The sequence below is a fragment of the bacterium genome, assembly GCA_037128595.1.
Taxonomy (GTDB): domain Bacteria; phylum Verrucomicrobiota; class Kiritimatiellia; order CAIKKV01; family CAITUY01; genus JAABPW01.
Genome location: JBAXWB010000005.1, coordinates 57,672 through 173,014 on the forward strand (window position 1 = coordinate 57,672; position 115,343 = coordinate 173,014).

Below are 115,343 nucleotides of genomic sequence, written 5' to 3' on the forward strand. Positions count from 1 at the left end.
AAGATCGCGGAGTGCGGTTACCGCTATATTGAGACCTGGGGAGGCGGGGATGCCGCCGTCCTTAAGGAGATGGCGGATGCGGGAAAAGGTTCAGGAGTCGAACTGGTCAGCATCGTGATGAATTTCGCGAGCCAGGATGATGTGGCGCCGATTCTCAAGGAAAACCTCCCGCGGTTCATGGAGCAGATGGATCGCTATTCAGACAACGCGCTGGCCGCAGGTTGTCAACAGGGCATTGTGACGACTGGTCAGTCGGTCGGGGGCCGGAACTATCAGGAGCAGCGTTCGGCCTTGGTCCATGCCCTGCGTGAAGCCGGGAAAATGGCGTCGGCCAAAGGCTTCCGCCTGAACCTGGAAGTGCTCAATACCGAGGTGGATCACCCGGGCTATTTCCTGGACTGCCCGAAAGAAGGGGTGGCCATCGTCAAGGAGGTGGGGTTGGAGAACGTCAGAATGCTTTATGACATCTATCACATGGGCATCATGACCGGCAACCTGACGGCCTTCATCGAGCAGAATATCCAGTGGATCGGGCATTTCCATTCAGCTGGAATTCCCGGGCGTCACGAGCTGTTCGATGGGGAGACCAATTACCCGTTTATTCTTAATAAGATTGAGAAGGCGGGCTACCAGGGTTATGTGGGATTGGAATATTTCCCGCTGCTGGCCTGCCCGGAAACACTCGTCAAAACAAAGGCATATCTTTCTAGTACCTCCATAGCAAGAAATGTATAGAAATAGCAATTCTCGTCTATTGTTCATTAGCGAATTAGTCGGCAGTATGAAGTCTTAACAGCAATAATAGCGTGGCTTGACAGGCCGCCGGAAGGAGTCATCAGTATGCAAGGAACATTCAGATTTTCATTCGGTCCGTGGAACATTCATGAAGGAGCGGATCCCTTTGGCCCGCAGGTTCGGGGCAGTTTGACGTTTGCCAAGAAGTTGGACTATTACAAAAAACTCGGTTTTGACGGGGTTCAATTCCACGACGACGATGTGGTGCCCAATATGAACGAGCTGACGCCTGCGGCCATCATCACCGAGGCCGGCAAGGTTAAGGCGTTGCTCGACCAGCATGGGCTCGTGCCCGAGTTTGTGGCCCCCCGCTTGTGGGAGGATGCCCGGACGACGGATGGGGGATACACCTCCAACAGTGCCGCTGAGCGCCAGTTCGCCCTTGACCGCTCGATGCGCACGATTGATATCGCCCGGGCCCTTGGCACGAAGAACATCGTTCTCTGGCTCGCCCGTGAAGGAACCTATATCCGGGAATCCAAGGATTCCGTCACCTCCGCCTTGCGTATTGCCGAGGCGGTTCAGAAAATGCTCGACTATGACAAGACCATTCGCGTGATGATCGAGTCGAAGCCCAATGAGCCCATGGATCATACCTATATCCCGACCATTGGCCATGCGATCGGACTTGGGTTGCTAACGAATGATCCCGCCCGGGTCGGTTGCCTGATTGAGAGTGCCCACGCCATCCTGGCCGGGCTCGATCCTTCCGATGAAATGGGCTATGCGCTGGCACATAAGAAGTTGTGGAGCGTTCACCTGAACGACCAGAACGGCTTGAAGTTTGACCAGGACAAGACCTTTGGTTCGGTCGATTTGCGCCGCGCCTTCAACCAGGTTCGTATCCTCGACCGCCATGGGTTCGGGAATAACGGCGAGTGGGTCGGATTGGATGTCAAGGCGATGCGGACCCAGAAAGTTCCGGCCGTCAGCCATCTGTCCAATAGCCGGGAAATCTTCATGAATCTGCTTGAGGTGTCCCGCTCGCTGGACGAGAAGCAGATCGAAGCCCTGATCGCAGAACGGGATTATGAAGGGTTGGACCTCCTGATTATGCAGGCCCTGCTTGGGAAAAGAGGCCGGAAATGATTAACGTCGGGGTGATTGGAACCGGTTATATCGGCCCGATCCACCTTGAGGCCCTGCGCCGGGTGGAAGGGGTCCGGATCAAGTCGGTCTGCGATATCAATCTCGAGTTGGCCCGGCAGGCGGCCCGGAAATATGATATTCCCAATGCCGTCGATAACCCCGAAAGCATCTTGAACGACACGGGAATCGACGTCATCCATAATTGTACGCCGAACAAGTTCCACTACCCCATCAATAAGCTGGCACTCGAGCGGGGCAAGCATGTGCTGTCGGAAAAACCACTGGCTATGAATCTGGCCGAGGCGGCGGAATTGGCGGAACTCGCGGAGAAGAAGGGGTTGGTGAATGGTGTCAATTTCTGTTACCGCTACTATCCGATAGTGCAGGAAATGGCGGTCAGGGTCAGGCGCGGCGACCTGGGGTCAGTGCGGATGGTCAGCGGCTCCTATTATCAGGACTGGCTCTCCCGGGTGACGGATTATTCCTGGCGTCTGGAACGGTCGGAGAGCGGGGAATCAAACATCACGGCCGATCTGGGCAGCCATTGGTTTGATCTGGTCCAGTTCGTTACCGGACTTTCGGTGGAACAGGTGATGGCCGATTTCGCCTCGATTATTCCCAAGCGACAAAAGCCCCGCAAGCAAGTGTTGGCCTTTGCCCAGGCGGCTGATTCAGCGACCGAAGAAGTCAATGTGCAGTTGGAAGACTACTCGGCCACCTTGTTCCGGCTTTCCAATGGAGCACCGGGCTCGTTTTCCACCTGTGAGGCCTGTGCCGGCCGTAAGTCGGATACAGAGTTTCAGATTTATGGCAGCGAATGCTCCATGGCCTGGAACCACAAGCATTCGACGGAACTGTGGATTGGTCATCGGGAACGGCCCAACGAGATCCTTACAGAGGCACCCGCCTTGCTGGACAAGAGCATCGCGCGGTACGCGACATTGCCGGGTGGGCATCCGCTGGGGTACCACGATGCGGAATTGAATCTCTTCAGGGACTTTTACAATGCCGTCAAAGGTGAGCCGCTGGTGTCGCCCGTCTCCCGTCCGGATTTCAGGACCGGCTATGACGAGATGAAAATCCTGGCGGCCCTTGTTGAGAGCAATAAGACGCGGCAATGGAAGAAGATCAACTGGAAATAACACGGGAACTCCAGTCCGGAACAAAAGGAACATCAATGATCTCAATAGGTGGCATATGAGGCAATCCATTCAAGTCAATGGCCCGTGGCATTTTCAAATGGATGTGGCTGATGTCGGCCTGAAGGAGACGTGGTATGCCCCGAAGTACAAGCGTGAAACATGGAGTGCCGTGGCGGTCCCCGGCGCGTGGGATTGTTATGAGGAAGCCCTTCGCAACTATGAAGGGATAGGCTGGTATTCCGCCACGTTCACGTCGCCAGGCTTGGATAAGGCTGGCGAGTGTCGCCTCGTATTCGGGCGGGTGATGTATCACTCCACCGTGTGGGTAAATGGCCGGAAGGTGGGCGAAAACGCGAATGGCTACCTGCCGTTCGCGTTTGACGTTACCGCATGGATGAAGGTCGGACAGGATAACGAGGTGGTGATCAGAGTCGATAACCGGCCTCGGGTAGAGTGGTTGCCAGGCGCGCCGGTCATTGAATGGGTGCAATACGGAGGCATCCTGGAGCCCGTGAGGCTGGAGGTCCGGCCGGCCATTTTTATCCAAAATTATGATTTCAACGCGGTGCCGGAGGGGCAGGGCGGACTGCTGAACGCCGGTTTCGAGATCAAGAATAATTCCCGGAAGTCTTTTCAAGGGACGCTCCATGTGAAGGTCGTCGCCGGGAGGAAAACCGCAACGCAGTGCGTGCCGGTGACCTGTCCGGCCCGAAGTAGTGTATCCCTGCCTATCGGGATGCATTTGGCGACGGCGGCCCACTGGTCTCCTGACACGCCGGTATTACACGGGTGTGAAGCAAGCCTGGTGACTGCTGGAAATCAGGTGATCGACACCATCAAGGACCGTTTTGGCGTCCGGTCGATTGCCACGCAAGGTTCACAGATCCTGCTCAACGGAAAGCCGATAGCCATCAAGGGGGTCAATCGGTACGATGAATATGGCGACTATGGCCCCAATCCCCCCGCTGATATTCTGGACAAGGAGCTTCGCTTATTGAAGGCCAGCGGGGTCAATTGCATCCGTGTGCATTATCCGCAAAGTCCCGAGTTGCTTCGCCTTTATGATGAGCATGGCTTCATGATGATGGAAGAGGTACCACTGAATTGGTGGGGGAACAACTGGTGGCCGGATAGGAAGAAGGTTCCCCAGCGCATGACTATTCTGGCCCCGGCCATGGCGGCCCTTGAAGGCATGATTCGTCGTGACCGGAATCACCCCTGTGTGATTGCCTGGAGTATGGCGAATGAGTGTGCCACCTATACGCGCATCGGGACCACGGTGATGCGCCGCCTGATGCGGAGGGCACGGGAGTTGGACCCTTCCCGTCTGGTCACTTTTGTGGTGGCAAATGATGTGCGTCCGCACAAGGCCGCCGCGCAAGCGGACCTGATCTGCACCAATGTTTATTATGGTCTCCACAATGGCGAGGTGGCCCGGCGGATCAGCCAGATCAGGACGTTGGTCTATGAGCCAACGAAGCGCCATCTCCAGGAACACGCGGCGGCCTTCCCGGGTAAACCGATTGTGGTGGCTGAGTTCGGCATGCGCAGTATCTGTGGCTTGTCCGGAACAACGGACTACACAGAGGATTTTCATGCCGCATATCTGGAAGCGGTATTTCGCGCCATGTCGGAAGTAAAAGAGGTGGCAGGCGGGATGTTGTGGTCCTGGGCCGATTACCGTCATCGGCGAGACATGATCCAGTATGCACCCTACGGCCCTTATGGCGTGGTGACGCTGGACCGGAAGCCGAAGCGGTCCTTGCAGGTGATGGCGAAATGGTATTTGAAAACAAAGCCAGTGAAACGGTGAGGGATCAGCTGTTCCTGAGAATCGCGCAAGGGTATCTGTCAGTGGCTATCACTCTTTGTTATTGATTACACCCCCTGAGGTCGATCGGCCAGACCCCGACGACGTCAGACCCCCGAGTCAGGTAATAGCGGTCAAACAGGTTGATGGTTGGATCGCAATGCGATGTCACCAGTTCCAGAACGCTTCCGATGGGTGGGAGTGCCATGGTATCGGGGCAGGTAATCTTGCCGTACTCGTCACCGAACCAGTCATACACCATCCTCGCCTGTTCTGAACCGAGGATCACGGGGACGGCCCCATCGCGGTAAAGCGATTTCAAGCCGGCATCCACCGTGACAAATCCCGCCTGATTTCTACTGACGACCGTGGTGAGCAGGCGCAACGCCGGTCCAAACGACGCGAATCGGGCCGGGTCTTCGGCCGACCCAATGGCGAGATACTCCGCATCCATGCAGGCATATGAACCAACCTGAAGTTCGGTCACCTCAGGGACGGTGAGATCCACATCAAACGTTCCCGTGCCGGTGGAGCTGAAGAGGGTGCAGGTGTCCGTCATGGTTTGCAATTCACGAAACACCCCGACGGCTTCCTTCAGGCAGTGGAGGGAAGTGGTTTTCCGTTCCTCATAAGACCGGATGTGCTGAACGTGTCCCGCGTAGGCCTGTATCCCGCAGAGTCGCAGGGTGGGGCGGGACAGGATAGCGGCCGCCAGTTCCCGCGCCGCCGCCGGCCTGACGCCCGTCCGGTGCAGGCCGATGTCCACATCCAGGAGCACGTTCATGGTCCGTCCGCTGGCCCGCAAGGCCGCATCAAGGAGGTCCAGGCTGTCACAATGGTCGACGACGGTCATTAGGGACGGATCCGCCGCCAGCAGTTCGATCAGCCGTTTGACTTTGCCGGGGGTGGCGACCGGTCCGGTGACAAGCACTCCCGTGATGCCGGCCTTTACGAGCACCTCGGCTTCGGAAACCTTGGCGGCACAGATGCCGATGGCACCGACTTCCATCTGCCGGTGCGCCAAGGCTGAACATTTATGGGTCTTGGCATGGGGGCGCAGTTTCTTGCCGGCGCGGTCGGCCACGCTCTGCATCTTCTGTAAATTCTGGCCAAGAATATCCAGATCCAGTACCAAACAAGGGGTATCGAGTTTAAATTTGTTTTGGGCAGAAGTGGTCATATAGCTCCTTGAGGCGTAATGCTAACCATATGCCATTCTCTATCAATTGAGTGGTGATAAATCAACTTTTGCTTTGTGGTGTGGATCTCGTAGGTGCCATCTGAAACCTGCACCACATAGCCCTCAGGATACTGGTAGGCGGGGACGAAAATCTCGGTGGGCTGATGGACGGCGGGGTCGTGCTGGAAAGAGTACTCGAACCGTTTGGTGTGCAGGTCAAAGGTCATTGCCAGCGGAATTCCGGCAGTCTTCCGGGCATAAGCCCGTACCACGGACTCCAAGGCCCGTCCACCCGAATCGGGATTTCCCGGGTCCTTTTGCTGATCGGGGCTGAACAACGACAAGTCTTCGTCATTCCAATTGTCACCATGCGCGTTGTTATTGTTGGGGGTATAGTTCCACAGGGTGGCACTGGCCAGTGAATCTTCCAAGGCGATCATGGTGCGGTTATAGGCCTTCACCTGGGCACTGAAATCACCTGTCCGGAAGGCCTGTTTATTCTCCAGGTCGAAGGGGATGCCAATCTCGCCGATCAAGGTCGGTACGCCGCCCAGATAGTCCTGGGCTTCCCTTTTGTACAGTCCCAGTTGTTCGGCGAACGATTTGCGGATATGGGCTTCCCCATGAACCGCCTGGCGAGTGCGCATGTTGAACCCCACGGCAGGGTCGAAGGTCTTCATGAACAGCACCTGTTCGTCGTACCAATGTGGAGCGGAGACCACATTCTGTGCGTCCTCCGGCCCCCAGTGCGGTAATTCCCGCCCCGGCACGGTCTCGACGAAGATGATCGCCTGCGGATCGATGGAGCGGATTTCCTGCGCGAACCGGTTGACGAAGGGCCGCAGGTAGTCCTGGTTGAAGGTGATGGGCCGGCCATTCACCTTCGCGAAATGGTCAGGTCTCAGCAACCGGGGTTCCCCGTCAATGATATCCCAGACGCCATTGGCCTTCCAGATGGGCTCGTAGCCCTTTCGCCAGACGGATACGCCACCGGGATTGATCAGGCAGGGGTGGCCTTTCACGGGCTTGGCCAGGCAGCCGTCCCACACGTCCACATATTGCGGGATCCCGGCGCCCAGCAACATGGATTGGAACGGGCTTGGGATGGCGCCCATCCGCACCTCGGCGTCGGCCTCCATCAGGTTAGCCCACCCGATATAGCCAGGATAAGGTTCGTTCAGGGCATCATAGCCCACCACCTGCGGCAGCCCTTTCAACCGTGCGGCAATCTGCTTGATGGCATTGAAGTAATGGCGTTGCAGGTAGTCCTGCACCGGCACCCCGTCCACCTTGGTATTCGGGGCAAAATCGTTCCCCCCGAAAAAAAGCGTAAACAGGGAGGCGGCCGCCAGTTTCGTGTTGTTGGTCGGCCAGATCATGCGCGGAAATGGGTCGCCATGCACCTGATGGACAACGGCCGCGCCTGATGGCGAAAATTGAGTCACATCCATGCCGACCGCCTCAAACGTCCAGCCTGGTGCGCCGTCACCGCCGGACAAACGGCTCCATACATCCTGGTGTGGATCAATGAAAAGCTGGATGTCGTACTCGCCGGCCTTCTTTACGACCGCCGTAAGATAATCCAGGTACGATTCGTCATAGATTCCCGGCCCGGCGTGTTCTACCGCTTCCCAGGTCACCAGGAAACGCAGAAAGGTGAGGCCCCACCGTTTCAAGCGGGAGAAATGTTCATCGGCTTGACACAGGGGGAAGGGCCGGCCAACGAAAGAGACCACGCGGTGGTTGAAAAAACCGGCAGGGTTATAAGTTGCCCCATCGGGGGTGAAGGGGAGCTTGGAACTGCCGGCAAGATTCACGCCGCGCAGAATCAGCGTGCGTCCGTATTCGTCCTTGAACCAGCTTCCGTCAGTCTTAATCATAGGCCCCTTCCCTAGTTTCACATGACTCTAATCGCGGCTCTTTGAGTTTGAGCAGGCTCCAGATGAATGCGAAAAGACTTAAGATCAGACAGGTCATGAACACCGGGCGTATCCCGAAATGTTCGGATGCGATGCCCGCCATCAGAGGGGATAATACAAGGGGAATGGACAGCACGAGATTGCCCACAGTGATGTGGGAAAGCCGGTGATCGTGCGGGCATGTTTCCAGCAGCATATTGGTGTGGGACATGCAGATGCTTCCGCTGCAGATCCCGATACAGAAATAGGTGATGATGCAGGCGGTCAGGCCAGAGGTGACGAGAATGACAAACAGCGTGACCCCCTGCATCAAGGTTCCGAAAAGTATCCCAATGCGATGCCCATGCAGGTCTCCGATTTTTCCGAAAACAAGATTCGCAAGAGCGGAGCCCAGGGTGGCGGCTGCCCCGCAGGAAACAATGGCCGAGTTGCTAAGTGCGCCGCCGTCCGTCGATTTAAAATAGATCGCGACAAAGGGAATCATGCAGAATCCGAGGGAAGCAAATAGTCTGCACACCAGAAAAGACCTGAAATTGTCGTCGCACAGGCTTTTTTTGAAATTTAACAGAATACCCCTTATGGGCACCTGTTTCTGGATGTTTGCATCCATGGATTCCGCCGGATCCTTTACCCAGATGAATAACAGGAGGGAACTTGTTGCAAAAATACCGGCGAGAAAATACAGGATGGCGTAGGCGAGGTGGCCCTCAACTTTATTGATGATGGTGCCGGCCATGAGGCCGCCCAATGACCCCGTCAGGGCGGAAGCAAAGAAGACCATCCCCATCAGGGTGCCCCGGGTTCGAGTCGCGAAAATGTGCCCCAACCAGTCCGTCCAGACTCCCAAAATCATGCCCCAGGTACACATGAAACCCGCGAAGGAGAGGAGCAGGCCCCAGCGGGCCACGGCAGGCGAATAATGATTTTCAAAGCAGATCAGGAGTCCGCTGATGAACAGGAACGGAATAATGGCGACCAGGTGCCAAACGATCAGGTTCCGTTTCCGATGTTTGACCGAATGGAACAAAACCATGCCGAGGAGCTGGGGAAACACGGTCAGACCGGCCTCGAGCGCGCCGATGGATCCGATCATCCTCACGCCGGCGCCAAATTCAGTCAATAAAACCGCAAGGACGGTGGAGGAGGCGACCAGGGCGGCGTTTAAACCCCAGAAGGCCTCCCCTATGATGAATATCATGGCGTTTCGTGACTGCATTGAGGCAACTTTCCAGAATCGTGCCGGTAACGCAAGCATGAGGTGGCCGCAAAGCCGGAATGGCAACGAATGTTCAGTAAAAGCAATTTCTGTCTATTGTCAATGCGTGCCATTCCGGTAGTGGCGAGGACTCACTTTGAAATATTGCTTGAACCGCACGGAAAATTGCAGGGCGTTCTCATAGCCGAGAGACGTTGCAATCTGCTTAAACGGTTCGCGGGTGTTGCTGACTAGATTTTCAGCCACCGTCATGCGTTGATGGATGCAGTACTGTATCGGGGACAAGCCTGTATGTTTCTGGAATAGCCGGGTACAGTGACGCGCTGATAAGCCAGACACCTTCGCGATCTCCTTCAGGCATACGGGCCGGTGCAGGGAGGCTTGCACAAATTCCATGGCCTGACGCAGGTTGTCAGGAAAATCAACCGACAACCCTTCCGCGCAGGTCATCAGGATTTCCCAAACAATCAGGGAAACTTCGCGGGCAAACCCATTATGTTTCAGCGCCAGAGCCCGCCGGACTCGCCGGAAGAGGTTCATGGTCAATGGCAGGTTGTGTGGTGTGATGCGGTCAACCCCCGTGAGGTGGAAGGCAATCATGACAGACTCCAATGCGGCTCCTTCCAGAATAAGAGACCGTTTGTGCATGACTCCTTCGGATCCCGTCTTCAGCACCTGATGACTCCCTTTATGGGCAATGAAAATGGTGCCGCGTTCCACCGTTCCCCGGCGGCCATCCTGTTCAAAGGTCGCGTTTCCGAAAGTTATGAGGCTCAGCGAAACATTGGGGCGATGCTGCCTGTCAAAGTTATCGCCGGGCCCCCAGCGGGAAACCACCGCCGCCGAGATCCTGACCGGCGGCTCGAATGCGCCTGTCGTCGCGGTATTGACGTAAGTTCGCTCTGAATATTTCTGAACACGTTTATTCATGCGGTTATGTCTATATTTGACATATCTTTGGCCAGTTAGCAAATAGTTACACTGTTGTCATAAGGCAATATATCTAATATTTTATTGGAAATATATAGCCTATTTTCCGAAATAAACGAATGGTAACCGAATTCCGAAGAGGTTGCAGATTGGCGATATTACCACTATTTACAGAAAGGAAGCGTTTGTGAAAAAAGTAAGAATGGGTGTGGTGGGCGTTGGGTCCATGGGGATAGGGCACTTGGATTATATATCCAAAGCCAGTCATGTTGAGTTGACCGCTGTGTGTGATGTGAACCCTGAGCGGGTTGATTATGCGGTCAACATCTATAAGTGCGCCTCATTCAGCGATCACAGGGCCTTGCTCAAGGCGGGGGTCTGTGATGCGGTTCTGATTGCAACGCCCCACTATGCCCATACAACCATAGGGATTGATGCCCTGAAGGCCGGGCTGCATGTGCTGGTAGAAAAGCCGATTTCGGTTCATAAGGCCGATTGTGAACGATTAATCGCCGCTCATCAGAAGAAGGGGCAGGTCTTTGCCGCCATGTTCAACCAGCGTACGGATCCCCATTACCGCAAGATCAAGGAGATGCTGAAGCGTGGAGACCTGGGGAAATTGGATCGTATTACGTGGGTCATCACGAACTGGTTCCGGACGGAAAGTTATTATGCTTCCGGAGGCTGGCGTGCCACATGGGCGGGTGAAGGGGGCGGCGTACTGCTCAATCAGTGCCCTCATAATCTGGATCTCTGGCAATGGTTGTTTGGCATGCCAGACCGGGTGCGTGGCTTTTGCAGTCTCGGCCGCAAGCATAACATTGAGGTCGAAGACGAGGTTACGGCGCATCTGGGATATAATAATGGGTGTACCGGGGTATTTATCACGTCCACGGGGGAAGCGCCGGGGGTGAACCGGCTGGAAATTGCGGGCGAACACGGGCGGCTCACCCTTGAAAACGGCGATCTGCGCTTCATTCGAAATGAGGTCTCGGTCAGCGACTTTTTGCGGAACTCTCCTGAAAAATTCGGTATCCCGCCGGTCTGGGATATCCAGATCCCCATCTCTGGAAATGGCGGTCAGCATCCCGAAGTGCTTCAGAATTTCATTGATGCCATCGTATCCGGGGTCCCCTTGATTGCGCCGGCGGCAGAGGGCATCCGATCGGTTGAGCTGGGTAACGCCATGTTGTATTCTTCTGAGACCGGAAAGACCGTGGAGATGCCGCTGGATGCCCGGGCGTATGAGCGGATGTTGAAGAAAAAAATCACGGGGTCACGATTTGTTAAAAAGACCCGTAACGTCGCGCATCAGGATATGAGCCAATCCGTTAAGTAATCCTCAGGCAAGGAGTAGGTCTGATAAGCTAACGATCCCTTCGCAGCCCTGGAGATGAGTTTCAGCTATCTCAAGAACTTGGCGGACATGTAGAAACCGGCTGGTTGATAAGATCGGAAGTGACTAAAATATGCAAATGTATGCCCGGATAACTTCGGTTGTATTGGCCTTTGCCTTTGCGTTGGGTCTGGTCGCCTGTCGGGGCTTCCGGCTGAATGATAAGAGGGCGGTCAGCCTGGTTGAGAATGGCCAGGCGATCGCCGAGATTGTTGTGCCTGAGCAGCCGTTGTCGGGCATCATGCTGGCGGCCGAGGATTTACAAAAACACCTGGAGTTGATGTCCGGGGCGAAGTTGCCCATCGTCAGCAAGCTGACGCCGGGTGTGAAAACCCAGGTCTATGTCGGCACCAGTGAGCTCACAGTGAAACTCGGGTTCACGCCGGCAACGTTCAATAACAGCGGCTTTGAAATTGTAGCAAAGGACAACTACGTCATTCTGGCCGGCCCTGACAGGCAACGTAACGCGCCGCCCTATAGCGAGGCCGGGGAGGAAACCCGCTACCTGAATGGAAGCGCCATCCTTGGTTTGGCAAACCCCAAGCCCGAAAAATTCCCCTCCCCTGGGCTTAAGGCGTGGCAGGATTTATGCGGTGAAAAATTCCGCCCTTACGGACTGACCTGCGGGCTTGGGGAACCCTGTCAGGCGCTGAAGATCCGTATTAACGATGACGTGTGTACCTGGTATGCCGTATCCGAGTTGCTCGAGCAACTCGGAGTCCGCTGGTATATGCCGTATGACAACGGGACCGTTGTTCCGGAGGCGAAAACCATCGCCGTGGCTCGGCAATATACCAGGAAAGAGGCGAAGTTTGGTATGCGGGAGTGGTGTTTTTATAATGCAATGCGCTTGGATCCCGCCGGCGTGACCTGGCTCAAGCGGTTGAAGAGCGGAAATTTCAATCCCATCAGCTATCAGCATAATACCTATGGCATTTACAGTTCCTATGAGCAGCAGGTGGAGCATCCTGAATATCTGGCGTGTGATGCAACCGGCAAGCCGTATGCGGGATATCCGACTGGGCGGGGCATGCCCCGTTATAGCGATCCGGGATTCCGGAAGGCCGCCGTAATGTATATGAACCGGATGTTCGATGCCTGTCCGGAGTTGACGGCCGTGGCGATCGGGCCGCCCGATGGCGGGGTGAAGATGGATGCCCGTGATGTGGACCTCTACGGCAAGCCGACCGATACGCTGGACCAGAAGACCTCAAACTACTTGTGGGATTTCAATGTCCATCTCGCCAGGGAATTGAAAAAGTCGCATCCCGGCAAGGGGCTCCTTTACATGACCGGCTATGGAGCCACGGAAATCCCGACCAACATCGGTGAATTTCCCGACAACATCGTCATTCCGTTTGTTCATTCCAGTTACATCCGGGTGCTGCTCGACGTCGACCGTGCCGTTCTGGCATCTCAACATAAATGGCTGAACAAGAGCAGGGAGTCCGGCGTAACCCCGCCATTCAAGTCACCCATCTGGGATTATTTCCTTTATTACCGTGATTTGGCCTGGCCGCGCTATCCGGTAGTGTTTACAGCATCACTACAGGCGCAGATGAAGGAGATGTTGCCGTATGCCGAAGGGAAATTCATCGAGCTGCAGAATAATGACAATGACGGGGTGATGCCGCCCAAGGACGGAAAAAAACAACCCCGTATAGGGGTGCCGGGACTGATGCATCTGATGGTCTATTGGCAAAGCAAACTATTCTGGGATCCGGACCTGGATCGGAAAAAAATGCTGGATGAGTACTACCGGCTGTTTTTTGGTCCGGCCGAGGGGGAAATGCGCGAGTTCTATGAGTTTGCCGAGGAGGTTTGGTCCCGGCAGGAGTCGCGCAGCATTTCCGCAGGCAATCTCGGATTTCTGAAGGAAAAGGATGTCGATCGCTATTTCGACATCCTGAAGCGAGCCCATGGAAAAGCCGGGCAGGGGACCGTCTACGGTCAGCGAATTTCCCTGATTGAGACTGAAATGACATCGCTGAAAATACTTTTTGCCAACATGAAGCGGACCGGGCCTGGCTTCAGGGCCTATCCCGCCTCCGAGTTAATCACGCTTGACGGGGATATGAACAAAGCCTTGTGGCAGCCAGCCAATATTCTCTGGTACGGGATGAGTGAGTCGCCGACGGGGAAAATGCCCCGTGAAAACAAGAGCAAGGTCGCCTTCCGGCTGACCCCTGATAAATCTGCCTTGGTCGTTGCGGTGGTTTGTGAGGAGGCTAACATGGCGGGAATATTTGCCAATACCCGGAAAAACGATGATGCTGCTATTTTCAAGGATGATGTGGTGGAGCTGATCATCGAGACCCCGGAACGCTCCTATTTCAAAATTGCCGTCAACCCCAATGGCGCCATCTGGGATGAAAGCCAGGATGTCACCATTGTCAGCCGGGATACGCTGCCATTGCTTTGGAATCCGGGAATAGCGGCTGTGGTCAAAAAAGAGAAGACGCGGTGGACGGCTGAAATCAAGATTCCGACCAAGGATTTCGGGTCACTTGGTCCCACGATGAATTATCCCTGGGGCATCAATGTCTGCCGGACGCGTTTGGCGGGGGGATCGTCGGAATGCTATTCCCTTTGCCCGATGGGAGCTACGCAAAGCCCGGATATGTCGAAACTCGGGAATTTGTGGGCCAGGTAGGGGAAACGAAAGGATGATTATATGTTCGGAAAGTTAATCGTGGATCGTTGGATGTGGTTGTTCTTTGCTGTCGGCGTGATGTGGTGCCTGAGCGCCGCCACGGTTGTCGCGGAAACCTATATTGTTAAGGACGGGAATTCGCAGGCCGAAATCATTACGGCAGATCACCCTCCGCGTGCGGTCAAGTTGGCCGCATCGGAATTGCAGGCCTACTTGCGAAAAATCAGCGGAGCACATGTGCCCATCACCAATGTGGCAAATAGCACGGTCCCGGTGAAACTCTACGTCGGGAAGAGCCGATACACCGATGGGTTGAGGTTGAGCAGTGACGGACTCAACTATGATGCATTCCAGATGGTCTCTGGGGCTGGCTGGCTGGCCTTGATCGGGCGGGACAGGGATTATGTCGAGCCGTCGACGCACATCCTGAACAAAGATGGCCGGCCGAATAATTTCGAAGAGTGGGATGCGTTGATGGGCGGTAAATGGAACAATCCCATTGGATGGCCGGGCGGGAGTTTTAATCGGGAAGTAGGCATTTCCGATTTTGACGAGCGCGGATCACTCAATGCCGTTTATGAGTTTTTGAGGTTGCTTGGAGTGCGGTGGTATATGGCGGGCGATTTAGGCGAAATCGTTCCCTCCAATACAACCATTGCGCTTCCCGAAATCAATAAAACCGTCCATCCGGATTTTGCCTACCGGAATTGCGGGATATACTCGCCAACGTTTGCCAAGGGTTCAAAGGAAGCGGTTCTTTGGCGGTTGCGCATTGGATTGGGGAAGTCGCCCGAACTGATGGGGGTTGGTGAAGTGGCACATGGTTTCACTAATGTTCATTCGCGGGACAAGTCTCAGCCTGAATATTTTGCCATGTATAACGGCGTCCGGCAAATGGACGCCGCCTTTGGTAACGGGATTCCCTGTTTCTCCTCGGAGGGACTCTTTGAATCAACGGTCAACTATTGCAATGCCTATTTCAAGGCGTATCCTGATGAAAAGATCATCTCGCTGATGCCGGGCGATGGGTTGGGTAATCTTTGCCAATGCCCGTTATGCAAGAGCAAAGGGACTCCGGAACGTGGATATCCAGGGATGATGTCGGACTATGTGTGGGGGTTTATCAACCGGGTGGCGATAGAGTTGTATAAGACGTATCCGGATAAGAAAATCATCAATATGGCCTATGGCCCTTACTGGCTTCCCCCGAAGCATATCGCCAGATTCAGTCCCAATGTGATGGTCGGATTCTTCAATTGGCGGATGGGATTCGGGGATGAGAAGCGGCGGGAGGAAACCGTTCAAACCCGCAACGCCTACCTGGCCATGGTGTCACCGGGTTACTTCTTCATGGTCGAGCATTATCTTTCGAGTCGGCCCGGGATTGCTACGGATGGCGTGCCCGTATATTTTCCTCACATTATAGCCGAAGACCTGTGTTCCTTGAAGGGGAAGTCGGCTGGGGAGTTCATTGAAGTCACCTATGGATATGATTCCACAGGAAAGGACATGTTCGCTCCCGGGTTTAATCATCTGAACGTCTATGTTACGGCGCGGTGTTACTGGGATGCGGGGTTGGACGTGAATGTGCTCCTGAATGACTATTACCGGGATTTTTATGGGCCGGCGGCCACGGAGATGAAAACCTTTGTCGAGTACTCCGAGAAAAACTGGGTGAAGATGCAGTCACAAGTGCCCGTTATTGACCAGGCACTTGATCGCCTCAATGCTGCCCGCAAAGTGGCCGGCGATACGGTTTATGGGAAACGGATCGACCTGCTTCTTGCCTTTGTCGAACCGATGAAGAAGAACCGCGAAGTGTTGGCGGTGGGTCGGAAGGGAGTTCCGCGTGCGGAGGCCATGGAGCGGAAGCGTGGGGATATCACGTTGGACGGCAAGCTGGATAAGCCCTTCTGGAATGGGGTGCCGGAATACGAGTTGAAGGATGTGGTGACGGGTGCGCCGGCTCCTTCAAAAACGACTTTCAAGATGGTTTGGAGCGATATGAGCCTGATTATGGGGATCCGCTGTGATGAGGCGGATATGAGAGGCTTGAATATTGCGACGCGCGTCAACGAGGAGTTTAATTTATGGAACGGGGATGCCGTGGAGCTTTTGCTGGAGACCCCCACCCACTCCTACTACCAACTCGCAATCAATCCTGCCGGCGCCATGATCGATCTGGATCGGAAGGGCGGGGCGCTCAATACGCTCTGGAACTCGGAGGCTGAGGTGGCCGCCTTTGTGGGTGATACGTTCTGGAGCCTTGAGGTCCGCATTCCTGTTAATGATTTTGATATGGGCGGCGCGGATCCCCTCAAGAAGGTGGAAGGTAAAAAGCCGTCCGCGCTCGCTCCCTGGTATTTTAATGTCTGTCGTCAACGGATACGGGCCGGGATGACTGGTGAGACGGATGCGTTTTCGCCAACAGGCCAAAAACTTTATGGGGTCCCTTTGAAATTTGCAGAGTTGATCGCCAAATGACGCTTGCGGGTTGAATCCGCGGGAGGGTATAGATGACATCATTTAATCAGGTAATAGTCGGGATGGGCGTTTTTATCGGCATTTCGCTGGGGAGTCATGGGAGTAACGGTGCGGAGGGGGGGGGCACCAACTTAGCCGCAGGGGTTTCTGGTGGTAATGGAGCGAAGGCGCAGCCGCCGGTAAAAAAGGTTCTGTTTATCGGCAACAGCCAGATGGCGCAGTATGATTTGCCTTCGATGATCAAATTCATGGCGGAAGCCGCACCTTCAGACCGGCCAAGGATTGAAATAGGGCGCGCGATTATAGGCGGCAAGGATTTAAAAGGGCACTGGCAGGCGGGGACGGGTGACGGAACGGCACGTGGTTTGATTGATTCGGCAAAATGGGATTATGTAGTTTTTCAGGATATTTATGCGCATGTCGCGAACAAGGTCAGCCCACAAGTGTTTTCCGACTATGCCAACCGGTTTGACTATGCCATCAAGCAGGCTGGCCTGAAGCCCCTTATTTTCGCGACCGCCAGCGTCACGGAATACACGCTCAAGGACTATCGGTATCCCGATTCCTTCCGGGAGTTGAACGAGATGCAAATTGAATTCGGAAAAAAATGGGGCACCCCTGTGGCGGCAGGGGGATATGCGTGGATGAAATATCTGGGAAAAGAGCCGACGGAGGCCCAACGACTGGACCTTTACGACCAGGATAAAGGGCATCCGGGGCTCAAGGGGACCTACCTTTATGCCTGTTTGCTATATGCATTTATCACGGGAGAGACTCCTGTGGGAGTGTCGAATGATTGGGTAAAATTGATCCGGACGCGGGCGTCACCAGGCGGGATTGGCATACCGGCTGAAGAGGCTGGCCGGATGCAGCAGGCCGCTTGGGCGCAGTACCTTGAGGATGAAATGCGCTCCTGTCGTCCGGGGGTGTTTATTAGTCAATCTAATCCGTCCGCCATCCTGGCCAAATATAAGGACGCTCTCGCCGAGCCGGGCCGGTTTACCCCGGAGATGGAGACCTGTGAAAAGCGTATCAATGCCTCCGTGCCGACGGTCCGGCAAAAGGTTGTTGAGGGTTTAGCGGACATGATGAGTGCTGTGCCCGGTGAGGAGTGGCGGAGTCTGGTGGAAGCCGCCAATGATCCGCATGCGGAAATCCGAAAACCTGCGTTACGTGTGCTGCTGATCGGGGCGGCCCCTGACAAGGTCAACGAACTGATTGGCAAGGTGGATCGGGAGGTGAAGCAAACGGCCGTCCGGGCGAGTCTTGCGCCGGCGCTCGTGCGTCTGAGGAAGTTATCGCAGGGCCGCCAGTGGCAGGCTCTGGTGGATGAATTCCAGGCGGCGGACTTCACCAAGTGGGAGGATCACGAACTGGCCGGTGAAGCGTGCCTGCTACGAGGGCAGGCCTATGCCGCCTTGAAGGATGGCTTAAAAGCTAAAGGTGATTTAACGCAGGCCTTGGAGTTCATGCCTGGAAATCAGACGGCGTTGAACAGTTTGGCCGGAAATTATGCGGCGAATTTGAAAGATAACAAGAAGGCCCTGGAAGCCTATCAACAACTTCACCAGGTGACGGGGGTAAATACCCGATTCTGGCTTTCGTTACAGGTAGCCTTGAAAACGGCAGCCCTCCTGGGTGAGGAAGGCCGGAAGGATGAGGCCCTGGCACTATTGCGGAAATATGACCTTCCCAGCTTGCAACCTGAGTGGCGCACTCAGTTTGAGGCTGCTGTTAACGCTCTTTCGTCGGCCCCATCCACTCCCTCAGGCGATAACCCTCAGAAATAATCTTCCGGCAAATAGATATGAAAATCTCAGAAGGCATATTTGATCAATCAGTCCTGCAGCGGAACAAGACGAATGTGAGCGAGGCGGCTTTTTCCGGTATGTGTAAAGCGAGCGGGATCGTAACGATATCCGTGCGGCAGGGTGGGAAACCCTTAAAAGGTTTCGCAAGCGTTAAGGTCGGCATGGCCGCACGTGGAAAAGTGAAAGGCTGTCTCAAGGGGGTGCCGGTTGGGGGTCCCTATGATTTAACCTTCAACGTGGGCGACGAAACGTTGGTGGTCAAGGATGTGATGGTGGGCGATGTATGGCTGCTGGGCGGACAATCCAATATGCAAGGGTGCGGACTATTTCCCCGGGTGCGGCTAAAGACAGACCCGTTGGTGCGAGCCTTCTACATGGATGACCGATGGGCGACGGCAAAGGATCCGGTGCATAACATGTGGGACTGCGTCGATCCGGTGCATGTGGATCTCTGTGGGGGGAAGCATCCCCCCACGCCTGCGAAGGAGTGGGGCGTTTGCCCTGGGCCGGCGTTCGGGAATGAAATGCGACGTCTGACCGGCGTCCCGCAGGGGCTGATTGCCTGCGCCCACGGGGGGACGTCGATGACTCAATGGGATCCCAATCGCAAGAGCGAGGGCGGGAAGAGTTTGTATGGTGCGATGGTTCGCCGACTTGTGAAGAATGGCGGGCGTGTGGCCGGGCTTGTTTGGTATCAGGGCTGCAGCGATGCAAATGCTGGTGACGCTAAATTCTATACAGCCAGGATGAAGGAGTGGGTGCATTGCTTAAGGCGTGATAGCCAGAATAAAACGTTGCCGGTGGTCATGGTTCAGATTGCCCGCGTTGTCGGTTGGCATGCCGATGAAGCCGTAAACTGGAATTCGATTCAGGAGCAGCAACGATTGTTGCCGCGTTTGATCGGTCATTTGGCAACGGTGCCCTCCGTCGATTTGCCGTTGGACGACATGATTCATATCGGTGGTGCCGGTCATTATGTCCTGGGGGTGCGTCTGGCGAGGGCAATGCAGGTCTTGCGTGAGGGGCGCAAGGCCGGGTTGCCTCCGATCGAGGTCACGCAGGTTATTTGTGAGAGCGAGCGCGGCGGGGGTATGGTAGTAGTGGAGTTCTCGAATGTAGCGGGAAGGTTGAGATCAGGGGCCAGGCCGTGCGGGTTTTCCATTCTGACCCAGTCTGGAAGTTCCGTGCATTTCGATATCCAGTTGGACGGTTCGCGTGCGCGGATCCGTAGCATGCTGTCAGCGGATGTCCTGTCCCGTGAGGCGGTGGTTCATTACGGTTATGGACTTGATCCCTACTGCAATATTACTGATGAAAGTGGACGTTCTTTGCCGGTATTTGGTCCTTTGCCGATTGGGGAGGCGTGTGCCATCACCCCTTACATCCGGCAGATGAGAGTGAGTGAGCATCAACCTTCGGCAGGCCGGTTGGAGGCCTTGGCTTATCCTTGTAGCCTCGACGGACTGAAGATGATCAGTCGTATTTTCGACGAAAACTTTTGCAGCATGAATCCTGAAACCCTGCAACGGGAGGGCCGTGATGAAGTGCTCTATTTCGCCTGTCGTTTTTCCTGCAAAGAGGCGATGGCCTTGGCGTTGGTGCTTGGATACGATGGACCTGTCAAGGCCTGGGTCGATGGAAAACTGCTGATGCATGATCCGGACGGGAGCAATCCGGCGACGCCGGACAAAAGCAAGGCCCAATTCCGGGTGGCGGCAGGTGAACATGAGATCGTGGTGGCCGAGTCGACCAATAGCGGGAAAGCCTGGGGCATATACCTCAGGTTGCAACGTCTGGATGTCACCCGGAAGCAATTATTCAAGGGCCCTGACAGTTACATGATGCCCGAAATACTAGGGTAAGCATTATGAGCAAGGACATTACAATGGAAGCATTCTCCCATAGCCGGATAATCTGGTCGCGTCCACGGGATACAGCAAAAAACCGTTATCTCGCGTTTCAAAAGGAGTTTCGCTTGAGCGAGCTCCCCTCCGAAGCCGGCCTGCGTATTAGCGCCTATATTTGTTATCAGGTCTCCATTAATGGCGTCGCGATAGGGCGCGGTCCTGATCCCTCCAATTTCGGGCGCTATTATTATGATTCCTTTGATGTCAAAAGCGTTTTGAAGCGCGGGCGCAACGTGATCAATGTATTAGCCTACGCCTTTGGGCCAGTTCTGCCTTGGCCGGAAACCTCCTATCTTCCAGGAGAATTTGGTTGGTTGCGGTTCGAGGTGGAGTGTCGGCAAGCAGGGCGGGCGCCAACCTTTATCGGGTCGGATGCCAGCTGTAGGGTTCGTGCGCCCGATGCCTGGACGCGTCTAACGCCGGGATACACGGAGTTGCGTGCCGCCTTCAAGGAATATTACGATGCAAACAAGTTTGGCTATGAGGCATTATCCCCCTCGGACATCCGTAAAGGAGGCTGGCGCCACGCCGCTGAGTTGTCGCCTTCTGATTTGAAGCACACGTATGCATTTTCCCCCAAGGAAATCGCGCCGTTCCGATGGCGGGATCAATTCCCGGCGGCGGCCTATACGATTGACGGCGGGTACGCCTATGGATTTACGGCGAAACGGGGCTGGCAAATTGAAAATCCAGAGGCGCTGATTCCTGACTACCCTGTGGATGGCTATTACGAGATGCTTCGGATGGGCGAGCCGAATTTTCCAAAGCCGCGCATGGTGACCAAAGCGCAAAATCAATGCCTGATTCATAAGGCCCCTGGGTGTGGTGTGGCCTCATTATGGGTGGATTTCGGAGGTCTGCAGTATGGGACCTTATGCTTGGAGCTGGAGACGGAGTTGGCGGGGAGTGTCATTGATATCGGGTATGGAGAATCGCCCCACATCACTTACGTCGACCGGTATACGACCCGGTCAGGTCGTCAGGTCTTCAGTCCCTTCCATTACCGGGCTGGGCGCTATGTCTTGCTGACTTTCTCGAAAATTGCCGCTCCCATCAACTTGCGAAGCCTGAAGTTCCGGCTGTGTGAGTATCCGGTCACGGAAAATTCAACGCCTTTCGTTTCATCATCTGAAAGTTTAAACCGGATCGCGACCACCTCGACGACGACGTTGCATTTGAACATGCACAGTCACTTTGAGGATTGCCCTTGGCGCGAACAGAAACTGTATCTCGGTGATATGTATGTTGAAGCACTTGCCTGTTACTACGCCTGGGGTGAATACGATTATGTGAAGAAAAACCTTTTGCAATTGGCGGCCCGCAACCGGCCCGACGGCTGGATCAAGTCCGGTCCCGGCTGTTCCCGCGGCGAAGGGTTGATCGTGGATTTCCCCGTCATGTTTATCATTGAGCTGCGGGATCATTGCCTTTTCTCAGGCGACCGCAAAACGATGGAGTCGCTGTATCCGCAGGCCGTTACCCTGCTGAATAATTACATGGAGATGGGCCTGCGCCGTGAAGGGCTCGTGAACATTGGTGAGGCCGATTCATTTGCCAATTGGTGTGTGATCAACTGGAACGATGTCGTGAAAAAGGGGCAATGTGCCCCGCTGAACTTTCTGGTCCTGCGGGGATTATCCGCGCTCATCGAGATGGCGGCGTGGTTGGGGCGGGCGGACGATCTGAACCGGTTCCGCGCGATACTCAGGCCTTTCCGCCGGGCCATTGACCGGGCCTTTTGGAGTCCCGCCAAGGGATTGTATCGGGATGGACACTATCAAGGCGAACCGATTGAGCACTATTCCACGGAAACCAATACCCTGGCGCTTTTGTCGGGTCAACCTGACAAAACGAAAACACGGTGCATCCTGGGTGCCCTTCAAGGGGGGCAATTGCCATTGGAGACTCCCACCGCGTATTTCAATGCGTTTGTAGCCGAAAGCCTGTTCCTGAATAATCGAACGGCGCTGGCGCTAGAATTAATTGAACGGTGCTGGGGTCGGATGCTGGCGCATGGGGCGGATGCATTTTGGGAGGCCTTTTTGCCCCAGACGCCCCCGGGGAGCCATCCGCCGAAAGGGTTAAGCCTGTGTCATGGGTGGGCCAGCGGGCCTGCCTACCTCTTGCCCGCCTATGTGCTGGGAATCCGCCCGCTCGAGCCGGGATTCCGGCGATTTACAGTGGATCCGCATTTTCCCTCGTTGACCTCGGCTTCGGGTGCCGTGCCGACGCCCCATGGCCCCATTACGATGCGGTATGAATCCGGTGTGGTCAGGCTTCAGCATCCGCCGCAGCTCACCCCGGTGATGGCCAAGAGCCTGCGCCTGCCTTCAGGGGTTCGGCTTGTGATTCAAAGTAAAAAATAAGAATTTTTAATATAAAGGTCGTTCGACTATGCCGAAAATTACATTTATGGGAGCCGGAAGTACCGTGTTTGTCCGGAACATCATCGGCGACAGGCGAAATCGGGACAAGATTTATCAGGCGGCCTTCATGGATCCGCATACTTCCGGGGAGTTAGCGCTCGACCAGATCCGGGCGCTGTGTGATAACCTCATCAAGGTTCATGGGAACTATTTACCGGCTTACAAGTAAACGGCACAATCAGGATTGGAGAAATTGATGAAAATATTTAATGCAATTCTCGCGGGGGTGTTGATTCCGGTGGTCTCTACCTTTGCCTCCCAATATCTGGAAGATCGGCAGGTGGCGGAAAAACTGTTGGCCGAGAAGAAGCCTGCCGAAGCGCTTGAGGTCTTTGTCAAATTGGCTGACACTTATGCTGCGGTGCCATCCCAAAAAACAGATGCTTTGGAGCAGGCCTGCCTCATCGCCCTCCAGTTTAAACAATATGATCGGGCACTCGACTTGGCGGGAAAAATCCCTGAGCCGGCGGTTTCGAAAGCGTGCCAGATGAGAGTCTTGGAGGCGAAACGTGATTGGCGCCAAATCATCACGTCCTTCAAGAGTGAAGATATTTCCATCTGGCCTGAAAATCAGGCTGACATCGGCTTTTATTTTCGGGGCCTGGCCTACGCCCGACTGGGTGATCAGGCGCAGGCGATCAGCGACTTGGAGAAGGCGGCGGAAAATGGTGCGGATGGTGACAACGAAATCTTCAAGGGCCGGGCGCTTTGTGAGCTGGGAGTGATTTACACCTCGCTTAAGGAATATCAAAAAGCGATCGACGCCTATGGCAATGCCCAGAATTCACGGATTAAAGGGACTTTCATGCTATTTAACGCCATCATTTCACGGGCGGCACTTTTCAGTAAACTGGGGAAATACGAGGAAGCCCTTGAAGAATTGAACAAAATCGATCTTGCGGCACTTTCCACAGGCGCCTGGAAGTCCGGCGTATTACGCGCGTATGGCGATATTTATGAAGCCAAAGGGGATAAAAAGCAGGCGTTGGAAAAATATACCGAGGCGATTTCTGTCACTAATGCACCTCCTTCCGATCTCGCTGCCCTGAAAAAGAAGCTCGAAATCGTCAATCCGTAAACACCGGTAACTCGCAGAACCCTTTTTAACAATGGATGGTTATTATATTGACGGCATCATATTTTACTAATAGTCTACCGATAGATATTGAAAAACAACCAATTATCGCAAGTTAAAAAGGTGCCCGAACATGAAAGAATTGCTCAAATTGTTGGGTTGTGTTGTGGCACTGCTATCGGTGTGCAATGCCTTTGCGGGTGTTAAAATCGTCAAGAACGGGCAAGCGCTCGCAGAAATTGTCCTCCCCGAGAAACCGCTATCAAGCGTCACGCTCGCCGCTGAAGATTTCCAGAAACATATCGAATTAATGTCGGGGGCCAAACTACCCATCGTCACAAAGCCAACGGCTGAAGTTGAAAACCAGATCTATGTTGGCGAAAGCGAATACACCAAGAAGCTTGGGGTCACGACGGATGATCTCAAGGTTGAGGGCTTTAAAATCATTGCCAAGGATCATTATGTGATCGTGGTCGGGCGAGACGAGCAGCGGGTTCCTTTTCCCTACAAGGACTCAAACCAAGGCGGGTTGAAAAAATGGCAGGACTTCACAGGCGAAAAATACGCATATTCCTCTGCCATCGGAGCCCCGGGACTTTATAACCAGAAACTGGGGATCTTTACGCTGGATGCCACCGCGACGTTCTATGGGGTGGCGGAATTACTTGAGGAATTAGGTGTAAGATTCTATGCGCCTTACGAAAACGGGACGGTCATTCCTGAAATAAAAACAGTGGTCATTTCCAATCAGAACATCCGCAAGGAACCCAAATACCCCTACCGTGACTTTTGTTATTACAATTTCATGATGAAAGACGCGGAAGGCGTGAAATGGATCAAACGGCTGAAATATGGCGTTTCGTATCTTCACCACATGGGCCATTCCACCTGGGATATCATCAATACCCTGGAGCAGATGAAGCTTCATCCTGAGTATTACGCCCAGACTGACGGAAAGCCGATCATCGGGATGGGGGGGCGGGGGATTCCTCGGTTTTGTGACCCCGGTTTCAGACAAACGTCTCTCCATTATCTGGATAAGGTTTTTGAAGCCTATCCGCAGCTGGTGGGTATGTCGCTTGGGCCGCCTGACGGCTTTGACCGGATGGATGAGCGCGATGCTAAAATCTGGGGCCGCCCTGATAAAGGCAGGGGAGGGAAATTGTCGGATTACATGTGGGACTACTGGCTTTACGCAGCCAGGGAATTGAAGAAAACGCATCCAGATAAATTTCTCGCTACCTGGGCTTACGCGCTCCAACTGGACCCACCATCCGGAATCGATAAGTTGCCAGACAACGTGACTCTGACGATATGCGGCGCATCCGGGTACAATCTTCTGGATCCAGAGGCGGCGAAGACCCGGGAATTACGGGCCAAGTGGTTGTCCATGCTGACGTCAAAGAAGCTTTTTCTCTGGGAGTGGTATCTTTTTTATTATCCGAATGGGAAGCCACGATATCCTGTTGTGTTTACCAAGCTTTTACAGCGTGACATGCAAGATCTCAATGGGATCTGCGAAGGTAAATTCATGGAAATCTCGCCTGATGATGTGAACTGGAAGATTGGGTGCCCCGGGTTATCACATCTCCTCTATTATTTGCAGGGGAAGCTATTTTGGGATCCCGACCTGGATTTGCAGAAATTACTCAACGAGTATTATGCTTTGTATTTCGGCCCGGCTAAGGTGGAAATGAAGGAGTTTTACGAATTTGCGGAAGAGGTGTGGACGAGGCCGAAAACGCGGAGCGTGTCAAATGACGGACAGGGATTCCTCCAGGAAAAGGACGTAGACCGTTACTTTACGATACTCAAGCGTGCCAGGGAGAAGGCCGGGAAGGACAGCGTCTACGACAAGCGGATCGCTCAAATCGAGAGCGAGATGGCGCCACTCGGTAAATTATTCGCCAACATGAAGCGCGTTGGCCCGAGTTTCCGGGCGTACCCCGCCTCCGAACCCATCCTCTTGGACGGCGACCTGAGCAAGCCGATATGGCATCCCAGTCATATAATATGGTACGGCATGAAGGATGTGGTCACGGGGAAACTACCGCGTAAAAACGGAGCCTCCGTTGCGTTCCGGATGAGCCCGGATAAATCCGCCTTGTTCATCGGGGTGTCCTGCGATGAAGCCAAAATGGATAAACTCATCGCCAAAACCTGCAAGCATGATGATCCCGATATTTTCAATGATGATGTTGTGGAAATTTACATCCAAACCCCTGAGCGCTCCTATTTCAGGATTGCGGTCAACCCCAACGGTGCGATTTTAGATGAAAGCCAGGACGTCACCATGATCGCCAGGGATACTTTGCCATTGCTGTGGAATCCAGGGGTGGAGGTGGCCGTTAAGAAGGAGCGGGCCCGCTGGATGGCCGAAATCAAGATTCCTACCAAGGATTTTGGTTCACTCGGTCCTGACCAGACGTATACGTGGGGAATCAATGTCTGCCGGAGTCGGCGTGCTGGAGGGGCGCAGGAGGCCTATGCCATTTCCCCCACCGGGATTCCGCAATTCCTTGAGTTGTCAAAACTGGGAAATCTTTGGATGAAATAACGAGTGTGAAGTAAAGGAATATATGATGAAGAAAACAATTATGACTCATGCCAGAATGCTGTTTTTTGTTTCCGCGATGATGGGAGGCCTGTTCAGTAATTCTGTCATGGCTAAAAGTTTCATTATCAAGAACGGTCGGCCGCAGGCTGAAATCATTATCGCTGAAAATCCCCCTCGGGCGGTGAAGCTAGCGGCGGCGGAGTTGCAACAGTACCTTGAGAAGATCAGCGGGGCTAAACTGTTAGTCACGAACCTTGTGGACCGCGCGATACCGGTAAAGATTTATGTTGGGAAAAGTAGGTATACCGATGAATTGAAGTTGAGCGATGAAGGCCTTAAGTATGGCGCATTTAAATTGGTGTCGGGTAAAAACTGGCTGGCGCTGTTGGGCCATGACCAGGATTACAAGGCGCGTGACAACTTTATTGGTAACGAGAAGGGCCGGCCCAAGTTTTACGAGAAGTGGGATGCCTTGACGGGCGGGACCTGGAGTAATCCCATAAACACAGACGAGTATAGCAGCGCGGTGAAGATGTCGGCTTTTGATGAACGCGGGTCACTGAATGCCGTCTATGAATTTCTTCGCGGTCTTGGGGTGCGCTGGTATTTTCCCGGCGAATTGGGCGAAGTGGTGCCAACATTGAAAAGCATCGCGGTTCCACATCTGGATAAGACGGTCTGCCCTGATTTTCAGCTTCGCCATATTTATATCTACTATCAGGATTTCATGCGGGGCTCCAAGGATTACGTCATGTGGCAACTGCGGATGGGGCTTAGCCAGAGGGATGGATTTGGCGGAGGGCATGGGTTGATTAATGTTCATAACCGGGATAAGTCACAACCCGACTATTTCGCCCTGTATAATGGGAAGCGGCAAACGGATGCCGCCTTCGGGCAGGGCTTTCCCTGTTTTTCATCGGATCACCTGGTGGATGCCACCGTGAAATATTGCAGGGCTGTTTTCAGCATCTATCCTGATGAGCAGATTCTTTCCATCGCCCCTGTGGACGGTTACGGTTCGCTGTGCGAATGCGCGCTCTGCAAGGGCAAGGCCACCCGCCAGCGCGGGTGGAATGGAATGCTTTCGGATTACGTCTGGAACTTCATGGATCGAGTGTCAAAGGAAGTGTACAAGGCCTGTCCCGATAGAAAATTGAGCTGTCTGGCTTATTCGGTCTACCAGTTGCCCCCGGAGAAGATTGATAAGCTCAGTCCCAATGTTGAGGTTATCCTCTGCCAGTGGCGGAGCGAATTTTATAATAAGGAAACACGGGAACAATTCAAAAAACTAACGGAAGCATGGCTGGAGAAATTGCCGTCAAAGGATCTTTTTATCTGGGATTATTACCTGCACAACCGTGCGGAAGGTCCCTGGGTGGGCGTGCCGGTCTATTATCCCCGGGTTATTGCCGAAAACTTGCGCTTTCTGAAGGGAAAGTCCCGCGGTGAATTTATTGAAGTATTCCAGAATGCAAAGCCGAAGGAGATCCCGTGGGATGCCATGGCGGCCAATCATCTGAACATTTACATTACCTCGCGCCTGTATTGGGATGCGAACCAGGATGTGGACGCATTGCTAGCAGACTTTTATGAGAAATTCTACGGGCCGGCGGCGAAAGAGATGAAGGCATTCATTGAGTACGCTGAAGCCCACTGGATAACCGCCAATAAAGATGTGGCGGTCATTGACCGTCTCTTTGAATTGCTTGCCGCCGCGAAGAAGGCGGCCGGCGATACGGTTTACGGCAAACGGGTTGATCTGCTGGTCGCGTACATGGAGCGCCTGAAGGCCGTGCGTGAAAAACTGGCCCAGGGCCGCGAAAAAGATCTGCCTAAAGCCCAGGCCTTGGAACGCGACCGGAAAGACATCAAATTGGATGGAAAACTTGATGACAAATTCTGGGAAGGTCTGGAGGACCGCCCGTTGGCCGATGTGGAGACGGCGAAACCGCCTGTCGCCAAAACCTCGTTCCGTGTCGGATGGGCCGAAAACGCCTTGTATTTCGGTATCCGGTGCGAAGATTCCGATATGAATCATCTGTATATTGCGGCCACAGAAAACAAAGACGCGAATCTATTCAATGGTGACAATATTGAGCTGTGGCTGGAGACCCCGGTCCATTCCCTCTATCAGATCGGGGTCAGCCCGTCGGGCGCGATATTTGATATGGACCGCCAGGGGCGGAAATTCAACTCGTCATGGTCGTCGGGGGTGGAAGCGGCGGCTTATCGTGGGGATGGATTCTGGTCATTGGAGTTGCGCGTACCGGTGGCGGGCGAAAACGCAGAGGCCATTGACGCGCTTAACGGCATTGCCGGTGCAAAACCGGCTGGAGCCGCTCCCTGGTACTTCAACCTGTGCCGCCAGCGGGTCAGGGACAAATCAATTGAACTGTCTGCCTTTTCGCCAACGGGTAAAAAGTTATTTGATGTTCCTGCGAAATTTGCCGAATTGATCGTCAAGTGACGATATCGGGAGCTGGGCATGAATGTTGTTTTAATCGGGGGCGGGTCGCTCAGGCTGACTCCGATCGCAAGAGATTCTTTCATGAACTGTTCGACATCTACGCGGATATTCCGAAGGCACTTCAGGTTGGTAAACCGATGGTTAGGGGATAACCGGCATACATAGGCGAGGAGTCCAAAATGAAAACAGCACAGCTAGTAACCGCGCTTGAAAATGTTCCCGCCGAGTTCCGCCCGGTGAGTTTCTGGTTCATGAATCATTTTCTGCAGCCGGACGAACTCAGGCGCCAGATCCGGGAAATGGCGGATAAAGGGTACGGAGGTTTCATGTTCCATGGCCGTGACGGCCTGCGCTCCCGCTATCTCGAACAGGAGTGGGAAGACGCGCTACGCGTGGCAATTGATGAAGCAAAAAAGCAGGGATTGGACACCTGGCTCTACGATGAGAATCATTATCCCAGCGGTATTGCTGGCGGCAAAATCCTGGAGCAGTTTCCCGGTCGCTCGATGCGGTCACTGGTGGTGTCGGTCGAAGAGCGTGTCGCCCCCGGCGCCACGGTCAGGCTGGAGCTGGCGCAGGCTCCGCGTTACACATTTGCCGTTCCCGCCACGCCATCATCACCGCCCGCTGAGCCGATCAACCTGCTGCCGCAACTCACAGGCCAGCACCTGGAATGGCGAAACCCGTTTGCGGGCGATGCTGTGGTGCTCGTGCTTGTCGAGCATCTCTATCAACCTGGCCCGGGTATTTTATTTGAGAGCTACCCCGATTATCTTGATCCCGAAGTGGCTGGCGCCTTTATCCGGCAAACGCATGGCTGGTACCGCGAACGGTTTGGTGCGGATCTGGGCGGGCAGGTACGCGGCATTTTCACCGACAACGCCTGCGCCCATTTTGGGCATATCCGACGTGCCATTCCCTGGAGCCGCGAATTCGATCAGCGCTTTCTCACTGCAGAAGGCACGCGGATCGAGCCGTTGCTTCCCTGGCTGTTCCTGTCCGGGCCCGCCGCACGGGCCAGCCGCCTGCGTTTCTGGCGCTTCCTCGGTGATGAGTTCATCCGAACATTTGTTGGGGCCATCCGCACCGTGTGCGATGAGGCCCATATCTTCAGTACCGGCCATTACTGCCTTGAGGATGGAATGGGCGAGCATGTCCGCCAGATTGGCGATTACTTCGCGGTGATGAAGAACCAGTCGCTGAACGCCGTCGATCAACTTGGGCCGAGAACCAAAGGGGGCTCGCTGTTCGATTACCCGCGCGGCATCGCGGGGGCGGAGAGCCTCACCGCCTGTATCCGGAACACGGCTTCGGCGGCGCTCTTTTATGACTCACCCAGGGTCATGTGCGAAAGTTTTGGCCTCGCGTCCGGCTGGCGGCTGGACCTGGGGGAGGTCCGTCGTATTGTCGGCCTCCTGTCCGCGCTCGGCGCCGATCTGTTTGTGACCCATGGCTTGTACTACTCCATTGCCGGCCATCGTAAATGGGAGTGTACGCCGGATCATTTGCACAACCCGATGTGGGACTACAGCCGGACGTGGACCGACTGGGCCAGCCGCCTCTCTTTCCTCACCGCCGGATGGGAGAGTGTGGCTGAAGTTTCGGTGCTACACCCGACGACGACCCTCCAAGCCTACCTCGAGCTGGGCGCGCCGAAAACGGCTGCCGGAGCCACCGATCTTGGAGCGGTGGTCGATCGGGTCGAAGCCACCTTCCGCGATCTCGTGAACGAACTGCTGTACAGGCAGGTGGTATATGAAATCCTGCCTGAGGACGTGCTTCAGCAGGCAACCGTCGCGGACGGCACGCTTCTGGTGCCGACCCGCAAGGGCAGGTCGACCTGCACAGTTCGTTGCGTAATCCTCCCGGCCATCCGCGTCCTTGAACGACGCACTTATGAAACCCTGCGGCAGTTTGCACAGGACGGGGGGTCGGTGCTCTGCTTGTACGAACGACCCGATGCCGTCTATGACCCGTCCACCGGGGCACTCACTGATCTGGCCGACACCGACCTTCCGTTTGAGCTTCTCGTGCCGGCGGACGAGGTTGTGCCTGCGCCGCCGGAACTCTGGCAGCGTCTCGATGTCCGACTGCGTGCGCTGGTGCCGCAACCACTTGAGGTCCGCAATTCACATCGCCAGGTGATCTCGCGCGTTTGGGAGAAATGGGGCAGGCGCTTCTATCTTTTGCACAACAGCTCCGATAAGCCTCAGCGAAACCTTGGTGTCACGATTCGTGATCCGCGGCCACTGCTCCGTCTTGATCTGGAGCCAACGTTCCCGGCCACCACTGCGGTCACGGCGGACCATGGCCGTTTTCGGCTTGATCTCGAAGCGGCTGAGACCGTCGTGTTTGTTGCAGATTCCGCTACTGACATCTCCCTGTATCCAGTGGGTCCAGCGGCAGGTGCCTCCACACCGGAGCAGACCCTCGCCCTTAGTGGCCCCTGGGCCTTTACCACCAATAAACCCAATATCCTGCCACTTCGTAACGGGGGCATCCAGTATGTCGAATGCAATGAGCGCCACGCGTTCACCTTCGACGCTTGCGCACTCAGCGGTCCGGTATGGCTTCTGGTGGATCATGAGATGACACGGGCGGAGTTGAATTGCCAGCGCTATTCCGACCAGCTTAAAGTCTGGGTCAACGAACAACTGGCCGGACCGTTCCAGCCTGGCACCATCCTCGACCACTGGATTTTTGAAGCCGATATTGCAGCGCTGCTGCAGACTGGGATGAACCGCGTGGTGTTTGAGACGGGTGGCATGTTTCTTGAAAACGACTACCGTCTATGGAATCCGTACCTGGCCGGGGCATTTACGGTGAGTCCCAAACGCGCCAGGCCGAGCCTGAGGTCGCCCGTCGGCCAGCTAGACACAGGCGACTGGACCCGCCAGGGCTTTCCCTGTTTTGCGGGTGAAGGCCTCTACCGTAAGACACTCCGCTTGCCGGATTGGGGCGAGGCACGGACGTCTGTTCTTGATCTCGGCCGGCTTGCCAATTCCGCCGCTGTTGCAATCAACGGTCTATCACTCAGGGTGCGGGTCAATCCGCCCTGGCGCTTCACCCTTCCGGCGATGGCTGGCGGAACCGAGGTTCAGATCGAGGTGCGGGTGATCAACACCCCCGAGAATGTGTTCGGCCCCAAGCCGCTTCCGTCCGGTTTGTTCGGTCCGGTTCGGCTCTGTTGGTAGTTATTTGGTGCGACAACACAAGGATACCGAGATGGCCATAAAACGCTTATAATTGGCTTATTATTGAATTGACTATGATTGAGTAAAACGACTAATCTACTGATAGATAAACATTGATAGATGTATCTAGCGAAAGTCTGATGCATGGACAAATGAGTGAGGGTTCCTGAATTAGATTATTTTCATTTTTTTCATGAAGCGGTTTATAATTAGGGGAGGGCGGAAAAATGAATAGATGGCTCGTTACGTTCATTTCTGTTGCGATGTTTTCTTGTGGGGTTGCTCTGGCGACTACGCGGTACGTCGTGCCTCCGGGCGGGGGGCATGTCCCCCTCTCTCCTTATACCAGTTGGGCTGATGCTGCGACCAATCTTCATGCCGTGATGGCGGTCGCGGTCGGGGGCGATACGGTGCTGGTGACCAATGGCGTTTACATGCTGACCAATCAGATCATCATTGCGACCAATATCATACTCCGGAGCGAAAACAACGGGACGAATGATCCGTTGGGTACGATTATCAATGCTGATAATTACGCGGGAAAACCGGTTACCAACCGCTGTTTCACGCTGAGTTTCTCCAATGCCGTGGTGGAAGGTTTTACCATTACCAATGGATATGTGCTAGGGGATGGCGGGGGTGTCTATATCTCTGCCGGAACGTTGCGCAATTGCCTGGTAACGGGGAACATGCTTACCAATGGCAGTGGTGGCGGGGTGTACGCCACCGGCTCAAAAAGTGTGGTCACGAATTGTGATGTGATTGCCAACACGGTGTTTTCTACCGCCCTTGGTCAAGGCGGCGGCGGCTTGCTGTTGCAAAGCGGGGCACAAGTTTGGAATAGCCGTATCATGTATAATCAATCCCCCCTGGGAAATTCCTGTGGTGGTGGAATTCACTCATACGGCGGAGCGGTGTTCAACAGTTCCATCATCAGCAACACGGCGCTGGCTGGATATGGTAGCGGCGGAGTGTGGGTGCAGACACCTGCGACCACGCTTCGTAACTGTTTAATTATGGGAAATGGCAAGGGCGCTGGAAGCAGCGCTGCGGGAGTGGGTTCACATGGGGGGAGCGCGACTATTGAAAACTGTACGATTGTTGGGAATTACGGCGATGGCATTGGGGCTAACAATGCCAGCACGTATAATGTAACCAATACGATTTCTTTCTATAATACTCTTGAAGCGATGCGACCATCATCGGGGGCGGCTGGCAGCACCAACACGCTCAAGGCTGTCAATTGCTGTATGACGAGCACGAATTATGTGGCCGGCGGTTCAGGGAACATCATCGGAGCTCCGGCCTTCATGCAGCATGCCAGTGGTGATTACAGACTGGCTCCCTGGTCGCGCGGCGTTGACGCGGGCCTTACGTTGTCCTGGATGAGTACGGCGATCGATTTGGCGGGTAACCCGCGGATCAGTTCCAACACCCTGCCGGATATGGGGGCTTACGAGACGGCGGGCGGACCGGTGGCCATCCATTATGTGGCGCAGAACGGACAGACACCGGTAAGTCCCTACACCAATGGTTGGGCGGGGGCGGCCAGCAACATTCAGGATGCGGTCAGCGTGATGAGCGATGGCGCCACAGTATGGGTCACGAATGGGGTCTATATTCTCACCAATCAAATTACCGTAAATTACGCCACACTCAGGAGCTATAACAATAACGGCGTGGACCGGGGGACTGTCATTAATGGTAATTATCCGAACACCACCAACCGGTGTTTCTTCATTAATCACGCCGATGCGTTAGTGGAAGGATTTACCATCACGAACGGGTGTGCGCCGTCGAATGACTGTTTCGGCGGCGGGGTGTATATGACCAATGGCATTTTACGCAATTGCCTGGTGACGGGGAACCGGGCGACGAACAATCCGGTGTCGGGGGGGAGCCGGGGGGGCGGTGTTTATGCCGTTGGGAGCAGTCTGATCACGAACTGTGACATCACCGCCAATACGATCGGGAATGCAGGGTTCGGCGGGGGTGTCTATCTGACGACTCCGGCGCAGTTCTGGAATAGCCGGATCCTGCACAATGGAACGGCTACAACCAACGACCTCTCAGGTGGTAGCCTCGGAGGGGGTGCCTACATTTACGGGACCGGCGCGTTGATTTGTAACAGTATCATCGCTAGTAATGCGATTTCCCCTAAGGCCAATTCTGTAAACGGCGGTGGGGTGTATATGAACGATGGCGGCACGCTACGCAACTGTCTGATTACAGGGAATAGTGCTTTTGCAGGAGCGGGGGTGGCTGTTGTTGGCAATCCAACTATCAGTGACGTGGAAAGCTGCACGATTGCGGGGAACTTCGCTGGATATCATGGCGGCCTCGCGACCCCGAGTGGCATCATATTGGTAGCGCGGGTAAAAAATGTGATCTGTTACTCCAATCAACCTGACAACCTGTACTTTTCAAATATCACGAACGCGCTGTTCACCAACAGTTGCGTGGTCAGTTCCTATACTCTGCTCGGTTCGGGAAATATTTCCAATAATCCTCTGTTTGAGAACCCAACGGGGTCGAATTACCGGTTGACCAAGGCGTCGCCCTGTGTCAATGCGGGCTTCTACCAGGCGTGGATGACCGGGGCAGTGGATTTGGATGGCAAACTGCGCATCTCTCCCAAAATTGGCGGGACGGTGGACATGGGGGCCTACGAGTATGAGTTTCAAGCGTTAGGATCCTTGATATTAGTTCAGTGATGGGTTTGAAAGTCGTTCGAGAAAAGGGGGCGGGAATGAAGACAAAACTAGCTGCGTGCGGATTTCTCATGATATTGTGCGTGGGCGCCATGGCGGCCACCACGAGGTACGTCGTACCTCCGGGTAGCGGAAATACCCCGACCTCGCCCTATACCAGTTGGGCCACGGCCGCGACCAATCTTCATGCGGTGATGGCCGTCACCGTCGGCGGTGATACGGTGCTGTTGACCAACGGTGTCTACATGCTGACCAATCAGATCATCATCGCGACCAATATCACGATCAGGAGTGATAACAATGGCGTTATTGACCGAGCCGGCACCATTGTCAATGGGGGGTATCCGAATAACTCCAACCGATGTTTCACGCTGAGTTTCTCCAATGCCGTGGTGGAGGGATTGACGATCACCAATGGCTATGTTGTTGGAAGCGGAGGCGGCGTTTACATTACAGCTGGTACTTTGCGGAATTGTCTGGTGACGGGCAATACGGTAACCAATGGCAGCGGTGGCGGGGTATATGCGGCCGGAGCAACTAGCCTGATCACGAACTGCGATGTCATCGCCAACCTCGTTCTTAATGGCAGCGGCCAGACGGTGGGTGGTGGTGGCGTCAAACTGACTGCGGCGGCGTCATTGCGGAATAGTCGTATCATGTACAATAATTCTCCTATCTATTGGTCGGCTGGCGGGGGGGTTCACTGTGATGGGGCGTCGTGGGTGGTTAACTGCAGCGTGATCAGCAACAAAGTGGGTACAGATTATAATACCAGCAGTAGCAGCACTTCATGCACAGGCTGGCCGTTCGCCGGGTCGGGGTATGCCTATGGGGGTGGCGGAGTATGGGCCGCGGGTGCGAATGCCGTAACACTGCGTAATTGTCTGATCATAGGAAACGGCAGGGGAGCTGCATGCACCGCTGCAGGAGTGGGGTCCCATGGGGGGGGGGCGACTATTGAAAATTGTACGATTGTTGCGAATTTCGGTGATGGCATTGGGGCCGGTAGCGCCAGCACATATAACGTTACCAATACAATTTCTTTCTATAATACCGGTGAAGCCATGAGGCCCTCCTCGAGTGCGGCTGGTGTCAACCCTCTAATTACCGTCAATTGCTGTATGACGAGCACCAATTATGTGACTGGCGGTTCGGGCAACATCATCGGGACTCCGGCCTTCATGCAGCGTGCCAACGGCGATTACAGACTGGCGCCCTGGTCACGCGGTGTTGACGCTGGACTGACGTTGTCCTGGATGAGTACGGCGACTGACTTGGCGGATAATCCGCGGATTAGTGCAAACTCCCTGCCCGACATGGGTGCCTACGAGACGACATTCAATAGCCTCCCGGCCACTTATTACGTGGCTCATAACGGACAGACGCCGGTAAGTCCTTACACCAATGGCTGGGCGGCGGCAGCCAGCAATATCACGGATGTTCTGAACGTGATGAGTGATGGGGGAACGGTTCTGGTCACAAACGGTGTGTACACTCTGACCAATCATATCACCGTCGGCTACATGACGCTCAGGAGTTATAATAACAATGGCGTGGATCGGGGAACCATTATCAATGGAAACTACCCGAACACCACCAACCGGTGCTTAACGCTGAATCATGCCGATGCGGTGGTGGATGGGTTCACCATTACCAATGGATTTGTAAACGGCACTAATGGAGGAGGGGTCCTGATGACGGCGGGTACCTTGCGGAACTGCCTGGTGACGGGGAATACGGTCACCAACAGCACTGGCGGTGGCGGCGGCGTGTATGCGACCGGGTCAGGCAGCGTGGTCACGAACTGCGACGTCATCGCCAATACGGCTCTATGCACACCCCTTTCTTCTGGTGGTGGCGGTGTGATGCTGCAAAGCGGGGCACAAGTTTGGAACAGCCGGATCATGTATAATCAATCTCCCCTGTTGAGTTCCGGTGGAGGCGGGATTCAATCATCCGGAGGATCGGTGTTCAACAGTTCCATCATCAGCAATACGGCGCTTGCTGGATATGGCAGCGGCGGGGTCTGGGTGTACGGCGCGGGGACCATGCTCCGCAACTGTTTGATTATGGGAAATGGCAAGGGAGGTCAGTGCAACGCTGCGGGGGTGGGTTCGCATGGGGGGAGTGCGGTCATTGAAAGCTGCACGATTGTCACGAATTTCGGCGATGGAATCGGAGCCAATAACCCCAGCACCTATAACGTTACCAATACGATTTCTTTCTATAACACCGGTGAAGCGATGCGACCATCCTCACAGGCAGTTGCAAGCAATATCCCGCTCATTACCGTCAATTGCTGTATGACGAGCACCAATTACGTGACGGGTGGGTCGAGTAATATCATTACAACGCCCCTGTTTGTGAATCGGGCTGGGGGAAACTACCGGCTGCTGCCCGGGTCTCCGGGGGTCGATGCCGGGGTAACGCAAGCGTGGATGAGTGTCGCCACCGATCTGGATGGGCAGCCCCGAATCAGTGTGAATGGCCTGGTGGACATGGGCGCTTATGAAACATCGCTGGTGGTTTCCACGTTCGCGAACGTGTATGTGGCGAAAAATGGGCAGACCCCTGCGTGGCCCTATACGAATTGGGTGACGGCGGCCACGAACATTCCGGATGCCCTGAGCGTGTTGGCTGAGGGGGGAACCGTGCTGGTCAGTAATGGCGTCTATACCCTGACGGCGCCAATTGTGGTGGGTAATTTTAACGTGAGGAGTTTTAACAACAACGGGGTAGATCGGGGTACGGTTATTAATGGCAATTATCCGAATACCACCAACCGGTGTTTCACCCTGAATCATGTTAATGCCCTGGTTGAGGGATTCACCATCACCAATGGGTGTGCGCCGTCAAATGACTGCTTTGGCGGCGGGGTGTATATGACCAATGGGATTTTGCGCAATTGCCTGGTGACGGGGAACTTGGCCACGAATAATCCGTTGGCAGGGGGCAGTGAGGGGGGCGGCGTTTACGCCACCGGGAACAGTGTGATTACGAACTGCGATATCACCGCGAACTCGATCTGGTATACCGGATCTGGTGGCGGAGTCTACCTGGTGTCTCCCGCGCAACTGTGGAATAGTCGGATTCTGTTCAATGGGACACCCACCACCAACAGTAGTATTTTCGGCAGCATGGGCGGTGGCGTCTACATTACAGGGGCCAATGCGTTAATTTGCAACAGTGTCATTTCCAGCAACACGCTTCCCCCTCTAGCCAATCCCACTAGCGGGGGTGGTGTGTATATGAACTTTGGTGGTACCCTTCGCAACTGTCTGGTTGCGGGGAATTCGGCCTTTTCGGGGGCGGGCGTGGCGGTTGTTAACACCCCTGTAAGTGACGTGGAAAACTGCACGATTGCGGGGAATTTCGCCGGGTATCATGGCGGATTCGCGACGCCTAGTAGCGTAACTTTGCAGGTGCGGCTCAAAAACGTGATCTGTTATTACAACCAGCCTGACAACCTGTACTTTTCGAATATCACGAATGCTCTGTTTACCAACTGTTGCGTGTCCACTGCTTATAGCCTGCTGGGTTCCGGTAATATGGCCTCGTCTCCAGCGTTTATGAATCGGACCAGTGGAGATTACCGGCTCTGGCCCTGGTCGCCGGGGGTCGATGCCGGGTTGGTGCTGTCCTGGATGAGTGCGGCGACCGATCTGGCCGGTCAGCCCCGGATTAATAACTTGCCGGACATGGGGGCCTATGAGACGACGCTCGGAGTCGCTCCCAATCTGTATGTGGCCCAGAATGGACAAACCCCCGTTTCTCCCTATACAAATTGGATGGGGGCCTCCAGCAATATCCAGGATGCCGTTAACATGGCCTTTGATGGGGCCACCGTGCTGGTCAGTAATGGGGTCTATACCCTGACGGATCAGCTCACTGTGGGCGATTTTACCGTGAGGAGTTATAACAATAACGGCGTGGATCGGGGGACCATCATTAATGGTAATTATCCGAATACCACCAACCGGTGTTTCACCCTGAATCATGTCAACGCCGTGGTCGAGGGGTTTACCATCACGAACGGGTGTGCGCCGTCGAATGACTGTTTCGGCGGCGGGGTGTATATGACCAATGGCATTTTACGCAATTGCCTGGTGACGGGGAACCGGGCGACGAACAATCCGGTGTCGGGGGGGAGCCGGGGGGGCGGTGTTTATGCCGTTGGGAGCAGTCTGATCACGAACTGTGACATCACCGCCAATACGATCGGGAATGCAGGGTTCGGCGGGGGTGTCTATCTGACGACTCCGGCGCAGTTCTGGAATAGCCGGATCCTGCACAATGGAACGGCTACAACCAACGACCTCTCAGGTGGTAGCCTCGGAGGGGGTGCCTACATTTACGGGACCGGCGCGTTGATTTGTAACAGTATCATCGCTAGTAATGCGATTTCCCCTAAGGCCAATTCTGTAAACGGCGGTGGGGTGTATATGAACGATGGCGGCACGCTACGCAACTGTCTGATTACAGGGAATAGTGCTTTTGCAGGAGCGGGGGTGGCTGTTTTGGGCAATCCTACTATCAGTGACGTGGAAAGTTGTACGATTGCGGGGAACTTCGCCGGATTTCACGGCGGACTCGCTACCCCAAGTGCAGCAATAGTGCAGGTTCGGGTCAAAAATGTGATCTGCTATTCCAATCAACCCGACAACCTGTACTTTTCGAATATCACGAACGCGCTGTTCACCAATTGTTGCACGGTCAGTTCCTACACGCTGTTCGGTTCGGGTAACATCACCAATAATCCCCTGTTTGTGGATCCTGCGGGGCCAAACTACCGGCTGACCAGGCTATCCCCTTGTGTTGATACAGGAGTGAAGCAGGGGTGGATGACCGATATGGTGGATTTGGATGGCAAGCCGCGTATTTGGCAAAATAATGACAAGGTGGACATGGGGGCATACGAGCTCGACTATGTTCTGTGGGGTTCGGTGTTTACAATCCGGTGATGGTTTGTCATAAAAGGTAATCATAATGAAACGAAACGGGTATTGGTTGGCATGGGGCCTAGCGGTGGCCGGATTGGCGGCTTCGGCGAATGCCGAGTTGGGGCTGCCCAGGCTTTTCTCTGATCACATGGTCCTGCAACGTGATTTGGCCGCGCCGGTCTGGGGCTGGGCCGATCCGGGCGAAACGATCACCGTGACGATTGAAGGAAAAACGTGTTCTGCCATCGCCGACAAGGATGGTCGCTGGCAAGTAAAACTGGCGCCATTGAATGCAAGCCGTAAGCCGCTTGAATTAACGGTTACCGGTAAGGCCACCAAGACGGTGGTCAGGGATATTCTGGTGGGTGATGTATGGTTGTGCTCCGGCCAGTCAAATATGGAATTTGGTCTGGGTAGTGCTGATAACGCGCAAGAGGTCATTCCTGGGTTCACGAATTCGATGATCCGTTTGTTGAGCGTGAAGGCGGCTCAAGCCGGACAGCCCGTTTTGGACATTCCGAGTGGCTGGTTGATGTGTGGCAAGCAGGTCGTTGATTTCTCTGCAGTCGGTTATTTCTTTGGCCGGTCAATACAAAAGGAAACAGGGATCCCCATCGGTCTGATCAATAACGCCTGGGGCGGAACGGCCATCGAATTGTGGATGCCTGCGGAGGCTCCCGCAACGGTGCCCGAAGTCGCCAGGGAGTTCGATAAGAAACGGTCGGACTATAGCAACCAGCTTGCCAAGATGATTGATCCGGTCGGGCAATGGGTTGAGAAGGCGCGTCAAGCCAAGGACAAGGGCGAACTGTTACCTTCTCCTCCCCTGTTGCCGGTATGTCCTCCTGCCCTCGATAATTTGGCGGGCATCTATAACGGACGCGTGGCGCCCCTGATCCCGTTCGGCATCAAGGGTGCCCTCTGGTATCAGGGGGAGGCCAACGGTAATGACGATGACATCTATGCCTTTAAGACCCAAGCCATGATCGGGAGTTGGCGCAAGGCATGGAACCAGGGCGATTTCCCTTTTTACTTTGTTCAGCTCGCGAACTATCAGACGGCCGATATAAGTCCGATCGGTGGCAATGGATGGGCCAAGATCCGTATGGCGCAGTTCAAATGCCTGCAGATTCCGCGCACCGGCATGGCGGTGGCCATTGATGTGGGGGTTGCCAACGATATCCATCCGCGTAACAAGGAGGATGTGGGCGAGCGTTTGGCCCTTTGGGCACTCAAGAATGACTATGGTCGGAAAGACCTCGTCTGCAGCGGTCCGCTCTACAAAGGGATGACCGTTGAAGGTTCGAAAATCCGCGTGAGTTTCGACTATGCGGATAAGGGGCTCATGGTGGGGCGGAAGACGGGGCATGGACCCGCGTCGGAGGTCAAGGAAGACGTGCTCAAGCGGTTTGCCGTGGCCGGCTCCAGTAATCACTGGTTTTGGGCGGATGCCGTCATCGACGGCTCTACCGTGCTGGTGTCCAGCACGAACGTTCCAGCGCCTGTCGCCGTACGCTATGCGTTTTCGATGAATCCAGAAGGTTGCAACCTGTATAACAAGGAAGGTTTGCCCGCCTCGCCGTTCCGTACCGACACCTGGTAGGAATCGGACTGGCTTCAGCGGGTTACCTCTATCATTAAGGAGAAACGACGAAAATGGAATATCGGCAATTATCACTCGAAGAAGCCCTGAAGCAGAATGCTGATTGGCTGGTGGAGCAGTTTGGAGCCTCCCCTCAATACCATGAATGGTATATGGTATTTTACCCGGTCAGGACGTTGATGCTGGCGGGCAAACTGCTCAAGCAACCGAAATACACGGACGTCGCGGTGAAGACGATCGACGTCTTTGTGGGTGAGCAGCTTCCTAATGGGGCGTTTACGTCCAACTACCGCGGGCAGACGACGGCGCAAGTCAGTAAGCGTGAATTCGAAGACATTTTGCGTAAGGGCAAGGTGAACCTGGCTGACAATGGGTCCAACGTCATGGGCGTCATTCAGGCGGCCATGATGACCACGGGGGAGCGGCGGACGCGCTACCTGGACGCTGCTCGGAAATGGTTTGATCACTGGGTGCCCATCTGGGCGTTGCCGGAGGGCGGTTACGGGAATGGCATCTGGTTCGGGCACAAATTAAATGCTCCTTATACCTGTGCCATCAGCACGGTGTCGTCCGCATTGGCCGCCTTCAGCCAGGTGACGGGTGAGGGCGAGTATATTGAGAACGCTGAGCGCTGTATCAGTTTCCAATGTGCGAATTGGCTGCCGGATGGGTGTCCGATTGCCTTTGATTGTTACCCCGTTCCGCGCCGGACTGAGCTTAACGATTACGGGCACAGCTTCTATCTGCTGGAGGGGATGTGCTGGACACACCATGTTTCCAAAAACGCGGAGGCGCGCGCCTTGATCGAAAAACGTCTGGCTGAGTGGATTTTTGGCAAGAAGGGGCTGCTCTCCCAGTGGTGTGACTCCTGGTTCAATTTTCAATTCAGTGGCTATCCGGCAGATTGGGACAATAGCGAGTTGACCATGTCCCGCCTCGGGCTCAGGCCTGGCTGGGAATTGGCCAAATCCAACGGCATTCTTCATGCCTTTTCCTATTATCTGAACCATATTAGCGATGACCCCCGGTTGAGAGAGAAGGTGGAGGCGGGGCTGCGATTCCTGTCGCATCCGCTGAAGGCGCGCATGAGTGGCGTCTGCTCCGATCCTGAGGAGTCCTATGGCGAATTCGCCGGGCAGGCGACGGGGTTTGCCGGTTTGTCCCTGGCTGAAGGTATTGCCAAGGATTCGGTTTTCAACTTATAGTGGGTGAATATGAACACTGAGATGGATGCTCGCTTGAAGGGGATTGTCGACAAGATCTGCCCGGAGGTACTGGGCCTCCGGCATCATCTGCATCAAAATCCGGAACTCGCCGGGGAAGAATATCAAACGGCGGCCTTTATCAGGAAAACCCTGTCAGGCACGCAGGTGCGCGTCCTGAAACCGTTTCTCAAGACCGATACGGTCGGGATTTTGAAAGGACACAAGCCGGGGCGGAATGTAACGCTTCGAGCCGACATCGATGCGTTGCCCCTGCTTGAGAAAAACACTTTTGCGCATGTGTCGAAAATCAAGGGCTGTATGCATGCCTGCGGGCATGATGGAAATACCGCCGTACTGTTAGGGGTTACCAAGGTGCTGGAACACTTTACCCGTGAGTTTTGTGGCACGGTAAGGTTTGTATTTCAGCCAGGTGAAGAGGTGGCGGCGCTCGGAAAAGAACTGGTGGCGAAGGGGGCGTTGGAGCATCCTCGTCCTGATATGGTTTTCGCGCTCCATGGGCTGGCCGGGGCGCCAGAGGGAGTGATATTTTCCCGGCCCGGCGTGATGATGGCGGCCGTTGGATTTTTCAAGCTGGAGATCCGGGGGAAAGGGGCGCATGGTTCACGCCCGGATCTGGCGATAGACCCCATTCTGGTCGGGGCAAGGGTGGTTGAGGGCTTGGCCTCATTAGCCCGAGAGGTGAGCCCCTTTCAGACCGCTACCCTGAGTGTCTGCCGATTCTCAGGCGGGACCAATGGCAACATCATTCCCGATACGGTTGAGATCGAGGGGACGGTCCGGTATCTGGACAAGGCGGTGGGGAAGACGATGACCGCACGGATGCGGAAGTTGATCCAGGGGATTTGTTCATCGATGGGGGCCTCTTGCGTCTTCAGCTACCATGAACCCTACATCCCGGTCGTAAACCATGAATGTGCCGTTGACGTGGGGCGATCGGTCGCTGAGCGGTTGTTCGGAAAAGCCGGGTGGCAGGCGGCGAAAAATCCGAGTATGGGCGGTGAGGATTTCGCCTATTATCTTCAGAAACATCCCGGGGCCCTATTCTGGGTGGGTATGGGCGAAAAGTCCGGCGGGCTGCATAACCCGCATTTCGATTACAATGACAATGCCATCCGGAATGGCATCCTGTTCCTGGCCGGCTGTGCACTGGAGATTTTGGCCGAAGCCGGATAGGCTCCCCTTTGCCCGCGTCTATGATGACGTTGGATGATGTTTTTTGGCCTCAATTTTCGTCCAGCGTAGGAAGGTCGAGGGATGGGAGAAGCCCAAGGTTTCCGAGATTTCCGTTTTACTCCGGCCTTCATGAATCATGGCCGAGACCTTCTGCAATCGACAGCCATTCACAAAATCGTGAAAGGTTTGTCCGGTTTCCTTCTTGAACAGTCTCAAGAAGTGGAATTTGCTGTACCCGGAGAGCCGGGCGGCTTCCGAGAGCGGGACATCGCGACCGGCCGTCTGTGCGACGTGGCGGCGGATGGTTTCAATGACCTGTTTTTGGAAATGGGCCTCTGAGTGCCCCTCGGTTTTCCCAAACCCCCATTCAGTAATACGAATGGTCAGAGCCGAAAGGGCCGCCAGCAACTTCGCCCGCCTGAAGGCCAACGGTAAGGGTGAGTCTTCCGCGAGTTCGTTCCAGGTAGCGTTTAGCAGGTTTGCGGTGGGTGCTTCGCTGAGTAGGAGGGGCCTCCCCACATCCTTGATTTTTCCCTCTTTGGCATGGAGTACCCTTGCGACCACGTCATGTTCAATCAGATACAGCCATAAATGCAGCATCTCCGGGCAGTTTGGCGGATAATAATCGTCGTGTGATTCGTAAGAGTTGAAAAGGAAAACCATTCCCGGTCGGGAGGGGTAAACCTTGCCATTATAGCCGTAGACGCCAGACCCTTTCAGGACGAGCATCACTTCACGGGCGGGATGGCGTTCTGTATGGGTCCGCATCCACTGGAGGTGGGGCGGGTTGTGACTGAAATCAACTTCCTCATCAAAGAGTGAGCTGATGATCTGCCACTGTGCCGGGGCAAGGATTATCCCCAGTGACGTGTCGTCAAATAATTCGTTTATCACACCGTTCACTCCTGCTTGGTATGGCAATAATTGTCTAATAACAGCAATTACTGCCTATTGTCAATGCCGGCCACAAGGCGGATGATATATACAACAAAAATTTAAAAGCCGAAATGTAGGGGGATGCATCAGGCTGACGAACTGAACCAACGCAACAGTAAGGGAGATTTACCATGTATCGCGCCGGACAAGAAGAGATTGATGAGGTATCCAAAGTCATTTTATCCAAACAGTGGTTCCGGGTCGGCGATGCCAGCGACGGGCATTTGGCGGAAGTTCAACGGTTTGAGCAGGAGTGGGCTGAAAAAATGGGCGTCGCCTATGCGATCCTGATGAGCGGTGGCGGAACGGCGGGTCTGGTGTGCGCCATGGCTGGCCTTGGCATCGGACCGGGCGATGAGGTCATTGTGCCCGCCTATACCTGGTTGGCGACCGCCACCTCGGTGCTGACAGTGGGTGCCATACCGGTCCTGGCGGAAGTCGATGAGACGCTGGGTCTGGATCCTGAAGATTTTGAGCGCAAGATCGGCCCGCATACCAAGGCAGTGATTCCTGTTCACATGAGCGGCCGGCCGGCCAATCTGGAGGCCATTCTGGCCATCGCCCGCAAACGGGGGCTCAAGGTCATTGAAGATTCCTGCCAGATGGATGGCGGCTCCTATAAGGGGCGGCGGACGGGCACATGGGGTGATGCAGGGGTGTACAGTTTGAACCAGTACAAAATCATTTCCGCAGGCGGGGAAGGGGGTTGTCTGGTGACGGATGACCGCGAGCTTTTTCAACGGGCTTCCATTTACCACGACACAGGGAGTGTGTTCCGCCCTGGGGCGAAGGGACTGCAGGTACCGGTCTTTGTGGCCCAGCAATACCGGGCCAGCGAGGTGATGGGCGCGATCGCCCGCGTTCAAATGGGGCGCCTGGACGGAATCATTGCCGACCTGCGCCAGAGGAGAAATGCGCTGGCCGCGGCTGTGGGGGAGATGAACGGGGTTGAGGTGGCCCCCAGCAATGATCAGGCGGGTGATTGCGGGGTGATGTTGACGCTCAAATTCAAGACCGAGGCTAAGGCCCGGGCCTTCTCTTCCGCGCCTGATGTGGATGGTCTGGTCTTAATTGATCATGGCAAGCACGTGTATACCAATTGGGAGCCTCTGCGTGAGAAGCGGTGCATGCACCATCCGCGCATGAATCCGTTTAATTTTTCAGAAAACCAAGGCCTGCGTATGGATTACAGCGACAGCGCTTGCCCGCGCACATTGGAGATTTTACGGCGTACCGTTTATATCTCGATCGATCCGGATTGGACTGATCAGCAGGTCGGGGCCAGAATTACGGCTATGAAGGCAGCGGCAAAAGCTCTCTGAATCGGAGTAAAATCATGAAAACGGACGGGAAACACAAGATATTCATGATCGGGACCACCCATTTCGACCCGGTGTGGATGTGGACCTGGGACGAGGGGATGGCGTCGATCCGGTCCACGTTCCGGTCAGCGCTTGATCGCATGAAGGAAGACCCCGGCTTTATCTATTCGTTCAGTTGTCCGCCTGTGTTTGAGTGGATCAGGGAAGTTGATCCCCCCATGTTTGAGGAGATCCGGCAACGCGTGCAGGAAGGGCGTTGGGATTTGGTGGAAGGGTGGTGGTTGCAGCCGGATTGCACGCTCCTTTCCGGCGAGAGTTATGTCCGGCAGGGGCTTTATGGGCAACGGTATCTCCTGGAGCATTTTGGGAAAACCGCCACGTCAGGGTTTAATACCGACAGTTTCGGGCATAGTGCGATGCTTCCTCAAATCTACAAGAAGTCGGGTATGGATTCATATGTCTTCGGGCGTCCTTCCCCGACAGAGAAGGCCCTTCCTGGCCCGATGTTCATGTGGGAAAGTCCTGACGGCAGCCGGTTGCTCGCGTTCCGGTGCGGCAGCGACGGAGCAAATGCGTATCCTTTGAATGTTAAAGAAAGCATTGATGAATTGGGTGCCGCCATCGGCAAGATCGGTCACGACATGCTGATGATCTATGGCGTGTCCAACCATGGCGGGGCTCCGACCAGGAAGTCTATTGCGGAGATCAGGTCTGCAATGGGTGATGCCGACAAGGGGTATGACATCGGGTTCAGTTCCGTGGCTGGTTTCTGCAACCAGCAGGATCGGGATCGTCTTCCGGTGGTCGCTGGCGAACTACTGGTGAAGGCCTTTGGGGTGTTCAGTAATCACACGGAAGTGAAAGCCAATAACCGGCGTGGCGAATACGCCCTGCTCAATGCTGAACCGTTTGCCCTGGCCGCCAGTTGGCTGTCGAAAAGGCGCTACCCGGCCGAGGCCCTTACCCAGTGCTGGAAGGATCTGCTGTTTAATCAGTTCCACGATATCATCGGGGGGGCGAGTGTCCGGCCCGCCTACGTCGACGCGCGTAACTTGCATGGGCGCGCCATGCAAACGGCCAGGGAGATCATCCATTTTTCGTTGCAATCCATCACCCGGACGATTGACACGTCGCGGGCGGGCTTTCCTCTGGTTGTTTGGAATCCGAACACCTTCGACGTTGATACGGCCGTGGAGGCCGAATTGCAATGGGCGTGGGAATTCGGCTGGTACAACGGGCCTCTCAAGGTGTTGGATCACAACGGCAAGGTGATCGCCTGTCAGGTCATCAAGGAAATCTCAGGGCTGCCGCGATTCCGGTCCCGATTCGTGTTCAGGGACACCGTGCCGTCGGTGGGCTACAAGGTCTATTATATTCAACAGGAAGCGCAACCTGCCGAACTTTCACAGCCGATGAACGCCACGCCGGCAGTGATCGAAAACCGCCGCTACCGGGTCACCATTGATCAGGTTGTTGGCGGCATTGCCTCGGTCTTTGACAAGCAGCTTGGACGCAATGTGATGGCGGAGATGGCGAAGCCTGTGGTGCGAGGTGACAAGGGTGACACCTGGGCCTTTAATATCAAGACCTACGGCGATGTCCCTGGTTATTTCAAAACAGATTCAGTTACATTGATCGAAAACGGGCCGGTCAGATCCGTGGTTCGCATCAAGTCTCACTACCACCATTCATCCCTGGAGCAGGACATTATCCTTTACCAGGATTCGGAGGCCATCGAAGGGACTTTCAAGGTCCATTGGCGGGAAAAACGGCTGGCATTAAAATTGAATTTCACCGCTGAAATGCAAGCCCCGACCGTGACGTCGGCCGTTCCGTATGGCTCGGTGGAAAGGCCGAATGACGGGCAGGAAGTCCCTGCGGGAGAGTGGTTGGACCTGTCGGAAGGCGGACTGGGAGCGGCCATCCTTACCGACAGCGTGTTTGCCTATGATGTCAAGGGTGCGACGGCAGGGTTGACCCTGCTACGCTCATGTATCTTTGCCCATCACGGACACCCGATGCAGCGAAACCAGATTGATGAAACGAAGGATTGGGAGCATCAGGAGCAGGGGATACGGGAAGGCGCCTGGAAAGTGATCTTGCACGATGGCGATTGGCGAAAGGCGCAGATTCCCAAACATGCCGTAGGCTTCAATAATCCCGTCATTACCATTGCCGAAGCCAACCACCCGGGAAGCCGGCCCAATGAAGCTTCGCTGATCCGTGTGGAGGCGGACACTTCATTGGTCACGGTCGTGAAGAAGGCGGAGGATGACGATGGCATTGTGCTGCGGTTGTACGAGTATGCCGGGCGCCAGGATGAGGTGAAGATTAAGGTGACGGTCCTTGAAAAGGAAATTCGTCTTCCTGTTAGTAAGTACGAAATCAAGACCATCAAACTCGAGCAGGGGGGGGCAGGGCGGACGGTTGAAACGGATTTAATAGAAAGATCATGATGAATAAGCAACTTGTGAACCTTGGAGTGATAAAAGGGGGGGATTATGAAGACAAAACTAGTTGCAGTCGGGTTTTTCATGATGGTGTGCGTGAGTGCCATGGCGACGACACGATACGTTGTGCCGCCGGGCGGGGGCCATGTTCCGGTATCGCCCTATGCCAGTTGGGCTGATGCCGCAACCAATCTTCATGCCGTGATGGCCGTTGCGGTGGGGGGCGATACGGTGCTGGTGACGAATGGGGTCTACATCCTGACCAATCAAATCACTCTTGCGACCAACATTACGATCAGAAGTGATAATAACGGGTTGCTTGACCGTGACGGCGTGATCGTGAATGGAGGATTTCCGAATAATTCCAACCGCTGTTTTACGCTAAGTTTTTCCAATGCCGTGGTGGAGGGATTAACAATCACCAATGGCTATGTTGTTGGAAACGGGGGTGGTGTCTATATTACTGCCGGCACCTTGCGGAATTGTCTGGTGACGGGCAATACGGCCACCAATGGCAGCGGGGGCGGGGTGTATGCGACTGGGGCAAGAAGTTTGATCACGAATTGCGACGTTTTTGCCAACCTTGCGCTCTGTGGCAGCAGTGCAGCAGTGGGTGGGGGTGGGGTTAAATTGTCCACTTCAGCGTCACTGTGGAACAGTCGTATTATGTACAATAATTCCCCTATTTACTGGTCGGGGGGCGGCGGGGTTAACTGTGATGGGGCGGCATGGGTGGTTAACTGTAGCGTTATCAGCAACAAAGTAGGGACGGACTATAATGCTGGCGGTAGCAACGCTCCATGCACAGGCTGGCCTTTTGCGGGGTCGGGGTATGCCTATGGTGGTGGCGGAGTGTGGGCTAATGGTACGAATGCTCTGACATTGCGAAATTGTCTGATTTTGGGAAATGGCAGGGGTGCCGGAATCACTGCGGCGGGGGTGGGCTCTCAAGGCGGGAGTGCGGTTATTGAAAACTGTACAATTGTTGCTAATATTGGAGATGGCATCGGGGCCGGTAGCCCCAGCACGTATAACGTTACCAATACAATTTCTTTCTATAATACGGGCGAAGCGATGAGGCCATCATCACTGGCCGTAGCAAGCAATATCACGCTCATTACCGTCAATTGCTGTATGACAAGTACCAATTATGTGACGGGTGGGTCGGGCAACATCATCCTATCTCCGGCATTTGTGCAGCGTGCCAGCGGAGATTACCGGTTGGCGCCTTGGTCGCGCGGGGTCGATGCGGGGCACTGGCAGTCCTGGATGACCAATGCCACCGACTTGGCGGGGCAGCCACGGATCAGCGCGAATAACCTGCCGGACATGGGCGCTTATGAGACAACCGCCGTTGGCCCCCCTACGATCCATTACGTGGCGAATAGTGGGCAGACGCCGGTAAGTCCCTTCACTAATGGGTGGGCGTCGGCCGCCAACAATATTCAGGATGCTGTCAATGTGATGAGTGAAGGTGCAACGGTGCTGGTCAAGAGTGGGGTTTATACGCTGACCAATCAAATTGCATTAGGCTACGCTACGCTCCGTAGTGATAAAAACGGCGCTTTGGACCGTGACGGAACCATTATCAATGGGAACTTTCCGAATACCACTAATCGCTGTTTCACGCTGAACCACGCTGACGGGGTGATAGAAGGATTTACAATCACCAACGGGTACGCCCTGGGTGATGGCGGCGGGGTCTATATGAACAGTGGGGCCTTGCATAGTTGCTTGGTGACGGGGAACACGGCCAGCAATGGTAGCGGCGGTGGGGTTTATGCGACCGGGCCCGGTGCGATGATTACCAACTGTGAGATTGTGCACAACGCATGTGTTTTTACTAATACCCCCAATTATCTGCTGGGCGGGGGAGGAGTCCGGTTAACCAACGGGGCAACAATGCGGAATAGTCTCATCATGTACAACAATTCCCCTGTCTATTGGTCGGCTGGAGGTGGGATATATTGTGATGCGGGTTCGGTGGTGATGAATTGCAGCATCATCAGCAACAAGATAGGGGCGACTTATGGGGGTGGTAGCTCAGCCACGCATGCCTGGGGGGGGGGGCGGGATATGGGTCAATGGCGCCAGTAATCTGTTGCGCAACTGTCTGATTGTGGGAAACGGCTCAGGAGCAGGGGACAGAGGGGGCGGCGTCGGCGGGCAGGGTGCAGGCGCTTCCATTGAGAATTGCACGATTGTGAGTAATTTTGCTTCGGGCATCGGGGCGGTAACTGCAAATTCAAATAATTACCAGGTCGTAAACACCATTTCTTATTTCAATGTCGGGGCCGCGATGTATCCGGGGTCTAACGGCGTTCTTAATGTGTCCAATAGCTGTGTGACAAGCACCAACTATGTGACGAGCGGCGCAGGGAACATCACCAATAACCCGCTGTTTATGAACGTGGCGGGCGGGAATTACCGGCTGATCAAGACCTCTCCCTGCGTTAATGCTGGCGTGAATCAGGCATGGATGATGGGAGCGTTGGATTTGGATGGGGCCCTGCGTATTTCCCCCAAAGTTGGCGGTACGGTGGATATCGGTGCGTATGAGTTTTATTTTTCCGCGTCAGGGACGCTCCTCTCGGTCCAATGAGATCGGTTGTTTTTTTCTGGTAATTTTAAACTATTAAGGACAGGATATCTACAAGTAGATATCAAACAGTATAGGAGTAAGCATGAAGATTACGATTATTGGCGGTGGCTCGTATTGTTGGACCCCAACGTTTTTCCGCGACCTTGTTTGCACGGAGGGACTTGAAGGCAGCGAAATTTGTCTGGAAGATATCAATCCGACTCACCTCAACGACCTGCACCGCTGCTGTCAGGCCATCCTCGTGCAACTTGGCAAGACCAAGCAATTCAAACTCAGCGCCACTACCGATCTGGCTAAGGCCCTGCGTGGCACGAATTATGCCATTATGACGCTGACGACGGGTGGCTATGACGCCATGGAACATGACCTGAAGATCCCCTACAAGTATGGCATTTACCAACCGGTGGGGGACACTGTCGGACCCGGTGGTATCTCCCGTTCGCTCCGGAACATTCCGGTGGTTGTCAATATTGCCAAACAGATGGAGAAATATTGTCCTGAGGCCTGGTTGCTTAATATTACCAATCCCATGTCAACGTTGACGCGCTGTGTTGGACGCGAGACCAAAATCCGATGCATAGGCCTGTGTCATGAGCTTTATGGCACCCTGGCCAAGCTGCAAAAAATGCTCGGCTGCAATGATTGGCGCAAGGACTTTGACTGCGTGAGCGTCGGGGTTAATCATCTGCCCTGGATCATCCGCCTGCGTTACCTTGGTAAAGATGCGTTCCCGGTGCTCCAGCAGGCCTTGCGTGATGGAAAGCTTCCGTCCGATAGCCCGGCCCCCGGGACCGCCCTTGATCACACGATGATGGGATCTAATCAGGTGAAGTTCGCCTTGTTCCAGGCCTATAAGGCGCTCCCCGCCGCCGAAGACCGACATCTGGTGGAGTTCTTTCCATACTTCTGCACCGCCAAGATGCGCAAGGGGGCTGCGATGGGCGTCAAGTTGACGACCATGGAAGAACGGCGCAACAGCCACACTCCTTCCTGGAAAAAAAGAGTGGCCGGGATTACCAGTGGTGAAATCAAGATTGAGGCGACGGTTTCCAGGGAATCCGCCTCGAAAGTGATCGCCGCGTTGGATGGGCAGGGGGAATGGAAGGATGTCATCAATATTCCCAATGCTGGCCAGGTGCCGGGCATTGCTCGTGATGTGGTGATTGAGACCATGGGGATCATCAGCCGCGATCACGCTTACGGGCTGCCCGTGGGCGATGTTCCGCCAGCCATCCTCACACAGATCGAGCGCCATGCCACGAACCAGGAAATGACAGTGGAGGCCGCTATCACAGGTGACCGCAGTCTGGTTCATCAGGTGATGCTGAATGATCCCCTTTGCGGGTCCATCGGGGATTTCCGGCAGATGGAAAAGATGATGAATGAAATGTTGGAGGCGAACCGCCAATGGTTGCCGCAGTTCTTCGGCAAGGACAGCAAGCCGCGTCAGCAGAGGAGGAAGTCATGAGTAAACCCTTTACATTTGAACCGTCGAAGTGGGTTCCGTTTGGCGACAAAGCCGTTTGTGACCGGGTGCGCCGTATTCCCCGCGCGGAGCTGGATAAGCACCCGAATCCGGATTTCAAAATTAAGATCATATCGGATGCGATGGCCGGTTGGATTGGCAACTTTGATCGATTCCGCCGCATTCAGGAGGCAGGGTTGGCCGGTCGCCCCATCGTGTTGATTATGGGCAACCCTAATCCGGGCTACCGTCAACTGGCATGGTCCCTGAACGCCTGCCAGGTTGATTGCCGCAGGTTGCATGTGTTCATCATGGATGAGTGGGCTGATCAGGATGGAACCATTGCCCCCGAGTCCTACCCGCAGGGGTTCATGCACGCGTTCAAGAAATACTTCTATAATGAGTTGGATCCCGCGATCCGCCCGCCGGAATCGCAAATGGTGGGGCCCACCAACGCCAATATCCATCACTACCAGAAAATGATCGCCGACGTCGGTGGCTGCGACGTCTGTTATAGCGGGCCGGGCTGGAACGGACACATCGCGTTTATTGAGCCCGATGCGCCCGAGTTTGCGGCCGCCTCGCTTGACGAGTGGAAGCAGATGGGGGCCCGGGTGGTAACGCTCAGCCCGTTCACGATCGCCCAGAACTCGCTGCACGCCTCCTTTGGCTACAGCGGCGACATGGCCAACGTCCCGCCCAAGGCGGCGACGATCGGCCCGCTGGAAGTGCTCTCGGCCAAACACCGCATGGAGTTCCACAGCTTGGCTACCCAGGGGACACGCGTCTCGTGGCAGCGCTTCATCTCGCGGCTGATCCTGCATGGGCCCGTGACCCCGCGCGTTCCGGCCTCGATCCTGCAAACAGTTCGTACCGATGTCTATGTTTCGGAAAGTATCGCCCGCGATATCGAGCCGGTGTGGTACGAAGGATATTAAGAAAGGGGCACCTATGAGTGAGTCGAAGGAAAAGATGGATTGGTTTGTCAAAGCACGCTACGGCATGTTCATTCACTATGGCCTGTATAGTGAGCTGGGTCGCGGCGAATGGGTGATGAACAAGGAACGCATCAGTCATTCTGAGATGCGGGCACAGGCGGCCAGGTTCAACCCCGTGAATTTCGATGCGGATGCGTTGTGCGACCTGGCCGTGGCGGGCGGGATGCGTTACGTGAATCTCACCACCATGCACCACGATGGTTTCCGGCTCTACGACACGGAGTTGTCGGACTTCAATTCCAAGCACTATTGTGGCCGGGACCTGGTGCAAGAGTTCGTGGAGGCGGCGCGGAAGCGGGGCTTGCGGATCGCTCTCTATCACTCCTTGAATAATTGGTTTGATAAACCGGATTCCGTGGATGCCCTGGAAAATGAAGACGCCCGGCGCGAGTTTCTTGATAACACCTTCGCCCGGGTCCGCGAACTGGTGACGCGGTACAACCCGATTGATGTTCTGTGGTATGACGGCTGGTGGCCGTTCCGCGGCGAAGGCTGGCGTGCGAAGGAGTTAGATGCCATGGTCCGCCGTATTCAGCCGAACATTCTGATTAACGGCAGGCATGGCGGAGATGGTGATTTCTCGACCCCCGAAGGCCACATGACGGCCCCCACGCCTTGGCGTCCGTGGGAAGCCTGCATGACGCTCAACAACCACTGGGGCTACCACCGCGGGGATCACCTTTGGAAAAGTCCGAATGATGTGGTTGGCTTGTTGCACAAGGCGGCGGCGGCCCAGGGGAACCTCCTACTCAACATCGGCCCCCGTGGTGATGGGACCATACCGGAGGAGTCCGTTAAGATCGTGAAGGCGGTTGGGGAGTGGTTGAGCCGTTGCGGGGAGTGCATTTTCGATACCGACCGGTTCACCTGGGATCTGGAGGTCCGCGGAGATCACAAGGCGGACTGGTCATTGAACGGTCCCTTCACCCTGAAGGGGCGTTCGATGTATCAGCTGGTGCGGTATTGGCCCGGCCCGGAGCTGATTGTAGCCGGGTTGGATACCCGCGTCGAAGCCGTCTGGCTGCTGAGCGCAGCGGGAAAGCGGGCCTGCCAATTCACGCAGGAAAACGGCAAGGTAGTGGTCACGGGCCTGCCGGAAGCATCACCGGATCCCGTGTGTGCAGTCATGCGCTTCGACTGCCGTGAGACGCCTTCCATGTATCTGACCGGCGGCATGCGTGTGCCCAAAGTGCCGCATGCCCCGTATGACCCGCTTCCCTCTGATATCAAGGAGTAGCCTAGCATGACACAAAGCACGAACGATGCGCCCCCACCCCAGGTCATCCAGACGAATCCGGCCATCGGGGAGCGGGGGGGCATACATGTTTACGGTGCCGATCCCTTCACACCCCGTCCCTATGTGCTGGGGATTCACGGGGGTGGGTGGTCCGCTGGCGATCAAACCGCCTATGGCGATGGGCGCCTGGGGCCGCTTGTCGAACGACTCGGGTTTTCGTTGGTGCTGGCAACGTATCGGCTCTGCCCCGAGTTCCCGTTTCCTTGTGCCTATGATGATCTCGTGCATTTGCTCGCCTGGCTCCGTGACAATGGAGCTTCGCGGGGGTTGGACCCTGAGCGGTGCGTCTTGTTCGGGGCTTCGGCGGGCGCGCATCTGGCCATGTTACTGGCAACTCGCGCAATGAAGGAAAACCGGCCGATGCCCGGCATCCGTGGCGTGGTTAACTATTGTGGGATTATGGATTTGCCAGCCCAATATGCCGCGGATAACGCGCGTGGCTCGAAATTGGTGGAGAATTTCCTTGGGGGCCCGCCGGAATCCAGGCAGGAATTGTATCGGGCAGGCTCCCCGATTTGTCATATCCATGCCCTTATGCCTCCCGTATGGATGGCGCATGGCACGGCCGATATCCAGGTTCCGATTGCGCAGTCGCGCGCGATGGCAAGCGCCTTGACGGCGGCAGGGTGTGACCTGAGTTATCTTGAAGCACGCGGGCTCGACCACACCATGATGGAAGTTGGCGCTGATGGGGGGGATATCGAACCCCACAAGTTGCTGTTTCAGGATGATGTGCGGCGGTTTATGAATCGGGTGCTGTCTTCGTGACTATGAATGTCGCTAATCGCTATTACATTAATAGGAAGATCAGGATGATGATAAAGATTATTGCTATTACTTTGGTGCTGGGCGCGATCTCGGTGGTTGCTGGCGAATTACTTCAGGAAAAGACGTCCGCGACCGCATCAGCCGCTTTGGCGCCGCCGCAGGACGTTTCCGGTCAGAAACAGAAATATAGCCTTATCCTTAAAAACCGCTATGACGGGGAGTTAAACAACTCGGTGGTCATGGCCGAAAAACACCTGCCTTATGCTGACTATAAGATCCGGAATGAACTGGGTGAGTTTCAGTTCATGTATGCCGGGACGCAGATGGTGATCGAGGCGTATTCCAGCATGGCCTGCCGGTGGCCGGAATTTGGCGCGGTTTATGTTTTCGTCAACCATGCATTTTATCAAAAGGTAACCATAAAAAATGGCGGAGTCGCCCAGTATCTGGTGCAACTGCCACCGGGACATAAAGCCATCACGGTGGTGGAAGGCCTTAATGGTCGGCCAAGAGACCAGGGGGACGTTGAGGGCACCTTTCTTACCGGACTCTATGTAGATGAGACTTTCGAAAAAACACCGATTGCGCCGGTACAGGAAAAAATTGTTTTTCTCGGAGATTCCATCCTTGGGGGCGGCACTTCCGGGGAGCCGCAACTGTACTCGGTGCCGATGCTGTTCCGGCTGGAAAACAGCAGGCAGGTCGCGGTGCACGGCTGGGGGTGGGCGCGGTTGTTTTCGTTTGCCTCCGATGATGAAAAGGTCAGCACCACGGTACAGCATTTTAAAACGTATTTTGCCAATGTGACGGGTCGGAAAAGTCTGGTGCTCATGATCGGCACGAATGATAAGGGCATCGACAAAACCCCGGCGGCCACCTTTAAGACCTGGTACGCCAACCTGCTTGACGCGGTCCATGCCGCAGATGCCGGAATACAAGTCTATTGTGTATCCCCCCTGGCCAGAGGGGATGGGGGACCGCTCCTGGATGAATACCGCGAGGCGATCCGGGGGCTGTGCGGGCCACGGGCCTTTACGACCTATATTGACGGGAAGCCCATTCTGGCCCTGCCGGGCGATTTTACAGACGGCTTGCACCCCACGAAGGCCGGCTATCGGAAATACAAGGATGCGATTTATGCGGTGATGTATCCGGATGCCATATGACTCGTGCGGCAATTTTCGGGACAGTGGCGGGCAAGGGGAGAAGTCTATGAAATATCTGCTCGGCATCGATCAGGGCACCACTCAAACAACGGCAGTGGTTGTGAATGAATGCGGTGAACTGATTGAGAAGCATTCCGTGCCATTACCGGCGCGCTTCCCTCAGGCCGGATGGGTGGAGCAGGAGCCCGGTGACATTGTTCGCACGGTGAAAGAAGCCTGCGCGCCATTGATCGGGAAGTATGAGATTTCGGCCGAGGGGTTTGATAACCAGGGCGAGACTTTTGTGGTATGGAATAAGGATACGGGCGAATCCGTGATTCCGGCCATAGTTTGGCAGGACAAGCGAGGCGAGTCGGTTTGTAAAGCGCTTGCTTCACGCATTGATCCGGGTTGGCTGCGCCATAAAACCGGACTCCTGCTTGATAGCTATTTCTCTGCGCCTAAACTCAAGTGGGTCTTTGAACACTATCCTGAAATCCGCAAGCAGGCGCATGAAGGCAAATTGAGGTTTGGCACCACGGAGACCTGGGTGATCTGGACATTAACCCGGGGCCGACTGCATGTCACCGATCCGTCTACGGCGTCGCGCACCTTGTTATTTGATGTGAACACACTTGAATGGGACGAGGAGCTGCTTGCTTTTTTTGATATCCCTCGCTGCATGCTCCCTCAGGTAAAGCCCTCGGCCGGCTATATCGGGGAGGTTGATTTTGGAGGGAAAGGGCTGTCGCTTCATGCCTTGCTGGTCGATCAGCAAGCGGCGTTATTCGGGCAGGCCTGTTTCAAGGCGGGAGAAATGAAGTGTTCCTTTGGCACCGGCAGCTTCTTGTTGATGAATATCGGCGACCAGCCCCGCCTGTCAAACAATGGCCTGCTGACCACGGTGGGGTGGAGCTTTAACGGGCAAACCACCTATGCGTTCGATGGGGGGATATTCGTTACCGGTTCGGCGGTGCAGTGGCTCCGGGATAATTTGAATTTGATCTCAGATGTGGCGGCGAGTCATGACGCCGCCAATCGTTCGAAGGATGGCGGCGTGGTGGTGGTCCCGGCGTTGCAAGGGCTTGCCGCCCCGCACTGGCGGACGGATGTGCGCGGGGCAATGTTCGGGTTGAATCGCAGTACGAGTGCAGAGGATATTGTCCGTGCCACCCTGGATGGGATTGCGTGCCGGGTCTATGAGGTGGTGACGGCGATGTCACAGGATTTAGGGCAATCGCCCCCCCACTTAAAAGTGGATGGCGGCCCATCGGGGAATCCCTATCTGATGCAGATGATCGCGGATCTATTGAATCTCGAAGTGCAGGTTTCGTCGGCAATCGAGGCGACGGCCATTGGCATTGCCAATCTCGCGGGGGTTTCGGCCTTTGGAACCTCACTTAAAGAGTTATCGGCAAAGTGGAAATTCGAAACGGTGTATAGGCCGAAGATGATGATCAGTGAAAAGAAACGGAAACTGGCGCAGTGGAATAAGGCGCTGGAGGCCGTAAAAACGTTTCATGGGTGATAACAGGGAATTAATATGACACAAATATTCGATGTTGCAGTAATTGGGGCGGGCGTGGTTGGGTCGGCAATTGCGAGGGAGCTTTCGCGCTATGACCTCAAGGTGGCCCTGGTGGAGTCCGCCTCGGATGTGGGGATGGGAACCTCGAAGGCGAGCACGGCGATCTGGCATACCGGGTTTGATGCCAAGCCGGGGACGTTGGAAGCCACGCTGATGCGGCGGAGTTATGCGTTGATGGATACCTTCATGCCCGGGGCGAAGGTCGCACATGAACGACTCGGGGCCATTCTGATTGCCTGGAATCAGGAGCAACTGGACTCGTTACCGGCGTTGCGTAAAAAAGCCCATGAAAACGGTGTGGTGGATGTGGAAATTATTTCGCCGGAAGAAATTTCCAAACGTGAGCCGCACATCAATAAGGGCGCTTTGGGTGGGTTGCTGGTTCCCGGGGAGGGGATTCTCTGCACCTTTACCGTCCCGCTGGCGCTCGCCACCCAAGCGGTGTTGAACGGCGTCGAGTTGATTTTGAATCACACGGTGAAAGCCATCGCACCGGAAGGGGAGGTGCACCTGTTGGATGGCAAGATTCGTGCCCGTTATGTGGTGAATGCGGCGGGCTTGTATTCAGACGACGTCAACGCGTGTTTCGGCCATCATCAATTCACGGTCACACCACGGCGGGGACAGTTGATTGTCTATGACAAATTGGCTCGATCTCTGGTCAATCATGTCCTTTTACCTGTGCCGACCTCCAAGACCAAAGGGGTCCTGATCAGTCCTACGGTCTATGGGAACATCCTGCTGGGCCCGACCGCAGAAGACCTGCCGGATAAAACGGCCACACACACTACGGCCGATGGGTTGAATATGCTGTTGGGTAAAGGGCGGGAGATTTTGCCGCAATTGCTGGATGAAGAAGTCACTACCACCTACTCGGGCTTGCGCGCGGCGACCGAGCATAGTGATTATCAGATCGAGATGCATGCCGCTCAAAGATACTTGTGCGTGGGGGGGATCCGGTCGACCGGCATTTCGGCGGCCATGGGAATTGCGGAATATGCGGCAGAGTTGTTGCGGAATGCGGGTTTGGATCTTCATTTGAAGGCTGAGTTTAAGCTTGTGAAAATGCCCTCCATCGGGCAGGCGGATATCAGGCCGCATCAGGATGCCGTGATGATCGGGCAGAATCCGCACTATGCGGAAATGGTCTGTCATTGTGAACGAGTGTCGCGGGGTGAGTTGACGGATGCGCAAAATGCCACCATCCCCGCGACCCATCTGGATGGGTTGCGGAGACGCACCCGTGCTTCACAGGGACGCTGTCAGGGGTTTAACTGCCATGCCGCCCTGGTGAAAACGCTGGAGTCCGGCGCAGCGCCGGGATGTCAGTGTAAAGCGGACCAGCCGGAACATCTTGAAAAGCCGGTCCCATCCGTTCAGCATAAAAAGATCCTGATTGTTGGTGCGGGGCCGGCAGGGATTGCGGCGGCGATTGAGCTGAAGAAGTTGGGCGTGGACGATGTGCTCGTGGTCGATCGTGAGCCGGAGGGCGGAGGCATGCCTCGTTTTTGTGACCATACAGGCTTCGGCCGTGCGGACCTCTGGCGCCTGTATTCCGGGCCGCGTTATGCCCGGCATTATCGCGAAATGGCCCAAACGATGGGCGTGAACCTGCAGACCGCCACGACCATCACGGGGTGGAAGAATTCCTCGACCCTGACGTATACCTCGCCAGGTGGGTTGGGTGAAATTGAAGCGGGCGCAATTCTGCTTGCTACCGGGGTGCGCGAGAGACCGCGTGCGGCGAGACTGATTCCCGGGACGCGCCCTGCCCAGGGGGTGTTTACAACGGGTTCATTGCAGCGCTTTATCTATCAGGAGCACCTGCCGGTGGGTAAACGGGCGGTGATCATCGGGGCGGAGTTGGTGAGCCTTTCAGCCCTGATGACACTCTGGCATGCCGGAGTGGAATGCGTGATGATGACCACGGAAGAGCCCCGGCATCAGATTGAATTTCCCTATGTGGCCATGAAGTGGGCGTTGGCCGATATCCTGATGCGCACACCGGTTGTTACAAACGTGCGAATATCCAATATTTTCGGGAATAAATGCGTTGAAGGAATTGAGTTGACCCGCACCAGACTTCCGGGTTCCCCAAAGAAAGTAGCCGGCGGCTTATTGGGATTAGATCAGGCGCCGGAAGTCTTCCCCGTGGAATGTGACACGGTCATTTTTACCGGAAATTGGATTCCTGAAAATGAACTGGCGCGGCTAGGTGGATTGACGATCAATCCGGTTACACATGGCCCGGAGATCGATGTCAATTACCAGTCATCTGTACGTGGAGTGTTTGTGGCGGGAAATCTGTTGCGCGGCGTGGAGACGGCCGATCGGTGTGCGCTGGAAGGCATCAAGGCCGCACGGGCCATGGCGAAGAATTTGTAATGGTTGAGGAACTATATGAATTTGCATGAAGTATTAATCAAGCATGGGTATGAATTCCGTCAACACATCGAAGAAGAAGGGTATGGCTGGCGTAAACCGAATGTGATTGAGTTGGATATGGTTCAATGCGAAGCGCTAAAATACGGTGGGGTGGCGGGTTTGAAGAAAGCGGTTGCCGAACAGCTCTATCGTCCACCGTGGGGACTGTTCACCTTTCCGTCGTTCGACATCGAGGGGCCTCTTCCCCGGCGTCCGGATCTACTCCTTGCCCGTAACGGCCACCCCGCCGCGGTGGTGATTGCTCCGCGTAAGGAGGCGGATCTCTGGGCGATGGCGGGGGAATGGGTGGCCGGACTGGGCGCCCGCCATGGGCTGGTGCTCTCTCTGCTCGATGAATGTGATGCCACACCGGAACTTCTTGAAACGCAGCACCTGATCCTGTTCGGAGGGGCGCATCAAAATAAACTGGCGCTGGCGTTGGCGTTGCGCTATCGGACATTTTTCATGGATGCCAGCGTGCCCGGCGATGACGGATGGATGGTCACGACCCATTGCGGCCTTCATGCTTCCGGTAACACGATTGTCCAGCTGGCCGCTCCTGCCGTGCACCGGTCAGCCGTTTTGCAACTTCTTTTTGGACGAATAGACGTTGAAGGCAATGACTTGATCATGCGGCATATCCATCGTGTGGGCATGGGAACAGTGATGTCTGCCCACTTTCCGTCCTGGGAAAACTTTTCCGCCAGTCTGCCAAAACGGCTTCCTCAATTGCAGGGACAGGCGGTTGAACTACCCAGGGAGATCAAAGCGCTGTCAGACCTTCTGGCAATGGGCTTGGACAGTGGCGGCAGGGAAAAGAATTATTATAATGTCATGCCCGTAGACATTGCCATCGACTGTGCGCGTTATTACCAGCTTTCCGCCGACCGGCGCGCCTTGGAGTTGTTCCGGGAGCTGTTATTCCGGCTGGTTGACTACTACCTGAAGACGCCCGGCGGCGCCAGCTATCCAGCGGATTTGGACTTTCGCCTGGGCCTGCTGATCCTGCATTACGCCCGTCTTGAACATGATGCGATCTTTGATGATGAAGACCGGCTGATCCTCACCAATCTGCTGCTCTCCTGCACCCGCTCTATTCATGAATATGCCATGAAAGTCTGGCCGATCGATACCCGTGATCAATCGAGGCATAATCACCCGACCTTCAAAGCCATTTCTCTTTTGTATGCGGCAAGTTATTTCAGCCGCTTTACCCTCCCGTGTGTGCGGGATTGGCGTGCGTATACTGAATCGGTTTTCAAGTGCAAACTGTGGAAGAGGAGCAAGCAACGCGAGAATTCCAGGTCTTATGAGCCGTTTGTTTTCGATCACGCCGCCTTATATGCCTTATTCACCGGGCGTGGATTGGAACTATTCGATAAAGGTTGTTTTGAGACAATGACAGAGCGGCAGATCATTGCGACCGACAACTTCTTTCGCCAAGTGGACTACGGGGATACAGCCATTGATATGAACCCGGTGGATTCCCTGTCGGCAAAATTACTGGCCACCAGGATGGATGGGCTCATCCCTTGGTTTGCCGGGGAAGGGTTTGCCCGGAAACCCTCTTATGTGCCCAACTCATTCCTGGATTTTCCCGGACTGCGTATAAAGCAGGTGGGGGCTCCGCCCCTGTCGGGAGACTGGGAGTATATGCCAATCGACCCCGCATTTCTGAAAGAGGTGGCACCGGGGTTCCCTCGCAACGTGGCCTTTGACAAACTCGCCTTTCGCACTGGATGGGATCGCGAAGACCAGTATGTGTTGTTGGAGGGTGTGGGTGGTGAAGTGGGGCATTCCCATCATGAGGGTAACGGGATCGTACGACTCAATCATTTGGGCCGGCATTGGATGGTCTCGAATGGCTACGGGCAACGGGTGGGTATTACCCATGCGGGTAAAAGGTTCAATTCACGGGAACTGGGGCCTGTTGATCACAACATGCTGGTGCTGCAGCGGGCGGGGGAAATCGTGCGTGCGTTGCCCATGGGCGCTTTGCTTCAGAAAGGCCGGAAAGGCCCGATGCTCCATGCCACCAGTGCGTTGCTGGGATACGGGGGTGTCAACTGGTTTCGCACACTCCTCATCCTTTCCGGACGCTATGTGCTGGTAATGGATCGGATCCACACGCTGGAGGCTGGCCTCGAAAAAGCCCACGTGGAATGGAATGGGCTGGGTCAGGTCAGTGGGATTAAGAATGGGTTCCGTTTGGATCAGAAGGGGGTCTTTATGGACGTGACCAGCGCTTCCGGCTGGTGTACCGAACAGACAGTGGCGGATCAGTCAGCCTGCTGGAAGCGCGTGTTGGAGGATGGGAGCTATCCCTACGCCTCTTTTCCGCTGGCAAAACTGGTGTTTCATCTGCCGAGTGTGGACGTGGGGCAGACCCATTGCCTGGGGACGTTGCTGGCGGCAACCAAGTCCGAAGCCCACTATGTGGTTTTGCAGCCTGAACCCGGACGGATTCAGGTCGAAGGTCCGCATGGGGTGGAGCGGAAGATCAAATTCAAGAATAGGGATCTGGAGGTGCAGTGTGACCGTCACGGTTGTGATATCCGATTCGATCCGAACCCAATGGGGCTGCTATGACCACCACCCCGGTACTTAAAACGGCGGTGTTAGGCTTGGGTCGTATTGCCTGGCGCTTTCATATTCCTCAAATCCTCAGTCATCCCGGGTTCACGTTGGCCGCCGTCATGGACCCGCTTGAGGAACGGCGCTGCGAAGCGGCGGAAACGTTCAGGCCGGGTGCCTGTTTCGCCTCCTGTGATGAGTTGTATGCCCGCTTAATGCCGGACCTGGTCGTGGTGGCATCACCGACCCAATTTCACAAGCAGCAGGTTTTGCAGGCGTTCGAGCACGGCTGCGATGTGTTCTGTGATAAGCCTTTGGCGCTTTCCCTGAGTGAGACGGATGAAATCATTGAGGCGATGCATCGATCTGGACGCAAGCTGATGGTGTACCAGCCGCACAGGGTGACGCAAGAGGCGGCCGCCATCAAAGCCATTCTTTCAAGCGGTATGCTCGGAACCATTCATTTGATCCGGCACAGTGTGGTGGATTTTAAACGGCAATCCGACTGGCAGGCATTCCGTAAAAACGGCGGCGGGATGCTTAATAATTACGGCGCTCATTTTATCGATCAGTTGCTGTATCTGAATCAGTCAAATTTCAGGAAAATCAACTGTGAATTACGTGCGGTGGTGACGCTGGGCGATGCGGATGATGTCGTCAAAATTGTGATGACGGCCGTGAACGGCGTCATCCTGGATCTTGATATCAATATGGCCGGTGCGCAAGGAGTGTCTCCCTGGTACATCGCCGGTAGCTGTGGTGCGGCGGTGTTTGACCCCGAACGGCAGGAGTGGACGCTCCGCTACTTCGAGCCGGGTGAGCTCGCCCGCCTAAACCCGCAAGAAGGGTTGGCAGCGGCCAACCGAGCCTACGGAAGTGGGGAAACCATTCCCTGGAAAACCAAAATCATCTGCAATCATGATTTCGCCGAAATCGATTTCTTTGCCAAGTGTTGGGATTATTTCGCTGGAGGGGCGCTGCCCTTAGTGCCGGTTGGTGAGACCCGTGAAGTGATGCGGGCGATAGCCGAATGCCGCCGGGATGCAGGCTGGTGATTCCCTCCTTGTATTCAATGAGTTTTGAGGAGCGGTAATCATGAAAACTCGAAGGTGGGGGAAGCCTGATGATCATATCATATTTCGATGATTTGACGATGATTCGCAAGGGGGATCCTGAAATGACGCTGGGCGTCGAAGAGACGCGCATCGAGTCGATCACGACAACCCTGGAGTGGGATGCGAAAGCAGAGGCCCTGCGTGAAATCTTCTGGCAGACCTGCGGCCAACGTCCGCAGGTGGATTGTCCTTTGGATCTGCGCGTGGAATCAGAGGAGGATCGTGGCGATTTCTTTGAGCGCCGCCTGAGTTACGCCTTGGAGCCGGACGAACGCGTGACCTCCATCGCGCTGATCCCAAAAACCCTTAGGTCCCTTGCTCCTGCGGTGCTCTGCATTCATCCCACATGTGACCTTGGGAAACTCCAGACTATAGGCCGTGACCCATTGGACGCCACGCCGCCGGAGATGCGTGATCGAGCCTACGGATTCCAACTGGTTAAACGGGGTTTTGTCGTTTTGGCGCCAGATCTTCTCGGTGCGGGCGATCGCCGTTATCCGGGACTGCGCGCCTTCGACAACGGGCCTTTTTTCCGCAAACATCCGCGCTGGTCCGGCACCGGCAAAGATCTCTGGGATCTTGGTCGCGCCCTGGATGTGATTCAGCAGCTACCCGGGGTTGACCCCGAACGGATAGGAGCGCTGGGCCATTCGCAAGGGGGGGGGCTGACCACCTACCTCATGGCGGTGGATCAACGGGTGAAAGCAGGGGTGAACAACTGCGGCCTCTGGCCGCTGCGGGCATTGAAGAATCCCTTCGCGGTTGCCCGTACCGGCTGGTGGATCGGGCGTCCGGCCCTGAGACCGTTCTGTCTTGCCGGCAAAGCATTTCCCATCGATGTTCATGAACTCATGGCCCTTGCCGCGCCGCGCCGCTCCTTAGTCATTATCGCGCTCAACGACTGGGGCTATCAGTCGACGGAAGAACCGATCAGCCGCCCTGTATGGGAGAATCTCGGAAACAACGTAGGAAAGATCTACACGCTCGTTTCCGCACCTGATGCCTTCAATCTCATACTTCACCTCAATGGCCATTGTTTTCCGCAGCCTTTGCGTGAACAGGCCTATACGTTTCTGGAAGAAGCGCTGGGGGTCAATGGAGGGTGTGCCTGATCCTGTCCGGAGGGAGTTATCAGAACCAACTAGGTTTCCGGCAACTTTGAGTGAAACGCAATATTTGTCTAGTAAAAGCAACACCTGTCTATTGCTTGCAAGGATAATAGGGGTGATAATCACGGAAGATTAATCTGAAAAAGGAGAAGATATGCGCATTCGGACTTGGTTGGCGGCATGTATGGGGGTGGCGGCCTGCGGTAGCGCGGTGGCGGCTGATCTGGTGCTGGCTGAAAAAGGGCGGACGGACTACCAGATTATCGTACCGGACACCACTCTAAGCCCTGCAGTAGGCGAGAGCCTGAAGCAGGTGGCGCGCCTCATGCAGGCGGCGTTCAAGGCCAATGGGGTGGAGCTGTCGGTTGTGACAGAATCCCTTCATGATGCGGCCAAACCCGCGATCTATCTGGGCGACACGGCGTTCGCACGGGGCAACGGGGTAGAGGCCTCAAAACTTATCAACTGGAACTATGTGCACAAGGTGGTTGGTCGAGATGTGATCGTGGCGGGTCGAGAACAACTGGCCGTGGGACAAAAGAAGAGTAGTTCCGAAGAACCAACTTTTGATCGGATTGGTACGGCGAAGGCCGCGCTCGATTTCCTGCGGCTTTACGCTGGCACCCGTTTTCTCTACCCGGACGTTTCGGGCTGGGACGATCTTACGTCCGATGTCTCCGTGGATTGGTCGAAGTCACCTGCTGTTGAGTTTCTGCCAACCCCTGTGATCCGGATCCCCTCAGATCTGAATGTACAGAAGATCCTTCCCCTTAAGTATAACGTGGGCATACCGAGCGCGGGGTTCTACGACTTGGCCGTCAGCCGATATCCCATCGTGGATGAGGTGTGGGGTGGCCATACTTACGGAAGGGCCATTCCGCTAGAGAAGTACCGTGACACGCATCCGGAATATTTCGCGTTGCTCGGTGGCAAGCGGTTGGTTAATCCTGACGGCATGGCGCAATACTGCATCTCCAATCCTGAGGTCCAGGAATTGTTGTTTCAGGATTTGATCGCCTGGCTCGATGCCGGGTATAAGGCGGTGGATCTCGGGCAGCCGGATGGCTTTCGCCCCTGTCAGTGTGAGGCGTGCAAGAAATTGTTTGGGACCGGTGGCGACTGGGGTGAGAAACTGTGGATTCTTCACCGCAACCTGGCCGAACGTGTTTCCAAAGCAAGGCCTGGGAAACAGGTTATCCTGATGGCCTATTGTTTGACAGATCCGCCCCCGAAAACCTTCAAGAAATTCCCGAAGAATACCGGGATTATGCTGTGTGGCACCAATGAGGAGGACATCCAGTCCTGGCGCGACTATGTCGTTCCCAGGGGCTTTTCGGCTTATATCTACAACTCGACACCTAATCTCGGCACCCGCTACACCCCGATGCGGACGCCGCGCTTTGTTGAAGCCCAGGCCAAACGCTTTGTGAACAATCACATCCAATCGATTTACCGGGACGGGAACGGGGCCCTGTTCGGCTTGGAAGGACCTGTCTATTATGTGATGGGGCGGATGTTTGATGATGTAGATCACAATCAGGCCAAGGACCTCGTGTATGAATTTTGTGCGGGGGCATTTGGGAAGACTGCCTTGTCCATGCAGCGCTTCTATGATCAGCTCTATCATGGGATTGACCTGTATTCCGAATACCTGGGCACCCGGTGTCCGGCCTGGTCGTATACCGACATTTACGGGCGGAGTCATAAGACCCTCACCGATCCCTTCCAGTTGCTCGGGTTTATCTACACCCCGACCTTGTTGGCGGCTCTGGAGAAGGAACTGGCTCAAGCAGAAAAGACTGCTGATACTGAAAAGATCAAGACACGGCTCTCACTAGTCCGCCGGGAGTTCAACTATATCAAAAGTCTGGCGCGCGTGATTCATCTCTATCATGCCTACGAGATTCAACCAGACCTTGCCTCGCGCGACCGCTTACTCGATGCGATTGATGCCCGCAATGCCGAAATCGCCTCGTTCTTTGGCCCCAAACCGATGCCTGGCTGGGCTTTTACTCTATTCCCGCTTCACGGCCACAATGCCGATCATTTGCGACTGGCCTTCGACGGCTATCAGGAGCCATTCAAGAATACGTGTGTGAACTGGGATACCAAGGCGATGCGTAAGGCCCCGCTGACGGGTGCCAATCGTCTGGTCATTAAGCCGGTCTCAGGCCCCGTTACCTTGGATACACCGGCGTGGGACAATGCGGTGTCGAACGCTTTGGACGGACTTCCCCGTGACGCCCGATCAGGTCAGAAAACAACGTTCCGGATGCTGTATGACACGTCCGCTCTTTATGTTCGACTGGAATGCGATTTGTCCGCTGACCTGATGACGAACCCTGGCGAAAAAGAGGCGCTGATTGTTTGCCTTTCACCTTCAACCGGTAGGAATATTTCCTATCGATTCGCGGTTGGACCGCGGGTCGAATCAAAGACCGATGCCGCGAGCGGGTTCATTGCCGATGTGATGGATCCGCGTTATGGCCAGTTCGATCCCGACTGGAGTGGTGACTGGACCTATGAGACCAAACTCGAACCGGAAAAGAATCGTTGGGTGGCGCTGATCAAGGTGCCGTTCAAGACCCTTGCCGTTGAACGGCCGGCGGATGGAGCCGCCTGGCGTGGCAATGTTGGACGGACCCATCTGAGCGGCCCCAATCAGATTGAGCGCTCACTTTGGTCGGCTTTGGGAAACACCAAAGATATGGATGACCGGACGGTTTTCGGTGAGATTGTATTCGAGGCCGGGGGCGCTGAGAATGAGGCAAAGCCTCCTTTGCAAGTATTACGTGAAGAGTACAGTATCAAGCATGGTGAATTCCCGGCCGAATGGAAAGGAGTGGCTAACCCGCTCCCCGCTCCGTTCGGACCCTGGCTATTTCGTGCAGACCCGATCGATCAGGGGCTCAAAGACGGGTGGTGCGCCGCCGACATCAATACGGCTGATTGGGTGCCGGTGAAGGTGCCTGCCTATTGGGCTGAGACAGAAGCGGTAGGGAACTATCAGGGCGTCGGATGGTATCGCACCACCTTCACGGTCCCCGAAGGGTGGAAGGGGAAACCACTCCAAATCCTGTTTGGCGCGGTTGATGAGCAGGCGTGGATCTATGTCAACGGAAAGCTTATCCGTGAGCATAGTGAAAAGTCGGAAGGCAAAGCCTGCGGTGAAATCTGTGATGAACCGTTCGCGGCGGAGGTTCCTCCCGAAGCTTTGAATTATGGCAAGACAAATGTGCTGGTTGTGAAGGTGAATAATTCGATTGCCAACGGGGGCATTTGGCGCCCGGTTCTCGGGCATGCGGTTGAGAAAAAATAATCAAGGGTGGCCCTACCATAAGATTATTCTAGCGTTAAGCCCCTTCTTTCGGTATTTTATCTACAGATAGATATATATCAGTGCTTTTGCTGTAGCTATCCAAACTGACCTTAAACGAGAAGGAAAAGGCATTATGACCTGCAAATCGAGTTCTGCCCCGGTCGAAACGGTGGTTTCGGGCGTGTGTACAGAGGGCGGGGCCTTGGATTCCGGCCATTCTCAGGGGGCGGAGTATGACTCAAAGGGCCGTAAGCTTCATCGTTGTGGAAGTCTGACCTACACGAAGCAAGGCTTGGTCATGCTCTTCTGCTGGCTGCTGTGGGGTGACTTCTGTTTCAACCTGATGGAAACAGTGGTTCCCAGCATTATCCCGTTGAAACTCAAAAGCCTGGGTTCGGCTAACTGGATCATCGCGCTGATCATGAGCACGCTGCCCGGTGTATTCAATACGACGATCTGTCCATGGGTCAGTTTCAAGAGCGACCACTATCGCAGCCGGTGGGGCCGCCGAATTCCGTTCATTCTCTACACCATGCCGTTCCTGACCGCCTCCTTGCTGTTCATCGGTTTCAGCGACAACATTGGCAGTTGGCTGCATGGGCTGTTTTTCAGCGGCAGTACGCTTTCGCGAAATACGGTAATCATTCTTCTGCTGGCCGTGTTCGCCGGAATGTTCGACCTGTTCAACATGTTTGTGGGCTCGGTGTACTACTATCTATATAACGACGTGGTTCCGGAGCACTACCAGAGCCGGTTTATGGGGTGGTCCCGCTTGGTAGGCGTGCTCAGCGGAGCGCTCTATAACTACTTCATCTATCGTTATGCCTTGAGCCACATGCGGGAAATTTATATCGGCGCGGCTGTTTTGTATTTCGTCGGATTCGGGCTCATGTGCCTCAAGGTTAAAGAAGGGCAGTATCCGCCGCCGCCTGATAGCGATCTGGCGCCGAGCCTGCTACGGGACATCAAAACCTTCGGCCGGGAGTGTTTTTCTGTCCCTTTTTTCTGGCTTATTTTTCTGGGAACCATGTTTGGTGCGATATCGGGCACCATCGGCATCTTTAACGTGTTCTCGCTTCAGTCGCTGGGCCTGGATCTGGAGCAAATTGGCAAAATGGGGGCTTTCTATGGGATCATGATCGCGGTGTGCCTGACCTTTGCAGGGGTACTGGCCGACCGCTGGCATCCGGTGCGCGTAGACGCCTACGTTAACGCCTTTAGCTTTTTTTTCATGTTCACCAATCTCCTCTGGATATTCATTGATCCACCAACTTCCGCCATTTTCTTCTGGGTCCTGGTGGGAAGCAGTGCCTTTGGCGTGATGCTCACGGCGATCCATAGTACGACCTCTATGCCCCGGATGATGCACTTGTTCCCCCGGGGCCGGTTCGGGGCATTTTGCGGGGCGCAGGCGCTGGTGCGTTCAGCAGGAGTGATGCTGGGGGGACTTCTGGCTGGTCTCTTCCTCGATATGGTCAAAAGCCATTTCCCCGCAGACAGTCTGAGGTCCTATCGTTACGTGGTGGTCTGGCAGGGGGCCTTTGCGTTTGTTACGTTCAGCCTCTGCTATTGCATCTATCGTTACTGGAAGCGCCTGGGTGGCGATACCGGCTATACGCCGCCGCTGACACGCATCCGGTATGCGGATCTGCCCAAGGCGCAGGATACACGCGTTCGAAAGGGGATGTTTATTCCCGTCATCATTTCCTGGTTCGGGTGCCTGCTCACCAATGGCTTCTATTTTCTCTATTTTCTCTATTTGTCACCTGATTCCCGCAGTGCCTGGATTTGCGGAGGGGTGACGGTTATGGCGGCTCTGATGCTTCCTGTTTATCTGAGATTTGTGCGATTCATGGAACGGGCCTAACGCGGGATGGGGTTAAAATGAAGGTGGGAGAGAAATCATGAAAAAAGTGGTGTTGTTTGAGATGTGTCAGGAGGATTTAAAAGGACGCTCGTTTGAAGTCGCGGTGCTGCCGATAGGCGCTACGGAGGTTCATGCCCGGCATCTGCCGTTCGGGAATGACGCCCTTCACGCGGCGGAACTGGCGAAGCGGGCGGCGGAACGGGCCACGGAGCAGGGGGCGGGGATCCTCGTGTTGCCGACCATTCCGTTCGGGTGCAGTCCGGATGTGATGCCTTACCCCTATACGGTTAGCGTCCAGCCAACGACACTGTTTAAACTGTTCGAAGACCTGATCGTGTCACTGAGGGCCCATGGAATCCGCAAGTTCCTGATCCTGAATGGACACGGCGGCAACAACGGCACGCTCGAGGCGATCTCCCGCGAATTCTACGGAAAACACGACGCGTTCATTACCACGGTCAACTGGTGGATGACGGTGGGTGATATTGTGGCGCAGGTACAGGAAACCGATGAACTCTCCCATGCCGATGAGATTGAAACGTCCGAGTCTCTGGAATTATGCCCTGCCCTGGTGCGTATGGAGGTCGCCGAGAAGACCCGGACCAATCCCACGCAGCTTCCAACGTTGGTCAAGTACGGGGGCGGCATCTTGCGTCCCTGGGATCTGTATACAACGAATGGCGGAGTGGGTGACCCGACGATGGCGACCAGGGAAAAAGGCCGGAAAATCGTTACTGTCGCCGTGGAGCGGATCGCCGAGATCCTGGTCGAACTGGCGAAGGCCAAACATGAGGGACGATTTCTTTACTGAAAAACGGAGGGTTTATGTCTGTATCTGAAAATCAGTCGCGCCGTAAAATCGATCAGGCTGAGCGTGCGATCCTGTCAGGACACCTGAAGTCCGTTGAGGACCATTTGTTCAATGGCATTATCCCGTTCTGGTTCCAGCGCGCCCGGGACACGCAATATGGCGGATTTCTCACAAACTCAGATGAGCAGGGGCGGCTCCTGCCGACTCCGGAGAAATACGCCAATACCCAATGCCGGCTGATCTGGTGGTTCTCAACCTTGCACCGGCGCTTTCCTGATCTGGCTCAGGCGGCCGAATTTGCCTCCGGGGGAGTTGATTTCCTGATCAAGCACTTCTGGGATGAAAAATACGGCGGCTTTTTTTGGAAGGTGCAACGGGATGGGGCGCCTCTTGACAGCGCCAAGATTGTCTACGGTCAGAGTTTCTGCATCTACGCGTTGAGCGAATATTATCTGGCGACTCGCGATCCGCGTGGCTTGGACTATGCCTCCCGCACCTTTGATTGCCTTCAGAAATATGCCGCTGACACCCTGCGGGGGGGGTACTATGAAAACCTCACGCAGGAGTGGGCCCCGGAAGCCAAAGGGTTTGCCGGCGGCGACCGCAAGGGGCTGGATACCCATATGCACCTGATGGAGTCGTTCACCACGCTGGCGGCCGCCAGCGGGGAGGCGATTCATCGCCGTAAATTGCTGGAAGTGACCGATCTGATCACCACCCGGATGATTGATCCCGTTACCGGGTGTGGTCTGAACCAGTTTGATCTGGCCTTCAAGTCCCTTCCTGCGATTGCCATCAAACGAACCTGGAATGGCGAGCGACAGGGGGAGCAGCCGGCCAATCCCGTGGATACCACCTCGTATGGTCACAATCTGGAGCTGGAGTTTCTGATGCGGCTGGCCCTTAAGACGGCGCAGGTCGAGGCCGGGTCCTATCAGGCCCCGCTCCGGCGTTTGCTCGATCATGCCGTTCAGCACGGGGTCGACTGGGAATTTGGGGGCATCTACCGCGATGGCCTGCGTGCGACCGGTGAGGCGATTGTCAAAGAGAAGGAGTTCTGGCAGCACAGCGAGTCGCTGGTCGGTTTTCTGGATGGCTACGAGGCGTTCGGCGACCGTCGCTACCTCGACGCATTCAGCAAAATCTGGGAATTCGCAAGGGATTACATGATCGTCAAGGGCGTCGGCGAATGGCGGACATTGCTCGATCGGCAGGGAAAACCCATCGATGCAAATATCGGTAATCCCTGGAAGGTCTCCTATCATACCGGTCGGGCAATGGTGGAGAGCCGGGAACGAATGATGCGGTTGTTGGCCTGAAACGTAACTTTTCAAAACGGGATATTCTATGAACAGAAGTATTATGGTGGTCGGTGCGCATGCAGATGATGTCGAGATTAACGCGGGAGGCACCCTCGCCAAGTATCGCGAACAGGGGTATGAGGTCATCTACGTCATGTCCACCAACAACATGTCCGGCCACGTCCATGAGCTTTTAAGCGACGGCAGTGTCCGTGGCACGCCTGAAACAACCCTGCCCATGATGGCGCGCCGCAAGCGCGAATGCGATGAGGCGGCCCGTGCGTTGGGCACCACCCCGATTCATCTGGACCATCCCCAGCGTCACTACTACGGCGGCCCTGGAAACGAAAATGCCGAGGTGCGCTATGGGTGCGCCCAGCCGGCCGGAGTCCTGGCGAACGTGCCGACCATTTTGACCGCGTATGAGGACGCCACCAGTGTGAAGCGGTTGGCGGATCTCATCGTTGAAAAAAATCCCGAGTGCGTTCTGACGCATGGGGTGAGTCAGATGAATATCGAACACTACGCGACATCGCTGCTGACGACCATGAGCTATTGGCAGGCTGTTGAACGCGGCGTACGCGGCTCCTTATTGCACTGGCGCGAGGCGCACACCCGGCTAGGTGAGTTCAACTGTCGCTGGGAGACCTTCGTGGACTGCACGCGCTTTTTGGGCCGGAAGATGGAGTTGATCGGACTGCACCGCTGCCAGATGCCTAAAGCCCATTTGCCGGACTCCGGACATCGGCTGCTATCAGTGAACTGGGGCGGGGCCTGCGGCTGCGGTGCGGCCGAAGTGTTTACCTGGGTTCGGCATGCCGACTATCGGGATGACCAGGGCTTGAATCATCCGCCCCTGACCCTTGAATTGATCCAGAATTCAAAATAGTAGTGAAGAACCTAATTATATAAGAAAGCAGCGATCTATGAGTGTGAAGTCTAAAATAGCATCATGTATGTCAGTTCTAGCGGTGTCATTGGCGGCAGTCTGTTTGGCGCAGGAGCCTCAGGCCAGGCCAGCGTATACCGGGCCATTTCCTCTTCGAGATGGGGATACCTGGGTGCTACTGGGTGATTCGGTGACGGCTCGTCACCAGCACGTCAACTATATTGAAGCGTTCTGCTACGCCCGATTTCCCGCCATGACATTCCATTTCCGCAATTCGGGTGTTGGCGGCGATACGGTTCCAAAGGCCATGGCCCGGTTTGATTGGGATGTGGCCCCCTGGAAGCCGACGGTGGTCAGCGTGGAACTGGGATTGAATGACGGGTTCTACACGGAGTATCGTACCAATATGATCGCGCTCGTGGAACGTATCAAGGGGGTTGGGGCACGTCCGGTTCTGTTCACACCGCATCCGCTGATTGATGGGGTGTATCTGGCCTCCATCAAGAAGGGCGGCATGAAAGATAAAGTGGAGGGGAATTCAACCGCATTGGGCGTGATCGCGACGGAACAAGGCCTGGCGTTTGCCGATCAATTTCATACTTTGGTGGATGTGTGGGCGAAAAACTTTCCCGTTCAAAGCGTTCATTATGCGGCCAGCGTGGCCCGTGATGTGCTTGAAAAACAGAAGGAGTTGCCTGGCCGGGAACATCTCCAGCAGTGGCTGGATATCTGGGCTAAAAGCGAGATGGCCGCAAGTGGTACAGATCTGGGGATTGACTATGTGCATCCCGGACCGGCAGGGAATCTGACGATGGAGGCGGCTTTATTGAAAGGGCTCAACGCGCCCGGTCTGGTCAGCAAGGCGACGTTGGAGGCCACGGGCAAAGTCGGTGAGTTGATTCAGTGTCAGGTGAACAACGTGGTGGTCGAGAAGAATGGCGGCTTATCATTTGACCGTCTGGATACGTGCCTGCCCATGCCTATTCCCGATAATGCGCGCGGCGGGTTAATTGTCTACCCCGCCGTGGCGGATCTCAGTCAGTGGATTCTGACCGTCAAAGGGCTTAAGGGTGGTTCCTATCGGGTGGATATCGATGGGACCAATGTGACGACGGTGGCAACCCGCGACTTGGAAAAAGGGTGGAATATGGGGCTTCTGGATAAGGGCCCGGTAGCCAATCAATGTCAGCAGATTCTGAGTCTGGTGGGCGCGAAAGAGAGTTTGGTCACAGCCTGGCGCCAGAATTACGGGATTCTAATTAAAAATCCCGCCGCCACCTTTGCGGCTTCTGCGACGCCTGAAAAATTGAGTCAGCAGGCACTGGAAGCCGATGCCAAGATCCGGGCGGCGGCCCAGCCGAAGTCTCACCGATTCACCCTCATCCCGGTTGAACAGCAATAAAAAGGAAATACCCCGATTATGAATATCTCCAAAATATCGATTCCGGAGTTTGGTGTTCCCCGGGAAATTCCGCTGATTCCGGCCACGGTTTACGCCGCACGGTTGGTGCAAGTGCGTGCCCGGATGCGGGCGGCGGGACTGGATTGTCTGCTGGTGTATGCGGACCGTGAGCATAGCGCAAACATCTCCTACTGCACCGGGTTCGATCCGCGGTTTGAGGAGGCTCTTTTTGTGCTTACGGCCGAGGGGCAGGCCTCCTTGTGTGTGGGAAACGAATGCGTGAATGTCGTGTCCGAACTTCCCATTCCTGCCGACATCCTGCTTTGCCAGGAATTCAGCCTGATGGGGCAGGACCGGTCAATCTCCTGGGATTTGAAGCCGGTCCTCGGCAAGGCGGGCCTCCGCGCCGGAATGCGCTGCGGGATCGCCGGTTGGAAGTCACTCCGGGCCGACCGCCTTGAAACCCCTTCCTATATCGTGGAACTCGTGACGGAGCTTTGCGGGTCACGCCCGGTAAATGCCAACGACCTGTTCATGCATCCGCGCGATGGCCTGCGAATCCACAATGAACCTGAGCAGATCGCTTTTTTTGAATATGCGGCCACGCGGACGTCGGCCTCGGTTCTGAACGTCTTGAAGGCCCTGGAGCCGGGGAAACGTTGCTTTGAACTCGCCAGGCAGTTTGATGATGGCGGCCTGCCTCATTCGTGTCATCCCATGCTGGCGTGTGGCAAGACGATTCCGAATGGAATGGCATCACCCGGTAACGGCAAGGTTCAGAAGGGGCAGTATCTCACCTGTGCCTTTGGGATCTGGGGTGCGCTCACCTGTCGGGCCGGCGTGGTGACGTCCGATCCGTCTGAATTCATATCGGGGAAAAAACAGGAGGCCTTCAAGCTCATTGAAAACTATCTGGCCGCCGTACGGGCATGGTATGGGGCCCTGGATGTCGGGGTTTCTGCAGGAGAGGTCTGGGCGGCGACCGATAGTGCCCGGGATAAGTCTTTGTACACATTTTGTGTGAATCCGGGGCATTACCTCCATCTGGATGAGTGGGTGAGTTCCCCCTTCTGGAAGGGATCTGATATTCCACTGGCTTCCGGCAGTGTCCTTCAGGCGGATATCATTCCCGTCTCCCTCAAGGGCCCCATCAGTGTCAATATGGAAGACGGCCTAATGCTGGCGGATGCGTCTCTCCGTGCGGAACTGGAGAAGAGCCAGCCTGCCTTGTACCGTCGCTGTCAGGCGCGGCGGCAATTCATGATAGAGGTTCTGGGCTATCGGTTGAGCGAGTCGGTGTTGCCTCTGGGCAATATCCCCGGGGCGTATTTCCCCTGTCTGCTGGATACCAGTTTGGTTTATTGCAAGTAACGGTTAGGGCTGCCATGAAAAGTGAATGCAACGATGAAGAGGCGAGGCGCGCATACTGGTCAACGCAGATGGACGCGGCCTACGCCTTTATGGGTAAGATGCTTGAGTACCCCGTTGAGGAGTGTGGGGAATCATTGGTCTCCCTGAAGGAGGCCGTCGCTGCTGAAGGACTGGCCGTGGAGTTTTCGCAGTCCCTGATCGCCGGTCAGGACGCGCGTTTATTCTATCTGAGGTCGGGGTTGATTCCCGATTTTCTGGCCGTGGCAAGGGAGATGAACGAGCGGGGTTGGATGCTCAAGGTGGAAGACGGGTTCCGGTCAAGGGAGATGCAGCGTCATATCGCGTTGCACGAAACTGTTCTTGATCTCGTCCTGCAGAAGGTTATCTGGGAAACTCGTGGCACGATTCCGGACCCGGTATTCCTGTTTCAGCGACTGACCTGCTTGATTGCGACATACCCGAAAATTGGTACCCACATGTCTGGTAGTGCAATCGATATTTCGGTTTTAAGGGCGTCGGATCATTCGGAAGTCGGTCGCGGTGCCCCTTATCTCGAAATGTCCGAATTAACTCCGATGGAGTCTCCTTTTGTCAACGCGGAGGCTGCCCGAAACCGGGAGGCCATCAGCGAGTTGATGCGTCACCATGGGTTCATTCCCTATCCCCAGGAATTCTGGCATTACAGCAAGGGGGATGCTTACGCTGAGTCCTTAACTGCTTCAGGGCGCCCTGCACGGTATGGCGCGGTTGATTTTGACTCGTCCACTGGGCGAGTCAGCCCGATTCTGAATCCCTGTGAGCCTTTGCACTCGATGAATGATATCCGGAGACATATCGCGTTAGCGCTCGACCGCGTGAAATTGCGGGCTGAAAAGATCAGGTAAGCACCAGGGGAAGCAGACGTAAAATTAATGAAAACATCGCTGAAACTAGGTATTGGAGGTTTCTGGGTTTCCATAGTGGTGTCCCTGGCATCGGCTGGTGCTACCGCGCCTGATGCGGGAGCCGCACTCCAGCCCGGGATAAATAGCGCCGAGGCCAAAGCGGATTCCGTGCTCACGAGGATGCGTGAGTTGGCCCGCGAGCGTAAGTGGAAAACCCTTGTTGAGCAATTCCAGGATGAGGATATCGATGCCTGGTCGGCGACCGTGAAGGATAAAAGCGCCATGGCCATAAAGATGGCGGAGGCGTCCAACTTGCGCGGTCAAGCCTTCGGATTCCTGAAGGACAATGTGCGTGCCGGGAAGGATTTGCGAGTGGCCGTGGAGCTGGTTTCCTCCAATGGATCGTATTGGTGCCATCTGGGCGACTTCTCCCGGGATGTCCTGAAGGATGAGTCCGGAGCACTCGACGCGTATATCAAGGCATTTGAATGTACGGGGAACACGTTCGGCTATTTGTCGATCAGTGTCACGCTGAATGCCGCATCCATCCTGGTCGGTCAGGGTAAGTATCAGGATGCGCTGAAAGTCATGGAGCGATATGACGAAAGTGATATCAGGAAAATGCAGGAGATGGGACCCTGGTGGGGGACCAAGATGCTGGACATGAACAAAAGGATTTATGCCGGCCTTGGACGGAAAGAGGATTCCGGGTTGGTGCTCGTGGCGGAGGGAAAAACGGACTATCAAATGATCTTGCCGGACACTTCACCAAACCCTGCGATTGGCGAGAGTCTGAAACAGGTGGCGTATTCATGTAATCAGTCCAAACCAGGTGGAGCGTTCACTTTGGTCGAGTACCCAAATCGCCAAAGATATGGATGATCGGACGGCCTTTGGCGAATGGGTGTTTTAGTCGGTTTCCCGGGCCGGAGTCGCGAAACATCCTGGGCAGGGATGGGGTGAGTGGGCCTCTGGCGTTCGGTATTCGGGTATGCCATAGAAGAGGAATGATCTCGTATAAAATAGGAAAAACAAAATGATGAAATTATTGAAATTGTCTATATGGGTATTGTTGGTTTCGTTGTCGGCGGGGGGCGGTCGCGTGGGTGCGGGAGAGGCCTCTTATGGTGCCGCCTATCAAGCCGGACAGAGTTTTGAAAAAGCCAAAAAGTGGGTGGAGGCGCGTGCCGAATACGAAAAGGCGCTTGCGGTGCCGGGGAACACTCCTGACCAGACCGGGGAGGCTCTGCTCAATATTGCGGCAGGTTATCATGCCGAAAATAAATTTCTTTTAGAACGACAGACTCTGGAAAAGGTGCTCTCACTCGCCGGCATCTCCAATGCCGAAAAGGTCAAAGCCCATTTGGCGCTGGGCGGCCTCTTTGTGTGCTACGGGGACTGGGCTAAGGTCAAACCGGAGTTAATAACCGCCCTGAATATCCCCGGGATCTCGATCGAGCAGAAAGCCGCAGCGCAACAGGCTCTGGCGAAAACGCTCATGAATTTAAGGGAGTATGCGGCGGCCCGTACCTTGTTGAAAGAGCTGGTGGTTAATGAAGCCCTGCCGGACGATGTCAGAACGACCACTCAAGTTCTGATCGGAAAATCACTCATGCTTGAACGGAATTATGCTGAGGCCAGGACGGAATTCGCCAAAGTGTTGGCCATGACGAAGGTCTCGAATCCGGTCAAGGCGGAGATCCAATTGTATGTCGGTCTCAGCTATTACGAGGCGCAGGATTACGCCCGGGCCAAGCTCGAGTTGACGAAGGTATTGACCATGCCGGGTGCGGAAGTCCGTGCCCCGTGGGATGGGGGACGCATTGCCTACCAGCCGGCGCGAGAGGCGATGCTACGCTTGCGTCTCAGGAATCTCGGTCCCGATGACAATAAGATTCTCAAGGTGCTCTTCATCGGCTCCAGTCACACTTATCGTGGTGACATCCCTGGCTTGGTCATGCAATTGGCGGCCTCGGCGCCAACGAATCAGCCCCGGATCATTGCCGGAGATTACCTGCGCATGGGCACGACGATCAATACCTTTTGGAACGCCGGTGACACTCCCGACACGGCTCGGGGTGTGATTACGTCCGAGCCTTGGGATACGGTGGTGTTTGAGTCCTTTTACAGCCTGAAATCTGAAGAACTGATGAAATATGGGGCACTCTTTAGTGACCTGATCCACAGCAACCATGCCAATGCCGTTATCTATGAGACCCCAATTGCACAGGCGAAGCCGTATCCTGATGGATATCGTAAATATCACGATGATAGTATGGCGATGGTAAAGGTCCTGAAGGCGCCCGTGGCCCCCAGTGTTCTAGCCTGGATGCAGTTTCTGGGGCCGGCCCCTACGGCCGAGCAGTTCGGGGTCGTGTATGCCGATTGGATTCATGCCACGCCCAAGGGCGCCTACATTACCGCCTGCGGCATGTATGCCGCACTCACGGGCTGTAGTCCCGTGGGTCTGTATCATCCTCAGGATATTTCTGAATCAGATGCCCTGAAATTTCAGCAGCTTGCATGGAATGCCTATCGTGAAACGAATTTTGATGTAAAGTTATAACAAGGATAAACAATGAATCTTGAAATATGCCTCGACAACTATGAATCGTTGATGACCGCGGTAAATTCTGGAGCGGACCGGATAGAACTATGCGCCAGTTTGAAAGAAGGGGGCTTAACGCCTCCTTATTCATTCATCGAAACCGCCTTGAAGGTCCAGATTCCGGTGTTTGTCATGATCAGGCCCCGCAGTTGTGATTTCTTGTATTCGGGCGGTGAATTGGAGCTGATGCTCAAAGATATCCATATGGCAAAAAAGCTGGGCGCGCCGGGTGTTGTTTTTGGCGTTTTGACAGAGTCGGGTGAAATCGATGTTGCCGCCATGAAGTCCTTGATGAACGAGGCCAGGGGGCTGGAGGTCACGTTTCATCGGGCGGTGGACCAGGTGAGCGATATCTGTAATGCCGTCGACATTTTAATCGAACTGGGCGTTAAGCGCATCTTGAGCTCCGGACAGAAGGTGAGTGCCTATGAGGGAATGGATACGCTTGCCCGCATGGTTCTCCATGCGAACAATCGAATCATGATCATGGCCGCGGCAGGGGTGGTTCCTTCCAATGTCAGGGAAATTGTGGAGAAAACGCATGTGCATGAGGTCCATTCTTCCGCCGCAACGTTTCGCCGCAGTCATATGAAATACGTCAAAGGTGAAGCGGAAATGGGTGATGGGAAGGATTTTTCCCTGACGGTGACCGATGGGGAGATGGTTCGACAGCTCAAAAATAATATCAAGGGGAAATAATGAACGTGAGAATGATGAACATCATGGCCCTTTGCTTGGTCCTGCTTGTGGGGACGGGCGTTGCGCAGCAGCCTACCACGACCATGGAGTTGGCCAAGATATTGCCCGTGATGGTGGGACTCCTGCCGCCGGCGGGAACGGCCCCGGAAGCCCTGCTGATCAAGTCCGGTGACAGGGTCGCGTTCATCGGGGACAGTATTACCGCGTATGGTGGCTATGTCCGGCTGACGGCCTATGTATTGAAGATGGCCTATCCCGAAATCAAACTCCCCCAGTTCATCAGCGCGGGCGTGAGCGGGCAGAAAGCCGAGGGCATGGAGCCGCGTTTTGAAAAGGACATGCAACTGACCAACGCGCCGACCTGGATTTTTATCAGTGTCGGCATTAACGATGTCATGCACCGGCTTGGGCCGCCGCATGATCCTGCCGTTTTGGCGGCCTATCAGGAAAATGTAACCAGGATGGTTGTCAAGGCCCAGAAGGCCGGCGCCAAGGTGGTCCTTCTGGCGCCAACCATCATTCAGGAAGATCCCGCTACCGAGGGGAATAAACGGCTGACCCTGTATGTGGAGGCAATGCAGCGGATTGCCATCGAAAAAAAATGCGGCTTTGTGGACCTCCATGGGATGTTCCTTGAAGCCCTTGCTCGGAAACCTGCCGGGCTGAAATTGACCATCGATGGCGTGCACATGGGGCCTTATGGTGATTCACTCATGGCGATAGGGGTGCTGCGTGCGCTGGGTGTGCCGGATGCAAAGATCGCTTCGATTGATCTGACCCCTATCATGAACCTGCGGTTGACGATGCCAGTTGAGCGGGCGGCGAAAGAGCTCGAGGTTCCCCTGTCGCGGCTTTTCAGTCTCCCGGGGATTGGGTTTTCATTGTAAGCGGAAGGAAGTAGTTTATGGGTGTGACTCTTTGGGAAAACTTGTCTAATCAGGTCGAGGTCATGGCGCGCAAGGCGTTGAGCGATGTGGGTACGCTTGAGGACTGGAAGCAGTTGCGGCCTCAAATCAAGGCCGATTTCATGGCTTCCATGGGCCTGAATCCGCTTCCCGAAAAGTGTGATCTGAAAATAACCGAGTACGGGGCTTTTTCGGGTAAAGGATTTCGTGGACGCCGGATCGGGTTCCAGATCCTGCCGGATTGCTGGTCCTCTGCGTGTGTGTATTACCCGGAAACCATGAAGGCGGAACGGCTGCCGGGAGTGCTGTATGTCTGTGGTCATGGGGGCGTCGGGACCCTTGAGTTGCAGAGTCATCCTATCATGTGGGCGCGCAGGGGGTATGTCTGCCTGATCGTTGACACCATTGAACAGAATGACAATCCGGGGGAGCACCATGGATTCGACGTCGGCAAGCTCGATGCCTGGATGTCGATGGGGTATACCTCTTCGGGCGGCGAGTTGTGGAATGCCATCCGGGCGCTGGATGTGCTCGCGGCCGATTCCCATGTTGATCCGGCTCGCCTGGCGGTGACCGGAGTCTCAGGCGGAGGGGCCTGCAGTTTTCACCTGGCAGTGGCAGACGAACGGATCAAGGCCGTCTCAACCTTGTGCGGGATCAGCACCCCTTTTGACGCCATTGCCAACCGGCACCTGATCAGCCACTGTAACTGCATGTATCCCAATAATCTCTATCGCCGGGACACCAGCGAGTATGCCGCGCTTATCGCGCCTCGTGCGGCGCTGTTTTGTTTTGCGGATGACGACCTCATTTTTCATGCCGACATCACCCGGGCGCTGGTCGAGCGCACCCGGAAAGTGTATGCCTTGTATGGGCAGGAGCCCCAGTGCGGGCTGGTCACCTGTCCCGGCGGACACGGGGACCATCCGGAATTCGATGAGGCGACCAGCCGGTGGTTTGACCGGCAGGTGGCCGGGGCGGAGCATCCGATGCTCAAGCGGGGCGAGAATGAACTGTCGGAAAAAGAGGTGGCGGTGTTTAATGGATGTCCGCCGGTACCGAATCGGATGGAGCTTTTGCCTCACTTGATTTCACCACGGGGAAGTTTGCCGTTGCCGGAGGATCTGCAGGAGTGGGGCGCGATCCGCCACCGGGCGTTGGCCGCGCTTCCGGCCTTCCCGGGCGATGATGGAAAATCCTTTTTGAAGCCGACGGGAGTCTGGCGTTTGCCAGAGGGAACAACCTATGAGCATCGCGGCCAGATTGAAGGCATGGCGCTTTGGATGTATCTGCTTACCCCTGCCAAGAAGTGCCGGAAATTGATCCTGGGCATTGCCGGTCCTGGTGGCGGGGCGAGGGATATCCTGGGCGATATACATGGGGCCATGCCGCCGGGGGCCGCGGTTTGCGGCGGGTTTGAGCCCCGTCTCGCCGGGCTCACTTGTCTCGCCGCGGAAAACTTTGTGTTTTCCATTCGCAAGCTTCTGGCGTTGGCCTTCCCCATGACGGGAAGCACGCCGGTGATGATGACGAGTCACGATATTGATGTGGCGGTCGACACTCTCGCGGGAATCAAGGAACTGGCCGGGTACGAGATTTATCTGTATGGCAAGGGGGACGCCGGCGTAGCGGCATTGTATAGCGGCATTAAGGATGAACGGATTGCCGGGGTCATCCTGGAAGATGCCCCTGGCTCCCATCTGGACGGGGCACCGATTCTGGGCGTTTTGCGGGCCTTTGATATGCCCCAGGCGGTGGGACTCATGGCGCCGCGTAAGGTGGCCCTGGTCAACCCGAGTCATCACGGGTGGACCTGGCCGGGGCGGGTATATGACCGGTTGGGGTGTCCGGAACGGTTCATCGAAGCGGCTACGCTACACGAGGCGGTAACTCAAATACTGGGCTGAAGATGAATATCAATACGCAGAGCTTAGCCATTGAGAAAATCAAGGCCGCACAACCGCTTTTCTGGGAAAATCCCGGCTGGAAGCCGGTCGGGGAATGCCTTAAATCACTTCCTTTGACCTTCCAGGATATGCTTGATGCGGAAGCCCGGCTGCAGCGTTTTGCACCCTTGCTGGCGGAATGTTTTCCGGAGTTGAATGCGAGCGGCGGGCTCATTGAATCCGCCCTGATTCCCTGCCCCAAGCTCGCTGCCCGGTTTGCTCGTGAGGATGGGGTCGAGGGGCTTGCTGGGGTATACGTTAAGGCGGACCACGCATTGCCCGTCGCTGGCTCTATCAAGGCGCGCGGCGGTATATACGCCGTACTCCACTTTGCCGAGAAGGTGGCCCGGGAATCGGGGGCCATGGATGACCGCCTTGACTACCGTCAGCTGTTAAGTCCTGGATTTCGCAAGCTGTTTGGCGAGTATGAACTTTCGGTGGGGAGTACCGGAAATCTCGGGCTGAGCATTGGCATCATGGGGACTGCTCTGGGCTTCCGTGTCACCGTCCATATGTCCCGGGAAGCGAAGGCGTGGAAGAAGCAACGCCTGCGCCACCGCGGGGTGAATGTCGTTGAACATGCCTCAGACTATACGGCGGCGTGTGTCGAGGCGCGCCGGATCGCGGATGGAAATCCCAAAATTCATTTTATTGATGATGAGAACTCCCTGGAGCTTTTCCTGGGTTACAGCGTCGCGCTCCTGCGGTTAAAAGCACAGTTCGCGGAAGCCGGAATCAGGGTGGATGCGACGCATCCGGTATTTTTCTATCTCCCCTGCGGGGTGGGGGGCGCACCGGGTGGAATTACGTTTGCCGCGCGCCAGGTATTCGGAGACTTTGCCCGCTGCTGTTTCGTCGAGCCCGTGCAGGCCCCCTGCATGACCGTAGGTCTTATAACCGGGAAACATGCCGATGCCAGCATCTATGATTTCGGGCTGACGCTGAAGACGGATGCTGACGGTCTGGCCGTGTCCTGTCCCTCCCGTTTCGTGGGCAAACTGATGGAGCCATTGCTGAGCGCCTGCATCACGCTGACCGACAGGGATATGTATCGCTATCTGTTGGCCATGTATGAGGTCGAGGGGATGGAGGTGGAGCCTTCGTCATCCTCTGCCTGCGGAGGAGTTAAAATGCTCTACAAAACAGAGGAGGGATTGGCATTCCTCACGAAAAATGATTTGCCGCTCCATCCTGGTTCCGCCACTCACATTTTCTGGACAACCGGTGGGCTTTTTGTCCCCGCCGAACAGCATGCCGCCTATCGTGAAAAAGCAAGGGAAGTCATATGAATCCAATATCCGCCTATTTCGATGTCAATGCCAGTTTCGGTAACCCGGCCGGTGGGGTGCCTGAGTTCCCCACCTGCGCCTCACGTCTGGCACATATGGACCGGTTAGGTATCAGCCGGGCCCTGGTGTGGAACGTGGAAGCCCGGCAGCATCACAGTCTTTCCGCCAACCGTCGCTTGTTGGATGAAATTGCCAGTACGCCGGGAGCGCAAGGGCGGATCGTGCCTGAACTGGTGGTCTCCGGGTTGATTACCTATGAGCAGGATGGGATACGGAAACTGGTTGATCAGATGCAGGAAGGGAACACGCGCGCCTTGCGGTTTGTCAATGTGTTCGGTCTTCTGTCCCTGGTCCAGTGCGAACCGGTCATCCGTGCCGTGCTGCATCTGAACCCGTTCATTGTGGTGGGCGGCGATGAGACCTCAACGCAGGATATTCTTGATTTCACGGCGATCTTCCCGGATGTACCCCTGATCCTGTCCGACCTGTCCTGGGTCAAGGGTATTGGGACCTTCGATCTGATGCGGCGCCGACAAAACGTGCTGATGGAAAACTCCGTGTGGCACAGCTGGGGTGGCGTGAGTCTCGCCGTGAAACACTTCGGTCCCGAACGGGTGCTTTTCGGGACGGGGTGCCGCTCGCATAATGGCGCGGCGATGTCCGCCCTGGCCCGGGCGGATATTACCGATGCGCAGCGCGAGATGATTGCGCACGGTAATCTGGACCGCCTGACCGGGCTCAAGGCGCCGCCGGCGATGGGGACGGCCTCCAAAAGTAATGGCCTGTGGCAGCGTTGCCTTTCAGGGGAGTCGTTAGGCGTGGACATGGTCGATGCGCACGGTCATGTGGGTCCTTCCGCCGGATTTGTTCTCGAACACCAGGACGAACACGCTCAAATAGCGAATTTGCTCGAGGCGATGGATGGGCTGGGGCAACGCACCATGATCATCTCGGGCTTACAAGCCTTGCTTGGTTCGGCGATCGATGGAAATCGGCAGTTGAGCACGTTGCTCAAACCGCATGCCGACCGGTTCCTGGGCTACCTGGCCTTTAATCCCTACTATGCAGAGGGGTTGACGCCGCATCTGGATACGTGGTTTGCCAATCCCCAATGGGTCGGGTTCAAGATTTTGTGCGATTACTGGAAGATCAAGGTAACCGATCCGCGCTTCGAGCCGATGTGGGAGTATGCGAACGCCCACCGCCTTCCCATTCTCATGCATTCATGGGAAAATACGTGGGACTCACCAGCCATGGCGCGCGAGATCGTTCAGAAATACCCGGATCTTTCGCTCCTGGTGGGCCATTCCGGTGGCACGAATGGCGGGCGCCGTGAAGCGGAAGCCTTGGCGGCGGAGTTTCCCAATGTGTTTCTGGAATGGTGTGGCAGTTTTTGCAGCACCCGGCTCTGGGAGGAAACACTCAAAACGGTTCCTGCGTCGCAAGTGGTTTACGGGACCGATGCGGCGGGGCACGATATTTACTGGGAATTGGGGCGCCTGCTGTCCATCGATGTCGGGGATGAGGTTCTTGGCCCCATTCTGGGGCAGAATATGCGCCGTATCCTTGCCCGGCGGCGCTGAGTCCAGAATGATGGGGGCCGCTAAATATCGTTATGGCGGAAAATTGCAATTTCAAATATTCTACCTGTAGATATCACATCGTGGAGTTTTGATTATGGCGATTACAATTGATGACATTGCCCGTGAGACGGGTTATCACCGCACGACGGTGTCGAAGATCCTTGCAGGTGACAAACGTTGTTACGCTTCGGCCAAGACGCGTGAGTTGATCATGGAAACCGCGAAGCGCCTGAACTTTGTGCCGAATTACTTTGCCCGCAGTCTCCAGATGCGGCGCTCGTATGCGGTCGGCGTGGTGGGGCGGCTGGAAGCGTCCGGAGTTACGGGCGCGATGTTCAGGGCGATTGTCGAAGGGCTTCGTGCCAAGAGCTATCTCCCCTTGTTTTATGAATGCTCCGCACTGCGGCAGGATGAGGATCGGGCGCTGCAGGAGATGCGTCAGCGCATGGTAGATGGGATCATCCTGGAAGTGTACAGTGATATTGAGGCATTGAAACGGGTGTTGACGGGGGATATCCCGCTGGTGACCATTCTTAATAGCAACACCTCGACGCTCCCCTCTGTGGTTTCAGATCGCTTCGAGGCGTTCAGCACCGGGACGCAGTGGCTGGTGGATCGCGGGCACAAACGGATTGCGTTCATGGGCGTCGGGATGGTGGAGGCCATGCTTTCCTCATTCAACGTCACCCGGCTTAAATTTGAAGGATACCGCTCTGTTTTGGAGCGCCACGGCCTGCATGATGTGACGCTTGTATGTGACGGCGGTCCCCAGTCCGGTGATACACGGGAGTTCGTAAGGGCCCACGGTGAACTGTTTAAGTCGGTCACGGCCGTTATGGCTTGCAGCGATCGGGTGGCGATCGAGGTGATGACCGGACTGGCCGAAATGGGCATACGTGTCCCGAACGACTGTTCCGTCATCGGCTTTGATGATACCGATTTTGCGGTGGCGGTAAATCCCCGGCTCACCACGTTTAATCCGCGCCGTGCCGAGGTAGGTGCGCGGGCCGTGGAAATGGTCCTGAATCTCATCGAAGGGAAGCCGGTGGAGAACGTCACCATCATTCCTGAGTTAATCATACGGGAATCTGCCGGCCCATGCCGGGGTTAGGTAGTGAGCAGTACCGTAACCACCAGTCTCAATCCCGCCGCATGCGCATGTTTAAGTATGGTTTTCATTTATCGCCCAGTTTCTCGCCCTATCGGGGCAACGGGATCATCCAGCTGCGTCGAGTAGCCGCGTTCTATCCTGCAAATCCCTTGCAGGATTCCAATGAGAAGAAAACTCGTCAGGACATTTGAGGCGGTAAAGACAATCGCGCCTATTTCCATGTTCAGGTTGATCGCGATCACCACCTGGACAATCCAAAACGCCTGGACAGCCAGGTAGAGTATTCCCTTCACAACCAGCACGCCGTGGTGCGGAATGCCATTGACCAACGGTTCGCCTTTCCGGGCCCGCTCCAGGTCTTTCAAGATATTCTTACGGACATGGCGCCAGTAGGTCCAGGCGACCAGCGACAGGGGAAGCAGCACATAGGCATGCCAGGATAACGCTCGCATGGCCTGCCGATGGGCCATCCATGCCATCAGGCCGGGCATGCACAGCATGGATATGGCAACCACCGCACCGAACAAGCGCAAAGCGACCGCAATCCATTTTGACTGGGGGCCTTGTGTTTTCACGACCGGCATCTCTTCATATCCCTTCGGATCCCAGGTGGCCGGTGGATGATAATGCTTATCCCCTCCCAGTCGATACCACTCACGGTAGGCGATGACGATGATGACCGCGCATGTGGCTGAACCGAGGAATTGCCAACCGAAAATGAATCGATACGCGAAGTCGGAGCCATGGCAGAAGAACTTGATGGTGTCGATGTACAGTCCCGCCAGGACGCTGGCTCCCAGGCACAAGAAGGATCTCAGGATCGATTGGGCTGAACAGAACTGCCCGAATCTCGATTGCGGGAACATGCGCATGAAGAGGGGCATACTGCTGGCCGCCCCGAGAGCGCCAAAGAACGTTTCCAAGGTGCCGGAGGCCAGTGATAGCCAGAAGTAATAGTTGCCCGGCAGGGTGACAAAGACCCAGACGAATCCCGTCAAGGCACCGACGCCCGAGAAGAGCGTCATGTAGGCCGTGACCCTAAGCGGATGCCAGCGGTCAATAAAGACCGACGCGACATACATCGCCCCCAGCGAGGTGATGCCCGTGATGGCCCCGAGTTTCCCGATGTCCATCAAGGGTAGCCCCATCTCCTTGCTGAAGAATATCCAGAATGGGTTAATGGCCATGCGGCCTGCACTGACCGTGGTTAAAAGGAATATCATCCAGTAGATCTTGTGGGTGAACGACTCGCGAAGGAAGGTCTTCAACTCGATCAGCATCTTGCCCTTCTTGGCCGGAGGTTGGGCGTCCACAGGCGGATATTCCCCCTCCTTTACCATAAGGCACATGATGCCGAAGCCGATAAAGTAGAGCAGGGCCGCGCCAAGAAAGATCTCCCGCATGTGCGATTCGGCATATTGGAAGACAAAGTAATTGTACACCGCACCTGCCACCGTGCCGACGATCCTGAAGACACCGGTAAACCGTGCGAGAAATTGAGCCGGCACAACATCATTGAAGAGGTAATAAAAGACCGACCCTACAAACATGTTGAAGAAGCTGAACATCGCAATGAACACCCCGATGAGGGCGATGGAGACGGTCGCCGGGGCATAGTTAGAAAGGAAAGTGGAGTGGTTATGCAGGAAGGAGGATATGGCGTCGGTCCACCCGATCAGCATGAGGCTCAAGCACAGAAACGGCATGGTCCAGACGATGAATGGGATCCGTCGCCCCCATCGGCTACGGTAACGATCGCTTTTGACGCTCACATAGGGGCAAACGGTCATGGTGAAAATATTCGGAACAGTAGTGAGCACCAGTCCGATGAGCCAGTTTGAGCACCCAAGGCTTTTCAGTTTGAGAGGGAGCACGGACGGGCCTACTGCTTCCATCAACGTGAAACAGAAATCGCCCCAAAGCAGCCAGGCGAACAAGGCGGTTAACCCCATCTTGGTGTAGGTGAGCGCTCCGCAATGGTACCGTTTGCCGCCGTCACCGCTCGCAACCGTCTGGCTCTCACATAATTTCATACCCATGTCTTCCTCCGGATTCTGGTCAAAATCAATAGAATCGCTGATTCCCGTCCGGCCTTTCCTTGATAATCTCACCAATTATTAGCACAATGCCACCAGTCGCAGAGGGGGTGAAGCGAAAGTAATAGCCCTGAATCTATTATGGTTTAGGTAATGTCTATTTTGTTTCCTTGACGGACTTTTGAAATATTCGCACAATATCACCAAATTCAGACCTTGGCGCATGAAATCGACTAATACCTTCGGCGACACTTTATTTGACCGGTCCGATTTCCCGCTCACTGCAGGATGGCGGGAGGACCAGGTCCCGATACCGTTGCACAACCATACCTTCGAGGAATTGGTCATCATCGAAGCCGGGACCGCTGACCATTTCGTGAATGAGGGCGAGCGATTTCCTCTCAGGGTGGGGGACGTTTTCGTCATCAAGCCGAACTCCGCCCATGGTTTCGATTCACCCCGTCAACTGGTTCGGGTAAACATTCGCTTTCATCTAGAACGCCTTTCGTTGCCAATGGCCGAAATGTGCAAACTGCCTGGGTATCACGCCTTGTTTGAGTTGGAGCCCCGCTACCGGCAGCACCACCGGTTTGCGAGCCGCTTGCGTCTTGGGATGACGGACCTCCGTCACGCTTTGGATCTGGCGAAGGAAATGGAGTCGGAATTGACCCGGCGGGCCCCGGGCTACGAATTCGCCTCGTTATCGAGTTTCATGCGCCTGATCGCGTTACTCTGCCGATGCTACAGCCGATCGACGACGCCCCTTTCCCTGCCGCTGCTTCGTGCGGACCGGGCGATCCAGTACCTGGAATCGCACTATCAAGAGGAGATATCCCTGCGCGACCTCGGTCACCATACTCATCAATCCGTCAATACGTTGCTCCGTGTTTTCAAGGCGGCCACAGGACACTCCCCGGTCCAATACCTGCTAAACCTGCGGTTGAGAAAAGCGACGGAACTATTGATCGAGCGCCCGGATCTGGGCGTAACGGAAGCCGCTCTGGCCGCAGGATTCAACGACAGCAACTATTTCAGCCGTCTCTTCCGGCGGCGGTTCAAGGTGAGCCCACGGGCCTTCAGGCTCAAAGCCTGGGATTCGCTCGGCGATACTCCCCTCCGCGACGCCGTCCGCCCATTGGTGGACGGCAGTCAGGGATGATTAACAATAACACCAGGCACGCCTCGTTCTCTCGTAGGGATCTAGTGATATTCTCCTAGTAATTGGTGAGAACGTCAAGGAAGCGAGGATCGAGGGGAGGCTATATTTTGTGGATAGAAGGTTAAGCGTGCCCATGTCGGGCGCAAGAGCCTCAAACGGGATTCCTCAACATGAAAACACTACTGTTCGCCATCACGCTGAGTCTGTCAACCCTCGCCGCCTTTGCGGATTATACTGCGGATTTCTGCGCCGCGACCAATCTCCTCGATGCCCGGAAATATGCACAAGCCGCGGAAGCCTTTGAAAAAGCTCTCCCTGGCACGACGAATATGGAGGCCAGGTTAACTGTGCTGGCGGGGCTTATGAGTGCCGCCAATCTTTCCGGCAATCTGGAGAAAGCCGTTGAAACGGCCGACCAAGTCCTTGCGGAACCGAAGTTGAAGGGGAGCTATCCGGCCGATATGTGCGGCTTAACCGCGGTACGCCTGCTGACAAAGGAACAGAAATTCTCCGAAACGTGGAAGATCCTTGATCAAGTCGGAGAAAACGACACGAGAAAATGGAGCCGGCAGGACACGTATTGCTATTTCCTTGAAGCTCGCGGCGACCTTGAAATCGCGCAGGGACATTTCGACAAGGCCAAGGACTATTACGTCCAGGCGGCCGCCGCCAAGGGAATGGCGGGTTATGCTTCCAGAGTCCAGGCAAAGATCGACGCGCTCGCGGAATGTGCGAAAGCCGGTGAAGGTAAAACGCTGACTCCGGACGAGACCGCGTGCGCCTACCTCGCGATTGCGGAAAAGCATTCCACCTACAACCGTGAAGGTGCGCTCGCGGCCTATTACGCGGCCTCTGCCGTGAAAGGCGTTTCCGGCGAAACGAAAACGCACGGAGAACTTGCCTATATCAACATACGCATCGGGGAACAAGACTGGGGAAATGCACGGCGCCTGGCCCTTGCAGCACTACAGACTTCCGGTGCGACCCCCGTACAGAAAGCGTCGCTGAAGAAAAAGATCGTCTCCGTCGCGATCAATGGCCGGAATTACCCGGAAGCCAGAAGCTATCTCATGGAAATTCTGACCGACGGGACCCCGCTTCAGACGCTTAGCAAGGATGAGATCCCCTACACCGTGATCGGGGAATTCGTCCAGACCAACGTATCGCAGCAGGCGGAGCGGGTCGCGGCCATGGCGAAGATCGGCAAGCTCTACCTCGTGGAACAGAATTTTGAAAAAGCGCGCGAAGTCTTCACGAACGCACTGGCCATGCCCGGAATTTCCGATCAGCGGAAGGCCGAATGCCAACTCTATATCGGAATCACTTATTTCGACACGAAGGATTATGCAAAAGCAAAACCGGAATTCGAGAAGGTTCTCTCCATGAAAGGCAATGCCTCGCCCTCGCCTTGGGACCACGATCTGCTCCGGATCGATTACGTTCCGGAACGTGAAGCAAAACTGCGGCTCGCCTTCATTGAAAAGAATCCGAAGGTGAAGAAAGTACTGTTCCTTGGCTCCAGCAATACCGGGCGCGGTGACCTTCCGGGAACAGTCATGCGCATGAGCGAGTCCGCCCCTGCGGACAGGGTGCGGATCGTATCCGGCGACTACGAAATGATGGGCACTCGTATCCCCACCTTTTGGAATCTCGGAACCGCGCCGAGCACCCCGCGCGGAGTCATCAAGGCGCACCCCTGGGACGCGGTGGTGTTTGAAATTCCCTACACCACCTGTGACCAGTCGACGGGGGTCGCCGAATATGCACCGAGAATGATTTCGCTGATCCAAGGCATCAAGGCCCTGCCCGTGATCTATGAAGTCCATCCGTTCTATGGGTGGACACAGAAGAAACAATTCGGAAAATACGACAACGCCCAGCTCGCGCCGATTCCCGCAAACAGCGCGGCGTTAGCGCCTGGCGCCTATGCCGAGCTCCAGATCGTCGGAACCAACCCCTCCGACCAGGCGCTATCGGAATTCCATTCCGACAAACTTCACGCCAGCGAAAAAGGAGCCTACCTGATGGCCTGCTGCCTTTACGCCGCACTCACCGATTCCAGTCCGGAAGGGCTCTTCGCCCCCACGGATCTGAAGAAGGATGCGGTGGAGCTGCTTCAACAAGCCGCGTGGAAATCCTATTGCGAAAAGCGCGACCAGTTCAAAGCCGACAGAACGCCCATGCAATAATATTTGGTGATTTTGTGCTGGTATTTGGTGAGACCGTTAAGGAAGCCGAACGGGCATGGACATAGACTTAATGGATAAACGGTTTAGGAGCAAAGGGGAAGCCATGAAAATTCAGATGATGCTGACAGGGATTCACGATGGACGGGGATGGATGGGGCGGCGTTTAGCGGAGGTCGTAGTTTTGGCGCTTGGCATCCTGTGTGGTGGGGGTATCCCCGGAGCTTTTGCGGCTTCGCAGTGGTTTGATTCTGACACTCTCACCACGATCGGGCCGGCCTCCGGTACCACCACGGGCGGTTTGTCGTGGGCAGACTCCGGGGGCAGTTTCATGTGGGCGAATACCTCGACTGGCACCAACAACCCAGTCCAGTGGGGAAGCGGTAACGACGCTTTTTTCACCGCCGCCGGAACGGCCACCGTGACGGTCAACACCGCCACGGCTAATTCCCTGAACTTCAGTGCGGGCAAGTGGGTTTTTCTTCCCGGCAGCGGCGACCTGACGATTATTAATGGTATTACCAATAGCCTTAATGTGATGTTCGGCAACGGCATCACCTTGAGTGGCAATCAGACGTGGTACCAGAGTGCCGGTACCTTGACTGTGACCGGCGCGCTCAATGGCACGTCCCACGTGCTGACCAAAACCGGCGACGGAATACTGGTGTTGACCAACGCGGCCAACAACTCGCTGGCCGGCCTGATTGTCAACAGCGGCAAATTGCAGGCGTGGCGGGGTGGCAACGTGCTTGGTGGTTCTTCCACTCCCGTGACACTGGGTCAGACCAATCAAACGTCCTTGGCCATCCTCCAGCTCGACACCGATGCGGCGGGTAACACCACCTTCAGCATGGGCGACCTGACTAATGCCGGCTCCGGGCAACTCATTTTGAATGCGGCGCAAACAAGTTATACCAATATCCTGGGCGCAGGCAACCTGGCGCCGCGTGTTGGCACCGCGACGTTGAAGATAACGCCGCAAAACGGGTTGGGCAAACGCGAGATAGTGACCTTCACCGGCGGGGTGACGCCTGTCAACGGCATGCTCGGGCCCTGGCTGGTGGACTCGCTAACGGGGAACTTCGTCACCTACGGCGCCGGTGGTTTGACCGACGTCGTCTACGACGCGACGTCGTGGGACGCCACTAAGAAGGTCAGTATCACCACTTCCACGGTGAATCAGGACACCAACGTGTACGCCCTGAGAATGGGCGTCGGCAATACCGTGACCGTCAACGCGGGCGCGGTGTTAAGCAATGCCAGCGGCGGATTCATCATGGAATCATCAGGCTCCATCCTCGGGCAGGGCACCGTTGCGGTCGGCGCGGCGGAAATGATCGTGTATGAAAACTTTGTGAATGGAACTTTTGCTACGATCGCGCCGGTGATCAGCGGCTCAGGCGGGTTGACCAAGTTTGGCGCGGGCATTCTGGTGCTGTCGAACCTGACGTATACCGGCAACACCATGATCAATGATGGCTCACTGACGGTGGCTCCGCTGACCGACACGACTTACAGCTACAGCATTCAAGGTCCGGGCAACTTGGTCAAGGCGGGGAACGCCAACTTGACGCTGTCGGGGGCAACCGGGACGGTCAATTCGGTAACCAACAACAGCGGCACGTTGACGCTCGCTAATAGTGAACGAATGACCCTTCTCGGGGCAATGGCCTTCGGTAATCCTGGGGCCAGCTTAGTGATCACCAATAACAGTCAGTTGTCTTCGGCCGGCGACATCACTATTGGAAACTCCATCAACTCGAATGCCGTCCTGCTGGTTGGTGGCTCTCTGGGTAGTTCTGTGTGGAATGTTGCTGCCATGAAAATTACAGTCGGGGGGGCCAATGCGACAGGCAACGTTCTGAGAATTGACGGTGCTGGAGTGACTGGCGGGGCGATGGTTACGAATGTGGGCACGTTCACCCTCGGGGGGAATGCAACCAATGCGTTCAACAACAGCCTGATTATTGCCAATGGCGGCCAATTCTGGCAAAACGGCTCGATTCGCTTTGGGAATTGGCCCGGCGCGAACAGCAACAATCTCACGGTGCAAGGCGGCAATAACGTCACCTCTACCTTTGGCATTGTCGGGGCCTCGGTATCCTTCGGCGGCACCGGTGCCACTGGCAACAGTATACGCATTGACGGCTTGGGCTATACCGGTTCGGCCCGCTTCACCAGCGCCAATCAATTCGTCAACGTATCTGGAGCTTCATCAATCGGGTGCGGTAACATCCTGATCGTGACCAATGGCGGTTGGATGACTGCCCCTGGTTTCGTTTTCGGTAACAGCGGTGTCGGCAACATGGCTACCATCGTTGGTGCAGGGTCGAAGCTTGATGCCAGCGGCTCGGGCTACCTGACCGTCGGCGGCGGCAATGCCACGAACAATATGATGACTGTGGCGGACGGGGGGCAGGTTATTGTGACTAATGTCAGTAATCTAAATGGGGGAATCGGGGGGGCGGCCTCCGGCATCGCGCTGGGCAACAGTCTGATCATCACCAATCGCGGCATTGTCACCCACACCAATGCTAATGCCTTCACCTTTTTCATCGGCGGCATGTCTGGTAGCGGCTCGGCGGCCATCAGCAATTCGGTGTTGGTTTCAGGCAGTGGGTCTGTCTTTAACTGTTCAACACTCACGATCGGCGCCGAAACCACTGGTAGCACCGCCACGGGCAACTGGATGCAGGTGGAGTCGGGCGGCGTGGTGACCAACGTGGCTACCCTTTGTGTCGGCTACATGACCGACGCGAGTGCCGGCGGGGCCTCGGTGGGCAATAAGTTGATCATCACCAATGGCGGCCAAGTGTTTGCCTCTATCGTGAAGGTCGGTGTTCCTGCCAGCGGCGCCGCCGCTCCCCTGAACTCCAGCGTTCTGGTGACGGGGGGCGGTGTGCTGGATGCGAACACCTTGAGGATAAGCACCAACACCAGCAACACCATTAGCAACCGCGCCGGCGTCTATCAGTTCACCTCGGCTTCGCCCACGATCGATCCGCTAGGTGTCGGCAATATTGACATTGCCAGCGGAGTGATCTCGTTCCGCAACGTGACCAACGCGGATGTATTCTGCAACCAGGGAAGCGGCAACCTTAATCCGTCCTCCTACATGTCCTGGTCCGGCGCGAACGCCTTCCGCCTGAACAATGCGACGAATGGCGCGGCGGCATCGCAGGCTTATATCTTCGACACCGGCCGCGGGGCGACCAACTATGCAGGTCTGGAAATGGTCAGTGGCAAAACGGCCTACACCAACGGGAGTGTGACGATCGGCGCGGGCGGTTGGCTGACCTTCCTGAATACATCCAATATAATGTGGGGCGTGGTGACGAACTCCGGCGTGATGACCTTCAACAACAGTTCGGTGATCTTCACGAATAGTCTGGTGGTTAATGGGGGGACCATGGTCTGGACCTCCAATTCCACCGTGAATGTGAAGGGCCCCATGACGTTGCCGGCCTCGATGATCTTCAGTAACGCCTTGGGCATGGGCTTGAGCGATACCCCGACGGTGCTGACGGCCTCCGGCGGCTTTGCTGGCTCTTCTCCCAGTGGTTGGACCGTATATCCCAACAATCATCGCGTGGGCATCTCCGGAGATGGCAAATCGCTGGTACTCGTTCCGCGGCAACCGGGTTTCCTGTTCTATGTGTTTTAATGGCGTCTAATCGTGCTCGTTCTAAGAGTTATCGGGGGATGACCATGAATACAATCAACAATAGCCTGGCAAAGTGCATCAGGAGCGTCCTGGCAGGCTTGCTTGGCGCCGGGGTGGCGATGGTGTCAGTAGCGCATGCGGGCTCCACCAGCACCGTGGGCTTTGTGGAATCATTCGAGCCGTATACCAACGGGTTCCAGATCTCGGGCACCAACGGCTGGGGCGCGTTAAACCCCCTGGCGGGGATCGTCTCGACCAATGTGATCGATAACGGTGGATCCTATCCGGTTCCCGGCGCCTCGCATACCAATGTGCTCCAGATCACTGACGAGATCACCAACACGCTGGTCAGTCCAACCGGCGGGGTGGTGGTGCTGGATTGCATGGCCATGCCCACCGTGGCGCAGTGGCCGCCGACCACTGATGCGAATTGGCGGTACGCCTTCTATCTCAATACCAGTTCCAACCTCGTCGTCTGGCACTATGACAAGACCGGGACGTCGAACCGATGGACGACACTGACCGGCGGGCCGTCCGTGACGAACGGGGTCTGGGCGCGCTTCACGGTGGAACAGGATTACGGGCACGGCCTCTTCCAGATTCGGGTGAACAACGGGGCATGGATCACGGCTCCGGAAGCATGGACGGGGCCCGACGGCTCGTCGGGTGGGTCCTGGTTCTCTATGGCACAGCCCGGTGGCATTGCGCCAACCAACATGAATGGGTTCGGTATCGCCGAGTCGCAGACCAATTACCTGGACGATCTGGTGCTGACCAACCGCCAGGTCACCTGGAGTGCAAACGGGTTTACCGAAGGAGTGACCAACAACGGGATGGTCAACAGCACGTTGTCGATCGGGTTGATCTATGACACGTTCGCCGGGAACATGGGCGATGACTTTGTGGCATCGAACCGGCTGTTGGTGGCGAATCTTCCCTCAAATCTGACGGCCATGGCCACTTATGCCAGTCCGACCCTGTTGACGGTGTCCCTCACCGGCGTGGCCCAGCATCACGAGGCCACCAATAGCACCAACCTGGTGTTCACATTCCTGAACACTGCCTTTACGCTGGGCAACGCGGCGGACGTTTATCACTTCTCCAACAGCCTCAGCCTGACCTTCAGCAACACGCCCCAGTTGAACTACAGCAGCACCAATTTCAATGAGGACAGCGCCGCCAACGATGGTTCGATCAATAACATGAATCCCATGGTGATGACGCTGACCAATGCCCTCTTCGCCGGAACGGTCGGGGATGACTTCTTCCAGCAAGGCAAGGTCCAGGTGGGCAATCTGCCCGGCAATCTCGTGGCGGTGATGACGCTGACCAACCAGACGCAACTCAGCGTGATCCTGACCAACAAGGCACTGGCCAACGACGCCCTCCACAGTTTCTCCAACCTGGTTTTCACGTTCGTCGATGGGGCCTTCAGCAATGTACCGGCCTATAGTGTGGTCGGGGCCTCTCGCACTAACCTGTCGATCACCTTTATCGATTCAACCGTGGCGCAGGTGCTGCAATATGGATCCACGGTGTTCTGGGAGACCGTGACGAACAACGGGGCGGTGGACGGAACCAATTTGACCCTTACCGGCAAGACCTTCGCCGGAACCAATGGCGAGGATCTTGTGGCGTCCGGAAAGGTGGTGGTGTCCAATGTTCCCGGTAACCTGACGATGCAACTGGTGCAGGTGGATTCCTATGATCTCAGCCTCGGGTTTGTCGGCCTGGCCACAAACCATCTAGCGCTTAATTCAGTCAGCAATCTTACCGTGAGGTTCACCGACAGTGCCTTTATTGGCGGCGGAGCCGTGTCGGTATCCAATTCGACCATGACGGATCTGGTGATTAGATTCCATGATCAACCTTCGTTGTCGTGGGACAGCACCACGTTCACGGAGGCGGCGTCAAACGACGGGAGCATTGCGACAACGAACACGGTGACGCTGACTGACCCGAATGGGGTGGCGACGTTTGCGAACACTGGTTATGCCCTTGGGATGCAGTACACGACGTCAGGGGTGCCTGCGGGGTTGAGTGTGGGGGTGTGGTACCAGGATGCGACGCACCTGAAGGTGGCGTTGTCGGGGACCGCGGCGGCGCATGCGGTGGGCAACAGCACGAGCTTCAGCCTGCTGTTCCAGAATGCTGCGTTTACCCCGGTGGCGGCGGCGAACATCACCGGAAGTACCGCGAGCCTGTCGGTGACGTTCCATGATCAACCCTCGTTGTCGTGGGACAGCGCCACGTTCACGGAGGCGGCGGCGAACGACGGGAGCATCGCGACGACGAACACGGTGACGCTGACTGACCCGAACGGGATGGCGACGTTTGCGAACACTGGTTATGCCCTGGGGACGCAGTACACGACGTCAGGGGTCCCTGCGGGGTTGAATGTGGGGGTGTGGTACCAGGATGCGACGCACCTGAAGGTGGCGCTGTCGGGGACCGCGGCGGCGCATGCGGCGGCCAACAGCACGAGCTTCAGCCTGCTGTTCCGGAATGCCGCGTTTACACCGGTGTTGGCGGCGAACATCACCGGCAGTACCGCGAGCCTGTCGGTGACGTTCCATGATCAGGCGCAGTTGACCTATAGTGGGGACACCTTCACCGAGTTGAGTCAAGGCGCGATCAACAACAGTAGCCCGATCACGATCGATTTGGTCCGGGATACCTTCACCGGCGGCATTGGAAGCGATTTCGTTGCCGCGCAGAAGGTGGCCGTAGCGAACCTTCCAGGCGGATTGACCGTGGCGATCACCAAGAGTAGCGATACGCAGCTTAGCGTACAACTGGCCGGCACGGCCTACTATAACGACGTCGTCAACAGCATCCCGAACCTGACGTTCCAGTTCCAAGACGCGGCGTTCAGCAATGTGGCGGCGTCACGGGTGGTCAACCGCCTCAAGAGTGATCTTAAGATCAACTTCATCAATGATACGCCTTTCTCGTACCAGGTGCCTTATGTGGAAACGCTCGAAGGCTACACGAATGGATACTGGATGACGGCCACGAATGGCTGGTCGGCGGAAAATGCGGCGGCAGGGGTGGTCACCAACGACAACTCCGTGGGAAGCTGGGCTCATGCCTATCAAGGCCCGGTACCAGTCACCGCCAGCCACACCAATGAACTCTATGTCCAATCAGATCTCCAAAGTGAGATCCATAGTCTACCCGGTCAGATGGTCTATACGGACTTCTCGGTCTGGCCGGCGCCGATGGTCGATTCGCCACAAATCAGCACAGCCATGCAACTGGCCTTTTATGTGTCTACGAACGGGCAGTTTGTTCTCTGGCATCAGAACCGCACCGGAGGGGTGACGAACAATGAACTGCGCGTCCTGTCCAGCGCCCCCTTCATTGACACGAACCGCTGGTTGCGTGTCACGGTCTGCCAGGACTATTCGAACGCCATGTTCCAGGTGCGGCTTAACAACGGCGCGCCACTGACGGATACCGAGGGGTGGACCGGACCGGGCGGAGCCCCGGGCGGATCCTGGTTCCATATGGTCCAGACCAATAGTCATATGAGCGGTTTCGGCATCGCGGGTGTGGGTTCCGGTTACGTTGACGACCTGACCGTGCGCACCAATCTGGTCAATCAGGCCCCGGTGGTGCTCAGCCTGAGTCCAACCGTGTTCAATGAAACGGTGGAAAGTGATGGAATCATCGACAACAGCAATTCAAACCGGATATCCCTTGCCGGGGCTGTTGGCGCGACGTTTGCGGGGAATAATGGCGATCTTTACGGTTCCGGCACCGTGCAGGCGTCCAACCTGCCGCCGACCCTCAGTGTTTTGTTGGCGAGGACCAGTCCCACCAACCTGAGCGTATCGCTGACGGGCTACGCGGCCAACCACTTTATACAAGATAGTGTCTCCAACATGGTGATCAACGTCCTGGATGGCGCCTTCACCATAGGCTCGGCCAACATCGCCGGGGCGGCGAATATTATCGGGATCAGCCAGAGCGGCCTCGAAGTCAGATTCCGGACGCATACCATCGGGGCCGTCTACCTCATCAGGTAAGGTGCCTGTCGGTTTGAAGGACCGGGCGCTTAAGAGGGAAGCGCGCGGGGATACAATATTTTCATTGCGCCACCACCACGGGGACACGCTGGGCCAGCGCACACATCAACTCGTAACTTACTGTCTGAGCCTGCAGTGCCACTTCATCGATGGACAGCACGGTCCCATTGGCGGCGCGCCCCCACAAGGTCACCACACTGCCCTGACCGGATTGCGGTACAGGCGTGAGGTCCACGGCCAGCATATCCATGCTGACCCGCCCCAAAGTGCGGGAGCGTACACCGTCCACCAATACGGGCGTGCCAGTGGGACAAATCCGCGGATAACCGTCAGCATAGCCACAGGCCACCACGCCCAAGCGCATGTCTTGCTGTGCGACAAAACTGGAGCCATACCCGACCCCATCCCCTGCAGATATTGGCTGAACCGCTATGATTTTTGCAGCAAGCGTCATGGTGGGCTGCAAGCTCCACTGGTCGGCAGAATGCTCCGGATAATCGGGCGCACTACCGTAAATGGCAATGCCAGGGCGCACCCAGTTAGAGCCCCGTGCGATGTCAGGATGGCGCAGGGTGGCTGCGCTATTGCTCAAGGTGCGTTCACCAGGCAGATCATGGGTGGTTGCTGCGAAGATGTCCATGGCATGGGCCACCCCCTTGGGGCCGTCCGCATCGGCGAAGTGGGTCATTAGGGAAATTTTATCCACCTGGGGCAGGGCGCTCAGTCGGGCCCATGCGGAGCGGTACTGGTCCGGTGCAAAGCCCAGACGGTTCATCCCCGAGTTCATTTTTAGAAAAACATGATGCGGCAGATGGGTCTGGAGGGCTGCCAGCATGTCAATCTGGGCATCGCAGTGCACGGTATGCCACAAGTCCAACCGGGAACACAACTCGAGATCACGCGGCTCGAACACCCCTTCCAGCAGCAGGATAGGCCCACGCCAGCCAAGGTCACGCACCCGCTGGGCCTCCGCCAGGTCGAGTAAGGCGAAGCCATCGGCCCCCCGCAGGCCTTCAAACACCCGTTCGATTCCATGACCATAGGCGTTGGCCTTGACCACGGCCCAGACCCGGGCATCAGGCGCGCTACGGCGCGCTACGGCCAGATTGTGGATCAGTGCCTGCGTATGGATGGTAGCTTGTATGGGGCGGGGCATGATTAGTTATTCCGTTGTGCAAGGCGGCCTTCTGGCGCCGCCTGCTGTGCTAAAACCCGGACTAGGGTGATTTTGCGGCGCGCAATGACCGCGTCATCCCAACGCTCCCAGCCTCCTTTGGCCGAGAAGGTATAGTATACATAGAATTCCTGGCCGGTCCGGCGTGGATCTGCCATGAATCCTGCAAATGACGGATAGAACGCTTCGCCGTTGTCGTTAGAGAGTGGCTTGCGTCCCGCCCAGTGGATGCCGTCGTCGGAGCATGTAATAAACAATTCCACGTGTTGACGGGAGGTGTTGGCGGCGACGACCATCATGAACTTGTTGAGTTTTTCATTATAGCAGATATCCATCCAACGAATGTGCGGAATGCCGATTTCCAGTGAGCTGGACTTCCCACCTAATGCCGGCTCCGAGAATGTTCCCCTGTAATACTTCATCCATTCGGTGCTATTACCGGCCAAACTGGCATTAACGACATCATCGACCCTGGCCCGGACGACGGTGAGATGGCTTTGTTGAGATAGCCCCTCCTGTAGGGTGTCCAACGCATAAATGTAGAAATAGCCGTCCTTGATGATGTAGGGCGATCCGCCTACTTCGATACTCCATTTGGCCTGATCATTCTGGATGTTGGCAGTGAAAATAGGGCCCAAGTCCTTGAACCGCAAGCCCTGCTCATCAGTCTGGATCGAGAGTCCCAGCACGCTGTAGAAATTTTTCGCTGTACCCCGGTGAATCTCCGCGTGATAGAAAAGAAGCAAGCGCCGGGATTTTGGATCACGGAAAAGTGGACCGCCTGCAAGATACTGGAACCCCTTGTTGCCTGTTGAGATCGATACCCGGTCAACTTTCTGGAACAATCGATCCTGTGTGCCGGTGACACGTACCGGGTCCTTCCCGTTGGCACCATACAGTTGCACCTCGTCGCCACTGGTTAGCACTCCGCCATTCCCGTCAATGAACCACTTGAGTCCAAGGGCGTTGCGTTGCACTTTTGTAACGACGACTTCCCTGTCGCCGATAGTGAAGGCGGGAACTTCGTCCGAAAACGAAGCCAGACTACTCGCGGTAATCGCCATTGCCAATGTGGCACGCAAACAGGTTTTATTTTTGAATTCCATGGGATCTACAGGATCAGGTGATATTCTGCTAGTAATTGGTGAGAACGTCAAGGAAGCGAGGAGCGAGGGAGGCTATATAGTGAAGATTATGAACAAACAACTGTTGGTGTACTCAGGTTTGGCCTGTTTTTTTGCGGTGGTAGGTCCAGTCCGGGCGGGCGACATGATGACGAATGAAGTCAGTGCCAGAATCGATGCAGTGTTGAGTCGAATGAACGAGCTAAGCAAAGGGCCGGGTCGGACGACGGAGTTGATACAGCAGTTCAAGGACGAGGATATTGCCGCCTGGCCGGCAGCGTTCAACGGCAAGGCGGCCACGGCATTGCATCGCCGCGGCGAAGCCTACTATTTCATGAAAGACTACGAACGTGCACTCAAGGATTTGGAATTAGCGGCAAAATTGGTGCCGGATAACGGGTATATTTTGAATAGTCTCGGCGATGTATATCGGGCCAGGAAAGACGAGCAGCGGGCATTGCAAGCCTATCTTGCGGCCTTTGAGGTGGATCAGAAGCAGCATGCCGGTAAAGCTTACGGTTATATGCCCCTCAGCGCAACTTTGAGTGCCGCTAATATCCTCGTGAATCAGGCTAGATATCAGGAGGCCTTAAAAGTGGTTGGGCGATATGATGATACTGATATACGGAACATGGCGCCCATGTGGGGTGTCAGGTTGTTGAGAATGCAGGGGCAGATCCAGGCCGGGATGGGGAATGAGGAAGAGGCCCTGGCAAAATTCAAAGCGGCATTGCAACGGGAGAAAAACAAATGAAATCATGTGGCACCGTAAGATGTAAGGGGTGGCTGATGGCGGCGGTAGGGATCGGTCTGGGAGTGTCTTCAGGCTTGGGGGCCACGCCTGATGCGAACCGCCTATATGCGGGAACGGCCAAGGTGGATATCACGCCGGCGGCGGCGGAGGCCATCGATGAGTCCGGCCGCGCCCTATCCCTGCATGATCCGATTTATGCCCGGGTGCTCGTGTTGAAGAACAAGGAGACCTCGGTGGCGATCGTCTCGGTAGATCTCGAGGTTTTCCCCTCGGCGAAAGTCGTGGCGGAAGCCAAGGCGAAGTGGAAGGTGGAGCATGTGTTGCTTTGTGCCACGCATACCCATTCGGTCATGGCGCCGAAAGGCTTGCTCATGCCGCCGGCCAAGCCCGACTGGACGCGTACTGCAGACCGTTTGGCGGGTGTTGACTGGCCGGGGCTTTCGTCGGACCCCTGGTATGCGGCTACGGAGGACAAAATAGTGGCCGCGATCGGGAAAGCCATGGGAACCCTGTTTCCTGCCAATGTGGTAGCCGGAAAAGGACGGCTCGAAAGCGCCTACATGGCGCATAACCGCCGCCTGGTAGACAAGGATGGGAAAGCCAGGGCGATGTGGGACAATCCCAAGCGCCTGCCTACGGAGCCCGTTGATTCGACGGTCGGCGTCCTGAAGGTCGAGGACGATGCCGGCAAGACGCGCGTCCTGCTTGTCCACTATGCCTGTCATCCTGTAGGGATGATGGATTCAGGAGTCCTGACGCGGGATTACCCCGGCGCGATGGTGGACTATGTGGAACAGGAGCTGGGCAGTGATTGCATGGGGATGTTCATCCAGGGCGCGTCAGGGGATATCGATCCGTACGACATGAACCTCTCCGGAGCCCATCGGTTCAACATGGTCAAGCAGGCGGGGATCTCTCTCGGGAAATGTGCGCTGCGTGTGGTGCGCGCCATCGATACCAAGCAGAACCCGCAAGGCGCTTCGCTCCAGGTTAAGGAAAGTGTATTGACGATTCCGTGCCGAACCGCGGATAAAACTTTTGACGTCGGACTGATGACGATGGTCGTCAATCATGCGTTTGCCCTGGTGGGTGTTCCGGGAGAGCCTTTCACACAGCTCCAGCTTGACTTGACCCGGGAATCCCCTGTGGCCATGACGTTTATGACGGGAGTGGCCTTTTGCGGTACAGGATTCCCGTTTCTCGTTTATGTCCCCACGGCACAAGCCTTGAAGGAAGGCGGCTATGGCGCCTCCGAGTGTAGTTTCCTGGAAACCGAAGCAGGGAATCGGATGGTGAAAGAGGCGGCGGCAAGCCTTAGGGAAATGACGCCAGCGAAGCATTAACCATAGAGGTTTTCTCGTGATGTCGATATTAAGCGGAAGGAGCTCCTTGTGAACATTCGTTATTTTGTCGCGGTCGGTATGGTACTCGCAAACTTCGGTAAGACGGATGCGGCTGATCTGGTTCTGGCAGAGAAGGGACGTACCGACTATCAGGTTGTCCTGCCGGATGTTCCGCTTAGTCCTGACATTGGCGAGAGTCTCAAGCAGGTCGCCCGTCTCGTCCAGGCGGCCTTCAAGGCCAATGGGGCTGATGTGCGTGTGGTGGGGGAATCCGCTCGTGATGCCCTGAAGCCGTCGATCTACCTGGGCGACACGGCCTTTGCGCGTAGCCACGGGGTTCGTGCATCGGAACTTGTCGGCTGGAGCTATGTGCACAAGGTGGTTGGTCGTGACGTTATCGTCGCAGGGCGCGAGCAAGTGGCGGTAGGGCGAAAGAAAGTAAATCCCACGGCCCCAACCTTTGACCGGATTGGTACAGCAAAGGCTGCTCTTGATTTCCTTCGTCTCTATGTCGGGACTCGCTTCCTGTACCCCGACGTGTCCGGGCGAGGTGAGATCAAGGATGATGCTTCCGTGGACTGGTTGAAGTCGCCTGCCGTTGAGTTTCTGACCACCGCTGTTGTCAGGGTTCCGTCCGACCTGGATGTCCGGAAGTCAATTCCCCTTACCTACAACCTGGCTTGGGGATCCAGTGCCGGCTTCTACGATCTGGCGACCAGTCGGTATCCGGTTGTGGATGAGGTGTGGGGGGGGCATACCTACGGGAGGGCCATTCCGCTTGAGACGTACCGTGACACTCATCCGGAGTATTTCGCTTTGCTCGGAGGCAAGCGGCTGGTAGATCCTGATGGCATGGCGCAATACTGCATCTCCAATCCTGAGGTGCAGAAGCTCATATTCGAGGATTTGATCTCCTGGCTTGATGCTGGATATGAAGCCGTCGATCTTGGACAGCCGGATGGATTCCGGCCCTGCCAGTGTGATAACTGTCTAAAACTGTTCGGTACCGGTAGTGATTGGGGGGAGAAATTGTGGATATTTCACCGCACTATGGCAGAGCAGGTGGCTAAGGCGAGGCCCGGAAAGAAAGTTATTCTGATGGCCTATAGTCTCACTGACAAGCCTCCGAAAACCTTCAGGAAATTCCCGAAAAACACGGGGTTAGCGGTGAGCGGCACCAATGAGGAAAATCTGCAGGTTTGGCGTGACTACACGGTTCCCGCAGGATTCGTAGCGTACATTTACAATTCTACCCCGAATCTTGGCACCCGTTATACCCCGATGCGTACCCCTCACTATGTTGAAGCCCAGGCAAAGCGCTTTGTCGCGTATCATATCCAATCGATCTATCGCGATGGCATTGGCTGTCTGTTCGGGCTGGAAGGGCCAGTCTATTATACAATGGGCAGAATGTTTGACGATGTGGATCATAACCGGGCCCAGGAGCTTGTGAGTGAATTCTGCAGTGGGGCATTTGGAAAGGCGTCCGGGCCCATGTTGCGCTTCTATGATCAGCTCTATCACGGGATTGAGTTGTACTCGGAATTCCTGGGAACCCGATGTCCTGCGTGGTCGTATACCGATATTTACGGGCGGAGCCGGAAATTCCTCACGGATCCCTTCCAGTTCCTGGGGTTTATCTACACGCCGACCTTATTGGCGGCATTGGAGAAGGAGCTTAGCCAGGCCGAAAAGACGGCGGAAACGGATAAGGTGAAGGCCCGGCTGTCGCTCGTGCGTCGGGAGTTCAATTATGTCAAAAGTCTGGCACGCGTCATCCATCTCTATCACGCGTACGAAATCCTGCCGGATCAGGCCTTACGTGACCGTTTACTGGATGCGATTGATGCCCGCAACGCCGAAATCGCTTCGCTTTTCGAATCCAAAGGGCCTAAGGCATTGCCCGGGTGGGCCATTACTCTTTTCCCACTACCTGGCCACAATGCTAACCATTTGCGGCTATATAATGATGGGTATCAGGAGCCATTTAAGAATACGTGCTTGAACTGGGATACCAAAGCGATGCGCAGGGCCCCGCTATCGGGTGTCAGTCGGGTTGGTGTTAAGCCGGCTACAGGGGTGGTCTCATTGGATTCAGCGGAATGGGATGGCGCCTTGCCGCAGGTTTTGGAAGGACTTCCTAGGGATACCCGTCCGAACCAGCGAACCGTGGTTCGCGTGTTGTACGACAGCACCAGTGTGTATTTCCGGTTGGAATGTGATTTGCCTGCTGTCCTGATGGCGAAGCCTGCGGAGGCGGAGTTGTTCTCTATTTACCTGGCACCATCCTCTGGACGGGACATTGGCTACCGGTTCACCGTCGGGCCGCGAGCTGATTCCAAGGTGGATGCGGCGAGCGGATTTATCGCCGATGTGATGGATCCGCGCTACGGTCAGTTCGATCCTGACTGGAGTGGTGCCTGGTCGTATGAAACGAGACTTGAGCCGGAGAAAAACCGTTGGCTGGGACTGGTCAAGGTGCCATTCAAGTCATTGGGGGTTTTGGTCCCTGCTAACGGGACTCTCTGGCGTGGGAATTTCGGGCGGACACATGTTGGTGGGTCAGGCAAGGTTGAGCGTTCCCTCTGGTCGGCTCTTGGTAATACAAAAGACATGGATGACCGGACGGTGTTCGGCGAGATTAGTTTCGAGGCGGAAGCCTCGATGCGAGTGGCGAAGCACCCCTTAAATGTATCGCGTGACGAGTACAGTGCCATTCATGGGGATATCCCCGCTGAATGGAAAGGAATCACGAATTCGCCGACGATTTCATTAGGGTCATGGCTGTTTCGGGCGGATCCCGGTGATCAGGGAGGACGGGAGGGATGGTATGCCCCCGGGATTGAGACGGCAGATTGGGTTACGGTTGCGGTTCCGGCTTATTGGGCTGAGACCGAGGCGGTTGGTAACTATCAGGGTTATGGCTGGTGCCGGACTACCTTTGTATTGCCAGCAGAGTGGAAGGGGCGACGGCTTCGGCTATTGTTCGGCGCTGTCGATGAACAAGCTTGGGTGTATGTCAACGGGCGCTTGGTGAAAGAACATAGTGAGAAGTCCGAAGGGAAGGGGATCGCTGAACTCTGCGAGGAACCTTTTGCCGCTGAAGTTCCGCCTCAGGACCTGGAGTACGGCAAGGTCAACACACTGGTCGTCCGGGTTCATAACTCTATTGCCAATGGTGGCATTTGGCGCAGGGTGCTTGTTCAGGCCGAAGATGCGAAATAATTCGGGAAGACACGCGGTATTCAATTCTTCCTCGGGACCATGTTCGGGAAATGGTTAAAAGTCGGGGATGGATCGGCTAAATGATTCAGGTTTACAATAAACAGGAAAGGGATGAGGAAATAGATGAAGGCGATAATATATGTGGGTAAGGATAAGCTGGAAGTGCAAGAGGTGCCCGTGCCTGTTGTTGGGCCGGAACAGATACTTCTGAAGAACCATTATGCGTCGATTTGCGGTAGCGATATTCATATTTTGGCGGGAAAGCATCCCCGTGTGGTCCCGCCGTTGATCATGGGGCACGAAGGATCTGCGGAAGTGGCGGCCATCGGGCCGTCGGCCAAAACAGAGCTGAACGTCGGCGACCGGGTGGTGGTGGAACCGCTCCTTTCATGCGGTCACTGCTATGCCTGTAAAACCGGATTGCAGCACATCTGTCACACCCTGGGGCTCTATGGCATTGATAAGCCCGGACTGTTTGCCGAATATGTCGCGGTGGACGCGGCGCGCGTTTTCAAGCTGCCGGATACCATTTCACTTGACGTGGCGGCCCTCATTGAGCCGATCGCCGTTGCGGTTCATTCCGTGCGGCGATCCAACATCAAAGTGGGTGACCGGGTCTGTGTCCAAGGTGCCGGTCCAATCGGCATTCTCACGGCGCTTATGGCCCGTATGGCCGGGGCGTCACGGGTATTGATCAGTGACAAACAGGCATTCCGGCTGGATCTCGCCCGGCAGTACGGACTGGAAACCATCGACCTCAACACGCAAGACCCGGTTGAAGAAGTCAAAAAAGCCACGGGCGGATGGGGCGCGGATGTGGTGTTCGAAGTGGTGGGCATTTCGGCGACGGCCATGCTTTCACCCGATTTGTGCCGGGTCCGCGGCACGATCTGTGCCGTGAGCCATCCCAAAGAACCGCTGATGATGAATATGTTGCGCTGCAATTTCAAGGAACTGACCATCACCACGGTTCGGGTGTATGAAATGTTCGATTTCACGCGTGCCATTGAGATTGCCGCCTCGAACGCAATCGATTTCTCAAAGATCCTCTCACGGCCGTTTTCTCTGGATGAAGCCGAGGCCGCGTTTGATGCCGCCAAAAGTGGGAACACCGTGATGAAAGTGTTGTTCAAGATTTCTTGATGAATGAAAGGAAATGACGGAATGAATTTGTTCAACGTTGAAAATAAACGCATTCTCATCACGGGGTCGTCACAGGGGTTGGGGTTTGCGTTTGCCGAGGGGCTGGGCCTGGCGGGCGCTGAAATCCTCCTGAATGGACGCAGTGAGGAAAAGCTAAAGGCCGCCTATCAGAAACTCATCGGCAAAAATATCAAAGCGCACATGTGCCCGTTTGATGTCACGGATGAAGCCCAGGTGGTTCCCGCGATTGATAAAATCGAATCCGGGATCGGCCCGATTGACGTCCTGATCAACAATGCCGGAATGATCGCCCGCGGGGCGTTTGAGGACTTCGACACGACGGCTTGGTGGAATGTCGTGGAACTGAATCTTAAATCGCCGTTTATCGTCAGTAAGGCGGTGGGCAAAAAGATGATTGCCCGGAAAGCAGGCAAGATCATTAATATTACGTCCCTGTTAAGCGAAGGGGCCCGGCCTTCAATCTCCCCGTATACCGCCAGCAAAGGAGGGCTTAAAATGCTCACTAAGGCGATGGCTGTTGAATTCGCGAAGCATAATATTCAAGTTAATGCCATTGGGCCCGGCTATTTTGCGACGGATCTCAACCGCACACTCAAGGCAAACAAGGAGTTTGATCACTGGGTGTGTACCAGAACCCCAGCCGGCCGCTGGGGTGAGCCCGAGGAACTCATGGGTGCGGCCATATTCCTGTCGTCGAGCGCCTCGGGTTTTATTACAGGGCAAACCATTTATGTGGATGGGGGCTGGCTTGCGGCACTTTAAGTGGCTTTCGGCGCAGCCCATATCCGCTCAAGACGTTTACGGCTTCGCGGAGGGCACGGATGCCGCAGGTGACGGTGGCAATAAGGGGACGATGATTTCGGCCACCTGCTTTGACTGGAGCGCGGTTCCCTTCTCCTTGTAATGAACGCCGCTTTCATCCCACAACTTGCCGGGATAGTTTGCGACCAGCGTATACAGATCGTCTACGGCGATACCCGCCTTGGTAATATGCTCTGCGGCGATCTTGTTCCGTTCGATCACGTTTTCATCGGGCTTGTCACCCTTCTTGGCGCAGGGCGTGGTGGTAGCCCAGATGAGCTTGGATTTGGGGGCGTAGCGCTGGATCGTGCTGAGCATATCCGCAAACCCTTCCCGGTAGGTGCTCATGTCTCCATGAAGGCCGAAGTTGAAGTGGATGACCGAATAGGTGTTCATCCGGAGCACCAGTTTGAGCTCGTCAAGTAGGGCGGGATCTCCCACGGCCAGGGATGTGGCTAACATGGAGACATACGCCTTGCCCTTGAGCGCGGTCCTGACCTCCGTAGTATACCGTGCAGTAATCGAGTCTCCGATGAGCAGGACAAGAGGTAGATTCGCCGCTTCAGGTTCGGACCCCTTTGTGTTGATGGAGAGGGTGCTCCAAGTCGCTCCCTCTCTGATCTTCTTGTAATGGTAGAGCCCTTCGTCCTCGGAATTGGAGATGGCCATGCCTGCCATTAAAGCCGTTACCGCAAATACGATCGTTTTCTTTGTCATCATTTCCTTTTCCTATATTCTGTGAAGGTTTGTTAACCCATCACTTACCGGTTCCTTATTGCCCAAGCCAATCGGGATGATTATGCGCATCAATCATTTTCATAGACTCCAAACATAGGGTTCACGACCGTCCAAAGCGGAAGCTGTATAAAGTGGCATGACTCATGGCGAAATTCATGCGGATGAGTTTCCCGGCAAAAGCGCCGACATTACTCCCGTGCTTCCATTTGACCATGCGTTCTCCCCTGTCCCCCTTAAGCTCAATACAATCATCCAAAGTGAACCCCTTTATGGGAATTCCGAAGAAATCATGTAACTCTACACGGATACAACCTGTCGGTGATGTGGAATAGTCAAGATATAGGGAGTCCCCTTCGAACCGGAAGGGAAGAATGAGCAGCTCTCCATGGCTGTCCTCAGCGCGAATCGACACCCCGCTCTCACCTTGTTTTTCCCGTCTCACGTTTATCAGGTGGTCAATAAACTGGTCATTATCCAAAGGCGCCTGCTCAAGTCCGAGAGTGACACGATGTTTCTGGCTGATGATCGTTGGCCCCCTGTCGACATATCCCGGTCTGTGATTGCGTAATATATCCTCCTCCGTGAAAGACTGGAGCAGGATTTCACTCTCCCCGAGGCGATTGCGGTCATAAATCATAAGGAGCCTGCCTTCCGGCGTTTCCACGGCGTCGGGATAACTGACATTGGTTCGTTCATCAAGGAGAAGCTGGTAAGGCCATGATAGACCCTCATCATCCGACAGCAGTGCCGTTAGATGACTTCGCTTGGTGAAATTAACGTGGTTGATCAATAGCAATCGACCCGAGCGCAATCGGCGGATATGGAAGCGGGAGCAGGGGCCCGGCAGAACCGCGTGAGGAGAGGCTAGCCAAGTCCGTCCACGGTCATGCGAGAAAGCCTCACCGATGCCGTCCTTGACGCGTACCAGCATCCACAATGTCCCATCATTCTTTTCGACAATGATATGTTCATCACAGTCACGATTCGGCACGTCGGCTGAACCCAAAAGCTCGAACGTTTTCCCCTGATCACGGCTGCACACGACATTCGAATACTCTTCCTCAGGTAAGGAGTGAAAATAGGGGCGGTTATGGGTCCAAATGGCGCAGGGGAAAAGCCATTCCCCGGTAGAAAGGACCGTTGGTCGGTTCTTCATCACGCCATTGGCAATGCGGCGGGGAGTTGACCATTCCGGGGACGGTGACCCGGAATTTTCGCATCGAATGAACCACACCCCTCCACGCCCATCAAATGTCTTGCCGTAATGGGCGCACTGCGCCCAAAACAACCACATTCTCCCTAGCGGATCATGCCAAAGCACAGAATCAAAAGCGCGAATGATGCCAGGCGGATCAATCACCAAGGTGGGTTCAGACCATGTGAGTCCGTCATCAGCGCTGGTTACAAGCACAGCATAATTGAACTCGTCTTCATTACATCCGCCGGAAAACCAGGTTGCCCAGAGGCGTCCATTCGCGGCACGCTCAATTCCGGGAACCCCCTGCCACTTTCGGTTTCTTTCAGCGTATTCAGGTCCTGGGCAGAACTTGATCGGCACCGGCTGCATCGCTAAATCTTCAACATTTCCCGCAGACACTCCCGCTTTAACAGGAAGATTTACTGTATTCATAAAGATCGGTTACCTCTCAATGGAAGGGCTATTGTTTGTTAGATTCCGCATGGCCTCAACCGCTTATGTGCGGCCAAAGCCTTGACAAGTTCCTGAACCGCAAGATTGATTTCGGAAAGTGACTTGCCAGGTTTATAAAGATCAGAGCCAATCCCTACCCCGTCAGCAACACGTAAATACTCTGATAAATTCGAGGCATTGACGCCTCCGACGGCCAAAATCGGGGCATTGATGACCGCTTTCAGGTCTTTAATATATCCCGAGCCTAATCTCCCGCAGGGAAAGCACTTAAGATAATCCGCACCAGCCTGAATGGCTGAAAAGCCCTCCGTAGGAGTCATAAATCCAGGGATCGAGACCAATCCAAGGGCTTTCGTTTTCCGGATAACTAGGGGATTCGAGTCCGGAGAGATCATATACCGAGCCCCAGCGGCGGCGGCATTGACCACATCGGCTTCCGATAAGACGGTGCCCGCTCCAATCAAAATACGGCCCCCTTGGTCATATTTTGCAGACAGCAGGCGGATGCTCTCTAGCGCCTCTGGAGAATTCAGAGGTACTTCGGCCAGAGTGAACCCGCCGTTTTCAAGGGCATCATGAAGCCCTTCAATTTCTGCAGGTTTTACCCCTCGCAAAATGGCAATGGCGGGGCATTCATCAATTTTCTTCTTAAAAACGTCATACGTATCCATAAATAGGTTGCCTGCTGAACTTTCTGGAAACAGTTCTTATCCTTAGTATTTATTGATTATAAGTCCCTGCTCGTTTATTTCCTTCACGGTCTCACCAAATACCTGCACAAAATCACCAATTTCAGGTGCCCTGATCTCGACAGGGAGGAGGTGCTGATTCTTAGAAAATGATTCGGCGCATTTTCCCGTGTCACAATCAAATCATGAGAACCGGGCCCCTATTTGGTTGTGATGAGGGAAATCTTCTGGTTCAGTGCATCCCTGCACTTCTGTGGTAGGCCGGAGACCGCCGCAGCTTCGTTATATTTGGCCAGGGCGTCAACGTCCTTGCCCTGCGCCCGGTAAACGTCGCCATAAGCTTCCAGAATACGCATCTTTCCCATACCGGTATCGTTCACCTTCGCCAAGGCGGCCAGAGCCTCAGCATAGTGGCCCTGCCGCAGAAGTATCCGGCACATGGCCATCCCCGAACTTGTATGATAGGGGCCGCCTTTCAAATTATCTTTGGCGAGGACTTTTTCATAAAATTCCAAGGCCTTCGCATCGTCCTTGAGTTTCTCGTAGACCTCCCCGAGGCATTGTGCGGCAACCATAGACAACGGGTTTGGACGCCCCACGGCTCTGCTCAAATCGTCCACCGCTGCCTGAAGGTTGCCCAAGTCACGGTACGCGCAGCCACGCTGATAGAATCCCTCGCCCGCCAGGGGATCCGGCCATTGACTGATATCTTCATCCTTCAGCATGCCAACCAATTCCTTCGGGTTTTGTCTCGCCAGCATCATTTGCATGCGGCAGTGCAGGGAAACGGGCTTAAGCTCAATCGTCTTTGCCAGAAGGATGGCCTCGTCATACTGCTTCTGCCAGTTGAGGCTGTAGGCCGCATAGCGTAGGCATTCGGCCGTCTTCTGGGGGGTGGGCGCTGTGTTGGTTAATTTCAGGAAGGCGTCCTGCGCATCATCGATTTCCCCGGTTTCGTACAGTCTCATCGCCAGCGCGAAATCCTGGGGGAAATTCATTAGCTGGAGCCCCACTTGGCGGTCTCTGCCCTGAAATATGATTTCCCCGAGCCCGTCGCGAGCCGTTACTTCTTTCGTGTCCACCTGGGCCGACCAGATGGAGCGCTCGACGGAGGTCGAGCCGTCATGATGCACGCGCCCAAAATTGCCCAGCCAGACTTTGCCCCGCTCGGGCGGCTCGACCCCCAGTGTCCTGAAGGGAATCCGCAGCAGCGCCAGCCAGCGATTGGTCGCTGAATCAAGGGCATTGGTGGACGTCCAGTCACCGCTCCAATCGGGGTCATCCTTCCCATAGCGTGGGTCTATGCCGTCTACGATGAATCCGTTGGCCGCATCGTATTTCGACTCGGGTAGTGGCCCCACGGTGAAATGATAGAATTTCTCGCGAGTACCCAGCGGGGCGATCACGAGATCCAGCAATTCCTGTTTATCCACCTTGCGGTCCGGCAGTTCGCATTCAAAGCGCAAATAGAGACTGTCTGAGTCAAAAAGCGCCCGCAGGACGGTCTTGCGCGTCAAGGGCTCTTTCGTACCCGGCATGCGGCGCAGATCCTGGGCGGTTGACTTTGCCCATACCGCCGAATTCAGTAAGATCGGCCCGACGGCGCTTTTCACGACCATGCTTTTCGTGCCAGGCAAAGCAGCGTTCCGCATCTCCCGTGTATCCCAGTTCAAAGGCGTGTCTTTGTATTTGGACAGGTACATATCACGCTTGAGTGTGACATGATCGAGTGAAAGACCGCCAAATGGCCGCATCTCCGGCCAGCCGGTAATCGGTTTTGTTTCGGCGGGATTATTGGTGCTGTAGTACGAGGCGATCAGGGCATTCCTCGAGTCTATCGCATCGAGCAACACGTCACGCAGGGCGCGGGTGGGCTGCATCCGGTAGGCGTCAGACAGATGCACGACCGTCGCAAGGCTCTTGAGGTAATCGAATTCCAGGCGCACGAGCGCCAGTCGGCATTTGACCTTCCTGGTATCCGCCAGTCGCTCAGCTTGCACCAGCTCCGCTTCCAGTGTCGCCAGCAGGTCCGGCGTGTAAAGAAAACTAATGATTTGGAAGGAATCCATCAAATACTTCCTGCTTTGACCCTTGATATCCTTATAGACCCAGGAAGGACACC

70 protein-coding genes and 1 pseudogene (2 of these 71 cut by a window edge) are annotated in these 115,343 nt (G+C 55.5%); 59 read left to right on the forward strand and 12 right to left on the reverse strand.

Features of this window, described 5'->3' with window-relative positions; all coding sequences use genetic code 11:
- From WCS52_04030 to WCS52_04045, 4 genes are all read left to right on the forward strand, one after another.
- On the forward strand, positions 1–735 hold the 3' portion of the coding sequence (locus WCS52_04030; GenBank protein ID MEI6166341.1) for a TIM barrel protein. It extends 66 nt beyond the left edge of the window; the window shows 735 of its 801 coding nt (coding positions 67–801); its start codon lies beyond the left edge, outside the window; it ends in the stop codon at positions 733–735.
- A gap of 105 nt (positions 736–840) precedes the next feature.
- A complete protein-coding gene (locus WCS52_04035) occupies positions 841–1,884 on the forward strand; it encodes a TIM barrel protein (protein MEI6166342.1) in 1,044 nt (347 codons plus the stop codon).
- Positions 1,881–3,026 (forward strand): Gfo/Idh/MocA family oxidoreductase, encoded by a 1,146-nt coding sequence (locus WCS52_04040; protein ID MEI6166343.1) that lies wholly within the window; start codon positions 1,881–1,883, stop codon positions 3,024–3,026. The genes WCS52_04035 and WCS52_04040 overlap by 4 nt, the downstream gene beginning before the upstream one ends.
- A gap of 55 nt (positions 3,027–3,081) precedes the next feature.
- Entirely contained in the window at positions 3,082–4,839 is a 1,758-nt protein-coding gene (locus WCS52_04045) for a glycoside hydrolase family 2 TIM barrel-domain containing protein (GenBank protein MEI6166344.1), read from the forward strand.
- 58 nt (positions 4,840–4,897) lie between these two features.
- Here the strand turns inward: WCS52_04045 and WCS52_04050 are convergent, their stop codons facing one another.
- The 4 genes from WCS52_04050 to WCS52_04065 all read right to left on the reverse strand — a co-directional run bounded on the left by WCS52_04050 (position 4,898) and on the right by WCS52_04065 (position 10,081).
- Positions 4,898–6,016, reverse strand: coding sequence for a DSD1 family PLP-dependent enzyme (locus tag WCS52_04050; protein MEI6166345.1), 1,119 nt, complete (start codon positions 6,014–6,016; stop codon positions 4,898–4,900).
- Entirely contained in the window at positions 6,013–7,896 is a 1,884-nt protein-coding gene (locus WCS52_04055) for a cellulase family glycosylhydrolase (protein MEI6166346.1), read from the reverse strand. Before WCS52_04055 ends, WCS52_04050 begins: the two co-directional genes overlap by 4 nt.
- A complete protein-coding gene (locus WCS52_04060) occupies positions 7,889–9,133 on the reverse strand; it encodes an MFS transporter (GenBank protein MEI6166347.1) in 1,245 nt (414 codons plus the stop codon). Before WCS52_04060 ends, WCS52_04055 begins: the two co-directional genes overlap by 8 nt.
- Before the next feature lie 117 nt (positions 9,134–9,250).
- Positions 9,251–10,081 (reverse strand): AraC family transcriptional regulator, encoded by an 831-nt coding sequence (locus WCS52_04065; protein MEI6166348.1) that lies wholly within the window; start codon positions 10,079–10,081, stop codon positions 9,251–9,253.
- Positions 10,082–10,268: 187 nt separating this feature from the next.
- On the opposite strand from WCS52_04065, the gene WCS52_04070 reads away from it, so the two are divergent.
- From WCS52_04070 to WCS52_04145, 16 genes and pseudogenes are all read left to right on the forward strand, one after another.
- Positions 10,269–11,420: a Gfo/Idh/MocA family oxidoreductase gene (locus WCS52_04070; protein MEI6166349.1), complete on the forward strand. Its 1,152-nt coding sequence runs from the start codon at positions 10,269–10,271 to the stop codon at positions 11,418–11,420.
- Between the two features lie 130 nt (positions 11,421–11,550).
- Positions 11,551–14,130, forward strand: coding sequence for a DUF4838 domain-containing protein (locus WCS52_04075; GenBank protein ID MEI6166350.1), 2,580 nt, complete (start codon positions 11,551–11,553; stop codon positions 14,128–14,130).
- A gap of 21 nt (positions 14,131–14,151) precedes the next feature.
- Positions 14,152–16,614, forward strand: coding sequence for a DUF4838 domain-containing protein (locus WCS52_04080; GenBank protein MEI6166351.1), 2,463 nt, complete (start codon positions 14,152–14,154; stop codon positions 16,612–16,614).
- Between the two features lie 32 nt (positions 16,615–16,646).
- Positions 16,647–18,404, forward strand: coding sequence for a hypothetical protein (locus WCS52_04085; GenBank protein MEI6166352.1), 1,758 nt, complete (start codon positions 16,647–16,649; stop codon positions 18,402–18,404).
- Between the two features lie 17 nt (positions 18,405–18,421).
- Entirely contained in the window at positions 18,422–20,287 is a 1,866-nt protein-coding gene (locus tag WCS52_04090) for a sialate O-acetylesterase (GenBank protein MEI6166353.1), read from the forward strand.
- Between the two features lie 113 nt (positions 20,288–20,400).
- Entirely contained in the window at positions 20,401–22,698 is a 2,298-nt protein-coding gene (locus tag WCS52_04095; GenBank protein ID MEI6166354.1) for an alpha-L-rhamnosidase C-terminal domain-containing protein, read from the forward strand.
- 94 nt (positions 22,699–22,792) lie between these two features.
- Positions 22,793–22,927, forward strand: a pseudogene (locus WCS52_04100) (alpha-glucosidase/alpha-galactosidase).
- 27 nt (positions 22,928–22,954) lie between these two features.
- Positions 22,955–23,836 carry a tetratricopeptide repeat protein gene (locus WCS52_04105; protein ID MEI6166355.1) on the forward strand — a complete coding sequence of 294 codons (882 nt, stop codon included), beginning with the start codon at positions 22,955–22,957 and terminating at the stop codon, positions 23,834–23,836.
- A gap of 130 nt (positions 23,837–23,966) precedes the next feature.
- Positions 23,967–26,390: a DUF4838 domain-containing protein gene (locus WCS52_04110; GenBank protein ID MEI6166356.1), complete on the forward strand. Its 2,424-nt coding sequence runs from the start codon at positions 23,967–23,969 to the stop codon at positions 26,388–26,390.
- Between the two features lie 22 nt (positions 26,391–26,412).
- Positions 26,413–28,857 (forward strand): DUF4838 domain-containing protein, encoded by a 2,445-nt coding sequence (locus WCS52_04115; protein MEI6166357.1) that lies wholly within the window; start codon positions 26,413–26,415, stop codon positions 28,855–28,857.
- A gap of 179 nt (positions 28,858–29,036) precedes the next feature.
- Complete coding sequence (locus WCS52_04120) at positions 29,037–32,051, forward strand: hypothetical protein (GenBank protein ID MEI6166358.1); 3,015 nt, start codon at positions 29,037–29,039, stop codon at positions 32,049–32,051.
- A 227-nt stretch (positions 32,052–32,278) separates the two neighbouring features.
- Entirely contained in the window at positions 32,279–34,765 is a 2,487-nt protein-coding gene (locus WCS52_04125; GenBank protein ID MEI6166359.1) for a hypothetical protein, read from the forward strand.
- 35 nt (positions 34,766–34,800) lie between these two features.
- Positions 34,801–39,723 (forward strand): choice-of-anchor Q domain-containing protein, encoded by a 4,923-nt coding sequence (locus WCS52_04130; protein ID MEI6166360.1) that lies wholly within the window; start codon positions 34,801–34,803, stop codon positions 39,721–39,723.
- Between the two features lie 25 nt (positions 39,724–39,748).
- Entirely contained in the window at positions 39,749–41,305 is a 1,557-nt protein-coding gene (locus WCS52_04135; GenBank protein MEI6166361.1) for a sialate O-acetylesterase, read from the forward strand.
- Positions 41,306–41,358: 53 nt separating this feature from the next.
- Positions 41,359–42,510, forward strand: coding sequence for a hypothetical protein (locus tag WCS52_04140; GenBank protein MEI6166362.1), 1,152 nt, complete (start codon positions 41,359–41,361; stop codon positions 42,508–42,510).
- A 9-nt stretch (positions 42,511–42,519) separates the two neighbouring features.
- Positions 42,520–43,704, forward strand: a complete 1,185-nt coding sequence (locus tag WCS52_04145) for an amidohydrolase (GenBank protein ID MEI6166363.1) — start codon at positions 42,520–42,522, stop codon at positions 43,702–43,704.
- An 18-nt stretch (positions 43,705–43,722) separates the two neighbouring features.
- Here WCS52_04145 and WCS52_04150 read toward each other — a convergent pair whose 3' ends face one another.
- The gene (locus WCS52_04150) at positions 43,723–44,598 is read right to left on the reverse strand and encodes a helix-turn-helix domain-containing protein (GenBank protein ID MEI6166364.1); all 876 of its coding nucleotides are present in this window, start codon (positions 44,596–44,598) and stop codon (positions 43,723–43,725) included.
- Positions 44,599–44,771: 173 nt separating this feature from the next.
- On the opposite strand from WCS52_04150, the gene WCS52_04155 reads away from it, so the two are divergent.
- From WCS52_04155 to WCS52_04300, 30 genes are all read left to right on the forward strand, one after another.
- Positions 44,772–45,962 carry a DegT/DnrJ/EryC1/StrS family aminotransferase gene (locus WCS52_04155; GenBank protein MEI6166365.1) on the forward strand — a complete coding sequence of 397 codons (1,191 nt, stop codon included), beginning with the start codon at positions 44,772–44,774 and terminating at the stop codon, positions 45,960–45,962.
- A gap of 14 nt (positions 45,963–45,976) precedes the next feature.
- The gene (locus WCS52_04160; protein MEI6166366.1) at positions 45,977–48,418 is read left to right on the forward strand and encodes a glycoside hydrolase family 38 C-terminal domain-containing protein; all 2,442 of its coding nucleotides are present in this window, start codon (positions 45,977–45,979) and stop codon (positions 48,416–48,418) included.
- A gap of 45 nt (positions 48,419–48,463) precedes the next feature.
- A complete protein-coding gene (locus WCS52_04165) occupies positions 48,464–50,509 on the forward strand; it encodes a hypothetical protein (protein ID MEI6166367.1) in 2,046 nt (681 codons plus the stop codon).
- Positions 50,442–51,014, forward strand: a complete 573-nt coding sequence (locus WCS52_04170) for a choice-of-anchor Q domain-containing protein (GenBank protein ID MEI6166368.1) — start codon at positions 50,442–50,444, stop codon at positions 51,012–51,014. Before WCS52_04165 ends, WCS52_04170 begins: the two co-directional genes overlap by 68 nt.
- An 82-nt stretch (positions 51,015–51,096) precedes the next feature.
- Positions 51,097–52,482 (forward strand): hypothetical protein, encoded by a 1,386-nt coding sequence (locus WCS52_04175; GenBank protein MEI6166369.1) that lies wholly within the window; start codon positions 51,097–51,099, stop codon positions 52,480–52,482.
- Positions 52,479–53,417, forward strand: coding sequence for a hypothetical protein (locus WCS52_04180; GenBank protein MEI6166370.1), 939 nt, complete (start codon positions 52,479–52,481; stop codon positions 53,415–53,417). The genes WCS52_04175 and WCS52_04180 overlap by 4 nt, the downstream gene beginning before the upstream one ends.
- 13 nt (positions 53,418–53,430) lie before the next feature.
- Positions 53,431–54,714 carry an alpha-L-fucosidase gene (locus WCS52_04185; GenBank protein ID MEI6166371.1) on the forward strand — a complete coding sequence of 428 codons (1,284 nt, stop codon included), beginning with the start codon at positions 53,431–53,433 and terminating at the stop codon, positions 54,712–54,714.
- A gap of 6 nt (positions 54,715–54,720) precedes the next feature.
- Positions 54,721–55,542, forward strand: a complete 822-nt coding sequence (locus WCS52_04190) for an alpha/beta hydrolase fold domain-containing protein (protein ID MEI6166372.1) — start codon at positions 54,721–54,723, stop codon at positions 55,540–55,542.
- Positions 55,543–55,586: 44 nt separating this feature from the next.
- Positions 55,587–56,708 carry an SGNH/GDSL hydrolase family protein gene (locus tag WCS52_04195; GenBank protein MEI6166373.1) on the forward strand — a complete coding sequence of 374 codons (1,122 nt, stop codon included), beginning with the start codon at positions 55,587–55,589 and terminating at the stop codon, positions 56,706–56,708.
- Positions 56,709–56,754: 46 nt separating this feature from the next.
- Positions 56,755–58,215 (forward strand): glycerol kinase GlpK, encoded by a 1,461-nt coding sequence (gene glpK / locus WCS52_04200; GenBank protein MEI6166374.1) that lies wholly within the window; start codon positions 56,755–56,757, stop codon positions 58,213–58,215.
- Between the two features lie 15 nt (positions 58,216–58,230).
- Positions 58,231–60,660 (forward strand): FAD-dependent oxidoreductase, encoded by a 2,430-nt coding sequence (locus WCS52_04205; protein ID MEI6166375.1) that lies wholly within the window; start codon positions 58,231–58,233, stop codon positions 60,658–60,660.
- A 15-nt stretch (positions 60,661–60,675) separates the two neighbouring features.
- Positions 60,676–63,288, forward strand: coding sequence for a hypothetical protein (locus tag WCS52_04210; protein ID MEI6166376.1), 2,613 nt, complete (start codon positions 60,676–60,678; stop codon positions 63,286–63,288).
- Positions 63,285–64,328: a Gfo/Idh/MocA family oxidoreductase gene (locus WCS52_04215; protein MEI6166377.1), complete on the forward strand. Its 1,044-nt coding sequence runs from the start codon at positions 63,285–63,287 to the stop codon at positions 64,326–64,328. The genes WCS52_04210 and WCS52_04215 overlap by 4 nt, the downstream gene beginning before the upstream one ends.
- Positions 64,329–64,396: 68 nt before the next feature.
- Positions 64,397–65,500, forward strand: a complete 1,104-nt coding sequence (locus WCS52_04220; protein MEI6166378.1) for an alpha/beta fold hydrolase — start codon at positions 64,397–64,399, stop codon at positions 65,498–65,500.
- Positions 65,501–65,651: 151 nt separating this feature from the next.
- Positions 65,652–68,816: a DUF4838 domain-containing protein gene (locus WCS52_04225; protein MEI6166379.1), complete on the forward strand. Its 3,165-nt coding sequence runs from the start codon at positions 65,652–65,654 to the stop codon at positions 68,814–68,816.
- Positions 68,817–68,949: 133 nt separating this feature from the next.
- Positions 68,950–70,683: an MFS transporter gene (locus WCS52_04230; protein ID MEI6166380.1), complete on the forward strand. Its 1,734-nt coding sequence runs from the start codon at positions 68,950–68,952 to the stop codon at positions 70,681–70,683.
- Positions 70,684–70,720: 37 nt separating this feature from the next.
- Positions 70,721–71,494, forward strand: coding sequence for a creatininase family protein (locus WCS52_04235; GenBank protein ID MEI6166381.1), 774 nt, complete (start codon positions 70,721–70,723; stop codon positions 71,492–71,494).
- Positions 71,495–71,508: 14 nt separating this feature from the next.
- The gene (locus WCS52_04240; GenBank protein ID MEI6166382.1) at positions 71,509–72,813 is read left to right on the forward strand and encodes an AGE family epimerase/isomerase; all 1,305 of its coding nucleotides are present in this window, start codon (positions 71,509–71,511) and stop codon (positions 72,811–72,813) included.
- 28 nt (positions 72,814–72,841) lie between these two features.
- Positions 72,842–73,684, forward strand: coding sequence for a PIG-L family deacetylase (locus WCS52_04245; protein ID MEI6166383.1), 843 nt, complete (start codon positions 72,842–72,844; stop codon positions 73,682–73,684).
- A gap of 67 nt (positions 73,685–73,751) precedes the next feature.
- On the forward strand, positions 73,752–75,086 hold the full coding sequence (locus tag WCS52_04250) for a GDSL-type esterase/lipase family protein (protein MEI6166384.1): 1,335 nt from the start codon (positions 73,752–73,754) through the stop codon (positions 75,084–75,086).
- Between the two features lie 18 nt (positions 75,087–75,104).
- The gene (locus WCS52_04255; protein ID MEI6166385.1) at positions 75,105–76,457 is read left to right on the forward strand and encodes an aminopeptidase P family N-terminal domain-containing protein; all 1,353 of its coding nucleotides are present in this window, start codon (positions 75,105–75,107) and stop codon (positions 76,455–76,457) included.
- Between the two features lie 14 nt (positions 76,458–76,471).
- Positions 76,472–77,341: a M15 family metallopeptidase gene (locus tag WCS52_04260; protein MEI6166386.1), complete on the forward strand. Its 870-nt coding sequence runs from the start codon at positions 76,472–76,474 to the stop codon at positions 77,339–77,341.
- A 27-nt stretch (positions 77,342–77,368) separates the two neighbouring features.
- Positions 77,369–78,223 carry a hypothetical protein gene (locus tag WCS52_04265; protein MEI6166387.1) on the forward strand — a complete coding sequence of 285 codons (855 nt, stop codon included), beginning with the start codon at positions 77,369–77,371 and terminating at the stop codon, positions 78,221–78,223.
- Positions 78,224–78,377: 154 nt separating this feature from the next.
- Positions 78,378–79,907 carry a hypothetical protein gene (locus WCS52_04270; GenBank protein ID MEI6166388.1) on the forward strand — a complete coding sequence of 510 codons (1,530 nt, stop codon included), beginning with the start codon at positions 78,378–78,380 and terminating at the stop codon, positions 79,905–79,907.
- Between the two features lie 12 nt (positions 79,908–79,919).
- Positions 79,920–80,648: a copper homeostasis protein CutC gene (locus WCS52_04275; protein MEI6166389.1), complete on the forward strand. Its 729-nt coding sequence runs from the start codon at positions 79,920–79,922 to the stop codon at positions 80,646–80,648.
- An 11-nt stretch (positions 80,649–80,659) separates the two neighbouring features.
- A complete protein-coding gene (locus WCS52_04280) occupies positions 80,660–81,535 on the forward strand; it encodes an SGNH/GDSL hydrolase family protein (protein MEI6166390.1) in 876 nt (291 codons plus the stop codon).
- Between the two features lie 17 nt (positions 81,536–81,552).
- Entirely contained in the window at positions 81,553–83,460 is a 1,908-nt protein-coding gene (locus tag WCS52_04285; protein ID MEI6166391.1) for an acetylxylan esterase, read from the forward strand.
- A gap of 2 nt (positions 83,461–83,462) precedes the next feature.
- Positions 83,463–84,788 carry a D-serine ammonia-lyase gene (locus tag WCS52_04290; GenBank protein ID MEI6166392.1) on the forward strand — a complete coding sequence of 442 codons (1,326 nt, stop codon included), beginning with the start codon at positions 83,463–83,465 and terminating at the stop codon, positions 84,786–84,788.
- Complete coding sequence (locus tag WCS52_04295; protein ID MEI6166393.1) at positions 84,785–86,371, forward strand: amidohydrolase family protein; 1,587 nt, start codon at positions 84,785–84,787, stop codon at positions 86,369–86,371. Before WCS52_04290 ends, WCS52_04295 begins: the two co-directional genes overlap by 4 nt.
- Positions 86,372–86,465: 94 nt before the next feature.
- Positions 86,466–87,482, forward strand: coding sequence for a LacI family DNA-binding transcriptional regulator (locus tag WCS52_04300; GenBank protein MEI6166394.1), 1,017 nt, complete (start codon positions 86,466–86,468; stop codon positions 87,480–87,482).
- Between the two features lie 68 nt (positions 87,483–87,550).
- Here the strand turns inward: WCS52_04300 and WCS52_04305 are convergent, their stop codons facing one another.
- Complete coding sequence (locus tag WCS52_04305; GenBank protein ID MEI6166395.1) at positions 87,551–89,515, reverse strand: MFS transporter; 1,965 nt, start codon at positions 89,513–89,515, stop codon at positions 87,551–87,553.
- A gap of 226 nt (positions 89,516–89,741) precedes the next feature.
- On the opposite strand from WCS52_04305, the gene WCS52_04310 reads away from it, so the two are divergent.
- From WCS52_04310 to WCS52_04325, 4 genes are all read left to right on the forward strand, one after another.
- Positions 89,742–90,677, forward strand: coding sequence for an AraC family transcriptional regulator (locus WCS52_04310; protein ID MEI6166396.1), 936 nt, complete (start codon positions 89,742–89,744; stop codon positions 90,675–90,677).
- A gap of 170 nt (positions 90,678–90,847) precedes the next feature.
- Complete coding sequence (locus WCS52_04315; GenBank protein MEI6166397.1) at positions 90,848–92,866, forward strand: hypothetical protein; 2,019 nt, start codon at positions 90,848–90,850, stop codon at positions 92,864–92,866.
- A gap of 103 nt (positions 92,867–92,969) precedes the next feature.
- Positions 92,970–96,527: an autotransporter-associated beta strand repeat-containing protein gene (locus tag WCS52_04320; protein ID MEI6166398.1), complete on the forward strand. Its 3,558-nt coding sequence runs from the start codon at positions 92,970–92,972 to the stop codon at positions 96,525–96,527.
- Positions 96,528–96,571: 44 nt separating this feature from the next.
- Positions 96,572–100,558: a hypothetical protein gene (locus tag WCS52_04325; protein ID MEI6166399.1), complete on the forward strand. Its 3,987-nt coding sequence runs from the start codon at positions 96,572–96,574 to the stop codon at positions 100,556–100,558.
- Positions 100,559–100,619: 61 nt separating this feature from the next.
- On the opposite strand, the gene alr is transcribed toward WCS52_04325, so the two are convergent.
- Together alr and WCS52_04335 are read right to left on the reverse strand one after the other, a co-directional pair.
- On the reverse strand, positions 100,620–101,714 hold the full coding sequence (alr, locus tag WCS52_04330) for an alanine racemase (GenBank protein ID MEI6166400.1): 1,095 nt from the start codon (positions 101,712–101,714) through the stop codon (positions 100,620–100,622).
- A 2-nt stretch (positions 101,715–101,716) separates the two neighbouring features.
- Positions 101,717–102,838, reverse strand: a complete 1,122-nt coding sequence (locus WCS52_04335; protein ID MEI6166401.1) for a hypothetical protein — start codon at positions 102,836–102,838, stop codon at positions 101,717–101,719.
- An 88-nt stretch (positions 102,839–102,926) separates the two neighbouring features.
- Here WCS52_04335 and WCS52_04340 point away from each other — a divergent pair, with 88 nt between their 5' ends.
- The 5 genes from WCS52_04340 to WCS52_04360 all read left to right on the forward strand — a co-directional run bounded on the left by WCS52_04340 (position 102,927) and on the right by WCS52_04360 (position 110,104).
- Positions 102,927–103,610 carry a tetratricopeptide repeat protein gene (locus WCS52_04340; GenBank protein MEI6166402.1) on the forward strand — a complete coding sequence of 228 codons (684 nt, stop codon included), beginning with the start codon at positions 102,927–102,929 and terminating at the stop codon, positions 103,608–103,610.
- Positions 103,607–104,953 (forward strand): neutral/alkaline non-lysosomal ceramidase N-terminal domain-containing protein, encoded by a 1,347-nt coding sequence (locus tag WCS52_04345; GenBank protein MEI6166403.1) that lies wholly within the window; start codon positions 103,607–103,609, stop codon positions 104,951–104,953. The genes WCS52_04340 and WCS52_04345 overlap by 4 nt, the downstream gene beginning before the upstream one ends.
- A gap of 48 nt (positions 104,954–105,001) precedes the next feature.
- A complete protein-coding gene (locus tag WCS52_04350; protein ID MEI6166404.1) occupies positions 105,002–108,178 on the forward strand; it encodes a DUF4838 domain-containing protein in 3,177 nt (1,058 codons plus the stop codon).
- A 123-nt stretch (positions 108,179–108,301) separates the two neighbouring features.
- Positions 108,302–109,321 carry an alcohol dehydrogenase catalytic domain-containing protein gene (locus tag WCS52_04355; protein MEI6166405.1) on the forward strand — a complete coding sequence of 340 codons (1,020 nt, stop codon included), beginning with the start codon at positions 108,302–108,304 and terminating at the stop codon, positions 109,319–109,321.
- Between the two features lie 21 nt (positions 109,322–109,342).
- Positions 109,343–110,104, forward strand: a complete 762-nt coding sequence (locus WCS52_04360) for an SDR family oxidoreductase (GenBank protein ID MEI6166406.1) — start codon at positions 109,343–109,345, stop codon at positions 110,102–110,104.
- Between the two features lie 36 nt (positions 110,105–110,140).
- Here the strand turns inward: WCS52_04360 and WCS52_04365 are convergent, their stop codons facing one another.
- From WCS52_04365 to WCS52_04380, 4 genes are all read right to left on the reverse strand, one after another.
- Positions 110,141–110,863, reverse strand: a complete 723-nt coding sequence (locus tag WCS52_04365; protein ID MEI6166407.1) for an SGNH/GDSL hydrolase family protein — start codon at positions 110,861–110,863, stop codon at positions 110,141–110,143.
- Between the two features lie 118 nt (positions 110,864–110,981).
- Complete coding sequence (locus WCS52_04370) at positions 110,982–112,511, reverse strand: sialidase family protein (GenBank protein ID MEI6166408.1); 1,530 nt, start codon at positions 112,509–112,511, stop codon at positions 110,982–110,984.
- 38 nt (positions 112,512–112,549) lie between these two features.
- Positions 112,550–113,203: a 2-dehydro-3-deoxy-6-phosphogalactonate aldolase gene (locus tag WCS52_04375; protein ID MEI6166409.1), complete on the reverse strand. Its 654-nt coding sequence runs from the start codon at positions 113,201–113,203 to the stop codon at positions 112,550–112,552.
- A gap of 218 nt (positions 113,204–113,421) precedes the next feature.
- On the reverse strand, positions 113,422–115,343 hold the 3' portion of the coding sequence (locus tag WCS52_04380; protein ID MEI6166410.1) for a DUF4838 domain-containing protein. The gene runs 1,516 nt beyond the window's last position; the window shows 1,922 of its 3,438 coding nt (coding positions 1,517–3,438); its start codon lies off the right edge, out of view; it ends in the stop codon at positions 113,422–113,424.

Coding starts and splice junctions, on each gene's coding strand:
- WCS52_04035 (MEI6166342.1), top strand. CDS start 841: ATGCAAGGAACATTCAGATTTTCATTCGGTCCGTGGAACATTCATGAA.
- WCS52_04040 (MEI6166343.1), top strand. CDS start 1,881: ATGATTAACGTCGGGGTGATTGGAACCGGTTATATCGGCCCGATCCAC.
- WCS52_04045 (MEI6166344.1), top strand. CDS start 3,082: ATGAGGCAATCCATTCAAGTCAATGGCCCGTGGCATTTTCAAATGGAT.
- WCS52_04050 (MEI6166345.1), bottom strand. CDS start 6,016: ATGACCACTTCTGCCCAAAACAAATTTAAACTCGATACCCCTTGTTTG.
- WCS52_04055 (MEI6166346.1), bottom strand. CDS start 7,896: ATGATTAAGACTGACGGAAGCTGGTTCAAGGACGAATACGGACGCACG.
- WCS52_04060 (MEI6166347.1), bottom strand. CDS start 9,133: ATGATATTCATCATAGGGGAGGCCTTCTGGGGTTTAAACGCCGCCCTG.
- WCS52_04065 (MEI6166348.1), bottom strand. CDS start 10,081: ATGAATAAACGTGTTCAGAAATATTCAGAGCGAACTTACGTCAATACC.
- WCS52_04075 (MEI6166350.1), top strand. CDS start 11,551: ATGCAAATGTATGCCCGGATAACTTCGGTTGTATTGGCCTTTGCCTTT.
- WCS52_04080 (MEI6166351.1), top strand. CDS start 14,152: ATGTTCGGAAAGTTAATCGTGGATCGTTGGATGTGGTTGTTCTTTGCT.
- WCS52_04085 (MEI6166352.1), top strand. CDS start 16,647: ATGACATCATTTAATCAGGTAATAGTCGGGATGGGCGTTTTTATCGGC.
- WCS52_04090 (MEI6166353.1), top strand. CDS start 18,422: ATGAAAATCTCAGAAGGCATATTTGATCAATCAGTCCTGCAGCGGAAC.
- WCS52_04105 (MEI6166355.1), top strand. CDS start 22,955: ATGAAAATATTTAATGCAATTCTCGCGGGGGTGTTGATTCCGGTGGTC.
- WCS52_04110 (MEI6166356.1), top strand. CDS start 23,967: ATGAAAGAATTGCTCAAATTGTTGGGTTGTGTTGTGGCACTGCTATCG.
- WCS52_04115 (MEI6166357.1), top strand. CDS start 26,413: ATGATGAAGAAAACAATTATGACTCATGCCAGAATGCTGTTTTTTGTT.
- WCS52_04120 (MEI6166358.1), top strand. CDS start 29,037: ATGAAAACAGCACAGCTAGTAACCGCGCTTGAAAATGTTCCCGCCGAG.
- WCS52_04125 (MEI6166359.1), top strand. CDS start 32,279: ATGAATAGATGGCTCGTTACGTTCATTTCTGTTGCGATGTTTTCTTGT.
- WCS52_04130 (MEI6166360.1), top strand. CDS start 34,801: ATGAAGACAAAACTAGCTGCGTGCGGATTTCTCATGATATTGTGCGTG.
- WCS52_04135 (MEI6166361.1), top strand. CDS start 39,749: ATGAAACGAAACGGGTATTGGTTGGCATGGGGCCTAGCGGTGGCCGGA.
- WCS52_04140 (MEI6166362.1), top strand. CDS start 41,359: ATGGAATATCGGCAATTATCACTCGAAGAAGCCCTGAAGCAGAATGCT.
- WCS52_04145 (MEI6166363.1), top strand. CDS start 42,520: ATGAACACTGAGATGGATGCTCGCTTGAAGGGGATTGTCGACAAGATC.
- WCS52_04155 (MEI6166365.1), top strand. CDS start 44,772: ATGTATCGCGCCGGACAAGAAGAGATTGATGAGGTATCCAAAGTCATT.
- WCS52_04160 (MEI6166366.1), top strand. CDS start 45,977: ATGAAAACGGACGGGAAACACAAGATATTCATGATCGGGACCACCCAT.
- WCS52_04165 (MEI6166367.1), top strand. CDS start 48,464: ATGAAGACAAAACTAGTTGCAGTCGGGTTTTTCATGATGGTGTGCGTG.
- WCS52_04170 (MEI6166368.1), top strand. CDS start 50,442: ATGGGGGTGGTAGCTCAGCCACGCATGCCTGGGGGGGGGGGCGGGATA.
- WCS52_04175 (MEI6166369.1), top strand. CDS start 51,097: ATGAAGATTACGATTATTGGCGGTGGCTCGTATTGTTGGACCCCAACG.
- WCS52_04180 (MEI6166370.1), top strand. CDS start 52,479: ATGAGTAAACCCTTTACATTTGAACCGTCGAAGTGGGTTCCGTTTGGC.
- WCS52_04185 (MEI6166371.1), top strand. CDS start 53,431: ATGAGTGAGTCGAAGGAAAAGATGGATTGGTTTGTCAAAGCACGCTAC.
- WCS52_04190 (MEI6166372.1), top strand. CDS start 54,721: ATGACACAAAGCACGAACGATGCGCCCCCACCCCAGGTCATCCAGACG.
- WCS52_04195 (MEI6166373.1), top strand. CDS start 55,587: ATGATGATAAAGATTATTGCTATTACTTTGGTGCTGGGCGCGATCTCG.
- glpK (MEI6166374.1), top strand. CDS start 56,755: ATGAAATATCTGCTCGGCATCGATCAGGGCACCACTCAAACAACGGCA.
- WCS52_04205 (MEI6166375.1), top strand. CDS start 58,231: ATGACACAAATATTCGATGTTGCAGTAATTGGGGCGGGCGTGGTTGGG.
- WCS52_04210 (MEI6166376.1), top strand. CDS start 60,676: ATGAATTTGCATGAAGTATTAATCAAGCATGGGTATGAATTCCGTCAA.
- WCS52_04215 (MEI6166377.1), top strand. CDS start 63,285: ATGACCACCACCCCGGTACTTAAAACGGCGGTGTTAGGCTTGGGTCGT.
- WCS52_04220 (MEI6166378.1), top strand. CDS start 64,397: ATGATCATATCATATTTCGATGATTTGACGATGATTCGCAAGGGGGAT.
- WCS52_04225 (MEI6166379.1), top strand. CDS start 65,652: ATGCGCATTCGGACTTGGTTGGCGGCATGTATGGGGGTGGCGGCCTGC.
- WCS52_04230 (MEI6166380.1), top strand. CDS start 68,950: ATGACCTGCAAATCGAGTTCTGCCCCGGTCGAAACGGTGGTTTCGGGC.
- WCS52_04235 (MEI6166381.1), top strand. CDS start 70,721: ATGAAAAAAGTGGTGTTGTTTGAGATGTGTCAGGAGGATTTAAAAGGA.
- WCS52_04240 (MEI6166382.1), top strand. CDS start 71,509: ATGTCTGTATCTGAAAATCAGTCGCGCCGTAAAATCGATCAGGCTGAG.
- WCS52_04245 (MEI6166383.1), top strand. CDS start 72,842: ATGAACAGAAGTATTATGGTGGTCGGTGCGCATGCAGATGATGTCGAG.
- WCS52_04250 (MEI6166384.1), top strand. CDS start 73,752: ATGTCAGTTCTAGCGGTGTCATTGGCGGCAGTCTGTTTGGCGCAGGAG.
- WCS52_04255 (MEI6166385.1), top strand. CDS start 75,105: ATGAATATCTCCAAAATATCGATTCCGGAGTTTGGTGTTCCCCGGGAA.
- WCS52_04260 (MEI6166386.1), top strand. CDS start 76,472: ATGAAAAGTGAATGCAACGATGAAGAGGCGAGGCGCGCATACTGGTCA.
- WCS52_04265 (MEI6166387.1), top strand. CDS start 77,369: ATGAAAACATCGCTGAAACTAGGTATTGGAGGTTTCTGGGTTTCCATA.
- WCS52_04270 (MEI6166388.1), top strand. CDS start 78,378: ATGATGAAATTATTGAAATTGTCTATATGGGTATTGTTGGTTTCGTTG.
- WCS52_04275 (MEI6166389.1), top strand. CDS start 79,920: ATGAATCTTGAAATATGCCTCGACAACTATGAATCGTTGATGACCGCG.
- WCS52_04280 (MEI6166390.1), top strand. CDS start 80,660: ATGATGAACATCATGGCCCTTTGCTTGGTCCTGCTTGTGGGGACGGGC.
- WCS52_04285 (MEI6166391.1), top strand. CDS start 81,553: ATGGGTGTGACTCTTTGGGAAAACTTGTCTAATCAGGTCGAGGTCATG.
- WCS52_04290 (MEI6166392.1), top strand. CDS start 83,463: ATGAATATCAATACGCAGAGCTTAGCCATTGAGAAAATCAAGGCCGCA.
- WCS52_04295 (MEI6166393.1), top strand. CDS start 84,785: ATGAATCCAATATCCGCCTATTTCGATGTCAATGCCAGTTTCGGTAAC.
- WCS52_04300 (MEI6166394.1), top strand. CDS start 86,466: ATGGCGATTACAATTGATGACATTGCCCGTGAGACGGGTTATCACCGC.
- WCS52_04305 (MEI6166395.1), bottom strand. CDS start 89,515: ATGAAATTATGTGAGAGCCAGACGGTTGCGAGCGGTGACGGCGGCAAA.
- WCS52_04310 (MEI6166396.1), top strand. CDS start 89,742: ATGAAATCGACTAATACCTTCGGCGACACTTTATTTGACCGGTCCGAT.
- WCS52_04315 (MEI6166397.1), top strand. CDS start 90,848: ATGAAAACACTACTGTTCGCCATCACGCTGAGTCTGTCAACCCTCGCC.
- WCS52_04320 (MEI6166398.1), top strand. CDS start 92,970: ATGAAAATTCAGATGATGCTGACAGGGATTCACGATGGACGGGGATGG.
- WCS52_04325 (MEI6166399.1), top strand. CDS start 96,572: ATGAATACAATCAACAATAGCCTGGCAAAGTGCATCAGGAGCGTCCTG.
- alr (MEI6166400.1), bottom strand. CDS start 101,714: ATGCCCCGCCCCATACAAGCTACCATCCATACGCAGGCACTGATCCAC.
- WCS52_04335 (MEI6166401.1), bottom strand. CDS start 102,838: ATGGAATTCAAAAATAAAACCTGTTTGCGTGCCACATTGGCAATGGCG.
- WCS52_04340 (MEI6166402.1), top strand. CDS start 102,927: ATGAACAAACAACTGTTGGTGTACTCAGGTTTGGCCTGTTTTTTTGCG.
- WCS52_04345 (MEI6166403.1), top strand. CDS start 103,607: ATGAAATCATGTGGCACCGTAAGATGTAAGGGGTGGCTGATGGCGGCG.
- WCS52_04355 (MEI6166405.1), top strand. CDS start 108,302: ATGAAGGCGATAATATATGTGGGTAAGGATAAGCTGGAAGTGCAAGAG.
- WCS52_04360 (MEI6166406.1), top strand. CDS start 109,343: ATGAATTTGTTCAACGTTGAAAATAAACGCATTCTCATCACGGGGTCG.
- WCS52_04365 (MEI6166407.1), bottom strand. CDS start 110,863: ATGATGACAAAGAAAACGATCGTATTTGCGGTAACGGCTTTAATGGCA.
- WCS52_04370 (MEI6166408.1), bottom strand. CDS start 112,511: ATGAATACAGTAAATCTTCCTGTTAAAGCGGGAGTGTCTGCGGGAAAT.
- WCS52_04375 (MEI6166409.1), bottom strand. CDS start 113,203: ATGGATACGTATGACGTTTTTAAGAAGAAAATTGATGAATGCCCCGCC.